This is a genomic window from Nocardia sp. NBC_00565, assembly GCF_036345915.1.
Taxonomy (GTDB): Bacteria; Actinomycetota; Actinomycetes; order Mycobacteriales; family Mycobacteriaceae; genus Nocardia.
Window position 1 is genome coordinate 4,240,557 of sequence record NZ_CP107785.1, and the last position, 115,343, is coordinate 4,355,899.

A 115,343-nucleotide genomic window follows, 5' to 3' on the forward strand; every position below is an offset into this window, starting at 1 on the left:
TGGAGGTAGGCGCCCGCGATGGCGAGGCCGTCGAAATTGGCTGTGGCCGATTCGATTTCGGCGATTCGTTCGTTGTGGCCAGGAGCGTACTGGGCGAGGCCGCCGGGCCAGCGCTGGACCAGTGCGGCGGTCGGTTCGATGGTAGCGCCGGTGACCGTGGCGAGGTCTTCGGTGGCGGCAGTGATCAGTTCGGCGTCGGACCAGTGCTGGGTGGAGTCGTCACCGAATTTGCCGAATGAGGCTCGGACCGCTGCGGTTTCGCGCTCGGCCAGGTGGGTCCACTTGCGGCTGGACAGGGTGAATGCCTTGGCGCGCAAGGATTCTCCGGTTGCTACCAGGATGCCCGAGTTCTGGGGCAGCGCGGTATCGCGTGGCAAGCCGAGAGCCACAACGACGGACGAGGACAGCTCGATGCCCGCGGCGGCCGACGCGGCCGCGGAAGCGAAGGGGCGCAGCAGGTTTGCGGTGACAGGCGCGGGGGTGGCGAGCACCACCGCGTCCACCGCGCCGATCGGCTCGAGTATCCAGCCGTGGCTCGCGCGGGAAAGATGGGTGGCCGAGGTTGTGGTGACGAACTCCGCGCGGGACTTCGCGGCCAGCGCGTCCAGCAGCACTCGATACCCGTCGCGCAGGCCGCCGAAGACGGGCGCGTTCGAGGGCGGGGGCATGGCGGCGACGACCGCATGGGTGAGGCTGGGCGCACCATCGTCGAGCGCCGCGGCCAGGGTCGGCAACGCGGCGCGCACGCCGATGGAGCGCGAACTGCCCGCGTAGACGCCACCCAGCAGCGGATCGACACTGCGCTCGGCGACCTGCGCGCCGAATCGGTCGGCGACCAAGCTGTAGACGTCGATATCGGCATCTGGATACCAGGCCAGCGGCCGCCGGGACTCCGCGTCGATCCGCTCGAGCGTCTCGGTGTCGACCAACCCGCGCATCGACTCGGCATCCGATGGCACGCCCATCAGGGTGCGTTCCGGCAACGGATGCGCACTCCCCTGCGACCACACCAGCGGACGCAACCCCGCCGGAACCACCAATTGCGACTCGAGCCCGAGTTCACGTAGCAGCTCCGGCACCTCCGGCCGCCGCCCGACGAATGCCTCCGCCCCGAGATCCAAAGGCTCCCCGGCCAATTCACCGGTATAGAGAATCCCACCCAGCCGCGCGGCCCGATCAATGACAACGATGTCAGCGTCCGCGCCCAGCAACCCTCGCAACCGGTACGCCGCGACAAGCCCGCTGATCCCGCCCCCGACAACCGCGATTCTCATGCCTCCGACCGTATCCCGCCCCTGAATCCACCCGCCCACGCCCTCGGTTCGATGAGCCGAATCTCACGCCAACTGCGCCGACCACGGAAATGGTCCGCGCACCCGGCCGCTGCTACTGCAGAGCCGCGACGCGCTGACGACATACGAAAGGGGCCCGGCGATGGCCCCAAGCGCTCGGCACACCCACAGCCGCCCTGCTACCGGGGCGCTCGCCGAGGGCGAGATGACGCTGAACCGTGCGCACTGCGTCCCGGTCCCCGTCGCCGGTGCACTCGCGCAGATTCGCGCCGGACGTTCCCACGGGGCGATACCAGGGCCGAACTCGCCGCAGGCGCAATTCGTCAAGCCTCGCGGGACACGGCTGGGTCCTGGCCATCGACGACGAGGTCCACATGCGCGCGGGTGTTGTCGGCGGTGAAGTGGGCGTCCTCGGCTGCCATCCATTGCTCCCACAGCGGCAATGTGTGGGCCCCGTCGCGGGCGAGACCGCGCGCCAAGCGGATCGCGCGCGGCGTATCGATCCACACCGCCAGCGACAGGCGATCACGGACAGCGGCCCGCGCTGCGGAGACGCCTTCCAGCACGAGCACTCCTCCGGGCGCGACATCGTGCCATTCGGCCAACGCATGCTGGTCCCAGTCGTAGCGCTGATATCGACCGGGGCGGCCGTGGGCGATCGGCTCGAGCACCTGCTGCTCGAGCCGAGGCCACCAGGGGAGCTCGTTGTTCCCGTCCGCGAAGTCGTCGGTGTGCACTACCCGGGCATCGCAGAGAACAGCCAAAGACGCCGCGAACGTGGACTTTCCGGCCCCGGCGGGCCCGTCCACCGCCACCAGCCGTGTCGAACCCAAACGCGGTGCACTCGCAACCGCCCGGGCGGCGATCTCCGCCACTGCGACCGCTGCCTCGATGCGCCTGCTCAACAGACCTGCCGACGCACTGTCAGAGCTCGTGCACGAGCTGCACCAACGCGGTCAGCACCCCCGGATCGGTATCCGGCAGCACCCCATGTCCGAGGTTGAAGATATGGCCGGCGGCACCCATCGTGATCGCCTCGTCTGCCTCGTGCGCGATGCGCCGCGCCTCGGCCTCGACCGCGGCGGATCCGGCGAACAGCACCGCGGGATCCAGATTGCCCTGCAACGCTTTTCCCGGTCCCACCCGACGCACCGCCTCGGTCAGCGGCACCCGCCAGTCGACGCCGACCACATCGGCGCCCGCCTCCCCCATCGCCCCGAGCAGCTCCCCGGTCCCGACACCGAAGTGGATGCGCGGCACACCGGCATCGGCGACCTCCGCGAACACTCGCTCCGAATGCGGCAGCACGAACTCGCGGTAGTCGGCCAGCGACAGCGCACCGGCCCAGGAATCGAACAACTGCACCGCATCGACTCCGGCGGCCAGCTGCGCCTGCAGGAACGCGATGGTGATATCGGTGAGCACGCCGAGCAGTTCGTGCCAGGTCGTCGGGTCGGCGTGCATCATCGCCTTGGTGCGCTCGTGGTTCTTACTCGGACCGCCCTCGACCAGGTACGACGCGAGCGTGAACGGCGCACCCGCGAAGCCGATCAGCGGTATCTGGCCGAGCGCGTCGGTCAGCAGCTTCACCCCGTCGGTCACCGCGCCCACCTCTTCCGGACGCAGCCGCGGCAGCGCGCGCACATCCGCGATGGTGCGCACCGGTGACGCGACCACCGGTCCGACACCGGCGACGATATCGAGATCGATGCCCGCGGCCTTCAACGGAACGACGATGTCGGAGAACAAGATCGCCGCGTCGACACCGTGGCGCCGGATCGGCTGCATGGTGATCTCGCACACCAGCTCCGGATCGAAGCACGACTCGAGCATCCCGACGCCCTTGCGCAGTTCGCGGTACTCGGGCAGCGACCGGCCGGCTTGACGCATGAACCAGACCGGCCGACGAGTGGGTTCGGCGCCGGTGGCAGCGGCGAGGAACGGGGCATCGGTCAACCGGCGGCGGGTGTAAGTGCTCATCACCGCCATCGTATGCGGGCCCGTGACCCGCCCACGCTCGGCCGGGTGGCGGGTCACGGAAGTACTACGTTCGCCCGGTCGGAGCGGGCACCCGGCGCGCCTCCGACTGCGTCGGGCACGCAAGGTCTACCGTCGCCTTCGTGACACCGCTCGACTTCCGCGACGGAGCCGCACCGACCGAAGGACCCAACGGCGAGCCAGCTCAATTTCGCGCCGCGGTCGATGCGATGGGCACCGCAACCGTGCACCCTCGAATCGAGCTGGCACCGATCCGCCCCCCGCAACGCCTAGCGCCCTATTCATACGCATTGGGCGCGGAAGTCAAACACCCCGAAACCCCTGTGGTGCCGGTCGATTCCGAGGGCGACGCATTCGGCAGGCTGATCCTGCTGCACGATCCCGATGGTGATGACGCCTGGCACGGGGTATTCCGATTGGTCGCCTACATCCAGGCCGATATCGATGCCGCGCTGGCCACCGACCCGCTGCTGCCAGAGGTCGCCTGGAGTTGGCTGGTCGACGCGCTCGAATTCCGCGGCGAACCGTTCACCGCCCTCGGCGGCACCGTCACCTCCACCAGCTCGGTGCGCTACGGCGATATCGCCGGACCGCCGCGCGCGCACCAATTGGAGCTGCGCGCATCCTGGACCGCGATGACCGGCGAGATGCGTCCGCACGTGGAAGGATTCTGCGAAGTGCTCGCTTATGCGGCCGGTTTGCCGCCCGCGGGAATAACTCATCTACGTCCGGAGTCGTATACCAGCAACGACCACACCTGATCGCCACGTAAAGTTCAGGTTTATGCCGGTAGCAGACGAGTCCGAACAAGGCAACACAGCGGAAGACAGCACAGCGGAACCCCTGCTCGTGCCCGCCGAAGGTGTGCCCCCTGTGCTCGTCACCGCCGCCGAGGTCGCCGCTGCCGCGACGCGCATCGCGGCGGGTACCGGTCCGCTGGCCGTCGATGCCGAACGCGCTTCCGGTTTCCGGTACTCGGCGCGCGCTTATCTGATCCAGTTGCGGCGGGCGGGCGCTGGGAGCTTCCTCGTCGATCCGATTCCGGTCGCCGACGCGCTCGCACCCCTGGCCGCCGCGATCAACGACCTGGAGTGGGTGCTGCATTCGGCGGACCAGGATCTGCCCGGTCTCGCCGAACTCGGCCTGCGGCCCGCGCGCCTGTTCGACACCGAATTGGGCGGCAGGCTGGCCGGTTTCGAGCGCGTCGGCCTGGCGGCGATGGTGGAGCGACTGCTCGGCCGGGCGCTGCGCAAGGGCCATGGTGCGGCCGACTGGTCCACTCGGCCGCTGCCCGACGACTGGCTGAACTACGCGGCGCTCGATGTCGAGTTGCTGCTCGAACTGCGCGACGAAGTCGCCACTTCGCTCGAGGCGCAGCACAAGACCGATTGGGCCGCACAGGAATTCGAGCACGTCCGGATCACCGAGCCGGGTGCGCCGAAGGCCGACCGGTGGCGGCGCACCTCCGGTATCCACACCCTGCGCCGCGCCCGCCAGCTGGCAATCGTGCGCGAACTGTGGAACGCAAGGGACAATCTCGCCCGCACCCGCGACGTCGCCCCCGCCCGCATCCTGCCGGACGCGGCCATCATCGCCGCCGCGAACGCCGAACCGCGCACCATCGCCCAACTGCGCGCACTACCGGTCTTCGGCGGACCGCGCCAACGCCGCTACTCCCGCGACTGGCTCGCTGCCGTCGACCGCGGCCGCACCCTGCCCGACACCGAACTCCCGCCCCTGACCCAGCCCTTCGACGGCCCGCCACCGGTGAACCGCTGGGAACGCCGCGACCCCGCCGCCGCCGCGCGATTGGCTCGCGCCCGGGCCGCGATGGGCGAATTGTCCACCGAACACGCGATTCCGGTGGAAAACCTCCTGTCCCCCGACCTGGTCCGCCGATTGTGCTGGGACGGACTCCCGGACTACGACCGGATAGGCGATCCAGCAGACCTGTTGGCCGCCATCGACGGATTCCTGAAGTCCGGCGGCGCCCGCCCCTGGCAGCGCGAGCTTGCCGTTCCTCGCCTGGCAGCCGCCCTCACGCCGACTCCAGACCCGTAGGAGGCCCGCTCAGCCACCGGAAACGTGGGTGCGCGCGACGTCGAGGCGAACGGCGGTTCTCCAGGTGCTCACGCTCGACTCGACGGCCAATCCGATTCCACGGACGGCCGACGGGGCGGCACCCCGACGAACCTGTCGATCACGCCCTGGCCACTCTGTTGGCCGACGTCGCCACCGCCGTCGCCGCAGCAGCTGGCCACGCCTCAAAACCTGCCGCGAACCCAGCTGCCGCTGGGCGTTCTTCGACCACTCCCGCAATCACGGCCGAACCTGGTGCTCCATGGACGTCTGCGGCAACCGCGTCAAGGTCCGCGCGTCCCACCGACGTAACGCCACGCGATAGTCTCCGCACCTGGAATCCGGCCTCGAACCGAAATCGAGCGCAGAATACAACCACTCGGCTGACACCAACCGCTCAACGACAGCATCATCGGCGACCCGAATCCGATGCAGCCCCTTAGCCGATCCGACGCCTCGACCTGCCGGCCCGACCCACGGTCCAGCGTGGCCGAAGACCCCACCGCCCCGGCACCGGAGCGACGGGCGCCGATCAGCGCTCGAGCCAGCCGGAGATGCGGCGAGCGATGTCGGGAGCGGTGAGCCCCAACTCCTCGTGCACCTGGTTACGGGACGCGTGATCCAGGAAGTGTTGCGGCACACCGAGATCCCGGGTGGGCACATCGAGTCCAGCGGTACGCAGGCGCGCGGAGACAGTGGATCCGATACCGCCGTGCAGCCCGCCGTCTTCCAAAGTGACTACGAGGCGGTAGTTTTCGGCGAGTTTGACGATGGTGTCCGAAACCGGCAGCACCCACCGCGGATCGATGACCGTGACCGAAATGCCTTCCGGCTCCAGCAGATCCGCGACTGCGACGGCCGTCGCGGCGAAGGGGCCAACGGCCACCATCAGCACATCACCGCGCTGCGCTTGCGCGGAGCCGCCCTCACGCTCGGGCAGGCGCAGGACATCGACACCGTCGAGCCGCTCGACCGCCGAAATATCCTCGGCGACACTGCCCTTCGGGAACCGAATAGCGGTGGGACCATCGCTCACCGCCAGCGCCTCCGCCAATTCCTCGCGCAGCGTTGCCGCATCGCGCGGAGCCGCCACTCGAATACCGGGAATGATCCCGAGCACCGACAGATCCCACATGCCGTTGTGCGAGGCGCCGTCGGGACCGGTGATTCCAGCGCGGTCGAGCACCACCGTCACCGGCTGCTTCAACAGCGCGACATCCATGAGCAACTGGTCGAAGGCGCGGTTCAGGAACGTCGAGTAGATCGCCACCACCGGATGCATACCGCCGAGCGCGAGCCCGGCCGCCGACGCCATCGCATGCTGTTCGGCGATGCCGACATCGAACATCCGCTCCGGGAACCGCTCCCCGAACGCCGCGAGTCCGGTCGGCCCCGGCATGGCCGCGGTGATCGCGACGATATCGTCGCGCTTCTCCGCGTGCGCGATCAGCTCTTCGGAGAACACCGACGTCCAGCCGAGCGCCTTCGGTCCACCGAGCGGGCGGCCGGTGAGCGGGTCGATCGGATCGCAGGCGTGCATCTGGTCGGCGACGTGGTTCTCGGCGTGCGCATAGCCGCGGCCCTTCTGCGTCACCACATGCACCAGCACCGGCCCGCCGAAGTCCTTCGCCCGGCGCAGCGCCGCTTCCAATGCGACGGTGTCGTGGCCGTTCACCGGACCGACGTACTTCATCCCGAGGTCGCTGAACAGCTCCTGCGGGCTCACCGCGTCCTTTATCCCGGCCTTCACCGCGTGCACCATCGAATACGCGGATTCGCCGACGCGCGGGATGCTCTTGAGGATCCGCTTGCCCGCGTCCAGCGCGTGCTCGTAGGCGGGCTGGGTGCGCAGCGCGGTCAACCGGTCGGCGAGGCCGCCGATGGTCGGCGCGTAGGAGCGGCCGTTGTCGTTGACCACCACGACGACCGGACGGTCCGGCGCGGCGGCGATGTTGTTGAGCGCCTCCCAGCACATACCGCCGGTGAGCGCGCCGTCGCCGACGACGGCGACCACATGCCGATTCTGACCGGTGAGCGCAAATGCCTTCGCCAGGCCGTCGGCGTAGGACAGCGAGGCCGAGGCGTGCGAGGACTCGACCCAGTCGTGGGCACTCTCGGAGCGGCTCGGGTAACCGGATAGCCCGCCCTGCGTACGCAGCGTGTCGAACTGGTCCTTGCGGCCGGTGAGGATCTTGTGCACGTAGGCCTGGTGCCCGGTGTCGAAGATCAACGGATCGGCCGGCGAGTCGAAGATCCGGTGCAGTGCGATGGTCAGCTCGACAACACCGAGATTGGGGCCGAGGTGCCCGCCGGTGACGGCGACCTTCCGCACCAGGAACTCGCGAATCTCCTCCGCCAGCTCACCCAACTCGGCAACAGTAAGCCGTCGCAAGTCTTCGGGCGTATCCACCCGGGAAAGCACTCCCACCTGAACTCGCTCCCTCCGGATAGCGCATCTGATCCGATCAGTCTACGGAGCCGCACCAGTAGCCCAGCACGACAATCACCCACCACCAGCCGACTTCGTGCGGAAGTGTGAGGCTCCACACGAATCGCCGGCCTATTCCCGGACACGCTCGGGCGGACGAGTGCGGCGACCGCACATACGTTACCCAGCCTAGAGTGGTCGTGTGGCCCTGCCCGAGCAGAAGGTTCCGCAAGCGGTAGATCCCGGCGTCGTGGCACGCATCCTCGCCGATGTCTACGACCTGTGCCGCGCCGACGATTCCGGGGAACTCGCCGACTACATTCCCGAACTGGCTGCGGTGCAACCGGACTCGTTCGGGCTGTGCCTGGCCACCGCGGACGGGCGAGTCTACGGTGCAGGCGAGATCGCCACGACGTTCACCATCCAGTCGATCTCCAAACCCTTCACCTACGCACTCGCACTGGCCGATCGGGGCATCGAGACGGTCGCCGAGCACATCGATGTCGAACCCTCCGGCGACGCGTTCAACGAGATCAGCTTGGACCCGGTGACCGAGCGCCCGCGCAATCCGATGATCAACGCGGGGGCCATCACCGCGGCCTCACTGATCATCGGCCGCGATCCGGCCGACCGATTCGAACGCATCCGGCGCTGCTATTCCCGCTTCGCCGGGCGCGCGCTCACCATGAACGAGGCGGTCTTCACCTCCGAGGCGCGCACCGGTTTTCGCAATCGCGCCATCGGCTACATGCTGCGCTCGTTCGGCATCATCGAATCCGATCCGGACGAGGCGGTCGAGCGCTACTTCCGGCAGTGCTCGATCGACGTCACCTGCCGCGACCTCGCGCTGATGGCGGCGACGCTGGCCAACAACGGGCTCAACCCGCTGACCCGCGAACGCGCGTTGAGCGCCGCGCTGACCGAACGCGTGCTCAGCGTGATGACCACCTGCGGCATGTACAACGCCGCGGGCGACTGGGTGACCACCGTCGGCCTGCCTGCCAAGAGCGGTGTCGGCGGCGGCATTCTGGCCGTGCTGCCCGGCCAGGTCGGCATCGCCGTCTACTCTCCTCGGCTGGATCCGCACGGCAACAGCGTGCGCGGTGTCGCCGCCTGCCGTGCGCTGTCGCAGCGCCTCGAATTGCACTTCCTGCACGTCACCCGGTCCGCACGGACCGCGATCCGGGCTGCCTACTCGGTGGCCGAGGTGCCATCGCGACTGCAGCGCACCACCGACGAGATGGCCGTGCTCAGTGCACACGGACATCGTGCCCGGGTCTACGAACTGCACGGTGACCTGTTGTTCTCGGGTGCCGAACGCGCGGTACGCGCGATCGAGGAACAGTCGCGCGAGCTCGAGGCCCTGGTCGTTGACCTGCGCCGGGTCGGTGAGGTGAGCGCGATCGCGGTGCGAATGATCGACGCGTTGCAGCAGGAACTCGCCGCTGCGGGCTGCCGCGTCGCCATCGTCGACCCCGACAGCAAATTGGGCCACCTGGTCTCCAGCCTGAATCCGGCCGACCCACGCGGCCTGGTGTTCATCGACCGTGACACCGCCGCCGAATGGTGCGAGAACATCGTCCTCGAGCACCACCGTCCCCCTGACGAACCGGCGTGTACCGCACTGCCGATCGAGGACCATCCCGCGCTGGCCGCACTCGCGCCCGACGACCGCGCCCGCCTGGCAAAGGATTTCGAGGTGCGCACCATCGCCCGCGGCGAGGTGATCGCCGAGCGCGGCAGCGAACGTTCCGGGTTGTATCTGATCCTCGAGGGCCGAGTCCGAATCATCTTCGAAGGCGCGGACGCTCGCACCCACCGGCTCGTATCGCTTTCGGCCGGAAGGTCGTTCGGCGAGATCCCGATGCTCGTCGGCACCCCGTTCGTGAACGAGGCCAGGGCCGAAAGCGCCGTCCGCGTGGCGGTATTGCGCCCGGAGCGGTTCGACGTGCTCACTCGGCAAGCGCCCGAGCTCAAGCTCGCGCTGCTGGAACGTCTGGCCGCCGGCGCGTACGCCCAGATGGACGCCGCGGTCCGCGCGATCGCGGTGCGTGGCGGCGACTATTGAGCAGCGCGAATGTCCGGCGATACCAGCCACGCTCTTGCCGCACGCGGCTCGACCGAACCGGTGCACGCCGGGATGTTCGCGCGTTACCGATCGTTCAGTAGGTGAAAACGATCCGACGAATCAGGAGAGCGCCGTGAGCAAGAAGAATTCCGATGACACCGTCGCCGCCTCGGGTACGGTCACCACCTTCGGGTACGGCACCGCCCGCGCCACCCCGGATCTGATGCGCGTCACGATCTCCATCGAAACCCGAGCCAGCAAGGTTGCCCTCGCCTACGGGCAGGCCGGTGAACGCGTCGCGGCCGTCACCAGCTCGCTGCGATCCGACGGCGTGCCCGGTCCCGATATCGCCACCAGCGGCCTGTCGGTGCGCACCGAAACCGTCTGGCTCGAGGGCGGCGGCTCCAAGATCACCGGCTACCTCGCGAGCACCGACCTCACCGTCATCTTGCGCGATATCGGCGAAACCGCTGATCCCGGCCCCGCCACGATCATCGCCAACTGTGTCGACGCGGGCGGTGACGATGTCCGCCTCGGCGGTCTCAATCTCAGCTTCGCCGACCAGGAGTCACTGCTGGCCCGGGCCCGCGACGCCGCATGGGACAACGCCCTGGCCAAGGCCGAGCAGTATGCGGGGCGCGCCCGGCGCACCCTCGGCCCGGTCATCGAGATCACCGAGAACACCGCCTCCGCACCGCCTGCCACGCCCCGGCTCATGGCGGTGTCGGCCCCGATGAACGAGGCCTACGGCGCCGCTCCGGTCCCGGTAGAACTCGGCGAATCGGAAATCTCGGCCACCCTGCGCGCCACCTGGCACCTCGCCTGATTCACTTCGACCTAACGCTTGCTTGGGTATAGTGGGGACTCGGTGTGAACATGGCTGGATAGGGGTTCGTATGTCGTTCGTGCTCATCGATAAACCGCGACCGCAAGTCGCGCTGGTCACGCTCAATCGGCCGGAACGGATGAACGCGATGGCCTTCGACGTGATGATTCCGCTGCGCGAGGCGCTGGAGGAGGTCAGCGCCGATAACGAGGTGCGCGTCGTCGTGCTGACCGGCGCGGGCGAGGGCTTCTGCTCCGGCGCGGACCTGCAGAGTGCGGGCAAGATTCCCCATACCGAGGGACTGACCAAGACCAGCGTCGCGCGGCGCTCGATGGATCTGCTCAACGACGTCATGATCACCCTGCGGCGGATGAACCAACCGGTGATCGGCGCGATCAACGGCGCCGCCATCGGCGGCGGCTTCTGTCTCAGCGTCGCCACCGATATCCGAATCGCGGGCGAGGAAGCCTACTTTCGCGCCGCGGGGATCAACAATGGCCTCACCTCAGCGGAATTGGGCATCAGCTATCTGCTGCCGCGCGCCATCGGCGCCTCGCGCGCCTTCGAAATCATGTTGTCCGGTCGGGATATCGACGCGGTCGAGGCCGAGCGCATCGGCCTGGTCTCGCGCACCGTCCCCACCGCAAAACTCCTCGACACCTGCTACGACCTGGCCGAACGGATCATCAGCTTCAGCCGGGTCGGCACCGAACTGACCAAGCGCATGCTGTGGAGCGGCATGGAGGCCGGCGGCTTCGAATCCCATATGCAGCACGAGGGCATGTCACAGCTCTACGTCCGCCTCACCACCGAGAATTTCGACGAGGCGATCCGCGCGCGCCGCGATCGTCGCCCACCGGTCTACGAGGACTAGCCGACGAGGAAGACCAGCGGATTGCCCGCGGCATCGCCGATATGAAAAGCGGCGGCCGCCCGGAATCTCCGCGGGGTCGGCCCAGGTGACGGGGTAGCTCGCGGCAGTCTCCGGACAAGCCACCTGCACATGATGGATTACCCGGCCATCGTGCCATCCTGGGGATCCGCGGGCACGATATGCGCTCGGCTTCGCTGATCGAGGGAACCGGACGACCGGTGTGCGCGTCTGAGTAGGTAAGCGCCACACTGTATTCCCGACCAAGGGTGGGGCAGCTGTCTCGATCTAAGGAAGTCGAATGATCGCTCGGCGCAACGATTTCGTCCTCTTCACCGTCGTCGCGTTCGTACTGGCCTGGGTCGCCGGATCCGGGCCGTGGATCGATGGGCATGGCCTGGAGTCGGCACTGTGGCTGCATTCGGGGGCCTTGCTGATGATGCTGACTCCGACACTCGGGGTGCTCGCGGTGTGGCGCTTGCGCGAGCGGTCCTGGCGCGAGTTCGTCCGCGAAATCGGTCTGACGCTGGGCGAACGGCCTCGGCGGACGGTGGCGCTCATCGCGGCCGCCTGGCTCGGCGCACCGCTGTTCCTGCTGGTGGGGTTCGGCCTGAGCGCCGTATTCGGTTGGTACTCCTTCGAATTCGGCCGGGCCGAACTCGTCGTCGTAGTGCTGCTCGACAGCCTGACGGTCAACGCCCTCAGCACGGTCGTCTTCGCCCTCGGCGAGGAGATCGGTTGGCGCGGTTGGCTGTTGCCGCAGCTCGCGCGGCGCTTCGGTCTCGCGAGCGGGCTACTCATCACCGGCGTGATCTGGGCGCTCTGGCACGCACCGCTGACGCTGCTCGGCTACAACTACCCGAACCTCGGCCGTTGGGCCGCACTGGCTTTCATCGGATTCTGCGTCCCGTTCGGCGCGATCCTCGGCTGGCTCCGACTGAGCGCCAACAGCGTCTGGCCGTGCACTGTCGCCCACGCCTCGCTCAATGCCGCCGTTATCCCCTTCAGTCTCTTCGAATCCCCTGTGCACCAGTCAAATCCGCTCCTGACCGGCTTCGGCCTCACCGGCTGGGCCATCCTGGCCGCCATCGCGGCCGCACTGTTCACCTGTTTCCCGCTGCGCTCGCCCAGCCGCCGCGCTCGGATCATTGCGACAGACCATCCGCAGCCATTACTGGGATGATTGCCGCAGCGTAGGCACAGCCGTGCGGATTCCCCGGCTCGCTCGCACAATGCGGGCAGACCGTAACTAGCACGCTGGATGCAGCTTTCACAGTCAGTGATGGGCCGACATCGCGAACCCCGCCCGCCGGACCAAGATCAACGAGACCTGGTGGTGGGGGCTTCTCCGGCGATGCCTCAACCATGTCCCGTTGGTCATGATCCCCGGACTCAGCGTTCGAGGAGGGCGAGGCATTCGACGTGGTGGGTGGCGGGGAAGGCGTCGAAGGCGCGGAGGGCGGCGAGGTGGTAGCCCGCGGCTTGGTAGAGGCCGAGGTCGCGGGCGAAAGAGGCTGGGTCGCAACCGACGTGGATGATACGGGCCGGGCCGCTGGTGGTCACCGCGGTGACGACTTCCTTGCCCGCGCCTGCGCGGGGCGGATCCAGGACGACCACCTCCGGCGCGGCGCTGCTGGCGTGTTCGGCCAGCCAGTGCTCGACCCGCTGGGCACGCAGGTCCAGCCAGGGCATATCCCGCAGCGCCGCAATCCCATCCGCGACCGCCGAACGCGCGGATTCCACCGCCAGCACCGAACCGGTCTGGCCCACCTGATCGGCCAGCCGTGCCGCGAACACCCCGACACCGCTGTACAGATCCCACGCCCGTTCCCCATGTCCGAGCCCGGCCCAGTCCGCGACCAGATCCGAATAACAGTGCGCCGCACCACGATGCGCCTGCCAGAACCCGGTAGCCGACAACTCCCACCGACGCCCGGCCACATACTCGACCGTCCGCCCGCTCCCACCCATCACCCATTCGTCCCGAGCCGCATGCGTCGCCGCCCGCCGCGCCGAAGCCCGCCGCCGATCCGCATCCCGCTCCCCGCCGGGGCCCCGATCCGCGCTACGCCGCTCGGCTGCGCGCCGATCCGCACCACGCTCACCACTCCGATCGGCACCGGAGCCGCCGTGTCGATCGGAGTCTCGACCACGAGCTCGGCCAGCGCCACGCCCGCCGCGCCGATCTCCACCCCGCCGGTCAGCACCACGCCCACCACGCGCCCCTGGACGTTCGCCGGCACGCTCATCACGACCCACCGCGGACGGAGCCAACTCCACGATGTGGCGCATCCCGTCTCCGTCCACCGCGATCACGAGATCCGCGCCAGGTGTCCACAATCGATCCGCGATACCGTCCATCGCGCCCGAAACCGGTTGGGGGCAGCGCAGATCGGTGATCACCTCGGTACTGCGGTAACCGTGTACCCCGGCACGGCCCTCGGCGTCGACGACCAGTCGGACGCGAGTGCGCCAGCCGCCGGTGACGTCGGCGGGGTAGCCGGCGATCGGCTGCACGGTGACCTCGCGCTCGGTTCCGGCGATGCGGCGCAATTGTTCGACGACCACCGCCGCCTTCAGCGCACGCTGGGCCGCCGGGGTCGCGAAGGAGAAATCGCAGCAGCCTGCGCCGCCCGGACCGGATACCGGGCAGGTGGCGGGAACGCGGTCCGGGGACGCCGCGAGGATCTCGATCGCATCGGCCCGGCAGAACGAACCGCCGCGGTCCTCGGTGACCCGCACCCGAACCAGTTCATCCGGCAGACCGTGGCGCACGAAGACCACGCGACCCTCGTGCCGGGCGACACAGAATCCACCGTGCCCGGGCGGCCCGAGCCGCACGTCGAAAGTGGTTCCGCGCCAGTCGGTCACCCTTGATCCTCGTAGCCGCGCCGCACCGCACCCGGCGCGTTCACCACGCCCGCCTGCCTGGCCTTGGCCGATGACGTCAGCTGCCACGGCACGCTTGTCACCATCACACCGGGCTCGAACAGCAACCGGCCCTTGAGCCGCAATGCACTCTGGTTGTGCAGGATCTGCTCCCACCAATGTCCGACCACATATTCGGGGATGAACACGGTCACCACATCACGCGGCGAATCCCGACGCACCCGCTTGACGTAATCCAATACCGGCTTGGTGATTTCGCGATAGGGCGATTCGATCACCTTGAGCGGCACGGTGATATCGCTGCCCTCCCATTCGCGCACCAACGACCTGGTATCGGCCTCGTCGACATTCACCGTCACCGCCTCCAACGTGTCTGGGCGGGTGGCACGGGCGTAGGCCAGCGCCCGGCGCGTCGGCAGATGCAGCTTCGAAACCAGCACGATCGAATGCGACCGACTCGGCAGCACGCCGTCCCACTCTTGCTCATCGAGCTCGCGGGAGACCGAATCATAATGCTTGCGAATGAGTTTCATCACCACGAAGATCGCCACCATGGTGCAGATCGCGATCCAGGCACCGGCGAAGAACTTCGTAATGAGCACGATGACCAGCACGGTCCCGGTCGCAGTGAGCCCGATCGCGTTGATCACCCGCGAGCGCTTCATCCGCGCCCGCTGCGACGGATCGGTTTCGGTGCGCAGCAATCGAGTCCAGTGCCGCAGCATGCCGGTCTGGCTCAGGACGAACGAGACGAACACACCGACGATGTAGAGCTGGATGAGCTTGGTCACCTCGGCGCCGAACACCACCACGAACGCGACCGCCGCGCCGGATAGGAACAGAATGCCGTTGCTGAACGCCAGCCGATCGCCGCGGGTGTGCAACTGCCGGGGCAGATAACGGTCCTGCGCCAGAATCGAACCCAGCACCGGGAACCCGTTGAACGCGGTATTCGCCGCGAGCACCAGGATCAGCGCGGTCACGGTGGTGATGAAGAAGAAGCCGATCGGGAACCCGTGGAAGACGGTCTCGGCCAACTGCGCGATCAGCGTCTTCTGGTGATAGTCCGCAGGCGCGCCGATCAGATCGGACTCATTGTGCGCGTACACGATCCCGACCTTCTGGGACAGGATGATGATGCCCATCAACAAGGCGATCGCGATGCTGCCGAGCAGCAGCAACGTGGTCGCGGCGTTGCGCGACTTGGGTTTCCGGAACGCGGGCACACCATTGCTGATCGCCTCGACACCGGTCAGCGCGGCACAGCCGGAAGAGAACGCCCGCGCGATGAGGAAGGTGAAGGCGAGTCCGTACAGATGTTCCTCTTCGGCATTGAGCTGGAAGCCCGCCGATTCGGCCCGCAGATCGTCGCCCAATACGAAGATGCGGAACAGCCCCCATCCGAGCATCGCGAACATACCGACGATGAAGGCATAGGTCGGAATCGCGAAGGCGACACCGGATTCCCGGATGCCGCGCAGATTGATCGACGTCAGCACGACGATGGCGACCACGGCGAACAACACCTTGTGTGTGGCCACGAACGGAATCGCGGACCCGATATTCGACGCCGCCGAGGAGATCGACACCGCCACGGTGAGCACGTAGTCGACCAGCAGCGCGCTGCCGACCGTGAGACCGGCATTGGGCCCGAGATTCGTGGTGGCGACCTCGTAGTCACCGCCACCGGAGGGATAGGCGTGCACGTTCTGCCGGTAGCTCGCGACCACCACCGCCATCACGAACGCGACGGCCAGACCCACCCAGGGCGCGTAGACATAGGCCGAGATCCCGGCCACGGACAATACGAGAAAGATTTCCTCCGGCGCGTATGCCACCGAGGACATCGCGTCGGAGGCGAACACCGGGAGCGCGATTCGCTTCGGCAGCAGGGTATGGCCCAGCGCATCGCTACGGAAAGGCCTGCCCAGCAGCACACGTTTGGCTGCCGTCGTCAACTTGGACACTGGAGCGAGCATAGATCCCCGCAGGGTGCGGCGCTGCCCCGGCTGGCCCGCCCCCGATGTTTGGTCGCCGTGCGGAGGGGGAAGTTGGGGCATGGAAACATCTGGCGGGTACGGTTCGTTGCCGGAGGGACAAGCAAACCGAACGCCATGTGCGAGTGCCTCGCATTCGCTCGGTCCGGCGCAAGGGACTGTCGACGGACTGCGTCCGACTGTGTAGGAAGATGCCAGGAACGAGGTTGCACGGTGTACGTAGTGATCATGGGTTGCGGACGAGTCGGCTCGGCGCTGGCACGCGCCCTGGTCCGGGTCGGCCATGAGGTCACCGTGATCGATCGGGACAAGAGCGCGTTCCTGCGCCTCGGCGAGGACTTCCCGGGCGAGCGGGTGGTCGGGGTCGGCTTCGACCGGGATGTGCTGACCCGCGCCGGAATCGAGCGGGCCGACGCGTTCGCCGCCGTCTCCTCCGGCGACAACTCCAACATCATCTCCGCGCGGGTGGCTCGCGAAATGTTCGGCGTCCAGCGCGTGGTCGCCCGCATCTACGACGCCAAGCGCGCCGCCGTCTACGAGCGCCTCGGCATTCCGACCATCGCCACCGTGCCGTGGACCACCGACCGTTTCCTGACCACCCTGATCGGCGACGGCGGCACCACCACCTGGCGTGACCCAACGGGCACCGTCGCGGTCGCCCAGCTGACGCTGCACGAGGACTGGTACGGGCGCACCGTGCGCGATCTGGAGCGGGCGGTCGGCGCGCGGGTCGCGTTCATCATCCGGTTCGGTCAGGGCCTGCTGCCCGAGAACAAGACCGTCGTGCAAGCCGACGACGTCGTCTATGTCGCCGCGACCTCCGGCTCCGTCGGCGAGGCCGTCGCGTTGGCCGGTAAGCCCCCAGCAAGCGAGGACTGAACATGAAAGTGGCGATCGCCGGAGCGGGTGCCGTCGGCCGATCGATAGCCAAGGAGCTATTGCGCGGCGGACATCGGGTGATGCTGCTCGAGCGCCAGCTCGACCACATCGAGCCCGAGGCCATACCCGATGCCGTCTGGGTGCATGCCGACGCATGTGAACTGGCGCTGCTCGAGGATGCGGGTCTGGAGACCTACGAGGTCGTCATCGCCGCCACTGGCGACGATAAGGCGAATCTGGTGCACAGCCTGCTCGCCAAGACCGAATTCGGCGTGCGCCGGGTGGTGGCCAGGGTCAACGACCCACGCAATGAATGGCTCTTCGACCCATCGTGGGGCGTCGATGTCGCCGTCTCGACGCCGCGCCTGCTCGCCTCGCTGGTGGAGGAGGCGGTCTCGGTCGGCGATCTGGTCCGGCTGATGACGCTGCGGCAGGGTCAGGCGAATCTGGTCGAGATCACCCTGCCCAGCGATACCGCCCTCGCGGGCAAGCCGGTCCGCACGCTCACCCTGCCGCGCGACGCCGCCCTGGTGACGATTCTGCGCGGCGGCCGGGTGATCGTGCCGCAGCCCGACGACCCCTTCGAGGGCGACGACGAGCTGCTGTTCGTGACCTCCGTGGAGGCCGAGGAAGACCTGCGGGTGGCGCTGGCCACGCATGGCATCAAACCCTGACTCCCCGACAAGGCAGATGCGGATCAGCGCATGACCTACTCAGGATGCGGCTTGTAACTGCGCGCGCAGCTTGTTCAGCGCACGGTGCTGCATCACCCGGACCACGCCGGGGCTGGTGCCGATGGCCTCGGCGGTCTGGGCCGCGGTCCACCCGAGTACGATCCGCATCACCAGCACCTCGCGGTGCGCCGGGGCCAGGATCTTCATCAGTTCCCTTGTGGCAGCGCGACGTTCGGACGCCAGCGCCCACTCCTCCGGGCCCGCGGCGGTGCATGCCATATCCGGCACCTCCGACACCGGGTACATCGGATGCAGCTGCGAGCGCCGGAACGCGTCGGCGACCTTGTTGGCCGCGATTCCGTAGACGAAGGCCAGGAACGACTTGCCCTGATCCCGGTAGCGCGGAATGGCGTTGACGGTGGCCAGCAGGATCTCCTGCACCACATCGTCGGCCGTGACGTGCAGATGGGCCGTATTGCCAAGGCGCGCACCGCAATACCGGCGCACCAGCGGGTGCACCAGCCGGATGATCTCGGCAACCGCTGCCTGGTCGCCCGCCGCTGCTGAGCCGATCAACTTATCGAGTTCGGCCGATACCCGTCGGCTCTCCGACAGGGCCGGGTTGTTGTGGGCTTGCTTCTTCGACAGTGCCGCAATGCTGTGCTCGGTAGCCAACGTCCGAGTCCTTCCTCGCCGATCGTGCTTTTTTGCTTGCACTGATCGTCTGATGAACTCGATCGCCCAACCAGGCACCCCAGGGTGCGTACTCCCCCACCTCCGGCAGCGAATTGTTAACACCCCAGCGAAATTCGGGGCGAAGCTCCCTAGACCGTCGCCGCACCGCGATGCGCTGGCAGATGCCCCGCGCGCCGCACCGCCCACACCGTCACGGCCAGCGCGACCGCGGTCAGCGGCCAGCCCATCGCGATGCGCGCGAAGGCCAGCCAGCCGGTGCGATCGGTGTCGTAGAGCTGCGACTGCACCAGGTAGCGGGCGCCGAACACGACCACCCAGGTGGTGGTCGCGAGGTCGTAGAGGCGGACAACGCGCCGATCCGTACGCCATTCGGTGCCGTGCCCGTTGAGCACACCCCAGATGACGCCGACCAGCGGCCAGCGCACCAGCATCGACACCAGGAACACCCCCGCGTACACCAGGCTGGTGTAGATGCCGAACAGGAAGAAGCCCTTCGCCTCACCCATCCGGTAGGCGATGAACGCACAAATGCCGACTCCGAGGAAACCGGAGATGGCGGGCTGGATCGGGCTGCGTCGCACCAGACGCCACACCAGAATCGCGGCGGCCACACCGAGCGCCGACCAGATGGCCACGGTGAGCCCGGCAATGGTGTTCACCGGCACGAAGACCAGCACCGGCAGGGTCGAGTAGATCAGGCCGCTGAAACCGCCCAACTGCTCGAGCAGAGTCTGTTCGGTTTCCTCGATCTCCGTATCGGTTCGGGCGTCGGCGGAGGTGGCGATCGGGTCGGCCAGGGCCGCGTCGATCGACTCATGCACCTCGGTCTCGCTTGCGGCGCGGATCTCGGCGGCGTTCTCGTTGCTCGATGGCATACGTCAGCTGTTCTCACGCAATTCGTAGTAGGGGTTGTAGATCACCTTACGTCCGTCGCGGTCACCCACCCGACCACGGACGAGGATCTTGCGTCCCGGTTCGATACCGGGGATACGCCGGCGGCCGATCCACACCAGACTGATGGCATCGGTGCCATCGAAGAATTCTGCCTGAACACTGGCGCCGACGGACTTCGGACACGCTTCGACACTACGTAGTCGTCCGAGCATCGTGGCCTCGTCACCGCGACGGCAATCCGAGGCCCGGCACGCACCCGACGCATCGGCGGATTCGGCGAGTTCCTCGGCGTCCAACTGATCGATATCCTCGGTCAGCCTTCGGCTCAGACGGCGAAAATAACCTGAGGCGGCGGATGACATGTGACGCTCTCCTGCTTGGAGCAAGACGACGTGGGTCACACGCCATCGTGGTTTTCCGGTAACGACCGGCTGTAGGCCGTATACCCGCCACTGTAGATGGGCAACCCTCCCCCCGCTACGCTCGGACCGGTGTTCGACTCCCCACACTTCACGCCGGGCCGGGCCGGTCGCGCTGCGATCGCCGTGGCGTTGCCGGGAACCGGATCCGACGCCGACTTCGCCCGCCGCGCGTTCGGACCCGCTTGTGCGGCACGCGGAATCGAACTCGTCGCCGTGGAACCCGACCCGCGCGCGGTGGTTGCCGGCTACCTGGCCGCGCTGGACGACGCCGCCCGTCGCGGCCCCGTACTGGCCTCTGGTATCTCCCTGGGCGCGGCGGTCGCGCTCGAGTGGGCAGCTGAACACCCCGAGGCGGCAATCGGCGTGGTGGCCGCGCTACCGGCCTGGACGGGGCCCGATACCGCGGCTTGCCCCGCCGCGCTCAGCGCCGCCGCCACCGCGGCCCAGTTGCGCGCGGACGGACTCGACGCGGTCGTCGAACGGATGCGCGCGAGCAGCCCGCGCTGGCTCGCCGACGCGCTCACCCAGTCCTGGCGCTCGCAATGGCCGCGGCTACCCGAGGCGCTGCAGGAGGCCGCCGACTACAAATGGCCGGGCACCGAACTGCTCGGCACCATCGACGTGCCTGTCGCGATTGTCACAGCGATCGATGACCCGGTGCACCCGTTGTCGGTCGCCGAGGAATGGGCCGAATTGATCCCGCGCTCGGTGTTGCTCCGGATCACGCTGGACGAGCTCGGCGCAGATCCGGCGATTCTCGGAAACTCCGGAATCGCCGTATTCCGCGAACCTGCCTGACCGCGTCGCGATGGGCGACGCGGTTGCCGATCAGTTCAGCCCGAGTTGCTGCATCGCCGAGCCATCCGCACCACGCCGCGGTCCCTGCGGCAGGCGCGGCGGGATCACCGGTTGCGGCCCGGCCTGGGCGGCGGCCTGCTGTGCGGCCAACGCCTGCTGCTGCGCCTCCGCCTGTGCCTGGTGCGCGGCGGCGAGTTGTTCGGCCAGTTCCGGCGGCAGCACCACGGCCAGCGGCTCACGCACCGGCATCGGATCGTCGCCGCGGCGAATCACGGTCTCGCTCAAGATCGCTCGCGCCGCCCGGACCAGCGGACTGCCGTCATCTGCCGCGCCCTGCGGCCCCGCGGCGACCAGTCGCACCATCCACCGCGGTCCGTCCACACCGATGAAGCGCAGATCCGCGCCTTCGGTGATGGCGAGCAGTTCACGGCCCCATGGTCCGGTCTCCACCGCGACGCGGGCGCCGTCCTTGCGTAACGACTCCGCGAGATCGGCTGCCACCGAACGCCATTGGCCCGCCGACTTGGGCGCGGCGTAGGCCGCCACGGTGAGCCGGCCGTGTTCGGTTGCCAGGTGTACCGCCTGCGGGGTGCCATCCGGGGTCATCTCGACCTGCAGCTGACCGCCGGGCGGCACCGGCAGGATCACCGAACCGAGATCCAGGCGCTGATCGACGACATTGTCGAGCAGCTCGGCAACTTCGCTGTAGTCGTACGGACCGGACTTGGGCATCTCCATGTCGGCGGCGTCGTCGTAGTCATCGTCGTAGTCGGGTTCGTCGTCGTAGTCCGCGGCGGCGTAAGTGGCTGGGACGATAGGGTTCTCATCGGTGATCGGGTCGACGATCGGGTTCTCATCGGTGATGGGCTCATCGTCGTAGCCCCCGGCACCGTAGTCGGTGTACTGCGCGTCGACGTACTCACCCGAGTCGTACTCCTCGGCGGCGTAGTCGTCGGCGTCATATCGGTCGTCGCGATCGCCCGACCTTCGTCTCTTTCCGAACATTGCTGTCATGCCTCCTTGCCGACCGCGCCCGCCCCGTCGGCCTGCACGGCCAGGCTCGCGTGACCGCCGCTCGACCCGTAACCGCCCGCCCCCCGCGTCGTATCGTCGAGCCCGTCGACCTCCACGAAATCGACCAGCTCCACCCGCTGCACCAGCAGCTGCGCGATCCGGTCACCCCGGCGCAATTCGATCGGGGTGCGCGGATCATGGTTGATCAGGCACACCTTGATCTCACCCCGGTACCCCGCGTCCACGGTACCCGGCGTATTCAGCACCGACAGACCGGTTTTCGCGGCCAGCCCGGATCGGGGATGGATGAGTCCCACCGTGCCGACCGGCAGCGCGACGGCGACACCGGTGCCGACCAGCACCCGCTCGCCCGGGTCCAGAATGACGTCCTCCGTGGTGCACAGGTCCACGCCCGCGTCGCCGTGGTGGGCACGCGTAGGCATGGGAATGCCGGGATCAAGCCGCAGCAAGGGTATGGGTGAAAGTGCCGTCACGACTGCGCCTCGCTAGCGCTCGGCTCCGTCGCGCCGGTGCGTGCTGTGTCTATGGTTCGCTCGCTTCGCTCCCTCACGATGGTCGAGCCTACGCGTACGGCCGCGACCTCCGTGAATTAGTGTTGAGTCGTGTCGGACCAGCCCAACCCAGTGACTATGGACGAAGAACAGCAAGGCTTCGAGCCTTACCGCGAGCGCCTGTGGGTGCCGCTGTGGTGGTGGCCGGTCGCGTTCGCCATCGCCGGGTTGCTGGCCGCCGAAATCCATATGGGCGCACCGGGTCTACGCGCCTGGTTGCCCTACGCGCTGTTGTTCCCGGTGCCGGTGTGGGTACTGCTGTGGCTGAGCCGCCATCAGGTAGAGGTGGCCCAGGATTCCGCGGGCGTGCGTGAACTACGCGCCGATCGCGCGCATCTACCGGCGAACTTCGTGGCCAAGGCGGCCACCGTGGCCCCCACCGCCAAGAGTGCGGCGCTGGGTCGCCAGCTCGACCCCGCCGCCTATGTCCAGCATCGGCCCTGGATCGGGCCGATGGTGCTGCTTGTTCTCGACGACCCGGACGATCCGACGCCGTACTGGCTTGTCAGTACGCGCCGGCCCGACCGGGTCTTGGCCGCGCTTGGCATACCTGGCCGATGAGCCGGGCGTGCCGAGCGCGGGCTTGACCCAGTGATCTCGGGCTGGAGATCACATCTCGCGCTGTCGATCAGGCTGCGCAGTCCATGCAGATCAGCTGACCACCCTTTTCGCTGGCCAGCCTGCTCCGGTGATGGACCAGGAAACAGCTCGAACAGGTGAACTCGTCGGCCTGCTTCGGGATAACCCGAACCGTCAGCACTTCCTCGGACAGGTCCGCGCCGGGAAGCTCGAACGACTCCGCGGTATCGGATTCGTCGATATCCACGACGGCGGACTGTGCCTCGTTGCGACGAGCCTTCAGCTCCTCCAGCGAATCTTCCGACACTTCGTCGGTTTCTGTACGCCTCGGTGCGTCATAGTCGGTTGCCATGTCGTCTTCCCCTCGTCCTTACTCCGTATATCCCGGACCGGGCCACTCACACCGATTCCCTCGGAATCGGAATGACCAGCGCCGCCCCGCCGGTGGTGCACGTCACACGTACACCGGTCCCCTATCAGCGCGGATCCCGCGGACCCACCTTTGATAGCGATCGGTAAACGCAGGACATGCCCTGCTTGTTCCCGCGACCGATCACCGATTTCGCCGTGGCTGATTCGATCTGGGCCGCCAGACAATAGCGGACAACACGACAAAAGTCGCAATCAAAACACAGACGATTCGAAACTGAGGGGTAATCGACACCAACTGGCGAACCCACCGAGACCTTTGCGCACACTGTATTCGCCCACCCCGGCCGACTCCGCTGGCCTGCCGTCCCCCGGCGCCGAAACATTTTCGTAGAGTGTGCACGTGGTTTCACTCATCACCGAAGGCAGCGCAACGGATCGGCGGGGTCAACCCTTCCTCCGGCGACGCAACCAGCCATGGTTGATCTTGGTCGGCGTCCTACTCCTGATCTGCACCGTGGTGTGGATCAAGGCCTTGACGACCGAGGACAGCAGCGGAACCGCGATGGCGTGCAACTCGCCGAGCCCGGCCACCGATGCCAAATCGCCGCAACCTGCTCCAGTGGGTCAGCGGGTCGGCCAGTCGCGGCTGACCGACGTCGAACCGGCGCCGCTGGCATCGTCCAGGGTCCGCGTGCTCAACGCCAACAACAAGAGCGGCCAGGCCACGCACATCGCCTCCGCGCTCGGCGACCTCGGTTTCGCTAGCGCGCCCGGGGTGCAATTCGGTAACGATCCGGTTTACGTCAACGGCGACCTGAACTGCACCGGCCAGATCCGCTTCGGCGTGAACGGCCGACCGGCCGCCGCGTCGGTCCAGTTGGTCGCGCCGTGCGCCGAACTGGTCGAGGATCAGCGCAACGACGACACCGTTGACCTGGTGCTCGGTTCGGTATTCGGCGAGTCGCTGCGGCCGAGTCCGGATGCCGAGGAGGTGCTGCGCTCGCTGAAGAACCCGGCGCCGGGCGGGTCGCCGGCGATCGATCCCAAGTTGTTGTCCGCAGCGCGCACCGCCCGCTGCTGAGTTCAAGAAACCAATGTCTTCGCCCCGGCGTGCCGCTTCGGCATACCGGGGCGACTTGCTTTCGTGGGCTCCCGAACCATCCGCGGCCGGAACCGACAATGATCTCGCAGGTAACTGGTCGAAGATCCGGGGAAGCTCAGCGATCCTCGATCGACTCGGTCGCGCCGACGCGCCGCAGGAGCTCGCCGAGTTCGTCAGCGATGCCGGGTGCCGCGGCGACCACCAGATCACCGGCCGCGCCGAGTGCGGTGGCGGGCGGCAGGGTCAGCAGCGCACCCGCCTCCGCGGCGATCAGCGCACCGGCGGCCCAGTCCCAGGCGTTGAGCCCGTGCTCGTAGTAGGCGTCGATCCGGCCCTCGGCGACGAAACACAGATCCAGCGCCGCCGCGCCGAGACGGCGGATATCGCGAATATGCGGCAGAAGCTCGGCGACCAGCGCCGCCTGCCGGGTCCTGCGGTGCGTGCCGTAGGCGAATCCCGTGCCCACCAACGCCATTGACGCCGATCGCACCGGCGTGCAGCGCAGATGCTGCACCGCTCCGTCGGCGCCGACCCGGGTGGCTCCGAGACCCAGTGCGGCGCTGTAGGTCGCCGCATGCGCGACATCGACCACCGCACCCGCGACGGGCCGCCCGCCGCGCACCGCGGCCACCGAAATGGCGTAGCCGGGAATGCCGTACAGGAAATTCACGGTGCCATCGATCGGGTCGACCACCCAGTGCACGGTCTCCGCGTCGCCACCGCCGAGACTGCCGCCGCCCTCCTCCCCGAGGATCGGGTCGCCCGGACGCGACTCGCCGAGCAGTCGCCGGATCAGATCCTCGGTTTCGGTGTCCACGATCGTCACCGGATCGGTCGGATGTCCCTTGGCCTGCACGGCACCGGCGCGCGCACCGTCCGGACCGAACACCTCGGGCCGCCGCGCTCGCACGTGCGCGGCCGCGGTTTCGGCGAGTTGGACCGCGATCCGGCGTAGTTCGGCCTCATCTCCGGAAGGCGTTGCGGTGGGCTGGGCGGCAACTGACACACTCGTATCCGGCATGCCCCCATGCCATCACAGATCCTCGCCGAACGGGAATCAGAGCACGCCCATTACTCTTGTCGTGCACGACACAACGCCGTCGTCGGGCATACCCACCGCAGCGCTCCGACCAGCGGGGGCCCCTGTGCGGCGGTGGTTCATCACATCGGCCAGCACAGGGAACGAGGGAACGTCATGTCCGCTCGGGGGCACGCATTCGGTATCGACATAGGTGGCAGCGGCGTCAAGGGCGCCGCGGTGGATCTGGCCACCGGTGAATTGGTCCATGAGCGGATCAAGATCGCAACACCGCATCCCTCGACACCGCAGGCGGTCGCCGACGCGGTCGCCAAACTGGTCGCCCAAGCCGATTGGGACGGCCCGGTCGGGATCACGCTGCCCTCGGTTGTGTTGGAGGGCATCGCGCAGACGGCCGCCAATATCGACAAGGCCTGGATCGGCACCGACGCGCGCGCACTGTTCTCCGGAGCACTCGACGGACGCACGGTCACCGTCCTCAACGACGCGGACGCGGCCGGGCTGGCCGAGGATCGCTACGGCGCGGCAAAGGATTTCGACGGCCTGGTGCTGTTGCTGACCTTCGGTACCGGCATCGGCTCGGCGCTGCTGTTCCACGGCACGCTGGTGTCCAATACCGAACTCGGCCATCTCGAGATCGGCGGCATGGAGACCGAACACCGCGCCGCCGCCTCGGTCAAGGATCGCGATGGCCTCAGCTACGAACAGTGGGCGGCCGAAGTCAGCATCGTGCTCAGCGGCCTGGAGAACCTGTTCTGGCCGAAGGTCTTCGTCGCAGGCGGCGGCATCAGCCGGGACGCGGACCAGTGGATTCCGTTGCTCACCAATCGAACCCAGGTGATTCCCGCCCGTCTGGAGAACACCGCAGGCATCGTGGGCGCGGCGATGGCGATCAATGCGGGCATCGCGCCCTAGCGATCGGTAGCGGGTCGCTCGAAAAGGCCGGCAACCGAGATCGGTAGCCTGGGTAGGCGCGCGGAGGGTGCGGTATTACCCCTTGCTGGGATCGTGCCGTAGGTACCCTGGTTCGATCGTTACAATGGAACGTACTCCGGCCGCGAGCCGGAAACCCCGACCCGGCGCTCAGCCGGTGTAACCCGACAGACCGCTCCGCCGGAACACCACTCTGGCGTGACGCCGCACGAGACCGTCACGAAAGGGCGTACGTGGTAGCCACGACCCGTCAGACCGCCGAATCGGCCGATGCCGACTCCGCAGATGTAACCGAAGCACGGCCGGTCCGCAAGGCTGCCGCGAAGAAGGCCCCGGCCAAGAAGGCCGCGGCGAAGAAGGCTCCGGCCAAGAAGACCGCCGCGGCCAAGGCGACCAAGGGCCCCGCCAAGAAGGCGGGTCCGAAGAAGGCCGGACCGGACGGCGAGGCCGGCGACGAGGCCGTCGAGGCCGAGGATCTGGACCTGGAGGATCTCGGCGATCTCGAGGTGTCCGAGGACGACCTCACCGAGGACGCCGAGGAACTAGTGGCCGAGGGAGTCGAGGAGGAGGCCGAGGCCGACGAGCCGACCGCCGCCGACAAGGCCTCCGGCGACTTCGTCTGGGACGAGGAGGAATCCGAGGCGCTGCGCCAGGCCCGCAAGGACGCCGAGCTCACCGCTTCGGCCGACTCGGTGCGTGCCTACCTCAAGCAGATCGGTAAGGTCGCACTGCTCAACGCCGAGGAGGAGGTCGAGCTCGCCAAGCGGATCGAGGCCGGACTCTACGCGGCGGAGAAGGTGCGCGAATTCGCCGAACAGGGTGAGAAGCTGCCGGTCGCGATGCGCCGCGACTACACCTGGATCGTGCGCGACGGCAACCGCGCCAAGAACCATCTGCTCGAGGCCAACCTGCGACTGGTCGTCTCGCTGGCCAAGCGCTACACCGGCCGCGGCATGGCATTCCTGGATTTGATCCAGGAGGGCAACCTCGGTCTGATCCGCGCGGTGGAGAAGTTCGACTACACCAAGGGCTACAAGTTCTCCACGTACGCCACCTGGTGGATCCGGCAGGCCATCACTCGCGCCATGGCCGACCAGGCCCGCACCATCCGCATCCCGGTGCATATGGTCGAGGTCATCAACAAGCTCGGCCGCATCCAGCGCGAGCTGCTCCAGGATCTGGGCCGTGAGCCCACGCCGGAGGAGCTGGCCAAGGAAATGGACATCACGCCGGAGAAGGTGCTGGAGATCCAGCAGTACGCGCGTGAGCCGATTTCGCTGGACCAGACCATCGGCGACGAGGGCGACAGCCAGCTCGGCGACTTCATCGAGGACTCCGAGGCCGTCGTCGCGGTGGACGCGGTGAGCTTCACGCTGCTGCAGGATCAGCTGCAGTCGGTGTTGGAGACGCTGTCCGAGCGCGAGGCAGGCGTGGTCCGGCTGCGCTTCGGCCTGACCGACGGCCAGCCGCGCACCCTCGACGAGATCGGCCAGGTGTACGGGGTCACCCGTGAGCGCATCCGGCAGATCGAGTCGAAGACCATGAGCAAACTGCGGCACCCGAGCCGCTCACAGGTCCTGCGCGACTATCTCGACTGAGTTAGGTTTGCTCCGTGTTCCGGAGCCGGCCCGCATTCGTTGTGCTGTTCGCTGTTTCGGCAGCCGTCAGCGGGTGCGGGCAGGTGGTCACCGGCGCGCCGCAGCCTGATTCGGCCGCCCACGGCACCACTGTCGCCGGGACGCCCGCGCCGAATATCGCGGGCGCTCCGGTGCCGCTGCACTCGCTCGCCGGTCAATGGACCGGAACGTATCTGTGCGGCCAGGGCGAGACGGCACTGCACCTCACCATCGACCAGCCGACGGGCAACTCCGCCCGCACTCTCTTCGCCTTCGGGCCGCTACCGGCGAATCCGAGTGTGCCCGTTGGCAGTTTCGAGATGATCGCCGCCTATGTCGGCGGCAAGCTGGCCTTCACCGCGGGGAGCTGGATCAACCGCCCCGATGACTACGCGACCGTGAACCTGGTGGCCGATTTGATTTCGACGAGCCGCCTCAGCGGCACCGTGGGCGCGGGCGGGTGCACACTCTTTCACGCCGATCGCGATCAACACTGATCCGAACCGCTTGCGCAACATGCTCTTTCAGCGTTCCTTCGCGCAATCGACCAGCCACGACTCGGTAACCACGACAGCATCTGACCCGCTAACCAATTCGGGTTTCAATCAAACCTGAAAGTGACTGAAACCACCTCTGCGGAAACAGATTTCGACGCACAACCCGACAGAGCCGACGTATCGTCTGACCCACTGTTATTTCAATCGCCGGATACTCCGACTTCGGCAATGGGGGGCGTTGCATGCTCGACATCTACCATTTCAGCTACGGTCTGATGACCCCGCTGCTGGCCTACGCCGTATCGGTGACCGGATGCATGCTCGGACTGCAATGCGCGGCCCGCACCCGCACCGGCAAGGATCGGATCGGCTGGCTCCTCGGCGCGGCCGTCGCCATCGGCGGTACCGGCATCTGGGTCATGCATTTCATTGCGATGCTCGGCTTTTCGATCCGCGGCACCGAGATCCGGTACGACATCCCACTCACTCTGCTCAGTGCGATCACCGCGATCTCGGTAGTCGGGATCGGGCTGTTCATCGTGATCAAGCCCGAACCGTCACTGCTCGGCCTATTGCTCGGCGGTGCGATCACCGGGATCGGCGTCGGGGCCATGCATTACATGGGCATGTACGCGATGAAGTCGAGTGCCGTGATCACCTATGACGTCCGGCGCGTCACACTATCGATGGTCATCGCGGTGGTGGCGGCGACGGCGGCGCTCTGGTTCACATTGCGCGTCAAGGGTTTTCTCGCCACCGTTGGCGCGGCAGTCATCATGGGCGTCGCCGTCTCCGGCATGCACTACACGGGAATGTCCGCGATACACGCGCACACGGGGCTCACCGAGACGCCCGAGGGCGCCGGGGCGATGGAGCTGATCGCCCCGCTGATCGTGGCGATCAGCGTGGTGACCATGCTGCTGCTCATCAGCGTCAGCCTGACCGAGATCGAGCGCAATATCGAGCTACCGCCGTTGCGTATTGCGCCGCGCGCCAAGTTCGATCCGTTGCCGCCGCTGCCGCCGGTGGAGTCCGAGACACTGCCGCCCGCGACCGAGTATTGGCCGACCCGGACCGAGGTCCCGCGCGGCTAGTGGCTGTTGCGGAATCGCCTGTACAGCAACCACTCTGGACAGCGTCCCGGTACGGGCGCCGCTCGATTCCGGCCCGAATCCAGTCGGCCGCGACGCCGTCGTAGGCCGATCGGACGCACGACAACAGTTTGTGCGGCTACCGGCGAAGAACTCGAGATGACGGCTCAGTCCCGGGTGGGCCAGTATCGGGTCGGCCGCGGTCCACGCGCGCCGTCGTAGGCCGGATCCTCGACATCGGTGATGCCGATGTGCAGCAGCAGCATCATGGTCACCATGCCGACTCCGACAGTCAGTGGTGTCAGCAGTTGCATGGCGCCTGCGCCGGCGGGCGGGTGCAGGTGGTGGCCGTTCTGCACGTGCATGGCGAACATGCCCGTGTAGTGCATACCGCAGACCGCCACACCCATGACCAGCGCCGCGCCGATGGTGGCGATCGTGCCGCGCACGTGCAGCGCGAACCAGAGCGCCGCCGTCGCGGCGAACACGGCGATCACCATCGATAGCAGCACGATCCGTCCGTCGTATTCGATCACCGCATCCGACTTCATCGCATACATGCCCGAGTAGTGCATGGCGCCGACGCCGACGCCGGTGATCGCACCACCGATGAACAGGGCGAACGGCTCCAATCCGCGCTGCTGCGCGACCCAGAGCCCGATCCACACCACCGCCATCGCGATGATCGCGCTGAGCAGGGTGATCGGCACGTCATAGCGGATCGCTGCGCCGTGGATCGAAAAGCCCAGCATCGCAATGAAATGCATGACCCAGATCCCGGTACCGCCGAGCGCCACCGCCGCGGCGATGAGCCATCCGGCGTGTCCGCTACCGGCTCGCGCACGGGCCACACACCGTAGCCCCAGCAATGATCCGGTGAATGACATCAGATAGGCGATCACGGGTGTGAGCCACCCGTGGCTGAAGTGGTCGATTTCCAGCACGCGACCTCCCTCACTGGGTGACGTCGGCCGTCACAATGACAGCGCGAACATCCCCACTCGTATAGAACTAGCAGGTAGACGATTTACGGTACTACTATCCGCTAAATTATGCATGGGATGAATCCAATCAGTGAGATTTGCGCGCGATGCGGCGGCGGGGGCGGATCCGATGTCCGTACCATTCCGGCCCGTACCGTCCGGTCTGGACTACTATCGCGTCGGGCAACCGATCAGCACCGATACCACTGGGGCGCAATGGATCTCGCGCTACCCGCGATCGACGATGAGCGTTCGCACATTTGCAAGCACAAAGCGACTGCCCGCTGCCCCCACCCGAGATGTATTGCGGCCCAGCGCTGCCGAGGTCATCCGACGCGCTCGCCAACCGGGCTTGACCACTGCGCCGATGCCTCAGGTATCCCTCGCCCGAGCCCTACCCAGGACCGTCCGATACGCAACGCCGGGGCCGCCGCGACCCGCCTGAGCCGTGCCCAGACCTGGTGGCACATACCCACTGATCGCGGCACATAAGGCATACCCCTCTGCGCGGCGACCACTCGGTGTGCGCCAACGGCGACACGCGTCGCCGCGAACGGCGGTACTCGCGCGGCCGGTTCGAGAGGTCGAGGTGCCCTAGTCGCCGGTGATCGAGATGACGTCCGACGAGTTCATCGCGTCGGCGCGCGAGGTGTCCTTCAGGTCGACGCCCGATCTGCCGAGTGCGCGAGCACCGGATACCAAGCCCGCCAGCACTTTTGCGGCCTGACGGTAGCCCAGGCCCGCCGGCGGGTGGATATTCGAGATGCAGTTGCGATCGGCGTCGGTGCGGCCCGGGCGGGGCAGGTGCGTCAGGTAGATGCCGAGGCTGTCGGCCACCGAGAGGCCCGGCCGCTCACCGATCAGCACCACCACCGTCGCGACTCCCATCGCCTGGGCGATGTGGTCACCGAGGGCAACCCTGGCCTGGGTGGCGATAACCGGCGGCGCGATCGAATACCGCGGTGCCAGCTCCTCGACAAGCGCCGCGAGCAGTGCGGGCCCATGATCGGTGAGCGCACGCGGCGAGAGCCCGTCCGCCAGCACGAACCCGATCTCCGCCCCGCTACGCGGCACCTCGGACAACGACTCACCTTGTGCCACAACGAATTCCGGTAACCGACCCAGATCAGGTCGACGCAAGTACTCCGCGCGATCCCGAGCCCGGCTGCGCACCTGGACAACATCGCCCAACCCGACCGCCGCGACCCGCTCCGTCAACCCGGTCACATCCAACGACATATGCACGGCATCACGCGCCGCCGAATGCGCCGCCCGAAATTCCAGCACCCGTGCCGTCGGTAACGCATCACCGGTCCGCCCGAGCCCGATCCTGGCCTGCGTAGTCCTCCGCAACTCCTGCCAGAACCCCTGCACCACAGGATATTCGGCAACAACGGCACCACCAGCCGCCACCTCGTACGTGGCAGATCCCCGAGTTGCCCCAATCGATCTCGTCGACCCGGAACTCTCCGCCGCGACGCCACCCGAACGCTCTGCGTCCCCCGATACCCGAACGAATTCCATTGCAGACGTACGAATCTCACCAGCACCCGCGCCGGTCATTCCGGCGACCAGGCTGCGACCACTCAGCGGATCAACGAATTCCGTTGCCGTAGAACGTGAATTGTCCAGGCGCACATCAGCCGAGTTCAGCACCCCCTGACCCGCGTACGGCGTGGTCGCAGCGGTAGCCGACGACTCGGCATGCTCCGGAGCCGGCGAGGGCGAAGCCTCGGCGCTCATTGCGTACCCGCCAGGGCGCGCAATGGTGAGGACAGGGGGTCGACCGGGAGTAGTCGGCCGGTGGCGTCGATCACGCCGAGGCCGGATAACCATTGGTCGAATTCCGGTGCGGGGCGCAGACCGAGTAGGCGGCGGGCGTAGAGGGCGTCGTGGAAGCTCAGGCTCTGGTAGCCGAGCATCACGTCGTCGGCACCGGGCACGGCGATGACGAAGGCGACACCGGCAGCACCCAGAAGCGTGAGCAGAGTGTCCATATCGTCTTGGTCGGCTTCGGCGTGGTTGGTGTAGCAGACGTCCACGCCCATGGGCAGACCGAGCAGCTTGCCGCAGAAATGGTCTTCCAAGCCCGCGCGGATGATCTGCTTGCCGTCGTAGAGGTATTCCGGGCCGATGAAGCCGACGACGGTATTGACCAGCAATGGGTCCAGATCGCGTGCCACCGCATACGCGCGGGCCTCCAGCGTCTGTTGGTCGACCGGCTTGCCGCCCGCGCCCAGGTGCGCGCCCGCCGAAAGTGCCGAGCCCTGACCGGTTTCCAGATACATCACATTGTCGCCGACCGTGCCGCGCCCCATCGACCGCCCTGCCTCGTTGGCCTCGCGCAGCAACGAGATATTCACGCCGAAACCAGCATTCGCGCCCTCGGTGCCTGCGACCGATTGGAAGACCAGATCCACCGGCGCACCGGCCTCGATGAGCCCGAGCGTGGTGGTCACATGCGAGAGCACGCACGACTGCGCCGGAATATCGAAGCGGGTGCGCACCTCGTCGAGCAGATGCAGCAGATCCGCGGTGGCCTGCGGAGAGTCGGTGGCCGGGTTGATGCCGATCACCGCGTCACCACAGCCGAGCAGCAGACCATCGAGGACAGCGGCGGCGATGCCGCGGGGATCGTCGGTCGGATGGTTGGGCTGCAACCGGGTCGCCAATCGTCCGGGCAACCCCACGGTGGTGCGGAATCCGGCGGTCACCACGGCGGCACGGGAAACCGCGATCAGATCCTGGTTGCGCATGATCTTGCTCACCGCCGCAACCATTTCCGGAGTCAACCCGGGCGCGACCGCCGCCAGCACGGACGCTGGTGTACCCAGCGGACCGCAGACCGCGGGGTCGCCCGCCGCGACCGCGAGCAGCCGATCACGCAGACCACCGACTGTCAGATGCGAAATCGACTGGAAAGCACCGCGATCGTGCGTATCGATGATCAGCCGAGTGACCTCGTCGGTCTCGTACGGCACCACCGGGTCGTGGAGGAACGTCGTCAGCGGCACCTCGGCCAACGCCCACTGCGCCGCCGCCCGCTCAGCATCGGAAACTGCCGCGCACCCGGCCAATTCGTCACCACTGCGCAGCGGCGTCGCCTTGGCCAGCAGTTCGACCAACCCGTCGAATACATACCTGGTGCCACCGAGATCCTGTGTGTAGCGGGTCATTCGAGCTCCTCCGCACGAGCGAGCACCGCGAACTCCGCGTCCGGCGAGTTCGCGACCAGTCGCTGGCGGCCGTAGAGCGCGCAATAGAGCACGTACGCCACCAACGCGGCGAGCGTCCAGGATGCGGCGACCGGGTCGACGAGGAAGGCGATCAACAGACCGCCGAAGCCGCCCGCGGCGAACTTCCAGCCGGAGCTCACGTAGCCCACGCCGAGTCCGGCCAGCAGTACCCCGCCCGCCGAACCCGACCGCAACGAGCGCTTGGCCAGATAGTCGTCCCCGAACGGTGCGGGGATCGGCGCCTCGTCGATGCTCATATTTGCTGCGGACTCCTGTCTGCCGACTTTTGGTCGGCAGACCAATTCTTCGGAGCCAATATTGCCCGGGTGTGAATCGACGTTACGGCCGAACGACCAGGTCAGGTGAACCACGACACAGAGTTGGCGGGTCGGCGGACACGACGGCCCCGGACCCGGCAGACTTGGACACTGTGGTTGCCCCCACTTTGCGCCGAATCCACTCGCCCTGGACGCGAACCGTCGACATCCGCGACGAGCTCCGCGTGGTCTGGTCGTGGATACGTCGCCCGGGCCTGGCACGCCGAATCCTGCCCGAGCTTCGCCAGCATCTGTCCGGTGCACCGGCCAGTACGGCATACGCGTTCACGCTCTTCGTGACCTGGTGGACACTGCGCGGGGTCGGCGATTCGGTGGAGCGCAGGCTGATCTTCTCGGCCTCCACCAATCTCTACAACATGCAGCACAACCCGATTCAGGTGCTGGTTGCCTCGGCGTTCTGGACCCAGGGCCAGTTTCCCTGGGTCACCATCGCGGAGATTCTGGTGGTCATGGGCTTCGCCGAACGCTGGCTCGGCACCAGTCGCTGGATTCTGCTGTTCGCGACCGGTCATATCGGCGCGACGCTGCTGACCGTCACCGCGATCAGCCACGCCATCGACCGCCACATCATCTCGGTGCGGGTGCAATACGCCGCGGATGTCGGCACCAGCTACGGATTCACCGCGGTCCTTGCCGCCATGGCCTTTCACTTCCGCGGCGTGGTCCGCGTGGTGTGGGCGGGTGTCATCATCGTCGTCCTCGCCGCGGCGCTGTGGATCGGACCGACCTTCACCGACTACGGGCACATGTGCGCGGCGCTGATCGGTTTGGCGGTCGGTTTTGTGGCGTCGACCTTCTGGCGCCGCGTCGAACGCGCACGGGCCGCGAAAGAGGCGACGTCCGCTACGACGACAGATCCGCTCGCGGCTTCCGTGGACGCAACCAGGATTCCGGCGACCACGGACGGACCGACTTCCGCTGCGACACAGTCCGTATCAGGTGCTGACGGCCGGGCTGAAGCGGCGCTGCACCATACCGATGACCGGCTCGACGACGCGAGCCGCGATCGGGCCGAGCACCGCCATCAGTAGCACATACGCCGAGGCGAGCGCGGCCAGCTGACCGTCCACCGCACCCATGCTCACCGCCAAACCCGCAATGACTATGGAGAATTCGCCGCGCGCGACCAGCGCCGCGCCCGCCCGCGCCCGGCCCATCCGGCGGATACCCTGCCGGCTCGCCGCCCACCAGCCGGTCGCGACCTTGGTCACCACGGTGACCAACGCGAGCAGAATGGCCCAGCCGAGTACCGGCGGAATGGCCGTCGGATCGGTGCTGAGACCGAACGCCACGAAGAAGATGGCCGCGAACAGATCCCGGATCGGTTCCAGCAGCTTCGTCGCCTCGTGTGCGGTCGAGCCGGAGATCGCGATGCCGAGCAGGAACGCGCCGACCGCCGCCGACACGTTCAGCGCCGAGGCCAGACCCGCGACCAGCAGCGCCGCGCCCAGCAGCTTCAACAGGAACACCTCACGGTCGGCGCTGTCCACGATCGCCGAGACGTACCGGCCGTAGCGCAGCGCCACCACTAGGACGACGGTGACCGTGGCCAGGGCGAGGCCGAGGACGGTCAGTCCCGTCACGAAGCTGGTACCCGCCAGGATCGCGGTGAGGATCGGCAGATACATCGCCATCGCCAGATCCTCGAAGACCAGAATCGAGAGGATCACCGGGGTTTCCCGGTTACCGAGCCGCCCGAGATCATTGAGTACCTTGGCGACGATGCCCGAAGACGAGATGTAGGTGACTCCGGCCAGGGTGATGGCCCCGGTCATACCCCAGCCGAGCAACAGTGCGACCACCGCGCCCGGCGTCGCGTTCGCGACGATATCCACCAGACCCGCGCCCCAGGAGCGGCGCAGTCCGGTCACCAATTCGGCCGCGGTGTACTCGAGGCCGAGCAACAACAACAGCAGCACCACGCCGATTTCGCCTGCGATATGGCCGAATTCGTTCGCGGCCCCCAGTTCGACCAATCCGCCCTGGCCGAAGGCCAGCCCGCCGAGCAGGTACAGCGGAATCGGGGACATACCGAAGCGAGCCGCCACCCTGCCGAGCATGCCGAGGGCAAATAACACCGCCCCGAGCTCGACGAGGGCGAGTGCGGTTTCGTTCACGCGCTCACCCGTGCGTCAGGATCTTCGCGGCCGCGTCCAGACCGTCGGGCGTACCGACGACAACAAGTATGTCATCGGCGGCGAAGGTGAAATCCGGTCCCGGCGAGGGGTGCAGCTGCCCCGCGCGCATGACCGCGACGATGGAAGCCTTGGTGCGCGTGCGCAGTCCGGTCTCACCGAGCGTGCGGCCCTCGTACGGGGAGTCGTCGACGATGGGTAGTTGGCGGGTGGTGATCCCGGGCAGGTCGCGGTGGTCCTCGCGCAGCTTCGCGACCAACTGCGGCGCGCCCAGCAGGTTGGCGAGCACCGCGGCTTCGTCGGCGGTCAGCGGCACCTGCGCGGCGCAGGCGTCCGGATCGTCGAGTTTGGACACAATGAGATCGATGCCGCCGTCACGATGATCGACAACGCCGATCCGGCGGCCCGATCGCAGCTGGAAGTCTTTGCGTACCCCGATCCCGGGTAGGGCGGTGACATCGACATTCACACCTTCCACCCTAACCGCAAGGCCGCGCAGTTTGGGTTTCTGCTCGGTTGTCAACCGGGCAGGATATGAACGCTGATCTGGGTTTTGTAGATGTTGCGGTCGACCTCGCCCTTGGCGCGGTGTTTGGAGATGGCACGTTTGACGATGCGGGGGCTGGAGCGTTGGCGTCGTAGTGGCATCGGGCTGGACAGGACCGCGCGGCCGATGGTGCCGATCAGGTTGATCGTGGTGGTGGCGAGAACTCCGGTGGCCTGGATGAGCTGATCGCGGGCGGTGTGCACGGCGATGGTGAAACTGCCGCGGTCGGGGCTGAAACTCGGTGTGGCGAGCGCGGTATCGGCGATCGCGGTGCGCAGCGCCTGGTAGGTGATCAACAAGGCGTAGACCTCCTGCGCGACCCCGGCCGGGGTGCGGGCGCGCAGCACCCGCCCGCCGAGGATGGTCGATTTCAGTTCGAAATAGCTGGTTTCGATCTCCCACCGCTGATGGTAGAGATCCACCAATTCCTTTGCTGGATAACGCTTGTCGTCGGTCAGGGTTGTGATCAGCCGGTACCGCTCGACCCGGCGTGGCCCGCCGGCGCAGCTGACGGCGATCTCGGCGTCGATCACGCGCACGGTCGCCGTACCGGTGCGGGTCAGCCACGATCTGTCACCCAACCGCGCGATCGCGGGGACGCGCCGGTTGAGTTTGGCGCGGATCAGCAGATCTGCTCCGGTGCCGGTGATCTGCTCGATCAACGCCGTGACCGCGAAGTTCCGGTCGGCCAGCAACAGCATGCCTGGGCGCAGGCACCCCAAAAGTTGTGGTGCATAGGCTGTTTCCGCGATCCGCAACGGGCCGAACACGACATCGACGACGGTGCGGGTGCCACACGCCACCACCGTCAGCAACCGCAGCATCGGATACCCAGCCTGGGCGTGACCGCCGCCGTGACGCCCGAACTCGGCCACGTTGCCTGGGCTGTCAGCCACGAACACACTGGTGCCGTCGATCGCGCACACCAGCAGTCCCCGCCACCGCCGGGTCCCGGCGGCCGGGCCGGCGAGCAGATCGAACAACGCCTTCAGGGGTTTGACCCCGACGCGGCGCAACGCCTGTGACAAGGCCGGGGAACCAGGACACACGAACGATCCGCCGGGCAGCCCGGCACACAACCGCGCCCATACCTGCCGATACCCGATATCGGAGAACAACGCTCCGGCCAGCAGCAGATACACCACCACCCGCGACGGCAGCAGCCGCACTCGTGACCGCACGGCACCGGCCGTTTCCAGCGCCGCGTCGACCAGGTCGAACGACACGATCCGGGTCAGTTCCCCCAGATGCCCCGGCGCGAACACACCCTCCGCGACCGGCGAGGAACGATCAATGACACACTGAACTGACAGCGGAACTCCTCGATCGAGCGGATTGTCTTGGCGGACAACACCTCTCTACCAACAGTTCCGCTGTCCCCACTCACCACCCCACCCCGCTTGACACACCAGCTCACGCGTTAACTGCGCGGCCTTGACCCTAACCGGCAAAAGTGGCTGACCGGCGATGAGGCCCGCGATTGCGCTGACCTCATCGGCCGCGCGCGGAGCCCGAGGCATAGACGTCGATCCTCGGACCGACCGCGCCTCATTCCTTCGGCGGACCCGGCCACCACGCGGCGTGTGCTGTGATGATCCGGTGCGGCGGCAGTGGGAGGCGTTGTCGGCGACCGTGCAGGACGCGCTGGTCGTCGCCTTCGCGTTCGTGCTCGGCGTCGGGTTGTATCTATCCGGTCTGTTCGAGATGGCCAGCGATCTGAGCACCCACCCCACGCTGCCGGTGCGGATCGGGGTGCTGGCGCTGATCTGTGTGGCGACGTTCCTGCGGCGGCGCATGCCGGTGCTGGCCCTCGGTGTCGGGCTGATCCCATTCGGCCTCGATATCGCCCTCGGGCCGACGGTGCCGATCTGGCTCATCTATTCGGATCTGATCTATGCGGGCGTGCTGTACGCCACGCCCACACGCTCGCGCTTGGTGGTCGCGGTGGGCGGGGTGCTCTCGGTCGCGCTGACGGTACTGGCGCTGGTGTTCGGCGACTGGCGGATCGCGGTGATCACCATCGCGGCGCTGTTCGCGTTCGTCGCGACGCCGCTGTGGTGGGCGCTGTCGGTGCGCGGGCACAAGGAGATCGCGGAGGCCGAACGCAAACGCGCGCAGGCGATGACGCTGGTGGCCGAATTGGATCGGCGTGCCGCCATCGCCGACGAGCGCAAGACGATGGCGCGCGATCTGCACGATGTGATCGCGGGGCATCTATCCGCCATCGCCATCCAATCCGAAGCGGCGCTCGGCATACTCGCTCGGCAGGACACCGATCCCGCCGTCGCCGGAATCATCTCCTCGATCCGGTCCAACAGTGTCAGCGCTATGCAGGAGATGCGCACCATGATCGGTCTGCTGCGCCGCGACGACGGCGCCGAAGACGACATCGCCGCGCCGCGCAAGCTGGCCCAGCTGCCCATCCTGGTCGATGCGGCCCGTGCGGCCGGAATCACCGTGCGCGTGGCGGATTCGCTGAACGGGACGCCGTTGCCGAGCGCGGTCGACCAGGCCGCCTACCTCATCGTGCAGGAAGCGCTGACGAATGCGATGAAACATGCACCAGGACAGGAGGTCGACATCGACGTGCGGACGGACACAACGGCGTTAGCCGTCACGGTGCGCAATCCCACAGTGCCGGTGCGCCATCGACCGGCCGAGGAGGAGACGCGCCACAGCGGACTCATGAACATGCGGGAGCGAGCAGCGGCGCTGGGTGGCACCTTCACCGCTGGACCCGGTCCGGCCGGGTGGGAAGTGCTTGCCCGATTGCCGATCTCGGTGGTGCAACCGACATGAGCATCCGCGTGCTGATCGCCGACGACCACGGCGCGATCCGGGCGGGGCTCCGGATCATCCTGGAGACGGCCGAGGGCATTGAGGTGGTCGGCGAGGCCGCCGACGGCGATATCGCGGTGGCACAGGCCAAAGCGCTGCGCCCGGACGTCGTGCTGATGGATGTGCGCATGCCCGGCGTCGACGGCATCACCGCCACCGGTCGTATCACCGCCGACAGTCTGGCCAGGGTGCTCATCCTGACCACCTTCGATCTGGACGAGTACGTCTTCGGCACGCTGCGGGCGGGCGCATCGGGCTTCGTACTGAAATCCGCGTCGGGACAAGCACTTGTCGACGCGGTGCGCGCGGTGGCCGCGGGTGATGGCGTGCTCGCTCCGGAGGTGACCACCGCGGTCATCAACGCGTTCGCGTCGACCGACGCCGAGCACGGCCGATCCGCACCGGACGGTCTCGGCGATCTCACCGAGCGCGAGCGCGAGGTGCTCGACTGCCTCGGCGAGGGGCTGTCCAATGCGCAGATCGCCGGGCGTTTGTTCATCGGCGAGACGACGGTCAAGACGCATGTCTCGCGGGTGCTCACCAAACTCGGTGTGCGGTCCCGGGTTCAGGCCGCCATCGTGTCGCGCGAGGCCAGGGACCGGTAGTTCACGACGCGGGAAAGTTCGGGTCCAGCGCGGCGAAGATGCCGTCTGGACCGGGCTGGTACTCGATGACGGCCGTGACGGCGCCGACCGGCAGCGGACCGTACAGATGCGGGAACAACATCGACTCCGGATCCGTGGGCACGCCGGGCTCCCACTTCACCGGCGCGCCGACCCGGGCCGGATCGATGCGCAGCAGCACCATATCGCGCCGCCCCGCGAAAAGTCGGTTGGCCGGCAGATGTGCCTGCTGCGGCGTGGATAGATGGATGAACCCGATCTCCGCGAACGACTCCGGGCGGTACTCACCGGATTGTCGCGCGGTCAGCCATTCGGCGAGCGTGCAAATGTGAACGAGAGTGTGAGTGTCATGGATCACGGGTAATCTCCCGGTAGACAACTGGATAGGTGTTCGTGATCGTGGTCGAGTGGACCTTCGATGCGTGACCAGCGATGTTCGCCAGTAGCGAAATCCCAGGTCGTGTTATCGAAAACACACAGAATCACTTCCGGGAACAAAGCCCCCGTCCCGAACGTCTGACAAAGTAGTCATACCACTGCTGGGAAGTAGCGGTAGCGAGCCCGCGGAGTGACCACGGGCCCCACACCAGGTGAACGGACTGTAGTGCCGGGAGCCAGGACGGAGGAGTCATGCCAGGAACCCTGACAAGCACCCCACTGACCGCGGTCGATCGTTGCGACCGCTGCGGTGCTGCCGCACGAGTTCGTGCCGTATTGCCCGCAGGTGGCGAGTTGCTCTTCTGCCAGCACCACGCGAACGAACACATGGATCGCTTGAAGGAGCTCGAAGCCGTGATCGACACGGAATCAGCTCCGGCGCTCTGACCGGTCCTCGCGTCCCGACACAACAACATCGAACAACAGAACATCGCTGATAGATCCGAAAGCGGGCGACCCGGTCGCCCGCTTTCGGCGTTTGCGCAGCAGTTCCGGTGCGGTTCATTCGGCCCGCAGGTCGGCGAGGATGCCGTCCAGCAGCTTCGCCAGGCCGAAAACGAAGGCCCCGTCCGGGTCTGACGGCGCTTGATAGCGTTCGCCTACCACCGCGCCGACCCGCGACGCGAGCGGAAACTCCTCGACCGACATCACCTCGGTCAGCAGTGGACCGTGCTGCTCCCACCACTGCGCGTCGGTCAACTCCGTCGCACTGCGGATCCCGGCGATCGCCATTCGGGCATTGCCCGTAGCGAACTCCGACAGCACCGCGATCACCCGGTCCATCGCCAGGTCCGATAATCCGATCCCCTCGATCGCGGCCAGCTGACGTTCGTAGCGCCGCATCCGGCCCGGGCCGAGCACCAACCGCCACGGCGGCACCTCGAGCAGCCATGGATGCGCGATCAGTTCCGCACGCACCTGCCCGGCGATGGCGGCCATGCGATCACGCACCGGTAGGCCGGCGGGGATCAGCGCGTCCTGTTGCGCGACCGCGTCGACCATCAGCACGGTCAACGCCTCCTTGCTCGGCACGTAGGTGTAGAGGCTCATCGGGCGCAGCCCCAGCTCACCGGCGACCGCGCGCATCGACACCTTCTCGTACCCGTCCCGATCGGCGATGACGACGGCGGCAGCGATCACCGCATCGACACTGACCGTCTGCTTCGGCCCACGCCCACCGGAACGCGGCGGCACGGCATGCCGCCACAACAGACTCATCAGCTGCTCAGCCTGGCCAGCACGGGTGGCGTCGGTCACGTGCCCCTCTCGGAATCAACCCAGTACGGTGTACGTTGTTAGAATACTCCGTACACCATACGATGATTTAGGGGTTCGCGCTGCCCACGACACAGGCCACCTACCTACCCGACCGCCACATGTTCGCCCTCTGGACCTGGACCGGACACGCCCCGGGCCGCGCACCCGAGGGTGATCGAGAAACCATCACGCTGGCGGTCCCGACGGGACCGCAGGGCGCGATCGAGATCGCCGAAATCAACTGTGCGCTGGTCGATCCGGACGAGCTCCTGGACCTCGCCATCGATGACGTCGGACCATCCGTGCACGCTTGGCGCGCGCTGCTCCGAGACGGGGGTGATCCGGCCGCTGGGCAGACGGAGACCGGGGAGAACGCCACGTCGGGCCGCGTGACACCGCTACCCATCGCGGCGCATGCGGTACCCGATGCGGCCGGGTCGGCGATCGTGTCGGCCGAGCGGGCGGTGCGGGTGCTGCGTGAAACTCGTTGCGTCGCGACGGAATTGCGAACGGCATTGAAGGCGGAGTTGCGACCGTATCAGGCGCGTGGGGTGGGATGGTTGCATGAGACCGTCGCGGCGCATGGTGGAGCGGTGCTGGCGGATGAGATGGGGCTCGGGAAGACGGTACAGACCATCGGGTTTCTGGTCGGGCGGAGTGGGGGTGGGCCGCAACTCGTGGTGTGTCCGACGTCGTTGGTCGGAAACTGGGCGCATGAGATCACGCGGTTCGCGCCGGGACTGCGGCCGGTGCTGTGGCGCGGGGGTGAGGTCGTGGCCGAGGCGGGCACCGTTGTCGTGACCGGGTATCCGATGTTGCGGTTGCACGGCGGTGTGCTGGCCGAACAGACCTGGGCGACAGCCGTTTTCGATGAGGCACAAGCGTTGAAGAATCCGCGCACGCAGGTGTCGAAGGCCGCGCGGGCACTGACGGCGGGGGCGATGGTCGCGCTGACCGGTACGCCGGTGGAGAACCATCTCGAGGAGCTGTGGGCGCTGTTGAATCTGGTGGCGCCGCGACTGTTCGGACATCGCACCCAGTTCCGGCGTCGGTTCGTCCGGCCGATCCACGAGGGTTCGGCGGCCGCGGCGGCGCGGCTACGGGATGCATTGGAACCAGTGCTGTTGGCGCGCAAGAAGGCTCAGGTCGCCGCGTCGCTGCCGGCGAAGATCCACAGCGATCTGCTCTGCGATCTCACCACCGAGCAGGAAAAACTCTACGACCAACTACTCGACAAGGCCATCGACGACGGCTTCGGACATGGCGCGCAACGGCAGAGCCGGGTGCTCGCGGCGCTGACCGCTCTCAAACAGGTCTGCAATCATCCGGGCCTGATCACCGGCGAGCTCGGTGAATTGGGCGGCCGCTCGGGAAAGCTGGACCTGTGCACCGATATCGTGGCCAATAATCTCGAGACCGGTGATCCGACACTGATATTCACCCAGTATCGCGGCACCGGTGAACTACTGGTCCGCCACCTCGACGAGCAATTCGGGGTGCGTGCGCCGTTCTTCCACGGCGGCCTCGACCAGGCCGAGCGCGCCGCGATCGTCTCGGGCTTCCAGGCCGAAGACGGTCCGCCGGTGCTCATCCTGAGTCTGCGCGCCGCGGGCACCGGCCTCACGCTGACCCGCGCCGCCGATGTCATCCACTTCGACCGCTGGTGGAATCCGGCGGTCGAGGCCCAGGCGTCGGATCGGGTGCACCGCATCGGTCAGACCCGCACCGTCACCATCACCACCCTCACCTCGGGCACCACCGTCGAGGAGCACATCGCAGGCATGCACGACCGTAAATCCGCCCTCGCCGACCTCAGCGACTCGGCGGGCATCGCCGCACTGGCCCGCCTCGACGACGATCAGCTCGTCGAGATCCTGCGACGCAAACGGGAGAGCTGATGGCAGGGTCGCTGCAGCGCAACCGGGGGCGCTTCGCTTCCCCGGTCTGCGGATACCGACACAGCACAGGAGAACCAATGGCGGACAATGAATTCGGGTATACGGCCTGGGGGATGGACTGGGTTCGCTTGGCTGAACCGCTGCGTCAGACTCGCCCCGACCCGCTGCTCCCCCGCGCCCGCAGCATCGCCCGCAACAACGGTGTACAGACCACTATCGAGGGTCGCGTGATCCGCGCCGCCATCCACCGCGGCGGCCAGGCGTCGGTGACCCATCTCGAAGTGGCGCCGCTCCCCCGCCCGGCAATCACCGCGATCGCCGAAATCATTCCCGACACAACGGTACTCACCGACGATATGCACCGAGCCTTGGTTGTCGCGGGGACCAGCCCGGCCCCCAACCTCGCTGGTACCGACTGCTCATGCACGGCCCGCACGCCTCGCTGCGTGCACGTCCTCGCGGTGTACTACGACATGGCCCGCCGCATCGACGAAGACCCCCGCTCGGCCCTCGACATCCAAGGATATTTCCAAGCGGCACAGGATGATTCGCTGGCCCGCGCCGAGATCCCGCGATGGACTCCGATCAACATCCTCGACCCCGCGGTCTACTTCGAGGCCGCCGCAGCCGCCGTCCCGAAGGGGTAGGCCCGGCAACGCCGAGGCCGGTCGGCTCCAGAACTACCCGCAATGACGGTGCACCAGAGCAGATTCGCGGGGTGAGCTAGCTGGATCGACCCGAGTGGAACGCCGGAACCTGTCCGGATCGATCCCCGATCGGCGGCAATGCTGGTGCGATGCAACCCGACCCTGTCGACTGACGGGACCGGAGCAGATGCTGTCCACGCCAACGGCCAGTCGGTGCCCGAAAGTGTCCGCTCAGGTCCACTGGGCCCGCATGCGGCCTCACTCGGGGCGGTGGGCGCGGAAGCGGAAACTGGTTGTGCCGGTTTCGATCTCGATGTCGGTGAAGCCGATGCGGGTCAGGCGGTCGGCGGCGTTCTCCGGCGGGACCGGGAGGCAGGTGTCGCCGAGATGCATCAGACGGAACATGCGGCTGTCGAGGCCGTCGCTGCCCGCGAAGACTCCGCCCGGGCGCAGGACGCGGAGGGCTTCGGCGAAGAGGGCATCCTGTTCGCCGACGGTCGGCACGTGGTGCAACATCGTGAAGCATACGACCGAATCGAATTGTCTTGGCGGCAAGGGCATATCCGCGCCGTCGCCCTGGATTACCGTCATCGCGGTGCCGTGCCTGGTGCGCAGCCGATCGGCCAGCACTGGATCGATCTCGACTCCGGTGAGCGTGCTGGTGCGCCGGCACAACGCCCGCACATTCGCGCCGTAGCCGGGGCCGATCTCGAGTGCGGACGCGCCGAGGTCGAGGCCGGACAGCGCCCACGGGACGATCTTCGTCGCGCTGGCCCGTTCCCAGAGCGCAGAGCGGCACAGGAGTTTGTGGAAGTAGTTCATCGCCATACCGCTCACGCTAGGAGCGGACGGCTATGACCACGACAGGCTACGGTGACAAGTTGTGTCGCAAAACGGTCATCCGCTGATCCAGCCGGTCCCACCCGGCGCGACCGCCATGGTGTTCGGCGCCGGTGTGCTGCCCGCCGGCTTCTGGTTCGAGACCCATGAGCACCCGCAACACCAAATTGCCTGGGCCGCACGCGGAGTCATCGCCGTCGAGGTCGCCGACGACCGCTGGGTGCTGCCACCGACCCGCGCCCTCTGGATCCCCGGCGGCACCCGCCACCGCACCGGCACCTCGGACGGCGCGGCCATGCGCGGCATCTACCTCGAACCCGACCGCTGCCCGGTCACCCTGTCCGCCCCCACCATGCTCCGGGTCACCCGCTTGCTGCACGAACTCTTCGAGCACCTCACGGCCCCCGAAACCGCCCCCACGCACCGCGAGCGCGCGGAGGCGGTGATCTTCGATCTGCTCGAACCGGTCGATGTGATCCCCATCGGCGCCCACCCACCGACCGATCCCCGCGCCGCGCACATCGCCGACGCCCTGACCAGCAACCCCGCCGATCCCCGCACCCTCACCGAATTCGCCGCCGATACCGCCACCAGCCCACGCACCCTGGCCCGCCTCTTCCTGAGCGAAACCGGAATCACCTTCGGCCAGTGGCGAACCCAGATCCGCCTCGCCGCCTCCCTCCCCCTACTCGCGGCTGGCCTCCCCATCGCGCGTATCGCGGGTCGCGTCGGCTACGCCACCCCCAGCGCTTACATCGCCGCCTTCCGCCGCACCGTCGGTGTCTCCCCGGGCCAATACTTCAGCGGCTGATCCATGATCTAGGCGTTGGAGCCGCCGTCGACGGTGAAGGTCGCGCCGGTAATGCTGCGGCCGGACGGACCGGCGAGGAAGGCTACGGTGCCGGCGATATCGTCGGCGGTGCCGAAGCGGCCGAGGGCCGACAAGCCGACCTGGTAGGGGGCGTGGTCGCCGTCGGCCGGGTTCATGTCGGTGTCGGTGGAGCCGGGCTGCACGAGGTTCACCGTGATATTTCGCGGGCCCAGTTCGCGCGCAAGGGCTTTGGTGAATCCGTTGAGGGCGGACTTGCTCAGGTTGTAGAGCGAGAGTCCGCCGAATGGGGCGCGCTCGGACAGATTGGTACCGATGCTGATGATCCGCCCGCCCTCGGTCATATGCGTCACCGCGGCCTGTGCGCCGACGAACGCCGCCCGCGCGTGGACGTTGAGCGCGCGATCGATCTCCTCGACAGTGAACTCCTCGAATGGCTTGGCGGGGAAGATGCCCGCATTGTTGACCAGCACGTCGAGTCCGCCCAACTCGGCCGCGGTCCGATGCACCGCCTCGACAACCGCACCCGCGTCGGCACTGTCGGCTCGGATGGCGATCGCGCGACGGCCCAATGCTTCCAGTTCGGCGACCACCGACTTCGCCCGCAACTCATTGCTCTGATAGGTCAGCGCCACATTCGCGCCCGCGCCGGCCAGGTGTCGGGCGATCGCCGCCCCGATTCCCCGGCTACCGCCGGTGACCAGCGCCACCTTGCCCGTCAGGTCCGACATCGCAACTCCTCAAAATTCTGTGTCGATCAGTACATAAATAGCTAAGCGCATGAGCCGCAACCGCGTCAAGGGGTATATTTAACGATCGACACAGAAAGGAGCGGGCCATGGCCGAACGCGGACGTCCCCGCGCATTCGACCGCGAGGTCGCGCTGCGCCGTGCCATGAAAGTGTTCTGGGAGCACGGCTACGAGGGCTCGTCGCTGAGCGACCTCACCTCGGCGATGGGCATCAACTCACCGAGCCTGTACGCCGCCTTCGGCGGCAAGGAAGCGCTGTTTCGCGCGGCCGTCGGCCTCTACGGCCAGACCGACGGCAACTACACCGCCCGCGCGCTGCGAGAGGAACCCACCGCCCGCGCCAGTATCGAAGCGATGTTGCGCGACAACGCCATCGCCTACACCGCCGACGACAAACCCCACGGCTGCATGGTCGTCCTGGCCGGCTCCACCTACACCACCCGCAGCGAAACCATCCGCGACTTCCTGATCGAAAAGCGCCGCGAAACAACCGAAGATATCCGCGAACGCCTGAATCGCGGTGTCGCGGAAGGTGATCTGCCGCCGGACGCCGACACCGCCGCGCTGGCCGGTTTCTACACCACGATCCTGTACGGCCTGTCGATCCGAGCCCGCGACGGCGCGTCCCACGCCGAACTCACCCAGTCGATCGACTGTGCCATGGCCACGTGGCCCGTGTCGGCCGTTGCCCACTGACATAGGCCGGTACGCCGATCGTGGGCGCTACTTCTGACGCAACGCCGCGATCCGCTCGCCCAACTGATCGGCCGTCGCCAATGCCGTTGGCGGACCACCGCATTCGCGGCGTAACTCACCGTGGATCACGCCGTGCGGCTTACCGGTCCGATGGTGATGCATGGCGACGAGGCTGTTGAGCTCACGACGCAGCTCACCGAGCTTGTCCGCGGTCGCGACCCGTTCGGCGGCCGAGGCGATCTGCGGCGACGAGTCGGCTGCCGCGGCCTCGCCACGGTCGGCCAACTGCCGCGACTGCCGATCGCGCAACAGCGCACGCATCTGATCCGCGTCCAGCAGACCCGGAATCCCGAGATAATCCGCCTCCTCGGCACTGCCTGCGAAAGTCGCGGTGCCGAACGAGGATCCGTCGTAGATCACCTGATCGAGCTCGGCATCGGCGGCGAGCGCGACGAAGGGCCGCTCGTCCTCACCCGGCTCGTCCTTCTGCTTGTTCGCGTCGATCAGCAGTTCGTCTTCGAGGCCGTTCTGCTCCCGATGCGGCTTACCGATGACGTGATCGCGCTGCAGTTCCAGTTGCGCGGCCAGATCGAGCAGGACCGGCACCGACGGCAGGAACACACTCGCGGTCTCGCCGGGTTTGCGCGCACGCACGAACCGGCCGATGGCCTGTGCGAAGTACAACGGTGTCGACGCACTCGTGGCGTAGACGCCGACCGCGAGCCGCGGCACGTCGACGCCCTCGGACACCATGCGCACCGCGACCATCCACGGCTGGGTGTTGTTGCCGAACTCCGCGATCCGATCCGAGGAGGACGGATCATCGGAGAGCACCACCGCGGGTCTCTCACCCGAAATGTGCTCCAGCAGTTCGGCATAATCGCGAGCCCGCTCCTGATCGGTGGCGATCACCAGACCCCCGGCGTCGGGCATGCCGGTCGCGCGCAACTGACGCAGCCGGGTGTCCGCGGCGACCAGCACCTTCGACATCCAGTCCCCCGCCGGATCCAGCGCGGTGCGCCAGGCCCGAGCGGTGTGTTCGGCGCTGAGCGGCTCACCGAGGCGGGCCGAGTACTCCTCGCCAGCGCTGTCGCGCCAGTGCGCCTCACCGGAGTACGCCAGGAAGACCACCGGCCGAACCACGCCGTCGGCCAGCGCCTCCGCGTAGCCGTAGGCGTGGTCGGCGCGCGAGCGCGGGAAACCCGCTTCATCGGGCTCGTAGGTGATGAACGGGATCTGGCTGTCGTCGCTGCGGAACGGGGTGCCGGTCAGCGCCAGGCGCCGGGTCGCGTCGCCGAACGCCTCGGCGGTCGCCTCACCCCAGGACTTGGCATCGCCCGCGTGGTGGATCTCGTCGAGAATCACCAGCGTCCTGCGTCTTTCGGTGCGAACCCGGTGTCGCGTCGGATGCGAAGCGATCTGCGCATAGGTGACCACGACACCGTGATAGTCGCCGGAGGTTCCACCGGTCGCATTAGAGAAGCGTGAGTCCAGCTGAATGCCGGCGCGGGCCGCGGATTGGGACCACTGGTGCTTGAGATGCTCGGTCGGGGCGACCACGGTGATCTGGTCGACGGTGCGATCGGCCAGCAATTCGGCCGCGACCCGCAGTGCGAAGGTGGTCTTACCGGCACCCGGCGTCGCTACCGCGAGGAAATCCCTCGGCTTGGTGGACAGATACTTCATCAGGGCGCGGCGCTGCCACGCGCGTAGCGAACCACCCGAGGAACCCGCGGCGCTCGATGTTTGCGAATCGCCCGGTGTTTCCGCTTCTCCCGCCACAGCGGTGCCACCCGACCCAGTCACACCGACGACCCTATCCGCCTCCCATGGCGTGTCGCCAAACCGACGCGGCGTGGGCGACGGGCATCACAGTCGCGATCACCCGCCACGCTGTGTTCACCTGCTGCCCACCGACACGATGAGCTGGCGAACCGATACATTCGACCCGCATGCGAGATGCTGTAGTCACCATGACCGACGACAGTGCCCGACCGCGCGACACCCCAGGGACCGGCGACCAGCCGATCCACAGCGGTGGTGGCGGCGCGGAACCCACCGCGGCGAGTTACGCGCACGCGGCCGCCGCGGGGCTGGCGCACGCCGCGCGACAGGGCGGCAAACTCGTCCTGCGGGTGGCGGTGAAGTCATGGAACGACTCGATTTTCGCCAAGTCCGCGGCCGCGGCGTTCTGGCAGACGATGTCGCTGGCGCCGCTGCTGCTCGGGGTGCTCGGTAGCCTCGGTTACGTCGGGGAATGGTTCGGACCCGACACGGTGGAGATCGTCGAGCAGAAGATCATCGCGTTCAGCCGGGACCTGTTCAGTACGAACGTGGTGAGCGATCTGATCGAACCGACCGTCACCGATGTACTCGGCCGCGGCCGTGCCGCCTTCGTGTCGGTGGGTTTCGTGCTGTCACTGTGGGCCGGATCCTCGGCGATGTCGACCTTCGTCGATTCGATCGTCGAGGCGCACGGCCAGAAGGATGCGCGGCATCCGGTGTGGCAGCGGATCTTCGCGCTGCTGCTGTATGTGCTGTTCCTGGTGGTCGCGGTATTCCTGCTGCCGCTGATCGCGCTCGGTCCGACGCTGATCGGCCGGGTGCTGCCGGATTCGTGGCGCGAACCGGGACTGCGGCTGATCGACTCGTTCTACTACCCGGGTGTGGGCCTGCTGCTGATCATCGGGCTCACCACGCTCTACAAGCTGGCGCTGCACAAATCGCTGCCATGGCACCGGTTGTTCGGCGGGGCGCTCGTCGCGGGCGTGTTCTTCATGGCCGCCAGCGAGGGCCTGCGCCGCTACCTGACCTGGGTCACCAAGACCGGCGTCAGTTACGGCGCGCTGGCCACGCCGATCGCATTCCTGCTGTTCACGTTCTTCCTCGGCTTCGCGGTCATCCTCGGCGCCGAATTCAATGCCGCGGTCCAGGAATTCTGGCCCGCCCGCTCGACCCGCATCGACCAGGTCAAGGAATGGCTGTCGAACCAGCTCGGTGGCGACGCGTCCGACGACTCCGATACCGACTCGACCACCGATCCCGCGCCGGACCCGGCCGTCACGCCAGATCGCGCCCCCACTCCGCAGGCCGGAGCCGACTCGCCGAACCTGGCGGCCCCCTCGAAACGCAGCCCCGGGGCAGCGCAGGCAGCATCGACACAGCGAAACCCCCGAACCCACGTGGAGTTCAGGGGCCGATAAGGCAGACAGACAGCGACGACGCCCGGGCGCGCGTCGGCGCGCCGGGCGGATCGTCACCGCACGGTCGACTCAGTCGCCCTTGCGCAGGCCGTCGTAGACCTTCTTGCAGTCGGGGCAGACCGGCGAACCAGGCTTCGCCGAGCGGGTCACCGGGAAGACCTCACCACAGAGGGCGACCACGTGGGTGCCCATCACGGCGCTCTCGGCGATCTTCTCCTTCTTCACGTAGTGGAAGAACTTCGGGGTGTCGTCGCTCGTCGTCTCGTCGGTGGTCGTATCCGGGCGAACCAGAGTGTCACTACTCACGGATTCCATGATGCCGCATCCGCGCAAGCTCGGCCGCGCACGGTCGGTGACAAGCGTGTTCGTCCGGTTGACCAGGTCATGTGCGGTCCGCCCTCGACAGTGGAAGACTCGGAGATATGCAGCAGTACGGCGACACCCCCGACGCCGACGACATCGGCAGCGGTGATCGCCCGGACGTGACAGTGCCGACACCACCACCGCGCAAATCCGCCGGTTACTTCCCTGGCAACGATGACAAACACCCGGTGCTGATCACCGAGGCGGCACCGTCGCTGGAAGACCAGCACCGCGCCAGGGTCCGCCGCTACACCATCATCATGGCCTTCCGCATCCCCTGTCTGATCCTGGCGGCGATCGCCTACAGCATGTTCAGCAGCGCCCTGATCTCCATCCTGATCATCGCCGCCTCCATTCCCCTGCCCTGGATCGCGGTCCTGATCGCCAACGATCGCCCCCCGCGCCGCAAGGACGAACCCAGCCGCTGGGACCGCCCCCACAACGCCATCGAATCCCGCCCCCACAACGCCATCGACAGCTGAGGCCCCGCGACGGTCAGGCGTGGCGGCGGATGCCCGCGGACATCAAAGCCGCTGCGGCGCAGAGGGCTCCGGCGATGTACCAGGCGAGGTTGTAGGAGCCCTGGACGTCGCGGATGACGCCCGCTCCGGTCGCCGCGATGGCGGAACCGATCTGGTGCGAGGCGAAAACCCAGCCGAAGGCGACCGGACCGTCCGCGCCGAAGAGTTCGCGGCAGAGTGTGACCGTCGGCGGGACCGTGGCGATCCAGTCCAGGCCGTAGAAGATGATGAACACCCACATGCTCGGCTGGGTATCCGGCGCGAACAGCGACGGCAGGATGAGCAGCGACAGACCGCGCAGGGTGTAGTAGCCGACCAGCAGATAGCGGGGATCGACACGGTCGGTGAGCCAGCCGGAAAAGATGGTGCCCGCCACATCGAAGATCCCGACCAGTGCCAGCAGGCCCGCCGCGGTCGTCGGCGGCATGCTGTGATCGTGTGCGGCACTGACGAAATGCGTGCCGACCAGGCCGTTTGTCGAGGCGCCGCAGATCGCGAAGCCGCCTGCGAGCAGCCAGAATCCGGGCTTGCGCGCGATCGTGGCCAATACGGTCAGCGCGCGGGACGCGCCGCCGGTCGCGGGCACCCGGAGCCCGACCGTGCTGCCCGGTTCCGCGCCGTACGCGGAAACACCCGCGTCACTGGGGAAGTCGCGAATGAACAGCAATACCAGCGGCACCACCGCCAGCGCGACGCACGCGACAATCACCGAGGGCACCCGCCAACCGTGCGCGTGCGCCACCGCGGACACCACCGGCAGGAAGATCAGCTGCCCGGTCGCGCCCGCCGCGGTGAGCACACCGGTCACCAGTCCGCGCTGGCGCACGAACCAGCGGCCGGTGATCGTCGCCACGAACGGCATCGACATCGATCCGACGCCGATACCGACCAACAGCCCCCAGGTCGCCATCAAATGCCAAGGCTGGGTCATGAATACGGTGAGCCCGCTGCCCGCCGCGACCAGCACCAGCGCGCACGCCACCACCCGGCGGATGCCGAATCGATCCATCAGCGCCGCCGCGAACGGTGAAATCAGCCCGTACAACAGCAGATTCAGCGATACCGCGGCCCCGATGGTGCCGTGTGACCAGCCGAACTCCTCGTGCAGCGGATCCAGCAGCACACTCGGCACCGAACGGAACGCGGCCGCGCCGAGCAGGGCGATGAAGCCGACAGCGGCGACGATCCAGGCGGGGTGCAGCCGCCGTGTCGGGGCATCGACAGGTCCCGCCACCGGGGGCGTCCGCAGTTCGGTCACCCCGCTGAGCCTGCCGGAATCCGGCCGTTCGAGCGAGTGGCCGCGATGCCATAAACCGCCGAGATCGTGCCAGCCGACCGAATCCGAAACCGCCTCGACAGCGTCGCGAGCTCCCCCTACTGTGTGGCGGGGATACGAGACGGGAACTCCCTCGGCACACGTGATGTGCGACACACCTGCACCGAACAGGGTGCAGGACGCCGTCGAAGCGCGGAAGGTGCGACACCATCGCACGGCGCTCTCGGCATGGGAACTCTCGCAGGAAACAGGAGACACAGCATGATTCGGTGGGTCTGGGCCTTCCTCGACCGCCCGGCACAACGTTTCGACGAATGTACGACGTTCTGGTCGACGATCACCGGCACCCAGCTCTCGCCCCGGCGCGGTGAGAACGACGAATTCCTCACTCTCCTACCGGATCCCGCACTCTTCGCGGCTGCGGGCGTCAAGATGCAGGCGGTGACCGGACTCAGCGGTGTGCACCTCGATCTCGACGTCGACGACGTCGCGGCCGCGGTCCGTATCGCACTCGACCTCGACGCCGATCTGGTCGCCAACCACAAGAGCTACGCCGTATTGCGCTCACCGGGCGGTCAGATCTTCTGCTTCACCCCGAGCGGCCGCGCCAAAGCCACACCCACACCGGCGTTTCGCGCCCCCGACGGCACCCTGACCCGCCTCGACCAGGTCTGCCTCGATATCGGCCCCACCGACCATGCCGCCGAAACCCGCTTCTGGACCATCCTCACCAGCTGGGACCTGGTGCAGGGCCGCCTGCCCGAATTCGCCCGCCTGCGCGCGAAAGAGCCGATGCCCGTACAACTTCTGCTGCAGCGCCTCGGCGAGGACCGACCGGCCGGCGCGCACATCGACCTGTCCTCCGCCGACATCGACGCGACGGCGGCCTGGCACCAATCCCTCGGTGCCTCCCTGATCGAGCGCCACCAACACTGGATCGTGATGTCCGATCCGGCCGACGCGCCGTACTGCATCACCAGTCGCGACCCGAACGGCGTCTGACCGATCGCGTGACACTCCAGTACTCGTTTCGAGTGCTGGAGTGTTGCGGTGGCAAAGTACCGGTGTGCCTACCAACCGGACGACGACCGGATCGCTGCTCACCGCGTTGTGCCCCGACCTGCGGACCGCGCTGACCCGAGTCGGCTACGACGCCGACACGCTGCTGGAGGTGCTCGGCGCGGACGTGCACGCCGCGCTCGGCCGCTCCGAACCGGTCCCGGTGCGCCGGGCCGCGCGTGCGGCCGGGGCGCTGGGCACCCTGATCCGCCTGTTGCTGCTCGGTGACCTACTGCCGGAACCGGAGGTCGCGGCGGCGCTGGCCCCGCTGGAGGTCGATCGCGCGGTGGCGGCGGGACTGCTGACCCGCGACGGCGGCGATGTGCGCGCGGCCCTGGATCTGCGCCCACTGGACGCGGGCGAGGGCACCCGCTGGATTCTGTCCGACCTCGACGATTCGATGCGCAGACGCACCCTCACCGAGGACCACGTGCTCGGTGTCGGTCACGCCTCGCTCTCGCTGCTGCGCGCCACCCCGACCCGCCGTGTCGGTTCGGTCCTCGACCTCGGCACGGGCTGCGGCGTCCAGGCCGTGCACGGCGCCGCCTACGCGGACCGGGTGACCGCCACCGACGTGAACACCCGCGCACTGTGGCTGGCCGAGGCGACAGCCGCACTCAACGAACTCGATATCGAACTGCTGGAAGGTTCGTGGTTCGAGCCGGTGACTGGTCGCCGCTTCGACCAGGTCGTGGCCAATCCGCCGTTCGTCGTCGGCCCCGCCCGCATCGAGCACACCTATCGTGACTCCGGCCTCGCCCTCGACGGCGCAAGCGAATTGGTGATCTCCCAGGCCCCGGATCTGCTCGCGCCCGGCGGCACCGCCGCCATGCTCGCGGCCTGGGTACATGTGGACGGCGAGGACTGGCGCCAACGGGTCTCCTCCTGGCTGCCCGCGCACGGCGTCGACGCCTGGGTGGTGCAGCGCGATGTGGCCGATCCCGCCCTCTATGTCGGAACCTGGTTGCGCGACGCGGGTTCGGATCCGCGCGATCCGGACGCACAGGCCCGCGCCGAACAGTGGCTCGACGCGTTCACCGCCTCCGACGTCGAGGGCATCGGCTTCGGCTTCGTCTACCTGCGCGCCATCGATGGCCCCACCGAGGTACTCGCCGAGGATCTCACCCACGGCTTCGACGACCCATTGGGCCACGAAGCCACCAAGTATTTCGCGCGCTCGGCCTGGTTGCGCCGCGCCGCCGCTGCGGAAAACCTCGCGTGGTCCGCACATTTCGTGGTCGATCCGGCCACCGCGCTGGAGCGGGTCTACCTGCACGGCGAGGACGGCTGGACGCAGCAGGTCGCGCGGCTGCACCGCGGCGACGGCCCGCGCTGGCAGCACGAGGTGGATGAGTCCACCATCGCACTCGTGGCGGGAATGCGTGCCGACGGTTTGCCGTTGGAAGAATTGATCGAACTGCTGGCGCTCGCCCACGGATCAGACGAGGTGACCCAGGAGTTCGCGGCCGACGCATTATCCGTGGTGGCCGGGTTGGTTCGCCACGGTTTGGTGCGACCGGTGTAACGAAGCGGCAACTCCGCATCGCGCATCGGACACGCACTCGACCCAGAGTCGCACTGCGGTGTGCTTCTCAGGAACTTCTCAGATGCGAGTGACGGAAACCGCAGTTCAGAGCGGTTTATCGGAGCAGTAACGGGGAACTTTCTACCTGTCGGGTCCGTTGTTCGGAGTGAGACACCACCGACAGGAGGCAAGTCATGACAAGCCCCGCCACCACTCGAGTGCGCGCCAGCGATTCCGACCTCGACGCCCAGAGCCCTGCCGCCGACCTGGTACGCGTGTACCTGAACGGGATCGGCCGTACCGCACTGCTCACGGCAGCCGACGAGGTCGAGCTGGCCAGGCGTATCGAGGCGGGCCTCTATGCGCAGCATCTGCTGGAGACCGGCAAACGGCTGTCGGCCACCCGCAAGCGCGATCTGGCCATTATCGTCCGCGAGGGCCAGTCCGCTCGCGCGCATTTGCTCGAAGCCAACCTCCGGCTCGTGGTTTCGCTCGCCAAGCGCTACACCGGCCGCGGCATGCCGCTGCTGGATCTGATCCAAGAGGGCAACCTCGGCCTGATCAGGGCGATGGAGAAGTTCGATTACGCCAAGGGCTTCAAGTTCTCCACCTATGCCACCTGGTGGATCCGGCAGGCCATCACCCGCGGTATGGCCGATCAGAGCCGCACCATTCGCCTGCCTGTGCATTTGGTCGAGCAGGTCAACAAGCTGGCCAGGATCAAGCGCGAACTGCATCAGCAGCTCGGCCGCGAGGCCACCGACGCGGAGCTGGCCAACGAGTCCGGCATCCCGGTCGACAAGATCTCCGATCTGCTCGACCACAGCCGCGACCCGGTAAGCCTGGACATGCCGGTCGGCAACGATGAAGAGGCCCCGCTGGGCGATTTCATCGAGGACTCCGAGGCCACCTCGGCCGAGTCCGCGGTGATCGCTGGACTGCTGCACCACGATGTGCGCAGCGTGCTCGCCACCCTGGACGAGCGTGAGCAGCAGGTCATCCGGTTGCGCTTCGGCCTGGACGACGGCCAGCCGCGCACCCTCGATCAGATCGGCAAGCTCTTCGGGCTCTCCCGCGAGCGGGTGCGCCAGATCGAGCGCGAGGTCATGTCCAAGCTGCGCAAGGGTGAGCGGGCCGATCGCCTGCGCGCCTACGCGAGCTGACCCTCCCGATAACTCGTGCTGGTGACCCCGGCACGTGCCCATGACGCCGGACTACATCCGAGGCCGGTCCGGCGTCCGGCTCGGTGACCTGGGAGGTCACCAGAAGCGCCGACCGGTGTCCGCGCGTCTCGTCCCCTCCGGGTTCGCGCGAGCCGGTCGGCGATTCCTTTCCGAAAAAGCGTTTCCCCCACCAGTGCTTCCCATTGTCGGCAATGGCACCGTCCGCGCGGTGCATAGTATTTCGCAATGCAGGGACCGACGCTCCGCGATGTGGCCTCCGCGGCGGGTGTGCATACCGCGACGGCCTCACGCGCACTGAATCCGAACGCTCGCGCGTTGGTGCATCCGGATACCGCACGTCGGGTACTGCGGGCGGCGGAATCGCTCGGTTACCGGCCGAATCCGATTGTCCGGAGTTTGAAGACCACGAAGTCGGGCACCATCGGGCTGGTCATCCCCGACCTCACCAACCCACTGTTCCCACCCATCGTGCGCGGCATCGAGGATGTTCTGGCCCCTGCTGGTTACAGCACCCTCATCGTTGATACCAACGACCGTCCCGACCGCGAGCAGGCTCAGATCGCCTCGCTGCGCTCGCGCCGAGCCGATGGTCTGATCATCGCCACCGCCCTGCTCGATCACCCGCTGCTGCGGGAGCTGGGCGAGCAGGGCGTGGCCACGGTCCTCGTGAACCGCCGCACCGACGGCCTCGACGTCGGGTCGGTCTCAGCCAATGACGCGGCCGGAATCGGTCTCGCCGTCGAACATCTCGTCGACCTCGGCCACCGTCGAATCATCCACCTCGCGGGCCCGCAGACGACCTCCACCGGCGTGGACCGCCTGCGTGCCTTCCGAACCGCCGTCCGCGAGCACGGTCTCGACGACTCCTGCCGAATCGTGCTGTGCGACAGATGGACCGAGGACGCCGGAGCCCGAGCCCTGCGCACCGCACTCGATTCCGGCGCACCGTTCACCGCCGTGGTCGCCGGAAGCGATCTGATCGCCCTCGGCTGCTACGAGGTCTTCGCCGAACGCGAGATCACCTGTCCGACCGACATCAACGTCGTCGGCTTCAACGGCATCCCCTTCCTCGACAAGCTCTGTCCCCCGCTGACCACGATCAATATCCCGCACCACGATATCGGCCGAGAAGCCGCCCGCATGCTCCTCGAATCGATCGCCGAACCCAACCGCACCCCCCGCTCCGTACTCTTGCCACCCTCCTTGGTGGTCCGCGGCTCGACCGCCCCACCACGCCCCTGACACGGCTCGGTCGCGCCGCTCACCCGAGGCGGCGGGGGCCGGTGTCGAAGCGGCTGGGTTCAGGGCCGAAGCGGGCTCGGGCATAGAGGATCGCTGCCGCGTTCGGGGAGGCCAGGACCGGGTCGAAAGATAGTTCGCGGATTTCTGGAAGGTCGTCGAACAGGGCCGAGACGCGTTGGACGAGTTCGGCCAGGGCCGGTTTGTCGACGCGGGGGCTGGCGGGGGTGCCGGAGAGGAGGGGGGCGGCGCGCGGGGCTTCGATGAGGGCGGTGGCCTCGTCGGCGGTGAGCGGTAGGGCGCGGTAGGCGCGGTCGCCGAGGAGTTCGATGATCATGCCGGAGAGGCCGAATTCGATGACCGAGCCGAAGGATGGGTCGTCCTGCACGCGCAGCACACAGCCGACACCCGGATTGGCCATCTTCTGGATGTGCACGGCGGGGTCGCCGCATAGCTCGACCAGGTGCGCGTAGGCCTGGCGCACCGCCTCCGGACGCCACAGATCCAGCCGGACGCCGCTGAGATCCGGTCGGCGCCGCCACATTTCGCCGGTCGCCTTGGCCGCCACCGGGTAGCCCAGTTCCTCGGCCGCCGCCACCGCCTCGTCGGCGCTGCGGACCTCGCGGAACTCGACGACGCGAATTCCGTAGCAGTCCAGCAGGTTCACGGTTTCCAGGTCGGTGAGCCAGCGTCCGTCGGAGTCGCGCATCCATTCGGCGACCAGCCGCTCGGCCCGTTGCGCGTCGATGCCCGCTGGACGCACCACAGTCGACACCGGTTTCGTGCGCCATTCCGCGTACCGGCGCACCCTGGCCAACGCCCGGGCGGCACGCTCGGGATCCGGATAGGACGGGATCGAGCCGCGCACCGCCACGCCGTTCGGACCGCGCACCGCCAGCAGGTTCGGAATGCCCTGTTCGGCAACAAAAGTGGTGAGAATGGGCTTACCCGAGCCGGGCACGGCCGCCGCGGCCTCGCGGATGGCCTCGGCGAACCCGGCCGGCGGCAGCGGTACCGGCGGCGCGAAAACCACGATCACCGCGTCGATCTCGTCCGAGCGCAGCGCGGCGACCACCGCGTCCAGATACGCGCCGGGCGTCGCGCCCGGGCCCAGACCCACCGGATCGCCGACCGACACCTCGTCCACTACCCGCTCGGTGGGGCGGGGACGGCGAACCTCCTCGGACGGCACCGCCGCGGGCAGCCGGACCTCGAGGCCCTCCCCGCGCGCGGCGTCGACGGCCAACCAGTTCAACGCCGCGCTGTTTCCGATCACGGCAACCCGGGGACCGGCGGGCAGCGGCTGATAACCCAGTAACGCCGCGCAGTCGAACAGCTCCGAAATCGAGTCCACCTGAACGATTCCCGACTGGCTGAACAGGTCACGCACGATGGACCGGTCCATATCGCCGGTCGGTTGCGCCCGCGCCGCCAGCCTGCCGCTGCTCACCGCGACGATCGGTTTGCTGCGCGCCACCCGACGCGCGATCCGGGAGAACTTGCGCGGATTACCGAAACTCTCCAGGTACAGCAGGATCACCTCGGTCGCGGAATCGGTGTCCCAGTACTGCAGCAGATCGTTGCCGGACACATCGGCGCGATTGCCCGCCGATACAAAGGTCGACAACCCCAGGTTGCGCGCCGCGGCCTCACCGAGAATGGCCGCACCCAGCGGCCCGGACTGGCAGAAGAATCCGATGCGCCCACGCCCCGGCAGGATCGAGGCGAGGGTCGCGTTCAACGACACCGCGGCATCGGTGTTGGCGATGCCGAGCGCACTCGGTCCGACCACCCGCATCCCGTGTCCGCGCGCCGCGGCGACCAACTCGTGTTCGGCGACCACACCACCCGCGCCGGTCTCCCCGAAGCCCGCGGTCAACACGACCAAACCCTTGACGCCCTTGGCCATACAGTCGTCGAGCACCGAGCCGATGGCCTCGGGCGGCACCGCGACCACGGCCAGATCCACCTCGTCCGGAATATCGCGCACAGTCGGGTAGGCCCGCACCCCGCGCACCGATCGACGGTTCGGATTGACCGGGAACACCGGCCCCTGGAACACACCCGACAGCAGGTTGGCCAGGATTACGCCGCCGACCCGCGCCGGACCGACGGTCGCGCCGATCACCGCGACCGAGCGCGGTGCGAGCAGATTGCCCACGCTGCGCGCCTCGGAGGCACGTTCACGCGAATCCCTTACCGAGAGCAGGGCTTCGGTGGGATCGATGGCGAACTCCAGATGTAGCACCGAACCGTCACGGCTGCGCTCCACCTGATAGCCCGCGTCGCGGAAAACGGTGACCATCACGGTGTTCTCGGCGAGTACCTCGGCGACGAACGTCTCGATCTTGTTCTCGGCGGCCGCCCCGGCCAGATGCTCGAGCAGGATCGAGCCGAGCCCACGTCCCTGATGGTCGTCGGCCACCACGAACGCGACCTCCGCGGCGCGCGGACCGCTGCGCTCGGGCAGCAGTTCATAGCGGCCGACCGCGAGGATCGCCTCGCCGAGCACCAGCAGCAGCCCGACCCGGTCGTGATGGTCGACGTGGGTGGAGCGGTACAGGTCCCTGGGCGAAATGCGCGGGTACGGACCGAAGTAGCGCAGATATCTGGTGCGATCCGACAGCGCCGCGTGGAACTCCTGCAGCCGGTCGGCGTCATCGGGCGTGATCGGCCGCAGCCGCACCACGCCGCCATCGGAGGCGAGCACGTCGGCGAACCAGTGCTGCGGCGGCGGTGGCGGCACCAACGGGGTGCTCGGAGAGTCCGGGACGGGCGGGTTCTCAGTCACGGGGGTCCTCCGGTTCCAGTCCGAGCAACCCGAAGGTGGCTCGGCGCGTAGCCAGTACGGCCGTATCGATAGCGCGTTGCGCGCGGTCGACGCGCGCGTCCCCAGTTTCCCCGGTACCGCCCGGTCCGTCCCAACGGCGATAGGCGATGTCACCACCATCACCCATGGTCCGTGGCGGTTCCACACTCGGGGCGGCGGCCCGGATCATCTCGATCCAGTCCAGTGGCACCGCGGTTTCCGGCGCGATAGTGCGATCCAGCGCCGTCGCGAGCAGATGGGTCCAGGCGCGCGGGACGACACGCACCAGCCCGTAGCCACCGCCGCCGACAGCGAGCCAGCGCCCCTCGGCATACCGGTCGGCCAGATCACGCATCGCGATGAAGGCGGCGCGCTGACCGTCCACCGTCAGTTCCATATCCGCGAGCGGGTCCTCGCGATGGGTATCGACACCGCACTGGCTGACCACGATCTGTGGCCGGAACGCCGCGAGCGCGCCGGGCACGATCGCGTGGAATCCGCGCAGCCACTGGGCATCCCGGGTGCCGGGCAGCACCGCCAGATTGATCGCGGTGCCATCGGCGGCGCCGTGACCGGTCTCCTCCGGCCACCCGGTATTCGGCCAGAGTGTGGCCGGGTGCTGGTGGATCGAGATCGTCAGCACCCGAGGGTCGTCGTAGAAGGCGCGCTGCACGCCGTCGCCGTGGTGTACGTCGACATCGACGTAGGCGATGCGGTCGTAGCCGTGATCGAGCAGCCAGGAGATGGCCACGGCCGCATCGTTGTAGATGCAGAAACCAGCGGCCGCATCCGGCATCGCGTGATGCATGCCGCCGCCGATGCTCACCGCGCGCCGGGTTCGGCCCTCGGCGATCTCGCGCGCGGCGGCCAGGGTGCCGCCGACGATCACCGAGGCCGCCTGATGCATCCGCGGGAATACCGGATTGTCCGGTGAGCCCAGGCCGTACGGCGGCGCGAGCGGCGAACCCGCGGGCGGCGTGGCATGTTCGACGGCCTCGATGTACTCTGCGGTGTGGATGCGCAGCAGATCCGAGGCCTGTGCCTGCGCGGGCACCAATCGCTCGACACCATCGAGTAATCCCAGACTTTCGGCCAGCGCCATGGTGAACTTCAGGCGCGCCGGTTTCATCGGGTGCTCGGGCGTCCACGCGTAATCGAGGAATCGGTCGGTCCAGACAACGGTCCCCGATCGCGACTCCACATCACCTCGGTCGAGCGGAGCGGGATGTTCGCCGCGTGGTGCAGTGGCCATGCTCGCAACGCTACGCGGGAAGCTAACAGCCCCGTTGGACGTTCGTATGCAGTAGAAATACAAGCAAGTGCGAACACGGCGACCGGCCGTGCGCCGACAGGATTCCCACAGCGCAGTCACGGGTGTAGCGCGAGAGCACGCGGCACACGGGGGTGCCGACGTGCGTGGGTAGAATTCGTGCCGACGAAGGGGTAACAGGTGAAGGATCTGGTCGACACCACGGAGATGTACCTCCGTACGATCTACGACCTCGAGGAAGAGGGTGTAGTGCCCCTGCGTGCGCGCATCGCCGAGCGCCTCGAGCAGAGTGGTCCGACGGTGAGCCAGACCGTCGCGCGGATGGAGCGCGACGGTTTGCTGCTGGTCGCCGGTGACCGCCATCTCGAGCTGACCGAGAAGGGCCGCGGCATGGCGGTCGCGGTCATGCGCAAGCATCGCCTCGCCGAACGGCTGCTCGTCGACATCATCGGGCTCGACTGGCAGAACGTGCACGCCGAGGCCTGCCGCTGGGAGCACGTGATGAGCGAAGAGGTCGAGCGGCGGCTGGTCGAGGTGCTCAACCACCCGACCACCTCCCCCTATGGCAACCCGATTCCCGGACTGGACGAACTGGGCATCGCCCCGCCCTCTACCTCCGAGGAGACCCTGGTTCGGCTGTCCGACCTGCCGCACGGCCAGGTGCACGCGGTCGTGGTGCGCCGCCTCGCCGAGCACATCCAGACCGATCCGGAGGTCATCGGCCGGCTGCGGGAGGCGGGCGTGGTGCCCGACGCGCGCGTGACGGTCGAGACCAAGCCCGGTTCGGTGGTCATCACCGTGCCCGGCCACACCGGTTTCGAGCTCTCGGACGAAATGGCCCATGCCGTCCAGGTGAAGTTGGTCTGAGGCGTGAAACTTCTGGTCACGGGTGGCGCGGGCTACGTCGGTGGTGTCTGCGCGCAGATTGTGCTCGAAGCGGGTCACGAGGTGGTGGTGGTCGACGATCTGTCGACCGGCAATGCCGAGGGTGTGCCGGCCGGAGCTCGGTTCGTCCAAGGTGATGTCGCGGTCGCCGCGCCCGCGCTGCTCGAGGCCGAACCCTTCGATGGTGTCCTGCATTTCGCGGCGCAGTCGCTGGTCGGCGAATCGGTGCAGCAGCCGGAGAAGTACTGGCAGGGCAATGTGGTGAAGACCTTGGAACTGCTGGAGGCGATGCGTCGCACCGGCACACCGAAGCTGGTCTTCTCCTCGACCGCGGCCGTATACGGCGAACCCGAACAGGTGCCGATCACCGAAGATGCGCCGCCCCGGCCGACCAACCCGTACGGCGCTTCGAAGCTCGCCATCGACCACGCCATCACCTCCTACTCGATCGCGCACGGGCTGGCCGCGACCAGCCTGCGTTACTTCAATGTCGCGGGGGCCTATGGCGGCCTCGGCGAAAATCGGGTCGTGGAAACGCATCTCATCCCTCTCGTCTTGCAGGTCGCCCTCGGTCATCGCAAGGCGATCTCGGTGTTCGGCACCGACTGGCCCACCGCGGACGGCACCGCGGTGCGCGACTACATCCACATCCGTGACCTCGCCGAGGCGCACCTGCTCGCGCTGGCCACCGCGGAATCCGGCACGCACCGCATCTTCAATCTCGGCAGCGGCACCGGTTTCTCGGTGCGCGAGGTGATCTCGGCCTGCGAACGCGTCACCGGCCTTCCGATCACCGCCCAGGACGCTCCGCGCCGCCCCGGCGACCCCGCCACCCTCATCGCCTCCAGCGACCGCGCGATCGCCGACCTCGGCTGGCGTCCCGAGCACAACGACCTCGACGAAATCGTCTCCGACGCCTGGGAATTCCTCCGCGACCTCGGTCCGCTCGCGCACAGCGCGAAGTAGGCCGTGTGCCCTACGCTCGCCAACCGGCGAGCGCGGGAACGGGCGGTCGAGCGCCGAGGCGCTCACCCACATCCTCTGTGTCAAATGGCGGCTATGGTCTTCGGTCACGGTGACCGATTGACTGGACTCGATCCGAGCGTGCCGTGATCATCTGACGACCGGGCCGAGGTCGATGCCGAGGTCGGCGGCGATGCCGAGGCCGCAGTAGGCCAGGCGGCGCAGGGTGTCGGGGCGCATTCCGGTGCGGAGGGAGATTTCCAGCAGGATGGCCATGGAGTGGGCGGGGTCGGTGTCGAGGGCGGCTTGCAGGGCGATGCCGGCAAGGGGGCCGTCGCCGCGGATGTAGGCGCTGTAGCCGAGAAGGGTTGCGGCGTCGGCGCGGTCGCTGCCGGACAGGGCGTGGGTCAGTGTGACCCACAGGTTTTCCGCGGCGGTGGCGTGATCGCCGATAGCGAGGGCGAACAGGGAGTCGCGGACCGTCCGATCACGCAGAGCCACGGCCAGTTCGGCGTATTCGGTGGCGGACAGCGATGCTCCGGAGTCGGTGTTGGCGATCTGGGACAGCACGTGTTCCAGGGCCTGCCGGTGATATCGGTCGGGATCGCCGCGGCGGACCGCGACCGCGTATCTTTCGTGCGCGACCGCGAGGGCGTTGTCGAGGTGTGCGCTCACCTGCTGCGCCAACTCCTCGTTCTGGGCGACCAGATCGGTCAGCTCCGAGCGTGCCCCGCGGATCGGGCGACCGTCGAGGACATGCGCGACCGTCACCATCGAGGTGGCCGGATCCGGCAGTGTCCCACGGTGATTCGGGTCGAGCAGACTCCACCACCGCTGGTCGGCCTCGATCGCGCGCACCGCCCACGCACCCTCGAGGAACACCTCCTGCGCCGCGAGCCGCCGTGCGAACGCGGCGATCAGCGTGCCCCATGGCCCGGCACCGGCCGCGCCCTGTTTGCGGGCGCGGCGCGGTTCACGCACCCGATCGTCGACGATCACCGCGAGCACCTCCGCCGCCCCCTCCGTAGCGCAAATATGGGCGACGCACTGCGCATACGCCGCGGCCAGCCCGCGCCGACTCCCACCGTCGGAGTCCAGATCGAACCGCACCACCGCGTCGATGATCGGACTGTGCTCCGGACTCGGCGCACCCCGCAGCACGGCCACCACCAGCGACCGCTCCGGCACGAACCCGACCATCGCGGGCACCGCCACAATCAACTCACCGGGATCATCCACGTGCAACGCGTCCCCCGGAGCTCGATCCCCGAACATCGGTGGCTGCTCACCACACGCCCCCGTCCGATGCCCCGCCGCACCCCCGAAACCCCGTGTGCAATCAGACGATTCATCATCATCGACATCCGACTCGAAGAAAGGCGCGGAATCGATTCGAGCCGCGACACGCCCTGCGGGCCACGCACGATACGGGTCTACCGCATCCCGATAGCCCGAGCGATCGTCGACACCCATTACGCGATCCCCCTGCACGGCGGCGCGCGGCTGCCCAGTGCCGCACCAATCCGCTGCCTCATCGAAACGCAGCGCACGGCCCACATCTGCGCCATTGCGTGGTGGCGAGGCAACGCGCCGCTCCTCGAGCTCGTCGGCACGCACTCCGCGATCCGTACCTGCGATGTCACCTGGCTGACCGACGAGGCGCCACTCCACCGCCTCGTCAACACCCACCGCGCGACCCACATCCGCACCGTCAGGCGGGTGGGCGGCGTCGCGACGGCCAGCCGCACACCGGTCCGCTGCATCGTCGATCCCCAACGTGTTGCCCCCATCCGGGCCGTCAGGACGGTGCGCGCTATCGCGACGGTCGGGCGAGTCACTGGTATGTCCGGTGCGGGTGGCTCGGGGGCGGGTGGGTTTGCGGAGATGAACCTTTGGACTCGAGCAGCGATCGTTGTGGGCGGAGGCACCGTCGCCGGGATCGCCGAGGGCTGGAACGGGATTCGTGGAAGTTGGCATGTGTCGAGAGTGCGCTTGCTCGCCCGTGCACCCGGAGCACTGACCTGGGGATTATTTTGCCCTGTGCAAAACGTTCGAGCTGTGGACGAATCGGCCCGTGGACGCGGAAACGGCGATAACCGCGTCGGTGCCACCTGCTACTGTCTCGGCGCGGGTTCCGGCCGCCGGGCGCACGACAGCACGTTCGCTCAGCCCATCTTCACCTTCCGTACCGTTGTCGTGAACAGTTCGTCCAACGCCGCTGTATCCGGCTGCGCATCGCTGAACGACATATAGGTCACCGTGATTCGCACATCGCCGACCTGCCCGGTCAGTGTCTGCATCGACTGTGTCAGGCCCGGTGTGCTGACCTGTGGCGCCACCGTGCGGCGCAGCGCGAGGGTGTCATCGGCGTCGATCGGCGGCGGCGCCTGCAGTTCGGTGGTCACCGTCGTGGTCGCGCCCGACCGGCTCACCCGCACCTGCCGGCACCGCTGCAACTGCTCGCGCAGAGCCGACAGCGGCTGCTCGATCCTGGTCAACTCGACGGTCATCGTGGCGCGGGTGTCGTTGTCGGTGCCCACCGTGACGGCGGTCTGATTCGGCCCGAATTGCTGAGCGGGCGGCACACATCCATCGGGCTGCACCGTCGAGCCGCGCACGATCCCGTTCAGGTCGCCCGCCGCCTGCGCAGCCGCCTCCGGTGGCAGCACCACTGCCTCGTACCGGGCCGGAAACTGCGGCGGATCGGGCAGTAACGTCGAAAGTTGTGCCGCCACATGCTGAGTCCCCGATTGCGGCCCGGAACCAACCGGATGCCCGGTCACCGTCGACGCGCACCCGGCGAGCAGCGCCGCACTCGCGGCGAGGGGAACCCAACCCGATACCGCGAATCCGAGAGGCCCCCTGCGCGTCGAATTCGGCACAGTCACTGCTCCACTGTGCCAAACTCCCCCGTGCCCGCCCGCGATGCCACGCCGATCATTTCGAGCGACCTGCAAGCAGTCGCCAGCGGATCATTTCGAGCGACCTGCAAGCAGTCGCCAGCGGATCATTTCGAGCGACCTGCAAGCAGTCGCCAGCGGATCATTTCGAGCGACCTGCAAGCAGTCGCCGGCGGTGGCGACCGGGGCGGGGAATGTGTGGAGCACCACCGATGTTGCAGCCTCTTATGGGTCGGTGTCGCCCGTGGCAACCGGTACCGGTGTCATGGGGGACAATGGACAGTGGTTGACCACCGCGAAATGCCCAGCAGGCCTAGGACCTGGAAGATCTCGGAACCGGACAGCTCGCGTCGGTGAACCGCGCAGGAAGGAGTACGCGATGGACCACGAGTCGCGAATGTACGAGTTGGAGTTCCCAGCTCCACAGCTGTCGTCCGACGATGGCTTGGGTCCGGTTCTGGTACACGGACTGGAAGGCTTCACCGATGCCGGGCATGCGGTGCGGCTGGCCACGACGCACCTGCGTGAGAGTCTCGAGAGCGAGCTGGTCGCCTCTTTCGATGTCGACGAGTTGCTGGACTACCGCTCGCGTCGTCCGCTGATGACGTTCAAGACTGATCATTTCTCCGATTACGCCGAACCCGAGCTGAACCTCTGGGCGCTGCGCGATACCTCGGGTACCCCGTTCCTGCTGCTGTCCGGTCTCGAACCGGATCTGCGCTGGGAGAAGTTCACCACCGCGGTGCGCTTGCTCGCCGAGCAGCTGGGCGTGCGTCGCAGCATCGGTCTGAGCGCGATTCCGATGGCGATCCCGCACACCCGCCCGCTCGGCATCACCGCGCATTCCTCGGACAGCGATCTCATCGCCGAACATCAGCGCTGGCCGGGCGAGCTACAGGTGCCGGGCAGCGCGTCCTCGCTGCTGGAGTACCGGATGGCCCAGCACGGCCACGAATCGGTCGGTTTCTCGGTGCATGTGCCGCACTACCTGGCGCAGACCGCCTACCCGGAGGCCGCCCAGACCCTGTTGGAGAACGTCGCCGACAACGCGGGCCTCGAGATCCCCCTCGCCGCGCTCGGTGAGGCCGCCGCGCGGGTCCGTGAGCAGGTCAACGAGCATATCGCGGGCAACTCCGAGGTCGAGACCGTCGTGCACGCGCTCGAGCGCCAGTACGACAGCTTCGTCACGGCCCAGGAACGCCAGTCGAGTCTGCTCGTCGGTGACGGTGAACTGCCCAGTGGCGACGAGTTGGGCGCCGAATTCGAGAAGTTCCTCGCCGAACAGGGCGGCTACGACGGCGACGACACCGAAGGCAACCAGCCCGGCTAGCCATCGATCACCCTGACCGGGCCGCCGACGGCAGCCCGTAGGGTGGTCGGAGTGGATCTGACCGAACTGCTCGAGATACCGGGAACCGACGCCGACGCCCTCTACGAATCCTTCGGGGCATGGGCGGCCGAGCAGGGCACCCCGTTGTATCCGGCGCAGGACGAGGCGCTACTGGAATTGGCGTCGGGATCCAATGTCATCCTGGCCACCCCCACCGGCTCCGGCAAATCCTTGGTCGCGGTCGGCGCGCACCTGTTCGCGCTGGCCCGCGGCCTGCGCACCTACTACACCGCCCCGATCAAGGCCCTGGTCAGCGAGAAGTTCTTTGCGCTGTGCGAGGTCTTCGGCGCGGACCGGGTCGGCATGGTGACCGGCGACGCTGCCGTCAATCCGGAAGCACCGATCATCTGCGCCACCGCCGAGATCCTGGCGAATATGGCACTGCGCGAGGGCGCGGCCGCCGATGTCGGCCAGGTCGTCATGGACGAGTTCCACTTCTACGCCGACCCGGACCGCGGCTGGGCCTGGCAGGTGCCGCTGTTGGAACTGCCGCGCGCGCAATTCCTTTTGATGTCGGCCACGCTCGGCGAGGTCGACTTCTTCGCTGCCGATCTCCAACGCCGCACCGGTAACCCGACCGCCATCGTCGCGGGTACCGAACGCCCTGTGCCCCTGAGCTATTCCTACGCGCGCACGCCGATCACCGAAACCATGGAAGACCTCGTCACCACCAACCAGGCCCCGGTCTACGTCGTGCATTTCACCCAGGCCGCCGCGCTGGAACGCGCGCAGGCGCTGACGAGCGTGAACTTCGCCACCCGCGCCGAAAAGGACGCCATCGCAACCGCATTGGGTGATTTCCGGTTCTCCTCCGGTTTCGGTAAGACCCTGTCCCGGCTGATCCGGCACGGTATCGGCGTGCACCACGCGGGCATGCTGCCCAAATACCGCCGCCTGGTGGAGCGCCTGGCCCAGGACGGACTGTTGAAGGTGGTGTGCGGCACCGACACCCTCGGCGTCGGCATCAATGTGCCGATCCGCACCGTACTGCTCACCGGCCTGACCAAATACGACGGTGTGCGCACCCGCCGCCTCAAGGCGCGCGAGTTCCACCAGATCTCGGGCCGCGCGGGCCGGGCCGGCTACGACACCATGGGCACTGTCGTCGTGCAGGCCCCCGACCACGAGGTCGAGAACACCCGGCTGATGGCCAAGGCGGGCGACGATCCGAAGAAGCAGCGCAGGGTGGTGCGCCGGAAACCGCCGGAGGGCTTCGTCTCCTGGAGCGAGGAGACCTTCGACCGCCTCGTCGCCGCCGCCCCCGAACCGATGGTGTCGCGCTTCAACGTGACGAACTCCATGCTGCTCAATGTGATCGCGCGCCCGGGCAATTGCTTCGACGCCATGCGCCACCTCCTCGAGGACAACCACGAGCCCCGCCCCGCGCAACGCCGCCACATCCTGCGCGCCATCCGCCTGTACCGGGCACTGCGCGATGCCGGTGTGGTGCAACAGCTTCCGGAGCCCGACGCGCAGGGCCGCCGTGCCAGGCTCACCGTCGACCTGCAACGCGATTTCGCCCTCGACCAACCGCTGTCCCCGTTTGCCCTCGCCGCACTCGAACTGCTGGACAAACAAGCCCCGAGTTACACCCTCGATGTCATCTCCCTGATCGAATCGACCCTCGAGGATCCGCGCCAACTGCTCATGGCCCAGCAGCACAAGGCCCGCGGCCAGGCGATCAACGAGATGAAGGCCGACGGCATCGAATACGACGAACGCATGGAACTGCTCGAAGAGGTGACCTGGCCAAAACCCCTGGCCGAACTGATCGAACCGGCCTTCGAGACCTACCGCGCCGGACACCCCTGGATGTCGGAGTTCGCGCCGTCCCCCAAATCGGTCGTGCGCGACATGATCGAACGGGCGATGACCTTCGCCGAGCTCATCTCGCACTACGAACTGGCCCGCTCCGAGGGCGTGGTGCTGCGCTACCTCGCCGACGCCTACCGCGCGCTGCGCCGCACCGTCCCGGAATCGGCCCGCACCGAGGATCTCGACGATATGACCGAATGGCTCGGTGAGCTTGTCCGCCAGGTGGATTCGAGCCTGCTCGACGAATGGGAACAGCTCACCAACCCGGGCGCGGAGACCGATGCGGACCAACTCGCGTTCGGCGCGGAATCGGTGCGCCCGATCTCGGCCAACGAACGCGCCTTCAAGGTGATGGTCCGCAACGCGATGTTCCGCCGCGTCGAACTCGCCGCGCTGCGCCGCTGGGAGGCGCTCGCCGAGCTGGGTACCGGACCGGACTGGGCGGAGGAGCTGGCTCCCTATTTCGATGAGTACGAACGCATCGGCACCGGCCCCGACGCCCGCGGTCCGCAATTGTTCCAGGTGGAACAACGCCCCGGTTTCTGGCATGTCCGACAGGTGCTCGACGACCCGGCGAGCGACCACGGCTGGGCGCTGGCGGCGGTGGTCGATCTCGCCGAGTCCGATGCCGCGGGCGAGGTCGTATTCGACGAGGTCACGGTAGTCGCGGGGTGATCATGGTCAAGGTGTCGTCAACGAGTTAGTTAACCGGGGCATCGCGCTGATACTCTCTCGCGCGGTGCCTGAACGACGGCCGGCCCCCCAAACGACGGAGAGTTCCCTTAGATTGATCGGTTCAAACCTGCCCGAATCGCCCTATCTGGTCATCACCCCAGAGCGAGTGCGCGAGAACTACCGCGCACTCCGGGCCGCGGTACCCGGGTCCCGAATTCGCTTCGCCGTCAAAGCGAGCCCGGTACCCGAACTCATCGGCCTGCTCGATGACGAGGGTGCGGAGTTCGACGTCGCCAGCCTCGGCGAGATCGACCTGTGCCTGCGTGCGGGCGTCGACCCCGCCCGCATGTGTTACGGGAATCCGATCAAGAAGGCCGCCCACATCGCCGCCGCCCACGCCGCGGGCGTGCGCCGCTACGCCTTCGACACCGAGGACGATCTGCTCCGCATCGCCGAGCACGCGCCCGGCTCCGAGGTGGAGTGCCGGTTCCTTTCCGCCGCGCCGCAATCGACGACACCCTTCGGCACCAAGTTCGGTTGCAGCCCCGCCGAGGCGTTGCGACTGCTGGTGCGCGCCCGCGATCTCGGACTCGTCGCGGCGGGCCCGTACTTCCATGTGGGTTCCCAGCAGACCGACCCGAAGGCCTGGCGGATCGGCATCGAGGAAGCCGGTCGCATCGTTGCAGCGTTGGCGGACAAAGACATTCGGGTGTCATCGGTGAATATCGGTGGCGGCCTTCCCATTTCCTACGTCGAGGCCGCCCCCGCACTCGACGCCGTCGGGGCCGTGATCGCGGCCGCGGCCGCCGAATTCCTGCCCGAGACCGCCGGACTCGTCATCGAGCCCGGCCGCGCGCTCGTGGGTTCGGCGGGCACCATTCACGCCGAGGTGGTCGGCGTGCGCATCGCGCCGGACGGACGGCGCTGGGTGTATCTCGACATCGGCCGCTACAACGGCATGGCCGAGACCGAGAACGAGTACATCGCTTACCGCTTCGTCACCGAACGTGACGGAGACCCCGTGGACGAGGCGGTGGTGGCCGGGCCTACCTGCGACGGCGACGATGTACTGTATCAACGCACGAAGGTCCTTCTTCCGACCTCGTTGCGAGCCGGTGATCGCATCCAGATCCTCGATACCGGCGCCTATACCGCGAGCTATTCGTCGGTGTCCTTCAATGGTTTTCCGCCCTTGACCGTTCATGTCTCGGGCGCTGAGCGAGAGTGAGTTTGCCCATGACGGCGGAATTCACCGGCTGGCATGTGCTGGCCGAGTTCGGTGGTGTCGACGCGACCCTCTGCGACGACCTCGAACAACTCGAATCGGCGTTGCGCGAGTCGCTGATCGCCGCGGGCGTCACCATCTGCGATGTCGTACACAAGAAGTTCGATCCGCAGGGGGTGACTGTCCTCGCGCTGTTGTCGGAGTCTCACGCCTCGATTCACACTTATCCCGAGTCCGGCGATATCTTTATCGACGTCTTCACCTGCGGAAGTATTGGTGCCGGCGCATCCAAGGCCGTCGAACTCCTGCGAGATAAGTTGTCCCCCAAGGACGTTCGAATGCAGGTGATCCGGCGCGGGCACGGCTCCACCCGGATCGAGGAGCCGGTCGGCAACGGACTGACCCGCATCTGGGATCTGCACGAGGTGATCGTCGACACTCATACTCCGTTCCAGCACATGGTGATCGCACGCACCGAGCAGGGCATCAGCCTGTTCTCCGACGACGATCGCCAGTCCACGGAGTTCTCCCAGCTGACCTATCACGAGGCGATGATGGTCCCCGCCTTCGCGTTGGCCGCGAAGCTGGACAAGGTCCTCATCATCGGTTCGGGTGAGGGTGTGGCCAGTCAGATGTCGGTCGCCGCCGGCGCGACGCTCGTCGATCACGTCGATATCGATCAGCGCGAGGTCGAACTGTGCGCCGAGCATCTGCCCTACGGCTACACCAGCGACGAGCTGGCCGCCGCCGTCGAAGGCGAGGGCCCGGTCAAGGTGCACTACGCCGACGGCTGGGACTTCCTGGCCAACGCGGCCGAGGCAGGCACCCGCTACGACGTCATCGTGATCGATCTGCCCGATGAGCGGGTCGAGGACGCGCAGCACAACCGCCTCTACGAGTCGGAGTTCCTGTCACGATGTCGAGCCCTGTTGGCTCCCGGTGGCGTGCTGAGCGCGCAGGCCGGTTGCGCGACGATGTGGCGCAACGAAACGTTGAAGCGGTCCTGGAAGCGCTTCCACGAGCAGTTCGGCACGGTGGTGCAGTACGGCAGTGATGAGCACGAGTGGACGTTCCTGTTCGGGTTGAACGAACGCATCGATGACCCGGTGCGGGAGATGACCGATCGGCTGGTCACGCTGCCCTACCATGCCGAAACGATCGATGCGCGAGCGCTGGTGCGTGGCGCGATCGAGCCGCACGCGTTGCGCGTGTAGTACTTGCTCCACGTCGAATCGCACCGGGTCCCAAGGGATTCCGGTGCGATTCGGCGTTGTGGGTCAGGTTGTCACGGGCGCGGGTTCGGGTTCTTCGCCGTGTGGTCCGAGGATCATTCCGGGTTTTCCAGGCGTTGCGTTCGAACATGCGTTGTAGTGGTGTGGCGAGGCAGGTGGTGACGAGGGTCATGAGGGCGAGGATGCGTCGTCGGGTCGACATCGGGCGGCAGGGGCATCGCGGGTGACGGATTTGCCGGTTCAGGTATGTGATCGCCATCACTCGCGACCGAAACGCCAATGCCTGCACAGCCTTCACCGGCCGGATACGTAAAGATGGTATCTCGTGGTGGATTACGCGATGGTCTTCGACCGGTTCCGAGGCTCGCTGTTGGGTGGGGCGGTCGGTGACGCGCTCGGATGGCCTATCGAATTCTTGAAGCTGGATCAGATTCGCGAACGACATGGCGCCGAAGGTGTGCAGGGCTTTCTACCCCAGCATGACGCGGGCGCGCCGCAGCAGATTACCGATGACACGCAGATGACGCTGTTCACTGCGGAGGGGTTGTTGCGGTGCGTACCGAACGCTGACCCGGCGCCGGCGTTGCGGCGAGCGTATCTGCGCTGGTTACAGACCCAGCGACAGGACGGGCCCGCACCCGAGGTCGACGGTTGGCTGGCGAGTCTGCCGTTTCTGTATGCGGCGCGGGCGCCGGGCAATGCCTGCATGTCCGGACTGAGTCAGCAGGTACGCGGATACGTCGCACCGTACCCGCTGGGTGCGCCCGGTCCGGTGAATCCGGGGTCGAAGGGATGCGGGACGGTGATGCGGTCGGCGCCGTTCGGACTGGCCGGCATGGGCCCCGATCTCGCGTTCACCGCGGCCGCGCGCGGTGCGCAGCTGACGCACGGGCATCCCACGGGATATCTCACCGCGGGTGCGTTCGCGGCGTTGATCGATCGTGTGGCGAACGGTGTCGAGCTGTCGATTGCGGTGCGGCAGAGCATTGCGCAGCTCGCGACGTTCCCGGCCAGTGCGCAGGCGGTTGCGGCGCTGACCCGAGCTGTCGAGTTGGCCGAGCAGCCGGCCGATGCCGAACGGGTCGAGCAGGTCGGCGCCGGGTGGGTCGCCGAGGAATGCCTGGCCGTCGCGGTCTACTGCGCCCTGTACGCGGCGCGGACCGGCGATGTGCGCACGGCGCTGCTGCTGTCGGTGAACCATTCCGGTGATTCCGATTCCACCGGTGCCGTGACCGGCAACCTGATCGGCGCCTGCCACGGTCTGTCCGGGTTGCCGATGGATTGGGTGGCCGGGGTCGAGGGGCGCGGTGTGCTGGTCCGGGTCGCCGATGACCTCGTCATGAACTACGTGCTCGGCGACCGGTCGGCACTGGGTGACCGGTACCCGTTCGATGAGGGGCTGTGAGACGCCGCGCGTTGGTTCTCAGTGTCGGAATGCGCTAGAAGCCGCAGGCGGAGTCGACGGCGGACATGGCGCTGGTGAATGTCGAATCGCTGATCACGGTCTGACGGTCGGTATCTGCCACCGCGGCCAGCCGGTTCAGCTGCGTCACCGCATCATTGAGCGCGGTCTTCACGCGGCCTTCATCGACGTTGGCCTGGGCGTCGGCGAACTTCGCGGTGAGTTCGGCCCAGTGTGGCTTCGACTGCGCCAGTGCGGTGACGTTGGAGCTGTCGATGGCGCCGACGGCGGCGCTGAAGTCGTCGATCGCGGTGCTGACCGTCGCGCAGGTGGCGGTTTCACTGACCGCGGTTGCCGGGCCCGCGACCGCGATGCCTGTCCCGATCACGCCGATCAGCGCCGCCATCGTGAAAATTCCGCCGCGCATGTGAAATCCGCCTTCCTGCTGTGTTGGCCAGCAAGTTGTACCAGCGTGCCCACGACGGCGGCAACACCGGGCACCAACACGGTGCCGGGCCTATGACTGCTTGCGCCAGTCCTCGACGTTCATCCCGCCGACACCCCAATCCGTCAGCGCGACTTCATCGATCACCACGAACGTCGTCGCTGGATCCTTTCCGAGCACATCGCGCAGCAGATCGGTTACTCCCTTGATCAACTGGGTCTTCTGTTCGCGAGTGACACCCTCGTCGGTGACTTTGATGTTGACGTAAGGCATTACGCGGTCCTGCCCGAGATGAATCCGCCGTCGACGGGGAGAATGTGGCCGGTGGTGAAGGTGGCGTCCGCGAGATACAGCACTGCCGCGGTGGTTTCGCTCACCTCGCCGATGCGATTGAGCAAAGCCAGTCCGCTGGAGGCGGTTTCGTCGCCGTCGCCGAACAGTGGCGTGCGAATGATGCCCGGGGCAACGGCATTCACGCGTATCCCGTCCGCCGCGAGCTCCGCCGCCAGGCTCGTTGTCAGCGCGTGCACGCCGCCCTTGCTGACCAGCGCCGCGGACGCCGGCAGGCCCGCCAGAGCGTGATTGATCAGCACCGTTCCGATATTCACAATGCTGCCACCGGTTTTCTGGACCCGCAGCCGCCGGACGACGGCCTGCGTGGTGAAGTAGGTCCCCTTCAGGTTGCCGTTGAGGTAGCTGTCGAGATCGGACTCGGTGACATCGACGAAAGGCTTGGCTCCGAAGATCCCCGCGTTGTTCACCAGCACGTCCACCCGGCCGAAACGTTCGACCGCGAGGCGGACCAGCTCGGTTCCCGTTGCGGGCGAACCGATATCACCGACGCAGACGGCGATCCGGTCCGGCACGCCCAGCGCGTCCGCCACCGCCGCGAGCTTGTCCGCATCTCGCCCGTTCAGCACCACGTTGTCGCCGCGCTCCACGAAGGCCCGGGCGATATCACGTCCGATCCCGCTGGAAGATCCGGTCACGATGACCGTCTTTGCGCTGATCATTTCTCTCTCCTCCTAGTGATACTTCTCGATACGACCGGTCGTCTCGGAATGGGTATGCGACTACTGAAAGAAACAACAGCTCAGATCCGGAAGTAATCGTCGAGCAGTCGGCGCAGACACTTGTGCAGCGGCTCGAGCGAGCGCTCGATCTTCATTCGGATCACCGCTCCCTCCCACGACTCCAGCAGCAGATCGGCCAGATCGGTGGCGTCGATATCGTCGCGAATCGTGCCGAGTTCCTGTGCCCGGCGCAATGCCACCGCCACCCCGTCACGCCAGGAATGCCAGGCTCCGGCCAGGGATTCGCGGAGCACCTCACTCCCCTCGAGCTCACCGCCGAGGTTCGCGATCAGGCACCCACCGGTGAACTCCGCCTGCACGAAGTCGTCCATCAGCCGCGCGAAGAACACTCGCAATCCGGCGACCGGATCCGCCGACGACCCGAGTGCCTCGGCCAAATTCCGCTGTACGCACAGCGAATGGTGGTCGATGATCGCGCGGCCGAAGTTCTCCTTGCTGTCGAAGTAGTTGTAGAACGACCCCTTCGGCACTCCCACCGCATCCAGCACCTGCTTGATCCCGGTCCCGTGGTAGCCGTGCGTCAGGAATCCGGCAGCACCCTGCTCCACCAGAAGCTGCCGAGTGTCGTCACTGCGTCGCGGTCGCGCCATGGGATTAATATATGACCGGTCGTCTTGGAATGGCAAATCGAGGCCCTCAGAGCTGCCGCCGCCATTGCGCGCACCGCAGCACGAACGCACCCAAGTGCTCGGCCGCGAAGCGATCGGCATGCCAATCATCCTGCGCGACAACCGAAGTCCACACATACGTCATAACGGAATCCGAGCCGAGCGCGACCTCACGCAACTCGTACTCGTCATCCTCGAACGCGTCGAGCACTGCCAACTCCCCCGCATCGAGCCCGGTCAGCACCACTCCCCGCGCCACCCCACCCGCGGCGGGCACCAACCCCGGATACACCTGCCCCGGCAACGCCGCCACCCGCCAGCCGGTCAGTTCCGCGGCGACCAACTCCGGACACCGCCCGATCAACTCGACCAAAACCTCGGGAAATTGCAGCGTCCCGTACACGAACAACCGATCGGCATCCCTGGAACTGTCCACCAGCGGAGATTACGCCGCAGAGCACGCGGATCGCGGCTACCGGGAAACCGCACCGGCATGGACCGTCGACTCCCCTTTCAACACGCACCCACAGCCTCCGGGGCCCGGAACGCGTCGATATTCCGTACGCACCACTGTTCGAAACTGACCGGGTCTCTCCCGAGCAGTTGCCGGACCGTGTCGGTACGGAATCCGATCGTGTCGGCGCGCATCATCGAGAACCATTCGATGATCGCCGCGGCGAGCGCGGGTGGCGCACCACCCGGATAGCGGGACTGCAGCGCCTGCTCCGGCGTGGCCGCCTCGCGAATCTTGATATCAGCGCCGATGACCCGGCTGATCGTCGCGACTTGCTCTGCGATAGTGCAGGTTTCGGTACCGGTGAGGTGGTAGACCCGTCCTTGGTGCCCGGGTTCGATGAGGGCGGCCGCCGCCACCGCCGCGATATCGGCCGGGTCGATCGGGGCGTAGCGACCGGGTCCGGTGGGATCCAGCACTTCCCCGCCGGCGCGGATGACGGGCGCCCACTCGAGGGCGTTGGTCATGTAGCCACCGGGCCGCAGCACGGTCACCGGAATACCCGAGCCCGCCACCACTTGTTCGCGCTCGTGATGCCAACGGCCCATGGCGGGCATGGGATCGATCGCCGCGTGAAACGACGACAGCTGCACGATGTGACCGATACCGGCCGCTCGCGCCGCGGCCACCGCGGCGACGGCGTGGTCCAGGCCGATGCCGGGCACCAGCAGGAACAGCGCGTCGGCACCGTCGAAGGCGGCGCCGAGGGTTGCCGGATCATCCAGATTCCCGACCACCCGTTCGGCCCGCTCGGGCAGCCCGACGGCGCGTGCCGGATCCCGCACGAGCACACGGAATTCCGCGTTCCTTGCCGCCAGCTCTCGCACGAGTTCACGACCGACATTTCCGGTGGCTCCGGTGACGACTATCATCAGATCTCCCAATCGTTAGCCGACTAACGAAAGAGAACGTTAGACGGCTAACGATCAGTCGTCAATGGATCCACGGAGGCCGACTTGCCCGAGTTCCTCGACCTACACGGCCGCGGCTCCAAGGTGCTGCGCGCCCTGGCTGACCGCGAAATGCGCACGTATGGACTGCATCTGGGCCAGAACTACGTCCTGGCCGCGCTCTGGGAGCAGGACGGCCGCACGCCAGGTGAGGTCGCGGCGGCACTGAACGTCACCACCCCCACGGTCGTGAAGATGGCCACCCGCATGACCGCGGCCGACCTGCTCGTGCGCCGCCGCGACGAACACGACAACCGGCTCGTCCGTCTCTGGCTCACCGACAAGGGCCGCGCCCTGCAGCAACCGGTCGAGGCGCAACGACAAGCCCTGGAGGACAAGGTGACCGCGGATCTCACCCCCACTGAACGCCGCCACCTGATTTCCGCCCTGCACAAGATCCACCGCACCGCGACCGAACTGCTCGGCGAACCCGTCGACCCCCTGCTCTAACCCGAAGGCCACACCCGCCGAGTAGACGCGAAACCGGCCGGCGCCGACTCCACTCGCACAGTCGTGGTGACCATAGGGCCGCGCGAAGATCGCCCTATTGCGCGCCGGGGCGTTGGGATCGAATGATTTCGGCGAGGCGTTCGTAGTCTTCGGCACGGGCAGTGGACGCACGGAAGACCAGACCGAGGGTGCGTCCCGGAGCCGGGGCGGCGAAATGTGCGGTTTCCAGTGTGCCACGGGCAGTTTCGGCCGCAACCGCCATCTCAGGGATGAGCGTGACGCCGAGACCGCCTGCGACGCACTGAACTACGGTCGCCAGCGAGGCGGCGCGGGTGTCGCCGACCGCGCCAGGGTGCGCATCGGCCGAGCGGCAGAATTCGAGGGTCTGATCGCGCAGGCAGTGTCCCTCGTCGAGCAGTAGCAGCGGGAGCGCATCGAGGGTGGCCGGGGCGATATCGGTGCGCCCGGCCAGCTCGTGGCCGCGCGGCATCACCAGCACGAATTCCTCGGCATACAAAGGGATCTCGACTAAGCCGGGAGCCTCGGTCGGCAAGGCGAGCAGCGCCACATCCAGTACCCCCGTGCGCAAACCCTCCAGAAGACGGGCGGTTTGGTCTTCGATCACCTGAGGAATCAAGGCGGGCAACACCTTGCGCAATTCGGGCAGCAGACCCGGCAGCACATAGGGAGCAACCGTCGGAATGATACCCATCCGCAGAGTGCCGCCCAGGCCGTCGCCGGTGGCCGAGGCGACGAACCTATGGGCCGCCTCGAGGGTCGCCATCGCCTGCGGCAGCAGCCGCATACCGGCGGCGGTGACGAGCACCCGACGGGTGCTGCGTTCGATCAACTGCAGTCCGAGCCCGTGTTCCAATGCGGCCAGTGCCTGCGATAACGTGGGCTGGCTCACACTGAGCCTGGCTGCCGCGGTGCCGAAGTGGCGGTACTCCGCAATCGCTACGAACGCACGCAGCTGCGACAGGGTCGGCTGATAAGTCTGATCAGTCACGCCTATCAGTGTAGTGCGACTGATCACGTTTACCTTTCACCGGCCTTTGGGCAAGATCACCAATGAGCTTTTCGATCCACTCGCTCTAGCAACCCGACTGACGAGGAGACAAGCATGGCTTTGCTGACCATCGGCGACCAGTTCCCGGCATACAACCTCACCGCGGTGATCGGCGGTGACCTGTCGAAGGTCGACGCTCAGCAGCCTGACGATTACTTCACCCAGATCACCTCCGACGACCACGCGGGCAACTGGCGCATCGTCTTCTTCTGGCCCAAGGACTTCACCTTCGTGTGCCCGACCGAGATCGCCGCCTTCGGCAAGCTCAACGAGGAGTTCGCCGACCGCGACGCGCAGGTGCTCGGCGCCTCGGTCGACAACGAGTTCGTGCACTTCCAGTGGCGTGCCCAGCACGAGGATCTCAAGACCCTCCCATTCCCGATACTCAGCGACCTCAAGCGTGAATTGGCCTCCGCCACCGGTGTTCTCAACGCCGACGGCGTCGCCGACCGCGCCACCTTCATCATCGACCCGAACAACGAGATCCAGTTCGTCTCGGTGACCGCCGGTTCGGTCGGCCGCAACGTCGACGAGGTGCTGCGCGTGCTCGACGCACTGCAGTCCGATGAGCTGTGCGCCTGCAACTGGAAGAAGGGCGACCCGACCATCAACGCGGGCGAACTGCTCGCCGCGAGCGTCTGAGCATTACCCGAAACACCTGAAAACCGAGCAATGAAACGAGGATTCGCCGAATGAGCATTGAGACCCTGAAGAACTCCCTTCCCGAGTACGCAAAGGACCTCAAGCTCAATCTGTCGTCCATCGCACGCACCACCGTGCTGAACGAGCAGCAGCTGTGGGGCACCCTGCTGGCGTCGGCGGCCGCGACCCGGTCGGCGACGACGCTGCGCGAGATCGCCGAGGAGGCCGCGGACAACCTGTCGGCCGAGGCCTACAACGCCGCCCTCGGCGCCGCCTCGATCATGGGCATGAACAATGTGTTCTACCGTGGCAAGGCTTTTCTCGAAGGTCGCTACGACGATCTGCGCGCCGGTCTGCGGATGAACATCATCGGCAACCCGGGCGTCGACAAGGCCGATTTCGAGCTGTGGTCGTTCGCGGTGTCGTCGATCAACGGCTGCGCGCACTGCCTGGAGGCGCACGAGAAGACCCTGCGCGATGCGGGCGTCTCGCGTGAGGTGATCTTCGAGTCGCTGCGTGCGGCCGCGATCGTCGCCGGCGTCGGCCAAGCCGTGCAGTCCACCGAGGCGCTGGCCACCGCGGCGGTCTGACCTCGTACGATCGCGCAACGGCCCCGTCCTCAAAGGACGGGGCCGTTGTCTTTCCGCGTCGACCGGCACATGTCAGGGCGGCTCGTTAGCCTGTCCACGATACGCACCTCGTGAACAAGGGAGAACGGGCCGATGGCTGTCCGCACGCCACCGACCGATGAGGACGTCTGGGTGGTACCCAGTGCCTGGTGGTCGAAAACCGATCCGTTCCGCGGGCACTGCCCCGTGGCCAGGGTCGCCGTGAATGTTGCTGCGGCACAGGCAATCTCCAATAAACTGGCGCGGTCGGCGGAGCGGATCCGGGCGATCCTGGGCCACCCCGGCTCGCACCGGGTGCTCGCCCAGCGTGGCGCGCAGTACCTGTCCCGTCCCGGCACCGATCCGGTCGGCGCGGCCGTCTGCGCCGCGATCGGCATGGACGCGAAGCTGTTGGATGCCGACGCCCTCGGCCGCTACTACGACAACCATGCGGATCTGGCCGATTATCTCGTCGCCACCCACGGCCTCGGGTTCGCCGTGTCGACCGTGGCCGCGCTCACCGGCCGGTTGCGACGACTCCCGCCGAGCTGGTTCCGGCGATTCTGCGCGACCCGCCATGGCAGCGACCGCGGCCGGAGCCGACGACCGGCGTAACGCTCGAAGTGCCTGCGGACGTGCGCGTTTCGTGGCACGCGGGCGAGCGGGAGAGGTGGCTCGGCAGCGTCGCAACGCTGTCCACGGACGAGGTGCGTCTGCGACTGGGGCGCGTCTCGCCCGGCAGCGACACGATCAGCGAATGGGTAATGACCGCACTCGCCCAGGTCGAGCTCGCACGAGCGGAGGTGTACCTGCGCACCAGCCACGTCAGCTCGCTGGTCTGGTCCGCCGATCCACTGCTCGGACTCACAGCCGCGCACGGTGCCGCGGTTCACGATCTGGTCGTCGACGCGGCCGTGCGGCAGCCGCGCCATCACGCCCCGGCGATCGCCCCATTCGAAAGTCCGGCCGTCGCCGCACTGGTCGCCGGCTGGCTGCGGCTGCGCTCACGCCGCCGCATCGCCCTGGACTGGCTGCACCGTCATCCCGACTATGCCGCCACCGCGTTGATCCCGGGTGCGATCGGCAAGGCGCGCAAGGCAAGACGCACGCACGCCGCTGCCTTGCGCACGCACGCCGCACTCGGCCACACCGAGGCCATTCTCGCGGCCGCGGCCGCCTACCACGCGACCGCCGCCGTGCGGGAGCTGCTCGATACCGATCCCGCCGAGATCGTGCCCCCGCGGATTGCCCCGCTGCCGCAATGGTTGTCGATTCCCGAGCTGCCGCCGATCGTGCTGGCCGGCGGACATCGGCTGCCGCACGACGCGGTCGCCAATCTCGTGACGCTGATGATGATGTCGGAACCCGGTGTCCCGCACGCCGCACTGGCGCGAGTCGGCGAGCACTGCGACACAACGACGCTGGCTGCCGCAGCCGCTGCGATCTTCGACCAGGACGGCTCCAGCCCCGCAGCGTCGTGCGACTTGGCGACGCGATCGCCCCGGAAGGAAATTAGGACATAACAGGCAAATTGGCATACTGAACGCCGATTGGTCCCAGACACATATTCGCCGAGGGATTCTGGGACCACTGTTCAAGTGCCGGTAGGCTCGCGATCATGGGTACACAAGGTGAACCGGAGGCCACGGGAACGCGGGTCGAGGTCGTGCGCGTATTCACGGACCCGGCCGGGCTGGGTGGCAACGAGCTCGGCATCGCTCGCGCGGGCGATGTCGCCGACGTGGACCACCAGGCGCTGGCGGCGAAGGCGGGCTTCAGCGAGACCGTAGTGGTCGAGGATCCCGTCGACGAGATCGCCAAGGTACGGATCTACACCCCCGTGGTCGAGCTGCCCTTCGCCGGACACCCCTCGGTCGGGACCGCGTGGTGGTTCGCCGAGCAGGGCACACCGGTCAAGGTGCTGCAGGTGGCGGCGGGCCCGGTCGCCGTCGAGCTGAACGACGGCCTCACCTGGATCAAGGCGCGCGGTGAATGGGCGCCGGAGTTCACCTTTCACCAGGTCGGCGACGTCAACACGCTGGCGAATCTGCGGCCCGACGACTTCGACGAGGGCAAGCACTACCTGTGGACCTGGACCGACGAGCACCGCGGCGCACTGCGCTCCCGGATGTTCGCCCCGTCCATGGGCATCGCCGAGGACGAAGCCACCGGCGCCGCCGCGGTCGCGCTCACCGCCCTCCTGCGGCGCGGCCTGGTCATCACCCAGGGCAAGGGCTCACAGATCTTCACCGAATGGGATTCCGACGGTTGGGTCCGCCTGGGCGGTCGAGTCGCCGCCGATTCCGTCATCGAACTATAGGCCCGAATTGCCCGATACGGCCGATTCATCCGATTGCGTGCGGCGTCAGCCGGATACGGCCGCGATCAGCATGTAGGCGGTGCCCAGATCCATCACGAGCTGGGGCACGAGTGCCGAGGACAGCGCTCGGCCGACGAGGGAACCGGCCGCCATCGAATCCGCCGGAGTTCGCACGCCGATCGGATGTCCGAGCCAACGCTGACCGCGCCCGGTACTCGCCGCGATGATCAAGGCGAACGCATCCGTGGCGAACACGGCGGCCAGGAGCAGTGCTGGTCCATGAGTGGGGCCGCCGGAATGCCCGCCCGCATTGTGCCCGGACATCGCGTACAGCATCGCGGTCGCGACCACGATGTGATATCCGAGCGCGACCATCTGATCGACCGGGAGCGCGCGATGCGCATTGCGCCACTCCAGGATTCGATCCATCAGCAAAGCGGCGAAGACGACGAGCATCGCGATCAGCACCCCGCGTAACGCCACCGGATCCGCGCCCGCCGGAAAGACCAGCATCGCGAGCATCACCAAACACATGATCAGATGCGCGGCGTCGGATTCGTGACAGGCCGCTCGCACCGAATTCGCCTGCGGCCGAGCAGGGACCACATGTCGGGCGACGTCCGCGACCGGCCGCCCGATCACATCACCCTCCCCCGCCGTTCGCCGCACCGCTGCGCCCCCGGCCGGTGCCGCCAACCGCCCGAGCACCACCGCGGACGCGAACAGAAACGCCACCACCACCAACCACCGCAAACCGGCGTACTCCCGCACGAACTCCGCCACACCCACCACCTCCGAACGCGGTGCTATCCAGCATCCATGCTCGCATCCGCCACGTCCACCGAACCCGCTTTCCCGCACCCGAAATCGCGTGCTGCCCAGGATGTCCGGGTATCAGCTCAGCACGCCGGGGTGGTGGCGGTCGATACTGCCGACCGGGTGGTTCCGTACCGCCGTGCCTGATCCGGTGCAGTTGCGCCATACGATGCGACGGATGCTGCGGAGCAGGTAGTTCTGCTACGCCGGAAGCTCCCGCAGGACGCGCTTGAGCACTTTACCGGTGGGATTGCGCGGGAGTTCCTCGACGAACAACACATCACGCGGCACCTTGAAGCGGGCCAGATGGGTCTTCACATGCTCGCGCACCTCGTCCTCGGTGAACGAATATCCTTCGCGGACAACGACTACCGCACGCAGCCGCTGCCCGTATCGGTCGTCGCGGACACCGAACGCGCTGACCTCCTCGACCGCCGGGTGCGCGGCGAGCAGTTCCTCGACCTCGCCGGGAAAGACGTTCTCGCCGCCGGAGACGATCATGTCGTCGTCGCGTCCGTCGATGAAAAGCCGTCCGGCACTGTCGAAGTGGCCGACATCGCCGGTGCACATCAAGCGCCCGATGCGTGCCTTGTCGCCGCCACCGGTGTATCCCTCGAACTGATAGCTGTTGCCGACAAAAATGCGTCCTGTCGCGCCGGGGCGCACCGCACGGTCGTTCTCGTCGAATATCTTCACCGTGGTGCCCGACACCGGGGAGCCGACGCAGCCCGGTTCGACGGCCAGGTCGGCCGGGGTGGCGATGGTCGCGTAAGCCACCTCCGTGGAGCCGTACATGTTGTAGACCACCGGGCCGAATGCCTCGGTCACCCGGACGCACAGATCGGCGCCGAGCTGGGCCCCGGCGACGAAGATGACGCGCAACCGCGAGAGATCCCGTCCGACAAATGCTTCCGGCCCGGCGTCGACGAGCCGCTGCAGCATCACCGGCACCGCGATCATGGCGGTGGCGCCGTGGCGGTCCAGACTGTCCAGCACCGCCCGCGGATCGAAGCGTCGTCGGATCACCAGTGTGGACCCGAATCCGACCGCGAGGACGGCGTGCGCGAAACCGAGCGTATGGAACAGCGGCGCCGGGCATTCGGTGATCTCGCGGGCCCGCATCGGCACCTTGCCGAGGACGGCGCCCAGCGGCGCCAGCGAGGTCGGCTCGCTGCGCGGCGCGCCCTTCGGGGTGCCGGTCGTACCGCTGGTCAGCAGGATGACGCGGGCGGTGGTGCGCGGCTTGCGCGGTGGCGTGCGCGCGGCGCCCGCGATGAGATTGTCCAGGGTATCGACCCCCGGCTTTTCGGCCCAGGCGCGGTAGCGGCCGCGCTTGGGTGTGAAATCGCCGAGCATGCCTGCGTATTCATCGTCGAACACGAGCAGATCGACACCCTCGCGGGTGACCACCTCGCGTAGCTGCGGTCCGGCGAAATCGGTGTTGAGCAAGACGATGCGGGCACCGCATTTCGCGGCGGCGAAGACGGCGTAGTGGAAGCCGCGATGGTTGCGCGCCAGGATCGCCACGCCTTCCCCATCGCGCAGACCCCGGGCCCGCCAGGCGTTCGCGAGCGCGGTGCTGTGCTCGTCGAGCTCCCGGAAGCTGACGCGACCGAGTTCGTCGATGATGGCGGCGCGATCGCGATAGCGCAGGGCGGCAACGGTTGTCAGCCCGCCGAGCAGTCCCGACCGCAGCACCGCCGCACCCATCCGAGCGATCCGATCCGGGCGCTCCGGCGTCGCGAGCCCGGCCCGCACCGTCAGCGCGGCGTAGTAGGTCTCATCGGCGGCGCGGCGCGCCGCGATTGTGGTCAGGTACCCAACTCTGTTGGCAAACTTCATGATTCGATCCCCACGTTGTCCGCCCACACGTCTGTCCGCTCCGATCCGTCGCACTTGTCGTACTGAATTATGCTTGCGCCGCACCGATTGCACCGCCTGCGGCAGTGTCGGACCGGCTGCCTCGGACCTCCTCGACGAGCACACGGCCGATCCCGCTGGTCGCACCGGTGATGACCACATAGCAGCCCGCGCCTCGATCGGCCGGCAACGGCACCCAGGCCCGGGGGCCGAGGTGCGGCTCGATCAGCGTGTTGTCCGCGTACTGCGCGGACGTCTCGAATGTCGACATCGTTGTCCACCTAAGGTGAGGGCGAGTGCCCTCAGAGTAAGGCGTGCCGAGCCAGTTCGTCGAGGGGCGACCCAGACAGCTGGGGTCGCGATGCGCGCGCTCATCGGCCGGTCCATGATGGACGGATGTCCAGCGATGTCGATGTGCAGCTGCCGAGCCATACCGAACCGCGCCCTGGATTGCGGATCATTGTCGATGATCTGTCCGGTCCCGAGGTCGCGGCCCTGCTCACCCAGCATCTGGCCGAGATGCACGACAACTCGCCTGCCTGCAGCGTGCATGCCCTCGACCTCGATGCGCTGCGCGGCCCGGAGGTCACCTTCTGGAGCGCTTGGGAGGATGGCGAACTCGCCGGCTGTGCCGCGCTCAAGGAACTCGCCCCCGCCCACGGTGAGATCAAGTCGATGCGCACCGCCACCCATCGCACCGGGCGCGGCATCGCCTCGGTGCTGCTGAACCACCTCACAGCCGAGGCAGGCGCGCGCGGGTACCAGCGGCTCAGCCTGGAGACCGGAACCGCCGACTACTTCGCCCCCGCGCAACGGCTCTACGCCCGCCACGGTTTCGAGCTCTGCGCACCGTTCGCCGACTATGTCGAGGATCCATACAGCGTCTTCATGACCCGCGTGCTCTGAGCCCGCATCAGGCCGCGTTGATCGCGGTGATCAGCGTCCGATTGCCGGCCGTCCGGGTCGTGACGATCTGGGTGAAGGTCTGCGGTTGCTCGCCGGGACGCTGCTGGGTGAGCCGGACTTCCCAATGCGCCTCGCCCACATCGCTGCCCGCACGGGTGATCTGCACGCAGTACAGGGTGCCCACGGGTACCTGGTTGATGCCGCGCTGGATCTGGTCGGCGGCGGGCACATTCGCGTCATTGGCGACGACCCCGCGCGCCGCGAACCCGGAACGCTGCACGTAATAGGCGCGTTCGAAGGCGAGGATCGCCGAGGGCCCATCGCTGGTGCCACCCGGATCGGTGCCGGAGATGACATCGCCGGTGCGCCGCTGTTCACAGCCCGGGGTCGCGACCGCCGACGGTTGATCGCCGGGTGCGGTGGTGCCCGGGGTGCGCCCCGCGGTGCCCGGAGTGGCGGCCGGTGTCGTCGCGGCGGCGGGTCGCTTCTGTTCACCGGACCCGCCGAAGACGAACATCACCACCGAAACCACCGCAAGCACCACACCGAGCACGATCAGCACCGCGACCACCCGGTTGCCGCCATTCGACTGCTGCGACTCACGACGCCGCGCCGGATGGCGCAGCGCCGGACCCGGATTGCCGCCGGACCGGTCGATGATGGTGGGCACCACGGAACTGGTCTCGTCGAGCGGACCGGATTCGGTCTCGGCCGCCCGAGTCGGCGTCCGGGCCTGCGCCTCCGGTGGCGGTTCGACGGGACGGCGCGGTTCGAGCCACTCCTGCCAATCCCCGGACGGCGCGGCGCGGCGCGGCGGCGCGGGTTGGTCGGGCACGTCGACCGTCGGCGTCCGTCGCTGGCCCGAGCCGCGGCGCGGGTTCACGCGGCGGCGCCGCTTCGGTGTCGCCGCTTCGGGCCGGACCATGGGCAGCCCGGTGTCGAACGGATTGCCCTGGTTCCGACTCGGGGAGCCGGAATCAGAGCTCGTCATCGTCGAATTCGCCGATCACCGCCGGCGGCACGGTCGCCAGCACAGTTGGCACGGTGACGCCGAGTTGACCGTCGCGCGGTCGGCGATCCTCATCCGATTGCTGCGGCGGCGGCATCGCCATACCACCGGTGGTACCCGGCTGATGCGTCGGTTCCGGGGCGGACGGTCGCGACGACGGCGCATCCGCGTCGGCGGCCGGGGCTTGGGGCGCCGGGGTCGGCGCGGGCGCCGGTCTCGTCGCGGTGGATCCGCTCTGGCCGGGATTCAGCGAACCGGTCCCGATATTGGGGGCGGGCTTGGACGACTGACCCGATCCGCCGCCGAAGTCGATCACATTCGACGGCTTGTTCGACGCCGAGTCGGCGCCGGTGGTCGAATTCGTGGTGCTGCCGGGATGGATCAGTTCGGGAATCGCCTTGTCGATCACCTTGTCCGCGGACGCGGCCACGGTGTCCATGGCATGTGTGCCGACTTCGGCGATCTTGTCGATGAGGTGGGTGCCGATATTGACCCCGGCATCGATGGCCGCGGTGCCGACCGATACGCCCGCGCTGATCAGCTGCTGCTGCAACTGGAGTTGGGCCGCCTGGACCGGGTCCAGTGGCGTCGTTGTCGTCACCCCGGTGGTCGTGGTGCCGAGCGTGCCGTCCGTCGTACCCGGCACGACCGTTTGCTGGGTGGTGCCGACGCCCTGCGGTGTGGTGACGGTGAGCGGACCCATCGCGTCCAGCCGCCCGGTGTGGCCATCCATTTCCGACTGCGCGGTGCTGACCGCGGTGACGGCGTCGCGCAGCGCCCGGGTCGCCCGCGCGATCACGGCGTCGGTATCCGATGACGCGCTCGCGGTGCTCAGGATCTGCTTGGCGTCACGGCGGAAGTCCGCGATGATCTGGTCCACCTTCTGCGCGGCTCGCGCACTGGTGGCATGGGCGTCGCCGAGCACCGACAGATACTCGGGTCCGCGATCGGAGATATCGCCGATCTGGGTCTGGGTGGTGCGCAACGCCGGAACGGCATCGTCGGCGGCGCGCGAGGTCCAGGTCGATTCGAGTGCGTGCAGGCCGTCGCGGTGCGGGCCCTCGGTATCGGCGACCTGTGTGGACGCGGCGGACAACGCGTCGACCACGGACTGGTTCGGGGTCGCGACACCGCTGCCGAGCGAGGCGCGCAACTGCTGCAACGGCTCAACCAGCGCGGCCACGATCGGCGGATCCACATTCGGGTCGATGGGCGTGGTGACCGGGGTTTCGGCCGTATTGTTCGCGGGCCGCCGCCGCAAGAGTCGCCTCATGACAGCTCTTCTCCTTGCCGGGCCAGGGCGCCCGCCGAATCGACGTCGATGTCCTGCATATCCGCGCTGTAATCGCGCAGCACCTGCCCGTAGGCGGCCACCAGTTGGCCCGCGGTCGAGAGGGCTTGGACATGTTCGTTCACCTTCTCGGTGAACCGGGCCACGAATCCGGCGCCCACCGGTCCGAGGTCGGCGACCAGCCGCTCGGGATCCACCGCGCCCCCCGCGACCGCCGACGCCGATGCCAACTGTTGTGACACGGTATTCGCGATCGCGGTGTAGGCGGCCATCGCCGCCGGGTCGAGCTTCAGCGCGTCCACTGTTCCCCCTTAATACGGAAACCAATCTGTCGCGTCATATTTCGACACTCCGAGCGTACTTGGGACCCGGGCAAAGCGCGCCCGATCCTGGTCTTCCGGTGGAGTCTATGCGGGCCGTGCGGTCGCTGGTGCGCCACCGGCCCGTTGCGACAGAGACCCAGGTCGGGGGTTCGGAAACGATCACTTTTACCTCGCGCCGGTCATATGATTGGCGCGACGAGGTTGGTCCTATCAATCACCCCGGCGATCCACGCACAGGGTGACCGGCAAGGGTTAGAGGGGTCAGAAACGTGAAGAACAACAAGCGTTTTCGAAACTGGTCGGTCAGATCCGCAATGCTCGTCAGCGCCGTTTCGGCCGGGCTCCTGATGGCGGGCACGGCGCAGGCCGAACCATTGTGGCCCGGCGGACCGGATATCGGCACACCGGCGATCGTTGCGCCTGCTCCGGTTTACGCACCGTGTGGCGAGACCGCACGGATGTGTATGCGCCTGTCGACGAACGAAGCATGGCTGATGGACAACGGCAAGGTGACCTACGGTCCGACCCCGATTTCGCATGGGCGGCCCGGATACGAGACGCCGCCCGGCGTCTTCAAGGTCGCCTTCAAGAGGGAAGACTTCTGGAGCACCATGCACAACGCTCCGATGAAGTGGGCCGTCTTCTTCAACGGTGATATCGCCACCCACATCGGGCCGATCGAGGAACAGTCACACGGCTGCATCCGAATGACACCCGACGGCGCCGAAGCGACCTACCGCTATCTCTCCCCCGGTGACGTGGTCGAAGTCGTCCGCTGATGCTGATTCCGTCGCTGAGCAAGGCCCGAGCGCGATCCACCGCCCGGGCCTTGCTCATTTGCGGCGCGGCCGACAAACGAGTGAACGAGTCGGGCAACTCACCGGGTTCGACCCGACCCAAGCCTCCGGGCTGTGGTACCTGCGCTCGGCACTGGTCGCACTTATCGACAGAGCTGAGATCCGGCTCAGTCCAAGGGATTTCCTTCACCGAACATAACGTGCGTTTCCGCGATATAGGCGCGCGATACCGCCGTGGTCAGGGAGTCCAGCAGATCGATGAGGAAGGCGGCACCGGCGATCGGATCGCCGAGCCCGGCCGCGTCCCTGGTGGCCTCGAGCAGTCCGAGTCCGATCCGCACGCCCTCGTGCAGCGCGTGCTGCACGGTGTCGATCGCCAAACCTTGACGGGCCCACCGCGCCGCCGCGCCCTCCAGATCCGCCAGGGTGTGCGCATCGCTGGACTCATCCAGCATCGAGATCGCCAGTTCGAGGCCGACTCGGATATTCGTTCTGAGACGCACATTCGGCGCCGCGAGCCGAGTGCGCGGATAGGGCAGGCCGAGCGAACAATCGGCCCCGTCGAGGGTGGGCCGTACCGGATCGGGCGGGTCCGAGCTGGCTGCGCTCAAGGTCGTGCCCTCCCGCCTGAGATTGTCATCGACATTCGACGGTAACCACGCCATGCCCGGCGGTTCGAGCCGAGCAGTCAACTTTGGGCAACTACGCCTAACCACCGCGTCGCATTTGTGACACCTCACATGCTCGGGCCCGGCCCCGGACCGACGGGTGACCGGTTCGCGCGGCGTATGCCATCGGTCGTGGCATGTCCGTCATCGACGGGCCAGAGCACGGCTGGGCCGAACCAGTGGCAGATCACCAGGGCGAGTTCGATATCGAGGCGATCCTCCCCGATCGAGCGGCCGCGCCGGTCGACAGCGCGTTGAACCCGATATTTCACCGAGTTGAAGTGCAGGTTCAGCTCGTCCGCCGCGGCCTTGTAGCTGGCGCCGTGCTGCAGGAACACGCGCAAGGTATCGCGCAATCGCGCATCGTTGTCGGAGTTGGTGGCCAGCAGCCCGAGGATATCGCGTACCCAGGCCCGCGCCTCGGACAGATCGCCGCCGAGCAGCGCCGCCGCCGACAGCCCCGGATCGCTCGACGCCGTCACCCGCAGGGCGCGTGGACCAGCGGCGATGGCGACGTCGCGAGCGTTCTCGGCCTGCCGATGTGAGCGGCGGAAGCCCTCGACATCGGGCAGTGGCGTGCCGAGGGCGACACACGGAGCATCGTGGCGTTCGGCGATGAAGCGACGCACCAGCTCCTCGACGGTCGGCGCGGCGTCGACACCCAATGGAATCCAGCCCCAGCCGCTGACTCGATCGGCGGCGACGAACAACGCACTCCCCTGGGTCGGCAGCGATTCGGTGAGTTCGCGCAGGAAACGTTCCAGCCGCACCAGTTCGTTGCCCACGTTCACGTCGGCGGGGTACCACAGAATCAGCGCGAGGTGAATTCGCCTGAGCGGATAGCGGATTGCGGCGGTGACCGCGTCCAGATCCACCTCGCCGTCGTCGAGCAACTCGCGGACGCGGACGGCGCGCACGCTGTTGCGGTTCTCCGACCACCGATCGCGCTCGATGTCGTACACCCCGACCGCGTGCTGGGAAATCCAATCGATATAGCGGAAGGTGACCGTTGTCATCCGTTCGTAGACATCGAGGCTCAGTCTCGGTTCGAGGTCAGCGGCGCGGATCTCGTCCAGGATCACATCGAGCAGCGCCTGCTGACCGAGCCGGTACGCCCGCACGAGCGCATTGGAGGGGACACCGTGTTGGGCCAGGCGCCGCGCATACTCGAGCGCGGCGGTCGGAGGTTCGACGCGCTCGATGGGGATGTCGTAGCGCAACGCGTGGAAAACCGTATCGATATTTCCCTCGACGCTGGCGCCCAGTAGTTCGACGAGCTGCGAATCGCCCCGCAGTTCGGAAATCTCGGCGGCCAGGATCTGCTGAATCGACCGGGACACCTCGCCGAGCCTGGCACGGAGCAGCCCCTCGATCGTCGCGGCGCTCGCGCTGACGACTGCCTCCTCGGACCGGCGCCGGTCAGCCATAACCAACAGTAGATCGCGGACGCGACGAGGGTCATCGATTTCGGTGTTGTCTTCCCGCGACAACACCGGCCGTGGACTTCGTGTTTTCGGGACGGTGCTTGCCAGATGTCCGATTCCTACCGTTGGTGCATCCCTTCGAAACCACCCCAGCCCAGGAATTGTCCATGAACCTTTCGCCACTCCCAGATCTACGCGCCACTCGCGACCCGAACGGACCGTGCATCGCCGACGATGACGTCGAGTTGAACAACGGTCAGTTCCTCGAAACCGTCCAGCGGGCCGCGGCGACCTTACGCACCCAGGGCATCGACGCCGGGGACGTGGTCGCCGTCATGCTGCCCAACACCGTAAGCCTCGTGGTGACCCTGTTCGCCGCGTGGCGTATCGGCGCGGCCGTCACCCCGCTCAGCCCGACCCTCGTGCCGTCCGAGGTCGCCTATCAAGTGGCGGACGCGGGCGCGAAGGTGCTGGTCACCGATCGCCAGGTCGAGCTGGCCGCACCCGCATTGCTGCCGGTGCGCGAGCTGACCGCCGAACCCCCGGCCACCGCCGATCCGGTCGAGCTGTCCGATGATGCCCTCGCCTTGCTGATCTACACCAGCGGCACCACCGGTCGCCCGAAGGGCGTCATGCTCGACCACGCCAATCTGAACGCGATGTGCCGCATGGTGATCGACGCGTTCCAGCTGACCAGCGCCGACCACAGTCTGCTGATCCTGCCACTGTTCCACGTCAACGGCATTGTCGTCAGCACAGTGTCGCCACTGCTGGCCGGCGGTCGCACTACGATCGCGGGCCGGTTCAGCCCGAAGACCTTCTTCGAGCGGGTCGAGCGCAGCGGCGCGACCTACTTCTCCGCCGTACCGACCATGTACACGATGCTGGCGGACCTACCCACGGATATGCGGCCGGACACCTCGGCCGTGCGATTCGCGGTATGCGGCGCGGCGCCGGCCAGCGTCGAACTGCTGGAGAAGTTCGAAAGCCGTTACGGCATACCGATTGCCGAAGGGTACGGGCTGTCGGAAGGCTCCTGTGCGAGCACCGTCAACCCGATCGATGGCAAGCGCAAGCCGGGCACGGTCGGGCGGCCGCTGCCCGGCCAGACCATCCGGATCGTCGATGCCAACGACCTCCCGGTGCCCGACGGTGAGCCGGGCGAGGTGCTCGTATACGGACCGAATGTCATGCGCGGCTACCTCAATCGCCCCGATGAGACCGCCAAGGCGCTCGCAGGCGGCTGGCTGCACACCGGCGATATCGGGCGCATCGACGAGGACGGCTATCTCATCTTGGTCGATCGCGCCAAGGACATGATCATTCGCGGCGGCGAGAACATCTATCCGAAAGAGATCGAAACCGTCATATATCAACTGCCCCAGATCGCCGAAGCCGCGGTCGTCGGTCGCGCCGACGAGGTGTACGGCGAGCAGCCGGTGCTGTTCATCTCCCTGAATTCGGGCGCGCAGATCGATGCCGAAAAAATCCATGAGCACGCGCGCGGCGCGCTGTCGAAATTCAAACTGCCCGTTGCGATCACCATTCTCGACGAACTCCCCAAGAACGCCGTCGGCAAGATCGACAAGCCCTCGCTGCGCAAATCTCTGCACCCCCAGCGTGCCTGAAACCAACTATCTCGAAAATTAGGAGTTCATCATGAGTTTCACGAAACCGGATCTCCCGGCCGTCGATCCGGAAACCTTCCTGCGGCAGCCGCTCATGGAGCGGATGCGCATTCTCGCTGTCAACTGGGGCGAGCACGGCTTCGGCTCGCCGCGCATGGTGCACACGATCTATATCGTGAAGCTGATCCTGATGTACGCACTCGGCGGCATCGTCTTGGCCACCGTAACGTCGGATCTGCCCGCGTTCTGGCATGTTTCGCAGTGGTGGGATCAGCCGATCGTCTATCAGAAGGCGGTGCTGTGGACGGTTCTGCTCGAGGCGATCGGTATCGCGGGCTCGTGGGGGCCGCTCGCGGGCAAGGTGAAGCCGATGACCGGCGGCATCCTGTTCTGGGCCAGACCCGGCACTATCCGGCTGCGGCCGTGGCGCTGGGTGCCGTTCACCGGTGGCGATCGGCGCATCTGGTTCGATGTCGTGCTCTATGTGGCGATGCTCGTATCCGTGGCGGTGCCGTTGGTTCTGCCCGGCGTGCACAGTGATTCGCTGTCGGCAGCGGTCCCGGACAACACGTCGGGGCTGGTGAATCCCGCGCTCATCGTGCCCGCGATCGTGCTGCTCGTACTCAACGGCCTGCGCGACAAGACGGTCTTCCTCGCCGCCCGCGGCGAGCAGTACCTGCCCGCGTTGTTCTTCTTCACCGTGCTGCCGTTCGTGAACATGATCATCGCGCTGAAGCTGCTGATCCTGGTCGTCTGGGTCGGTGCGGGTCTGTCGAAATTCGGCAAGCATTTCGCCAATGTGGTCCCGCCGATGGTCAGCAACAGCCCGTCGGTGCCGTTCACCTGGGTCAAGCGGGCGCACTATCGCGACTACCCGCGTGACCTGCGGCCCTCGCGGGTCGCCGACCTGATGGCCCACATCGGCGGCACCTTCGTGGAGATCGTCGCGCCGCTGACACTGTTCTTCTCGACCAATATCTGGCTCACCGTGGCGGCCGCGACCGCGATGGTGGTGTTCCACCTGTTCATCGTCTCGACCTTCCCGCTGGCGGTGCCGCTGGAGTGGAATGTGCTGTTCGCCTACACCACGATCTTCCTGTTTCTCGGCTTCCCCAACTGGGACGGCTACGGCATCACCGATATGTCGTCGCCGTGGCTTACCGTGGCGATCGTGGCCGGGCTGGTGTTCTTCCCGATTCTGGGCAACTTCCGGCCCGACAAGGTCTCCTTCCTGCCCTCGATGCGGCAGTACGCGGGCAACTGGGCGTCGGCGGTGTGGGCGTTCGCGCCCGGTGCCGAGGCCAAGCTGGACCGGGTGACCAGAACGGCGAAGAATCAGCTCGACCAGTTCATCGAGTTCGGCTACGAACCGGAATGGGCGGAGGTCACGATGCAGCAGGTGGTCGCCTGGCGGACCATGCACAGTCAGGGCCGCGGCTTGTTCTCGGTGCTGCTGAAGTCGGTGCCCGATATCGAGACCCGCACCGTGCGCGAGGCGGAATTCATCTGCAACTCGCTGATCGGGTTCAACTTCGGCGACGGCCATCTGCACAACGAGGATCTGATCCGTGCCGTGCAGGCCGAGGCGCGATTCGAGCCCGGTGAGCTGATCGTCGTCTGGGTGGAATCACAGGCGGTCGCCAGCTCGGTCCAGCACTACAAGGTGATCGACGCGGCGCTCGGGGTGATCGAACGCGGCACCTGGAAGGTCGCCGACGCGGTCATCGAGCAGCCCTGGCTGCCCAACGGTCCGATCCCGACCGAGGTGAACTGGTCGCTGACCGAACCGAAACCCGCTGCCGCACCGAAACCCGCTGCCGCACCGGTCATCCGGGATGAGCACGGGCACGGAGCACTGGCGTGAGCACCGCGATCGTGGTGGGCGGCGGGCCCAACGGGCTCGCCGCCGCTGTCACCCTCGCCGCAGCGGGTGTGCAGGTCACCGTGCTGGAGGCCGCGGACGAGATCGGCGGCGGCACCCGCTCCAGCGAGGCGATCGTGCCCGGACTGCTGCACGACCACTGTTCGGCGACCCATCCGATGGCCGTCGGCTCGCAGTTCCTCAACAGTCTCGGCCTCGACCGGTACGGACTGCAGTGGCGGTGGCCCGAGATCGATTGCGTCCACCCGCTGGATGGCGGTTCGGCGGGAGTACTGCAGCGTTCGGTCGAGGACACCGCGGCCGGGCTCGGGCGCGACGGTGCCCGCTGGCAACTGGCCTTCGGTCGCCCGGTGGCCCAGTACGACGCGCTTGCCGAGGACATCATGGGCCCGCTGCTGCGGATGCCGCACCACCCCCTGACGTTGGCGCGCTTCGGGATGCCGACCGTACTCCCCGCCTCCACGCTGGCTCGGGCCTTCCGAACCGCTGCGGCCAGGGCGCTGTTCGGCGGCATCGCGGCACACACCTTTCGGCCGCTGCACCAGCCGCTGACCTGCGCGATCGGGCTCGGCATCATCACCGCCGGGCACCGGCACGGCTGGGCCGTCGCAGCGGGCGGATCGCGATCGATCAGCCGTGCGCTCGCCGCGCTGCTGACCGATCTGGGCGGCAAGATCGAGACCGATACCCGCATTGATGCGATATCCCAGTTGCCGCCCACCGACATCACGATGTTCGATCTCGCACCCGCTGCCGTCGCCGATATCCTCGGCGATCGCCTGCCGCGCCGAATCGCCAAGGCTTACCGCCGTTTTCGGCAGGGACCCGGGGCCTTCAAGGTCGACTTCGCGGTCGAGGGCGGTGTGCCGTGGACCAATGCGGACGCGCACCGCGCCGGAACAGTGCACCTCGGCGGCGACTACGCCGAGATCGCCGCCGGTGAACGGGATATCCACGCGGGCCGGATGCCGCAGCGACCGTTCGTCCTCGTCGGGCAGCAGTACCTGGCAGACCCGCAGCGCTCGGTCGGCAATGTCCATCCGTTGTGGACCTACGCCCACGTGCCGAACGGGTACACCGGCGACGCCACCGCGGCGATCATCACCCAGATCGAGCGGTTCGCACCCGGCTTCCGGGACCGCGTCGTCGGACAGACCGTGCGCACGACAACCGAGATGGCGACCTACAACCCGAATTACGTCGGTGGCGACATCATGACCGGCGCCAAGGACATACGTCAGCTGGTCTTCGGTCCGCGCATCACATTGTCGCCCTATGGCGTCGGCGTCCCCGGGATGTACATCTGCTCGGCGGCCACTCCGCCCGGTCCGGGAGCGCACGGCATGTGTGGCGCCAATGCCGCGAAATCGGCATTGCGCCTTCTAGACGAACTCGGCTAGCAATTCGGTCGTCCGAGAGCAATGTCACCTCTGGCCGACCGGCCGCACACAACGGCCCCTGCATGTCCGCCTGCCCTGTGTCCGCGTGCCAATGAATTCTCCGGTTCTCGTCTCCACGAGACGATGATCCCGGCCGAATTCCATACGACAGTTGATTCAGCCAGCAACGGTGCGGCGCACAAGATTCGACAACTCAGAAAGCATCGACAATGACCACTTTGGACGTTCAGGAAATCCCCGGGCTCGGACTCGCCACCGGAAAACTCACCGGCCGCGTCGCCTACGTGACCGGTGGCACCCGCGGAATCGGCGCCGCGATCGCCCGCAGCCTCGCCGGTCAGGGCGCCACAGTGGCCGTGGGCTACAGCCGTAACAAGGACAGCGCCGACGATTTCGTCGCGAACCTCACCGAGCAGACGCGGGCGCACGGTGCCGGCGCTTCGGCCCATCAGGGCAATATCGGCTCCGCCGACGACTGTCGCCGCACCATCGCCGAGGTGATCGAAACCCACGGGCGGCTCGACATTCTGGTCAACAACGCGGGGATCACCATGGACAAGACGGTGGCCGCGATGACCGAGGAGGATTGGCACACCGTACTGGGGGTGAACCTGTCCGGCGCCTTCTTCCTCTCGCAGGCCGCGCTCGCGCACATGGTCGAACGGGGGACCGGACGCATCGTCAACGTGTCCTCCGTGGTCGGTGAGACCGGCAATATCGGCCAGGCCAACTACTCCGCTTCGAAGTCCGGGCTCTTCGGGCTGACCAAGACCCTGGCCAAGGAGGCCGCCTACGAGCTCGCCGAATCCGGCATGCGCACCGACTACGGCATCGGCATCACGGTCAACGCCGTGACGCCCGGCCTGATCGCCACCGAGATGACCGCCCACATTCCGGAGAAGGTGATGACCAAGCTCACCGCCCAGATCCCGGTCGGACGGGCCGGTCGCCCCGAGGAGATCGCCAGGGTCGTGCACTTCCTGGCCGCTGACGCCGCCGCCTACATCACCGGACAGGTGTGGAGCGTCAACGGCGGCATGGACATGTGACCCGCTCATCGTCGAACTACCCACCCGAGAGGAGCGATCGTGACGAATACCGTTGATACCGAACGCAATTACCCACCCACCACCGCCCGCGGCGCGGACGAACTCGCCGCGCCGCTGGACCTGCTGCTGCTCGGACCGGCCCTTGGGCTGCGGCGGCGCATGACGCCGAACACCTCCTGGGCGCATATGGCCGCCAATCTGGCCCGCAAGCCGGGCACAGTCGCCGAGCGCGGCCAGTCACTGGTCAAGGAACTCGGTGCTATCGCCCGCGGCGACTCCACCCGCGAACCGGCGAAAAACGACAAGCGCTTCGCCGACCCGGCGTGGCAACAGAATCCGCTGCTGCACCGCATCGTGCAGGCCTACCTGGCCGCATCCGAAACCGCCGAGACGCTCTACCAGGACGCGGATCTGGACTGGCGTGATGGCGAGCGGATGAAATTCGTTCTCGACAATGTGCTCGAGGGCACTTCGCCGAGCAACAACCCGCTGCTCAGCCCGCTGGGCTGGAAGGCGCTCATCGATACCGGCGGACTGAGCGCGGTCCGCGGCCTGCGCCGATTCGTGCGCGATATCGCCGCGCAGCCGCGAGTTCCCGCGATGGTCGAGCCGGATGCCTTCGCGGTCGGCGAGACGATTGCGGCGACACCGGGCGCGGTCGTATTGAAAACGCGGATGTTCGAGTTGATCCAGTACACCCCGCAGACACCGACGGTGCACACCGTGCCGCTGCTGATGGTGCCGCCGGTGATCAACAAGTTCTACGTCATGGATATCGCGCCCGGCCGGAGCATGATCGAGTATTTCCTGCGGCAGGGCCAGCAGGTCTTCGCGATCTCGTGGCGCAATCCGCGTGCCCGGCACCGTGATTGGGGATTCGACAACTACGGCGCCGCCATTGTCGAGGCACTCGACGCGGTGCGGCGGATCACGGACACCGATCGCGCGCACCTGATGGCGAGCTGTTCCGGCGGCATCCTCGCGGCCATGGTCGCCGCCCATCTCACCGATATCGGCCAGGACGATCGGCTGGCCAGCCTGACGCTCGCGGTGACCGTACTCGACCAGTCCAAGGCGGGTTTCGCCGCGGCGGCACTCGGGGAGAAGGAGGCGCACGCGGCGATCAGGATGTCCGCGCGCAAGGGCTATCTCGACGGACGCGCGCTGGCCGAGGTGTTCGCGTGGCTGCGGCCGACCGATCTGATCTGGCGGTATTGGGTCAACAACTACGTCCAGGGGCGCGCGCCGGCGGCGTTCGACGTGTTGTTCTGGAATGCGGACACCACACGCATGACCGCGGCCCTGCACCGCGACATGGTGCTGCTCGGACTGCACAATTCGCTGACAAAACCGGGCGAGGTGAGCATGCTGCACTCCCCGGTCGATCTGTCGAAGGTGACCGTCGATTCGTACGTGATCGGCGGCATCGCCGACCACATCAGCCCGTGGCAGGCCACCTATCGCAGCGCCCGCCTGCTGGGCAGCGACCAGCAGCGCTACGTGCTCTCGACCAGCGGGCATATCGCGGCGCTGGTCAATCCGCCCGGAAATCCCAAGGCGTCCTATCGATTCGGGCCGGCCGAGGCGGAAAGCCCCGACGAATGGCTGGAAACGGCGGAGCGGGCCGCGGATTCCTGGTGGCCGGATTACCTCGCCTGGCTCGCCGAGCGCGGCGGACCGGAAAAGGCCGCGCCGCAACAGCTCGGCACCGATGGCCTGCCCCCCATCGGCCCGGCGCCGGGCACCTATGTGCACGAACACTGATACCGAGGGAGGTGACGATGCGATGATCGCCGGTGCCGGCGACCACATGGTGAGCGCATTCGGCCAACGGATCCGGGTACACATCCGGCCGGGCACCGGCGTACCGCTGGTGCTGTGCAACGGCATCGGGGCCGGGCTCGAGGTGCTCACGCCCTTGGTCGACGAGCTCGACCCCGATATCCCGGTCGTGCGTTTCGATGTGCCCGGCACCGGCGAATCGCCGCATTCCCCACTCCCGTACGGGTTTCCGTATCTGGCCTGGCTGCTCGGGCGCGTCCTCGACAAGCTGGGCATCGGACGCGTCGATCTGCTCGGTCTGTCGTGGGGCGGTGCGGTGGCCCAGCAGTTCGCATTCCAGCATCCGCGCCGGTGTCGGCGGCTCGTACTGGTATCGACGGCGACCGGTGTGCTGATGGTTCCGGCGCATCCGCGGGTATTGGCCAAGATGGCGACGCCACGGCGGTTCCGCGACCCCGAATACGCCGCCGATATCGCCGCCGCCATCTACGGCGGCACCGCACGCACCGACCCCGAACCAGTGGCCGAGCTGTTCCATCGGCAGGCGCACTCGGGCTCTCGGCGCGGCTACCTGCTCCAACTCCTCGCGGGTTCGGTGTGGACCAGTCTGCCCGCGCTCTGGGCGATCCGGCAGCCCACACTCCTCATCGCGGGCACCGACGATCCGATCATCCCGGTCGTCAACGCCCACATCATGCATCGGATGCTGCCGCATTCGACGCTGCACCTGCATCCGGGCGGACATGTGGACCTGGTCACCAACGCGGCCACTTTCGGTCCGGTGATCAGCGGTTTTCTCCGATCGGACCACGGAACTACGTACGCTTCGTCGCCGACGCCGAGGCCAGCTACTCCGACGCGGGCACCCGCGAAATGAACACCCTCATCGTCGGCCGCTCGCTCACCGGCCGCAGCGCCTTCGTCTGACTCGGGCGACCACCGTTGGGGATCCGTACCGGATTGACGGCCCGGATGCGGCGCGGCGATCATGAATTATGGGCAACGAAAATATGGACCGCAGACGAATCACCCGATGTTTTCGGATGCCGATCGCCTGATACGAGCAGCTGGTGCACGACGAATCCGATGTAGAACAGGCACGCGTGTTCTACAACCTCCTCACCGCCGAGGCCGAATCCCTCACCACCACGATCGAGGCGACCATGACCAGACGCGGTCTTCCGAGGTCGACCACTGAATCACGTTTGCTGATCCGGGAACTGCGCGAGGTGCGCCGCTGCCTGGACCAGCTGCGTGCACGCTTCCCCGAGATCGCCCGATCGAAGCGGTGACCGGGCGATCAGTCGCCCGGCTCCGATTCCGCCATCACCGCTTCACCACGGGCGACCATGCCCGCCTCGTCGGAGAGCTTCATCTGCGGGATGAACAGCGCGAGCACGAAAGCGATGACCACGCCGGGAAGCAGATACCAGAACCCAGGAACCAACGCGTCGACATATGCGCCGACGATCGCGTCGTGCAGGCCCTCGGGCAGATGCTTGACCACCGACGGCACCAAGCCGCCCGGATCGAGTTTCGCGGCCGCCGCTTCCGGTCCGTGTGCGAAGAACACGTTGGTGAGCCCCTCGGTCAACCGGTTGGTGAAGATCGAGCCGAAGATCGCGACACCCAGCGCACCACCCATTTCGCGGAAGTAGTTGTTGGCGCTGGTCGCGGTGCCGATCTGGTCGGGCGACACCGCATTCTGCACGACCAGGACGATGATCTGCATGATCAGGCCGAGACCCGCGCCCATGACGAAAAGCATCGCGGAAACGACCCACATCGAGGTGTTGGCGTCCAAGCGCGTCAACCACAGCATATCCACGAATATCAGTACCGCGCCGAGCGGCGGATACACCCGGTAGCGGCCGGTTTTGGTGACCATCGTCATCGAGCTGATCAAGGTGATCATCAGGCCGACCATCATCGGGATCAGCAGCAGGCCGGATACCGAAGCCGAAGCGCCCGTCGCCATTTGGAGATAGGTCGGGATGAAGGCCAGCGCCGCGAACATCACCAGGCCGAGCAGGAAGCCGATTGCCGAGGTCAGCACGAACGTGCGATTGCGGAACAGCCACAGCGGCAGCATCGGCTCCTCGGCGCGCGCCTCCACGAGCACGAAGGCCGCGACCACCACGATGAACGCCGCGATCATTGTCACCATAACCGTTGAGCCCCAGGCGTATTGCTTCCCACCCCAGTCGGTGATCAGGATAAGCAATGTGGTCGCGGCCGACATCAGCACGACGCCGAAGTAGTCGGGCCGAGTCTTGGGCCGGTGGCTGGGGATGCTCAGATAGCGGAAGGCGATGAACAGCGCCGCGATACCGATCGGCACATTGATCCAGAAGCACCAGCGCCAGCCGATATGGTCGGCGAAGAAGCCGCCGAGCAGCGGGCCCGCCACCGAGGTGATGCCGAAGACCGCACCCATCGGTGCCATGTACTTGCCGCGATCCTTGGCGGGCACCACATCGGCGATGATGGCCTGCGCCAGGATCATCAGGCCGCCACCGCCGACGCCCTGCAGCCCGCGGAAGGTGATGAACTCCCAGAAGCTCGTCGACGCGGCGGCACCGATGGAGGCGACGGTGAAGATCGTGATGGCGAACAGGAACGGCCAGCGCCTGCCGAACAGGTCACCGAATTTGCCGTAGATCGGCATCATGATGGTGGTCGCGAGCAGATATGACGTTGCGGTCCAGGCCATATGGGAGATGCCGCCGAGGTCGCCGACGATGGTCGGCATGGCGGTGCCGACGATCGTCTGATCGAGGCTGGCCAGGAACATCCCCGCGATCAGCGCGCCGAAGATGAGCCAGATCCGCTTCTGGGTCAAGACGATCGGCGCGGGCGGCGATTCAGCCGTCGTTGGCCCACCCGTCGCCCGACCGCCACCCCCCATGGAATCGGTTCGCGATACAACACTCATCTGACATGTCTCCTTCGCCCGCCGCCCGGCTGTTCGAACAGCCGGGCGGCCATTACACCGTGTTCGCGTACCGCCGCCGCCAGCGATACGGTCGGATCCTTTGCCGAGGACATCGCCGCCCTCGACGTGATGGTCGTCATGAAACCCGCTGCCAGCCCGGCGAATTCGGGCGATACGTCGGTGCTGAGCCGCGCCGAGAGCAACTCCGCGACGGCACTCTCCAACCGGGCACCCGAAGCGACGAAGGCCGCGAGCACCCGCGGTTCGGTTTTGATGATCTCGGTCACCAGCGAAATGTTCTCGCGCACTTCGTTTTCGGGTTCGAACGCGAGCCCGAACAGCCAGGTGAGATCGTCCATCAGCACACCGCTGGGGCCGCCCGCGATGAACTCCGCACGCAACTCCGGTGTGCCGATCTCGCCGACCGGTCCGACGACGGCGTCCATTTTCGTCTCGTAGTAGTTGAAGAACGTGCGCGGGGAAACCCCGACGGCTCTGGCGATGTCCTCGACGGTCGTCGCGTCGAGCCCGCGCTCGACGGCCAACCGCCGCGCGGCCAGACAGAGGTCGAGCAGGGTCTGGCGCTTCTTCTGCTCGCGCAACCCGATCGGTGGCTCGTCGCGCTTCGCCTTGGACATGGTCGCCAAAGTAGCACAAACTGCAATTTTTCAGAAACTGCAAGTTCAGGCCGGTATGCCCGCGGGCACGACGCGGTAGGCGGTCCGCGCACCGACCCGGCCACCGCGGGTTCCGCCACCGCCCGAATCGCCGATTACGGCCCGCCCCAACGGATGTCAACCCATGAATTCATGTGGCACGCGAATCTCCTTGCGATGTAGGAGAATTCGCGACGCCTACCAAATCGAATTAACTCCCTTATAACTCAAGATTCACCGAATCGATACTCGATTCTCGATATCGTGGATCTTGCCTACAGCGAGGTGGGATTTCGAGAACTCACGTCGGTCGGGGGGAATAACGCCCGTAGGAGAACTCCAAGTGAAATATCCAGTGTGCGCTCGCGTGTTAGGTCCGTTGACGCTTGCCCTCAACAATCACAACGCCACGCCGACTGCGCAAAAGCAGCGGCAACTACTCGCTCTACTCCTGGTCAGACACGATACCGTCGTTCCGGTCACCACTCTGGTCGAAGAGTTGTGGAACGATGATCCGCCGCGCAGCGCCGTCACGGTCGTCCAGACCTATGTGCTCGGAATTCGAAAGAAGATGGCCGAGCAGCTCGGCATAGGACAGGCCGAGGTGGCGGAAAGATTTCTGCGCACCCGCAGCAAAGGATATTCGTTCGACGTCAAAGACTGCCTGTTCGATCTGCGCGACTACCAGACCATGTCCGAGGCCGCGCGCTGTGCCGCGAAGACCGGTGACGATCACCGCGCGGTCGATCTCTTCACCGCCGCGGAGGCACTGTGGAGCGGTCCGGCGCTGGTCGATGTGGAAGGCGGCATCCCGCTCGCCGCGGAGGTCTCGCATCTGGATCACCTGCGCCTGACCAATGTCGAGCTGCGCGTCGAGGCCGAGCTGCGCCTCGGCAGATACCGTGAAGCCTGCCCTGACCTGGCTCGACTCACCATGCAGCACCCGCTGCACGAGCGGCTGCAGGCGTACTACATGTTCGCGCAGTGCCGTGCGGGCCAGCGCGCCCGCGCACTGGAGTCCTATCAGCAGTTCAGCAGATCGATGCAGCGCGAGCTCGGCCTCGACCCGTGCCAGAAGCTGCAGAAGTTGCATCAGGACATCCTGGCCGCCTCGGATGTGTCGGTGAGCGCCATGCTCAACAGCCGTCACGCCGGGTATCTGATCGGCTGGTACTCCCCCGAATTCCGCACAGCCACCGCCGAACCCGCCTAGCGGTCCCGCAGCAACTCGTCCACCAGCGCGGTCGAATGCGTCGCCGACCGCATAGCGGGATGGTCGAGTACCTCCCGCAGAAAATCCCGGGTCGTCTCCACCCGTGCCCCGGAAATCCGGAATTCGGCCAGGGCTCGCCGCATGCGTGCGAGCGCCTGGTCCCGGTCCGGCGCCCAGACGATGAGCTTGGCCAACAGCGAATCATAGTGCGGCGATATGGAATAACCGGCGTGCACATGAGTATCGACGCGCACGAATGGACCACCCGGCGGTGTGAATTCGGCCACAATTCCGGGAGCGGGGGCGAAATCGTTCGCCGGATCCTCCGCATTGATACGGCACTCAATTGCCGCACCATTCAGGGAAATACGATCCTGGGTGATGCCGAGCGATTTCCCGGTCGCGATTCGGATCTGTTCGGCGATCAGATCTATACCGGTAACCATTTCGGTCACCGGATGTTCCACCTGAATTCGACAGTTCACCTCCATAAAATAGTAATTACCCCCGCGATCCACCAGAAATTCCACGGTTCCGGCGCCGACGTAGCCCGCCTCCAGCACACCGTCCACCGCGGATTTGCCCATCCGTGCCGCCAGCCCGTCCGGTAGCCGCGCTGCGGGCGACTCCTCGATGAGCTTCTGATGTCTGCGCTGCACCGAGCAGTCGCGTTCACCGAGGTGCACACCGTTGCCATAACCGTCGCACAGCACCTGGATCTCCACATGCCTGGCGCCCTCGAGGTACTTCTCCAGATAGACTCGACTGTCGCCGAACAACATTCGCGCCGTCGCGCGGGTCTCCTGGAAGGCGCGCGGGAACGACGCGCTCTCGCGCACCACCTGCATACCGCGCCCGCCGCCACCAGCGGCCGCCTTGATGATCACCGGATAGCCGATCAAATCGGCGAGCGCGTGCGCCTCGTCGGGCTCGAGCGGATCCAGACTGCCGGGCAGCAGCGGCAGCCCCGCCTTGGCCATCAGCGTGCGCGCCGACTGCTTGTCGCCGAGTTGAGCCATCACATCGGCGGGCGGACCGATCAGCGTCACCCCCGCGGCACGGCAGGCATCCGCGAAATCCGGTGACTCCGAAAGGAATCCGTAGCCGGGATGGATCGCGTCGGCACCGGTCAGCTCGGCGGCGGCCAGCACGGCCGCGGCATTGAGATAGCTGCGCTTGGCCGCCGCGGGACCGATCTGCACCGATTCGTCGGCGAAATGCACCACAGCCGACTCCGCGTCGGCAACCGAATGCACCGCGACGGTGCGCACCCCGAGTTCCCGGCAGGTGCGCGCCACTCGCAGCGCGATCTCGCCGCGATTGGCGATCAGAATCTTCTCGAACATCGCGTCCCGCACTCTCTTACGCCACCGACCGGACCGAAACCTGCTGCCGCGCACCGAACCGGCGGAACCGGGCGCGCCGCTCGGTCGCGAGGTCCTCACCGCTGCGCCCGGTCAGTTCGCGCAGACTCGCCGCCAGCGCCCGATGCAGCTGGTTCGCCGCTGCCAGCGGGGCCGACCCGACATCGTCGCCGGGTTCGGGCAGCACCGCGTCGACGACACCGAGACGCAGCAGATCGCCGGCGGTAAGCGACAGCGCGGCAGCGGCTTTCGGTGCGGCGGCGGGATCGTTCCAGACGATGGCCGCGCACCCCTCCGGGCTGATCACCGAGTACGTGCCGTTGGCGAACATCAGCACCCGGTTCGCGACACCGAGCGCGAGCGCGCCACCGCTGCCGCCCTCACCGATCACCACGCTGATCACCGGCACGCGCAGCGCCGACATCAATCGGATGTTCTCGGCGATCACGACCGCCTGGCCCTGCTCCTCGGCGGCCGCGCCGGGATAGGCGCCCGGGGTGTCGATGAGAGTGATCACGGGCAGCCCCAGCTTCTCGGCGAAACGCATGAGCCGTGCGGACTTTCGGTAACCCGCCGGTGTCGGCATGCCGAAGTTGCGCGCCATCATCTCCTTCGGCTCATGGCCTTTCTGCTGCCCGATCACCACGACCGGTTGATCACCGAGCCACGCGGTGCCGCCGACAATGGCGGGGCAATCCCCGGAAATGCGGTCCCCGCGCAGCTCGTGGAAACCGTCGAAGGCGAGGGCGAAGTAGTCCAGGGCGGTCGGCCGGCTCGGGGTGCGGGCGCGCCGGACCTGCACCCAGGGATCGCTGTCGGCGACCCGATCCGGATCGGTGATCGTGCCCGCATCGAGTTCGGTCACCGCCTCGCCGGTCGGGTCGACCGGTCCGGCGATCCGCAATAACGACCCCAGTGCCTGCCGCAGGCCCACGCGCGGCACGATCATGTCGATCAGCCCACACTCCAACAGGAATTCGGCGGTCTGGAACTTCGGGGGCAACTCCTGCCGGATGGTCTGCTCGATCACCCGGCGGCCCGCGAAACCCAGTCGCGCGCCGGGCTCGGCGATCAGCACATCCGACAGAGTGGCGAACGATGCGGCCACTCCCCCGTAGGTCGGGTCGGTGATCAAGGTCATGGTGAGAATCCCGGCGCGGTCCAACTGCTCCAGCGCCGCACTGGTTTTCGCCATCTGCATCAGCGACAGCGGTCCCTCCTGCATCCGGGCGCCGCCCGAGGCGGTGACAATGAGCAGCGGAATCCGTTCGGCCAACGCCGTTTCCGCGGCCGCGGTGATCATCTCGCCGACCGCGGTGCCCAGCGAGCCACCGAGGAAACGGAAATCCATCGCCGCGATGAGCACCGGATTGCCCTCGATCGCCGCGAGCGCGCACAGGACGGCGTCGTGCATGCCGGTGCGCGCCCGCGCGGCGGCCAGCCGATCGCGGTAGGGCTTGGTGTCGGTGAAGGTCAGCGGGTCGTCGTCGGTGGGGATGACCGCGAGCGGTTCGAAGCGGCCCTCGTCGGCGAGCTGGGCGATGCGCTGCTCGGCGGTGATCGGGGTATGTCTGCCGCATTCGCCGCAGACACCGAGGTCGCGGGCGAATCGCTTGCCGTACAGCGGAATCAGACAGGCCGGGCAGAGCACCCAGTCCGCGGCGCCGTCGAGGCCGTGTGCTGACTTCATCACGCGTGTCTCCTGTGCTGAGGGGAAAGGGGTGACCGGCCGGGACGGCGTTGTCCGGTGATCACCCGAACAGCCTGGACGCGCCCGCTAGAGAACAACTCGACTCCAGCACTCGAGTCAGGTTCGAGGTCTCCCTTCGATGCTTGATCCCACGATCGAAGGGAGATAACGCTATGAACCCCAACGCATCCGGTGGTGCGGAATGAGCCGCCGCGTTGTCGTCACCGGACTCGGTGTCCGCGCGCCCGGCGGCTCGGGCAAGGACGAGTTCTGGAAGCTGCTGTCCGAAGGCCGCACCGCCACGCGCCGGATTTCGTTCTTCGACCCCAGCCCGTACCGATCCCAGGTCGCGGGCGAGGCCGACTTCGACCCGGTACTGGAAGGGTTGTCGCCCAGGGAAATTCGACGCATGGATCGGGCGGTGCAGTTCGCCGTGGTGTGCGGGCGGGAGGCGGTGGCCGACAGCGGCATCGATATCGGAACGCTGGATCCGCACCGGCTCGGCGTCAGCCTCGGCAGCGCGGTCGCCGCGGCTACCAGCCTGGAGCAGGAGTACCTGGTGCTGTCCGACTCCGGCCGGAACTGGCTGGTCGACCAGACCTACCTCTCGCCGCACATGTTCGACTACATGGTGCCCAGCGTGATGCCCGCCGAGGTGGCCTGGAGTGTGGGCGCCGAAGGCCCGGTCGCCATGGTCTCCAACGGCTGCACATCCGGCCTGGACTCGGTCGGCCATGCGGTGCAGCTGATCCGGGAGGGCTCGGCCGATGTCATGTTGGCCGGGGCCGCGGATACCCCGATCACGCCGATCGTGGTGGCCTGCTTCGACGCGATCAAGGCGACCACCTCGCGCAATGACGACGCCGAACACGCCTCCCGGCCGTTCGACAACTCGCGCAACGGCTTCGTGCTCGCCGAGGGCGCCGCGATGTTCGTGCTGGAGGAATACGAGAATGCGCGCAAACGAGGGGCGCGCATCTATGCCGAGATCACCGGCTACGCCACCCGTTGCAACGCCTACCACATGACCGGCCTCAAAGCCGACGGCCGGGAGATGGCCGAGGCGATCCGGGTCGCACTGGACGAGTCTCGTATCGATCCGACCGGTGTGGACTACATCAACGCGCACGGTTCGGGCACCCGGCAGAACGACCGGCACGAAACCGCCGCGGTGAAGCGCAGTCTCGGCGAGCACGCCTATGCGACACCGATGAGTTCGATCAAGTCGATGGTCGGCCACTCGCTCGGCGCGATCGGCTCGGTCGAGATCGCCGCATCCCTGCTGGCCCTCGAATACCAGGTGGTGCCGCCGACGGCGAATCTGCACGAGGCCGATCCGGAATGCGATCTGGACTACGTGCCACTGGTGGCGCGCGACCACCGGATGGACACGGTGCTCACCGTGGGCAGCGGGTTCGGCGGCTTCCAGAGCGCGATGGTGCTGCGCAAACCGGCGGAGGTGGCGGCGTGATCCTGGTAACGGGCATGGGTGTGCTCGCGCCGAACGGCCTCGGCGTCGAACGCTTCTGGGATGCCGTACTGGCGGGCCGGGGCGGCATCGCGCCGCTCACTCGGTTCGACACGAGCCGTTCCAGCGCCCGCTTGGCCGGACAGGTCGCCGATTTCGAGGCGGCCGAACATCTGCCGAGTCGCCTGCTGCCGCAGACCGACATCTCGACGCGAATGGCACTGGTTGCCGCACAGTGGGCCCTGGATGACGCGAAGGTCGATACCGCGGCGATGACCGACTACGACATGGGTGTGGTCACCGGAAATGCCTCCGGCGGTTTCGAATTCACCCATCGCGAGTTCAACAAGCTGTGGTCGCGCGGCTCCGAACATGTGAGCGTCTACGAATCGTTCGCCTGGTTCTACGCGGTGAACACCGGGCAGATCTCGATCCGGCACGGCATGCGCGGCCCGAGCAGCGCCCTGGTCGCCGAGCAGGCGGGCGGGCTGGACGCGGTCGGTCACGCACGGCGCACGGTGCATCGCGGCACCCCGCTGGTGGTCACCGGCGGCGTGGATTCCGCACTGGATCCCTGGGGCTGGGCCTCGCATCTGGCCAGCGGCGAGGTCAGCACCTCGGCGGAACCGGATCGTGCCTACCTACCCTTCGATGCCGAGGCCACGGGATATGTGCCCGGTGAGGGCGGCGCGATGCTGGTGGTCGAACAAGCCGCCGCGGCCCGGGCTCGTGGCGTGCCGAAGGTACACGGCGAAATCGCCGGCTACGCCTCGACATTCGACCCACCGCCGGACTCCGGGAAGCCATCGGGCCTGCGCCGGGCCGCCGAACTCGCGCTCGCCGACGCCGGAATGGGGCCCGGCGATATCGATATCGTCTTCGCCGACGCGGCGGGCGTGCCCGACCGCGATCGAGACGAGGCGGCGGCCATCGAAGCCGTCTTCGGCGCCGACGGTGTACCCGTCACGGCTTCGAAACCGCTGACCGGACGGCTGTTCTCGGGCGCGGGACCGCTCGACATCGTGACCGCACTGCTGTCCATCCGCGATTCGGTGATCCCGCCGACCGCCTGCACCACCCTCGCCGCGGACTACCGGATCGACCTGGTCCTCGGCGCACCACGGCCCGCCACCGTCGGCGCGGCCCTCGTCCTGGCCCGCGGCCGTTGGGGTTTCAACTCGGCGGTTGTCGTACGCGCTGTCACCGACTGACCCGAACACCTACTCGATCAGGGAGCCGATCATGACCATGACCATCACCGAATTACGCCGGATTCTCGTGGAATGCGCGGGCGGCGAGGAACTCGCCGAACTCGACGGCGATATTTCGACGCTCGACTTCGAACAGCTCGGCTACGACTCCCTTGCGCTCATCGAGACCGCCTCGCGGATTCAGCGCGATTTCGGCGTGATCATCCCGGAGGAACAGCTCATCGACGTCAAGACGCCGCAGGAGCTGATCGATATCGTCAACAGTCAACTGCAGGGTGCGGCATGAGCGAGCGTAGCGAGCGAACAATCGACACAGCACCCCTGGGTGTTCATGGCGGAGCCGAGCGCCAGCGAGGTGGAGACATGAATACCCAGGTGATGAGCCACACCAAGGTGGTGCAGGCGCCGCCGGAGCTCGTCTACGCCCTGGTGGCCGATGTGACCACGTGGCCGGTGATCTTCGCACCGAGTGTGCTGGTGCGCCATCTGCACCGCGGACCCGATGAGGAGCGGTTCCGGCTGTGGGCCACCGTCAACGGCGAGGTGAAGAACTGGACCTCGCGGCGAGTGCTCGACGCGGCGCAGCGGCGCATCGTGTTCGAGCAGGAACGCAGCCAGGCACCGATCGCTTCGATGGGCGGGGGCTGGTCCTTCCGTGACATCGATTCCGGCACCACGAAGGTCACCCTCGATCACCGCTTCACCGTGGTGGAGGGCGCCGACCCGGATCTGGTCGCGGGTGCGGTGGATCGCAACAGCGAGACCGAACTGGCCGCGCTGGCCCGCATCGCGGAGCTCGGCCATCCGATCGAGGAGGTCGTGCACACCTTCGAAGACACTGTCACGCTGGAGATTTCGGCTGCCGAGGTCTACGACTTCATCTACCACAGCCAACGCTGGCCCGAACACGTGCCGCACGTCAGCCGAATCGAACTCACCGAGGACGCCGAGGGCGTGCAGCTGATGGAGATGGATACCGTTACGGCGGGAGGTATTCCACACACCACGAAGTCGGTGCGCGTCTGCTTTCCGGGCGAGCGCATCGACTACAAGCAGCTGCTGCCACCGGCCATGCTCTTCGGGCACAGCGGCGCATGGGAATTCGCGGACGGTCCCGACGGCGCGGTGGTGACGGCACGGCATACCGTGGCGATCAATCCGGCCGCCGCCCGCGAAATTCTCGGAGCCGATACCGATCTCGCCGACGCACGCACGTATCTCACCGACGCACTCTCGACCAACAGCCGCAATACGCTGCGGTGCGCGGTGCGGTATGCCGAGTCCATGAAGTCGCCGACATGACTGCCACCGAACTATCGCAAGTAGCCGGTGCACCGGTCGTGCGCGAAATCGCGGATCGGGTCTACGCGTACACGCACAGTCGCGGTGGCTGGTGTGTCAGCAATGCGGGCGTGCTGGCCGGTCCGGACGGCGCGGTCGTGATCGACACCCTGGGGACCGAGGGACGCACCCGCGCCCTGGTCGAATTCGTCGACGGGCTCGACACCGGCCCCGCCCGCACAATCGTCAACACCCACCATCACGGCGACCACAATTTCGGCAATCACCTCTTCGGGCGCACCGCGGTCGTCATCGGCCACGACCGGATCCGGCCCGAGATGATCGAGACCGGGCTCGCGCTGACCAAACTCTGGCCGCAGGTGCAGTGGGGCGATGTCCGAGTCACGTTGCCCAGCATCACCTTCAGCAGGCGGCTGACGCTGCACATCGGCGAGCGGCGCGTCGAACTCATTCACCTCGGACCGGCCGCGCACACCACCAACGACGTGGTGGCGTGGCTGCCCGAGGAGAAGGTGCTCTTCGCCGGGGATCTGATGATGTCGGGCGCGGCGCCGTTCTGCCTGATGGGTTCGGTCAGCGGGTCGATCACCGCGATCGAGCGAATGGCCGCACTGGGCGCGCAGACCGTGGTCTCCGGGCACGGCCCGGTCACCGGACCCGAGATCTTCGACCAGACGCTGCGCTACCTGCGGTGGGTGCAGGAACTGGCCGCCGAGGCCAGATCCCTTGGCCTGACCCCGCTGGCGATCGCGCTGGAGGCCGATCACGGTGAGTTCGCCGAGTTGGTCGACGACGAACGCCTAGTCGGCAATCTGCATCGCGCCGACGCGGAATGGGCGGGCGGACCGATCGGCGAGCCGCTGGACGTGCTGTCGATATTCGACGAGATGGTGGTGTACAACCAAGGGCAGGTGCCGACATGTCTGGCGTGACAGTCGAATCGGTGGCGGTCTGCGTGGTCGGCGGCGGACCCGCCGGGCTGATGACAGGCCTGCTGCTGGCCCGTTCGGGCGTGGAAGTGCTTGTGCTGGAGAAGCATCCGGACTTCCTGCGGGACTTCCGCGGGGATACGGTGCATCCGTCCACGTTACGGGCGATGGACGAACTCGGACTCGCCGCGGAATTCCTCGCGCTGCCGCACGTCGAACTACCGCAGCTACCGATGGCCACCGCGAGCGGGCCGGTGATATTCGCCGACTTCCGCGGTCTCCCGGGCGGTTTCCCGTTCGTGGCGTTCATGCCGCAGTGGGATGTGCTGAACTTCCTCGCCGAGGCGGGCAGGCGGTATCCGGGCTTCCGGCTCATCCAGGAGGCCGAGGTCACCGAGCTGATCCACGAGGACGACGCCGTGGTCGGCGCACGGGTACGCACACCGGACGGCCCCTTGGAGGTTTTGTCCCGACTGGTGATCGCCGCGGATGGGCGCAATTCGATCGTTCGCGACGACGGCCTGCTGGAGGTCGCGGCCAGCGCAGCGCCGATGGACGTGCTGTGGTTCCGTGTCAGCAAGCCCGACGGCGAACGGCTGCCGACGGTGCGCAGCGGCAACGGCTTCTTCATCGTCTGCATCGACCGCGGCGACTATCTCCAGGTCGCGTACATGATCCCCAAGGGCGGGTTCGCGACCATCAAGACCGCCGGACTCGCCGAATTCCGCGCCGCACTCGCCGCGATCTATCCCAGCCTGACCGAGCATTTGACCGGAGAAATTCGCACCTGGGATGACGTGAAACCCCTTGATGTGCGGGTGGATCGGCTGCGTCGCTGGTATCGTCCGGGCCTGCTCGCGATCGGCGACGCGGCCCATGCCATGTCGCCGGCGGGCGGGGTCGGCATCAATCTTGCTGTGCAGGACGCGATCGCGGCGGCCCGCCTGCTCGCACCCACTCTCACCACGGGCGCGCGACCGAACGTCGCACAGCTGCGCGCCGTCCAGAGCCGACGCGAATTCCCCATGCGCGTGGTCCAATTCGCGCAGCTGCGGTTGCTGTCGGATCTGTATCCGAACGCCGGACGGCCCGGTACCGACAAGCCGCTGCTCGTGCGCCTGCTGCGGCGCGTGCCTCGGCTGGCGCGGCTGGTAGCCAGGGTGATCGGGCTCGGCATCCGGCCCGAGCGCGTGCCACCGGCGGCCGATATCACCGGAAACGTCACTGCCCTAACGAAAATCAGGGAGAACTGATCGTGTCGACATATCTGCTCGTCCACGGGGCATTCCACGGCGGCTGGGTCTGGCAGCGGGTGGCGCCGCTGCTGGCGGACGCCGGACATCGCGTGCTGACCCCGTCCCTGGTCGGCCTCGGCGACCGCGCCGACCTGCTGACCCCCGAGGTCGGCCTGGACACCCACGTCGAGGATCTGGTCGGCCTGCTCACCTTCGAGGATCTCAGCGACGTCATCCTGGTCGGCCACAGCTATGCGGGCATCGTGGTGACCGCCGTCGCCGACGCCGTCCCCGACCGCATCGCCGAACTCGTCTATGTCGACACCTTCGTCCCGCGCGACGGTGAGTCGGTGGCCGACATCATGCCCGGCATGGTCGAGGCCTTCACCGCCGCGGCCGAGGCGCACGGCGACGGTTGGCGGGTGCCGCCGCAGACCGAGCCGATGGGCGACGGCGGCCTGTACGGCATCACCGAGGAGCCCGACCTCAGCTGGGTGGCCTCGATGCAGACTGCCCAGTCGCTGGTGACCTTCCAGCAGCGCATGCTGCTGACGAATCCCGAAGCGCTGGCGGCGATTCCGGTGACGCATGTGCACTGCAGCGAGGGCGGCGAGGACTTCAAGGCCATGCGCGCCGCGATGCCGCGTACCCTGCCGCCCGCCGACCTGCCGCCCGGACGCCTCCATGTGCTCCCGACCGGACACGACTGCATGATCACGATGCCGCGCGAATTGGCCGGGCATCTGCTGGCGCTGGCGCCTCGACCGGCGCCGACCAGCTGATGCTCAGTGCAGGACGCTGTAGGTCGCCGCGATGGTGAACCCGTGCGGTCCGGTCTCGCAGGTCACGGTGCCCTGGTAACCGATGCCGCAGGTGGTGCCGCCCAGCGAGACCTTATGACCTTCCGGCAGCACCTGCGCGCCGCCCGGGTAGGTGAACGTCGACTGGTCGGCGGTCAGGAAATGGGCGGGCTCCGAGGTGGACGAACGCACCTGGTTCGTGCCCGGCGGGGCGTCGATCGGCACCGCGTCGCAGCCGGCCGGGCCGTTCAGATAGAAACCGCAATCGCGCCCGTCCGGCGATTGAAAGAACACGGCGCCCTTATAGTTCGGGTCGTCGACCAGATATCCGGTGTCCTCGACCGGTATCAGTTGATCGAGCCCGCTCGGATCCGCCGCGGCCGGTCC

At 67.2% G+C, this 115,343-nt stretch carries 111 protein-coding genes and 1 pseudogene (2 of these 112 cut by a window edge); 61 read left to right on the top strand and 51 right to left on the bottom strand.

Features of this window, described 5'->3' with window-relative positions; translation table 11 throughout:
* The 3 genes from OG874_RS20310 to hemE form a co-directional block, all read right to left on the bottom strand.
* Window positions 1-1,274 carry the 5' portion of a protoporphyrinogen oxidase gene (locus tag OG874_RS20310; RefSeq protein WP_330256695.1) on the bottom strand. 88 nt of this gene lie to the left of the window's left edge, so the window shows 1,274 of its 1,362 coding nt (coding positions 1-1,274); it begins with the start codon at window positions 1,272-1,274; its stop codon lies off the left edge, out of view.
* Window positions 1,275-1,615: 341 nt separating this feature from the next.
* Window positions 1,616-2,197 (bottom strand): uridine kinase family protein, encoded by a 582-nt coding sequence (locus OG874_RS20315; protein WP_330256696.1) that lies wholly within the window; start codon window positions 2,195-2,197, stop codon window positions 1,616-1,618.
* A gap of 19 nt (window positions 2,198-2,216) precedes the next feature.
* A complete protein-coding gene (gene hemE, locus OG874_RS20320) occupies window positions 2,217-3,281 on the bottom strand; it encodes a uroporphyrinogen decarboxylase (protein ID WP_330257352.1) in 1,065 nt (354 codons plus the stop codon).
* A gap of 131 nt (window positions 3,282-3,412) precedes the next feature.
* Between hemE and OG874_RS20325 the strand changes: the two genes are divergently transcribed.
* The 3 genes from OG874_RS20325 (at window position 3,413) to OG874_RS20335 (ending at window position 5,694) form a co-directional block, all read left to right on the top strand.
* Window positions 3,413-4,051, top strand: coding sequence for a DUF3000 domain-containing protein (locus tag OG874_RS20325; protein ID WP_330256697.1), 639 nt, complete (start codon window positions 3,413-3,415; stop codon window positions 4,049-4,051).
* 22 nt (window positions 4,052-4,073) lie between these two features.
* Entirely contained in the window at window positions 4,074-5,351 is a 1,278-nt protein-coding gene (locus tag OG874_RS20330) for an HRDC domain-containing protein (RefSeq protein ID WP_330256698.1), read from the top strand.
* Between the two features lie 64 nt (window positions 5,352-5,415).
* On the top strand, window positions 5,416-5,694 hold the full coding sequence (locus tag OG874_RS20335; protein WP_330256699.1) for a CGNR zinc finger domain-containing protein: 279 nt from the start codon (window positions 5,416-5,418) through the stop codon (window positions 5,692-5,694).
* Between the two features lie 207 nt (window positions 5,695-5,901).
* Here the strand turns inward: OG874_RS20335 and dxs are convergent, their stop codons facing one another.
* Window positions 5,902-7,797, bottom strand: coding sequence for a 1-deoxy-D-xylulose-5-phosphate synthase (gene dxs, locus OG874_RS20340; RefSeq protein ID WP_330256700.1), 1,896 nt, complete (start codon window positions 7,795-7,797; stop codon window positions 5,902-5,904).
* 202 nt (window positions 7,798-7,999) lie between these two features.
* Between dxs and glsA the strand changes: the two genes are divergently transcribed.
* The 4 genes from glsA to OG874_RS20360 all read left to right on the top strand — a co-directional run bounded on the left by glsA (window position 8,000) and on the right by OG874_RS20360 (window position 12,745).
* Window positions 8,000-9,865 (top strand): glutaminase A, encoded by a 1,866-nt coding sequence (glsA, locus tag OG874_RS20345; RefSeq protein WP_442943368.1) that lies wholly within the window; start codon window positions 8,000-8,002, stop codon window positions 9,863-9,865.
* Between the two features lie 133 nt (window positions 9,866-9,998).
* The gene (locus tag OG874_RS20350; RefSeq protein ID WP_330256701.1) at window positions 9,999-10,691 is read left to right on the top strand and encodes an SIMPL domain-containing protein; all 693 of its coding nucleotides are present in this window, start codon (window positions 9,999-10,001) and stop codon (window positions 10,689-10,691) included.
* A 70-nt stretch (window positions 10,692-10,761) separates the two neighbouring features.
* Entirely contained in the window at window positions 10,762-11,565 is an 804-nt protein-coding gene (locus tag OG874_RS20355) for an enoyl-CoA hydratase (RefSeq protein ID WP_330256702.1), read from the top strand.
* Window positions 11,566-11,863: 298 nt separating this feature from the next.
* The gene (locus OG874_RS20360; RefSeq protein ID WP_330256703.1) at window positions 11,864-12,745 is read left to right on the top strand and encodes a CPBP family intramembrane glutamic endopeptidase; all 882 of its coding nucleotides are present in this window, start codon (window positions 11,864-11,866) and stop codon (window positions 12,743-12,745) included.
* Window positions 12,746-12,954: 209 nt separating this feature from the next.
* Here the strand turns inward: OG874_RS20360 and OG874_RS20365 are convergent, their stop codons facing one another.
* Together OG874_RS20365 and OG874_RS20370 are read right to left on the bottom strand one after the other, a co-directional pair.
* On the bottom strand, window positions 12,955-14,433 hold the full coding sequence (locus OG874_RS20365) for a class I SAM-dependent RNA methyltransferase (RefSeq protein ID WP_330256704.1): 1,479 nt from the start codon (window positions 14,431-14,433) through the stop codon (window positions 12,955-12,957).
* Window positions 14,430-16,418: an APC family permease gene (locus OG874_RS20370; protein WP_330256705.1), complete on the bottom strand. Its 1,989-nt coding sequence runs from the start codon at window positions 16,416-16,418 to the stop codon at window positions 14,430-14,432. The genes OG874_RS20365 and OG874_RS20370 overlap by 4 nt, the downstream gene beginning before the upstream one ends.
* A gap of 243 nt (window positions 16,419-16,661) precedes the next feature.
* Between OG874_RS20370 and OG874_RS20375 the strand changes: the two genes are divergently transcribed.
* Window positions 16,662-17,327 carry a potassium channel family protein gene (locus OG874_RS20375; protein WP_330256706.1) on the top strand — a complete coding sequence of 222 codons (666 nt, stop codon included), beginning with the start codon at window positions 16,662-16,664 and terminating at the stop codon, window positions 17,325-17,327.
* A 2-nt stretch (window positions 17,328-17,329) separates the two neighbouring features.
* Window positions 17,330-18,001: a potassium channel family protein gene (locus tag OG874_RS20380; RefSeq protein WP_330256707.1), complete on the top strand. Its 672-nt coding sequence runs from the start codon at window positions 17,330-17,332 to the stop codon at window positions 17,999-18,001.
* A gap of 39 nt (window positions 18,002-18,040) precedes the next feature.
* On the opposite strand, the gene shbA is transcribed toward OG874_RS20380, so the two are convergent.
* The 3 genes from shbA to OG874_RS20395 all read right to left on the bottom strand — a co-directional run bounded on the left by shbA (window position 18,041) and on the right by OG874_RS20395 (window position 19,953).
* Window positions 18,041-18,676 (bottom strand): RNA polymerase sigma factor ShbA, encoded by a 636-nt coding sequence (shbA, locus tag OG874_RS20385; protein WP_330256708.1) that lies wholly within the window; start codon window positions 18,674-18,676, stop codon window positions 18,041-18,043.
* A gap of 149 nt (window positions 18,677-18,825) precedes the next feature.
* Entirely contained in the window at window positions 18,826-19,572 is a 747-nt protein-coding gene (locus OG874_RS20390) for a DUF3159 domain-containing protein (protein ID WP_330256709.1), read from the bottom strand.
* Window positions 19,573-19,575: 3 nt separating this feature from the next.
* Window positions 19,576-19,953, bottom strand: coding sequence for an OB-fold nucleic acid binding domain-containing protein (locus OG874_RS20395; protein ID WP_330256710.1), 378 nt, complete (start codon window positions 19,951-19,953; stop codon window positions 19,576-19,578).
* Window positions 19,954-20,082: 129 nt separating this feature from the next.
* Between OG874_RS20395 and OG874_RS20400 the strand changes: the two genes are divergently transcribed.
* Window positions 20,083-20,811 (top strand): alpha/beta fold hydrolase, encoded by a 729-nt coding sequence (locus OG874_RS20400; RefSeq protein ID WP_330256711.1) that lies wholly within the window; start codon window positions 20,083-20,085, stop codon window positions 20,809-20,811.
* Between the two features lie 30 nt (window positions 20,812-20,841).
* Here OG874_RS20400 and OG874_RS20405 read toward each other — a convergent pair whose 3' ends face one another.
* Entirely contained in the window at window positions 20,842-21,816 is a 975-nt protein-coding gene (locus OG874_RS20405; protein ID WP_330257354.1) for a DUF3710 domain-containing protein, read from the bottom strand.
* Window positions 21,817-21,821: 5 nt separating this feature from the next.
* Window positions 21,822-22,268 carry a dUTP diphosphatase gene (gene dut, locus OG874_RS20410; protein WP_442943369.1) on the bottom strand — a complete coding sequence of 149 codons (447 nt, stop codon included), beginning with the start codon at window positions 22,266-22,268 and terminating at the stop codon, window positions 21,822-21,824.
* 207 nt (window positions 22,269-22,475) lie between these two features.
* On the opposite strand from dut, the gene OG874_RS20415 reads away from it, so the two are divergent.
* Window positions 22,476-22,958 (top strand): DUF3093 domain-containing protein, encoded by a 483-nt coding sequence (locus tag OG874_RS20415; RefSeq protein WP_330256713.1) that lies wholly within the window; start codon window positions 22,476-22,478, stop codon window positions 22,956-22,958.
* 67 nt (window positions 22,959-23,025) lie between these two features.
* Here OG874_RS20415 and OG874_RS20420 read toward each other — a convergent pair whose 3' ends face one another.
* Window positions 23,026-23,328: a DUF4193 domain-containing protein gene (locus tag OG874_RS20420; RefSeq protein ID WP_228002042.1), complete on the bottom strand. Its 303-nt coding sequence runs from the start codon at window positions 23,326-23,328 to the stop codon at window positions 23,026-23,028.
* 420 nt (window positions 23,329-23,748) lie between these two features.
* Here OG874_RS20420 and cei point away from each other — a divergent pair, with 420 nt between their 5' ends.
* Window positions 23,749-24,429 (top strand): envelope integrity protein Cei, encoded by a 681-nt coding sequence (cei, locus tag OG874_RS20425; RefSeq protein WP_330256714.1) that lies wholly within the window; start codon window positions 23,749-23,751, stop codon window positions 24,427-24,429.
* A gap of 136 nt (window positions 24,430-24,565) precedes the next feature.
* Here the strand turns inward: cei and OG874_RS20430 are convergent, their stop codons facing one another.
* Complete coding sequence (locus OG874_RS20430; protein WP_330256715.1) at window positions 24,566-25,471, bottom strand: inositol monophosphatase family protein; 906 nt, start codon at window positions 25,469-25,471, stop codon at window positions 24,566-24,568.
* A gap of 174 nt (window positions 25,472-25,645) precedes the next feature.
* Between OG874_RS20430 and ppgK the strand changes: the two genes are divergently transcribed.
* From ppgK to OG874_RS20450, 4 genes are all read left to right on the top strand, one after another.
* Window positions 25,646-26,404 (top strand): polyphosphate--glucose phosphotransferase, encoded by a 759-nt coding sequence (gene ppgK / locus OG874_RS20435; RefSeq protein ID WP_330256716.1) that lies wholly within the window; start codon window positions 25,646-25,648, stop codon window positions 26,402-26,404.
* Window positions 26,405-26,655: 251 nt separating this feature from the next.
* Window positions 26,656-28,020, top strand: a complete 1,365-nt coding sequence (locus OG874_RS20440; protein ID WP_330256717.1) for an RNA polymerase sigma factor — start codon at window positions 26,656-26,658, stop codon at window positions 28,018-28,020.
* Window positions 28,021-28,034: 14 nt separating this feature from the next.
* Window positions 28,035-28,535, top strand: a complete 501-nt coding sequence (locus tag OG874_RS20445) for a hypothetical protein (RefSeq protein WP_330256718.1) — start codon at window positions 28,035-28,037, stop codon at window positions 28,533-28,535.
* A gap of 242 nt (window positions 28,536-28,777) precedes the next feature.
* Window positions 28,778-29,629, top strand: coding sequence for an MHYT domain-containing protein (locus OG874_RS20450; protein WP_330256719.1), 852 nt, complete (start codon window positions 28,778-28,780; stop codon window positions 29,627-29,629).
* Between the two features lie 164 nt (window positions 29,630-29,793).
* On the opposite strand, the gene OG874_RS20455 is transcribed toward OG874_RS20450, so the two are convergent.
* From OG874_RS20455 to OG874_RS20475, 4 genes and pseudogenes are all read right to left on the bottom strand, one after another.
* Window positions 29,794-30,570: an MHYT domain-containing protein gene (locus OG874_RS20455; protein ID WP_330256720.1), complete on the bottom strand. Its 777-nt coding sequence runs from the start codon at window positions 30,568-30,570 to the stop codon at window positions 29,794-29,796.
* 633 nt (window positions 30,571-31,203) lie between these two features.
* A complete protein-coding gene (gene eutC, locus OG874_RS20460; RefSeq protein ID WP_330256721.1) occupies window positions 31,204-31,986 on the bottom strand; it encodes an ethanolamine ammonia-lyase subunit EutC in 783 nt (260 codons plus the stop codon).
* A 362-nt stretch (window positions 31,987-32,348) separates the two neighbouring features.
* Complete coding sequence (locus OG874_RS20465) at window positions 32,349-33,785, bottom strand: ethanolamine ammonia-lyase subunit EutB (RefSeq protein ID WP_330256722.1); 1,437 nt, start codon at window positions 33,783-33,785, stop codon at window positions 32,349-32,351.
* Between the two features lie 137 nt (window positions 33,786-33,922).
* Window positions 33,923-34,102 (bottom strand): annotated as a pseudogene (locus OG874_RS20475) (ethanolamine permease); the annotation flags it as partial.
* A 173-nt stretch (window positions 34,103-34,275) separates the two neighbouring features.
* Here OG874_RS20475 and OG874_RS20480 point away from each other — a divergent pair.
* Complete coding sequence (locus OG874_RS20480) at window positions 34,276-35,214, top strand: rhomboid-like protein (RefSeq protein WP_330256723.1); 939 nt, start codon at window positions 34,276-34,278, stop codon at window positions 35,212-35,214.
* Here OG874_RS20480 and OG874_RS20485 read toward each other — a convergent pair.
* Genes OG874_RS20485 through OG874_RS20495 form a run of 3 tightly spaced genes read right to left on the bottom strand, consistent with a single transcriptional unit; the run spans window position 35,119 to window position 38,130 of the window.
* Window positions 35,119-36,300: a cation:proton antiporter gene (locus tag OG874_RS20485; protein ID WP_330256724.1), complete on the bottom strand. Its 1,182-nt coding sequence runs from the start codon at window positions 36,298-36,300 to the stop codon at window positions 35,119-35,121. The genes OG874_RS20480 and OG874_RS20485 overlap by 96 nt on opposite strands.
* A 4-nt stretch (window positions 36,301-36,304) precedes the next feature.
* Window positions 36,305-36,787 (bottom strand): cation:proton antiporter regulatory subunit, encoded by a 483-nt coding sequence (locus OG874_RS20490; RefSeq protein ID WP_330257355.1) that lies wholly within the window; start codon window positions 36,785-36,787, stop codon window positions 36,305-36,307.
* Window positions 36,788-36,837: 50 nt separating this feature from the next.
* Complete coding sequence (locus tag OG874_RS20495) at window positions 36,838-38,130, bottom strand: IS4 family transposase (protein ID WP_330252158.1); 1,293 nt, start codon at window positions 38,128-38,130, stop codon at window positions 36,838-36,840.
* A 334-nt stretch (window positions 38,131-38,464) separates the two neighbouring features.
* Here OG874_RS20495 and OG874_RS20500 point away from each other — a divergent pair, with 334 nt between their 5' ends.
* Both OG874_RS20500 and OG874_RS20505 read left to right on the top strand, forming a co-directional pair.
* Window positions 38,465-39,664, top strand: a complete 1,200-nt coding sequence (locus OG874_RS20500) for a sensor histidine kinase (RefSeq protein ID WP_330256725.1) — start codon at window positions 38,465-38,467, stop codon at window positions 39,662-39,664.
* Complete coding sequence (locus OG874_RS20505) at window positions 39,661-40,308, top strand: response regulator transcription factor (protein WP_330256726.1); 648 nt, start codon at window positions 39,661-39,663, stop codon at window positions 40,306-40,308. The genes OG874_RS20500 and OG874_RS20505 overlap by 4 nt, the downstream gene beginning before the upstream one ends.
* 1 nt (window position 40,309) lies before the next feature.
* Here OG874_RS20505 and OG874_RS20510 read toward each other — a convergent pair whose 3' ends face one another.
* The gene (locus OG874_RS20510; RefSeq protein WP_330256727.1) at window positions 40,310-40,684 is read right to left on the bottom strand and encodes a DUF952 domain-containing protein; all 375 of its coding nucleotides are present in this window, start codon (window positions 40,682-40,684) and stop codon (window positions 40,310-40,312) included.
* Between the two features lie 272 nt (window positions 40,685-40,956).
* On the opposite strand from OG874_RS20510, the gene OG874_RS20515 reads away from it, so the two are divergent.
* Entirely contained in the window at window positions 40,957-41,151 is a 195-nt protein-coding gene (locus OG874_RS20515) for a DUF7455 domain-containing protein (protein ID WP_330256728.1), read from the top strand.
* 114 nt (window positions 41,152-41,265) lie between these two features.
* Here OG874_RS20515 and OG874_RS20520 read toward each other — a convergent pair whose 3' ends face one another.
* Entirely contained in the window at window positions 41,266-42,021 is a 756-nt protein-coding gene (locus OG874_RS20520; protein WP_442943370.1) for a TetR/AcrR family transcriptional regulator C-terminal domain-containing protein, read from the bottom strand.
* A 119-nt stretch (window positions 42,022-42,140) separates the two neighbouring features.
* Here OG874_RS20520 and OG874_RS20525 point away from each other — a divergent pair, with 119 nt between their 5' ends.
* Window positions 42,141-43,919 carry a DEAD/DEAH box helicase gene (locus OG874_RS20525; RefSeq protein ID WP_330256729.1) on the top strand — a complete coding sequence of 593 codons (1,779 nt, stop codon included), beginning with the start codon at window positions 42,141-42,143 and terminating at the stop codon, window positions 43,917-43,919.
* A 77-nt stretch (window positions 43,920-43,996) separates the two neighbouring features.
* Window positions 43,997-44,566: a hypothetical protein gene (locus tag OG874_RS20530; protein WP_330256730.1), complete on the top strand. Its 570-nt coding sequence runs from the start codon at window positions 43,997-43,999 to the stop codon at window positions 44,564-44,566.
* Window positions 44,567-44,824: 258 nt separating this feature from the next.
* On the opposite strand, the gene OG874_RS20535 is transcribed toward OG874_RS20530, so the two are convergent.
* Window positions 44,825-45,394, bottom strand: coding sequence for a class I SAM-dependent methyltransferase (locus OG874_RS20535; RefSeq protein ID WP_330256731.1), 570 nt, complete (start codon window positions 45,392-45,394; stop codon window positions 44,825-44,827).
* A 55-nt stretch (window positions 45,395-45,449) separates the two neighbouring features.
* On the opposite strand from OG874_RS20535, the gene OG874_RS20540 reads away from it, so the two are divergent.
* Window positions 45,450-46,217, top strand: a complete 768-nt coding sequence (locus OG874_RS20540; protein ID WP_330256732.1) for an AraC family transcriptional regulator — start codon at window positions 45,450-45,452, stop codon at window positions 46,215-46,217.
* An 8-nt stretch (window positions 46,218-46,225) separates the two neighbouring features.
* Here the strand turns inward: OG874_RS20540 and OG874_RS20545 are convergent, their stop codons facing one another.
* Window positions 46,226-46,966 (bottom strand): SDR family NAD(P)-dependent oxidoreductase, encoded by a 741-nt coding sequence (locus OG874_RS20545; protein ID WP_330256733.1) that lies wholly within the window; start codon window positions 46,964-46,966, stop codon window positions 46,226-46,228.
* Window positions 46,967-47,073: 107 nt separating this feature from the next.
* On the opposite strand from OG874_RS20545, the gene OG874_RS20550 reads away from it, so the two are divergent.
* Window positions 47,074-47,682, top strand: a complete 609-nt coding sequence (locus tag OG874_RS20550) for a TetR/AcrR family transcriptional regulator (RefSeq protein ID WP_330256734.1) — start codon at window positions 47,074-47,076, stop codon at window positions 47,680-47,682.
* A gap of 27 nt (window positions 47,683-47,709) precedes the next feature.
* Here the strand turns inward: OG874_RS20550 and OG874_RS20555 are convergent, their stop codons facing one another.
* Window positions 47,710-49,368 carry a DEAD/DEAH box helicase gene (locus tag OG874_RS20555; RefSeq protein WP_330257357.1) on the bottom strand — a complete coding sequence of 553 codons (1,659 nt, stop codon included), beginning with the start codon at window positions 49,366-49,368 and terminating at the stop codon, window positions 47,710-47,712.
* Window positions 49,369-49,634: 266 nt separating this feature from the next.
* Between OG874_RS20555 and OG874_RS20560 the strand changes: the two genes are divergently transcribed.
* Window positions 49,635-50,885 (top strand): YihY/virulence factor BrkB family protein, encoded by a 1,251-nt coding sequence (locus OG874_RS20560; protein ID WP_330256735.1) that lies wholly within the window; start codon window positions 49,635-49,637, stop codon window positions 50,883-50,885.
* 69 nt (window positions 50,886-50,954) lie between these two features.
* Here the strand turns inward: OG874_RS20560 and OG874_RS20565 are convergent, their stop codons facing one another.
* Entirely contained in the window at window positions 50,955-51,200 is a 246-nt protein-coding gene (locus OG874_RS20565; RefSeq protein WP_442943371.1) for a DUF3039 domain-containing protein, read from the bottom strand.
* Window positions 51,201-51,307: 107 nt separating this feature from the next.
* On the opposite strand from OG874_RS20565, the gene OG874_RS20570 reads away from it, so the two are divergent.
* A complete protein-coding gene (locus OG874_RS20570; protein ID WP_330256737.1) occupies window positions 51,308-51,730 on the top strand; it encodes a DUF3099 domain-containing protein in 423 nt (140 codons plus the stop codon).
* 13 nt (window positions 51,731-51,743) lie between these two features.
* Here OG874_RS20570 and OG874_RS20575 read toward each other — a convergent pair whose 3' ends face one another.
* Window positions 51,744-53,027, bottom strand: coding sequence for an MFS transporter (locus OG874_RS20575; protein ID WP_330256738.1), 1,284 nt, complete (start codon window positions 53,025-53,027; stop codon window positions 51,744-51,746).
* A 279-nt stretch (window positions 53,028-53,306) separates the two neighbouring features.
* Here OG874_RS20575 and OG874_RS20580 point away from each other — a divergent pair, with 279 nt between their 5' ends.
* The 4 genes from OG874_RS20580 to OG874_RS20595 all read left to right on the top strand — a co-directional run bounded on the left by OG874_RS20580 (window position 53,307) and on the right by OG874_RS20595 (window position 58,055).
* The gene (locus OG874_RS20580) at window positions 53,307-54,047 is read left to right on the top strand and encodes a VOC family protein (RefSeq protein WP_330256739.1); all 741 of its coding nucleotides are present in this window, start codon (window positions 53,307-53,309) and stop codon (window positions 54,045-54,047) included.
* 64 nt (window positions 54,048-54,111) lie between these two features.
* Entirely contained in the window at window positions 54,112-55,629 is a 1,518-nt protein-coding gene (locus OG874_RS20585; protein WP_330256740.1) for a DUF7782 domain-containing protein, read from the top strand.
* Between the two features lie 194 nt (window positions 55,630-55,823).
* The gene (locus tag OG874_RS20590; RefSeq protein ID WP_330256741.1) at window positions 55,824-56,792 is read left to right on the top strand and encodes a sigma-70 family RNA polymerase sigma factor; all 969 of its coding nucleotides are present in this window, start codon (window positions 55,824-55,826) and stop codon (window positions 56,790-56,792) included.
* Between the two features lie 246 nt (window positions 56,793-57,038).
* Window positions 57,039-58,055, top strand: a complete 1,017-nt coding sequence (locus tag OG874_RS20595) for a LacI family DNA-binding transcriptional regulator (protein ID WP_330256742.1) — start codon at window positions 57,039-57,041, stop codon at window positions 58,053-58,055.
* 19 nt (window positions 58,056-58,074) lie between these two features.
* Here OG874_RS20595 and OG874_RS20600 read toward each other — a convergent pair whose 3' ends face one another.
* Complete coding sequence (locus OG874_RS20600) at window positions 58,075-60,843, bottom strand: bifunctional acetate--CoA ligase family protein/GNAT family N-acetyltransferase (RefSeq protein WP_330256743.1); 2,769 nt, start codon at window positions 60,841-60,843, stop codon at window positions 58,075-58,077.
* Window positions 60,836-61,990 carry an acetoin utilization protein AcuC gene (locus tag OG874_RS20605; protein ID WP_442943415.1) on the bottom strand — a complete coding sequence of 385 codons (1,155 nt, stop codon included), beginning with the start codon at window positions 61,988-61,990 and terminating at the stop codon, window positions 60,836-60,838. Before OG874_RS20605 ends, OG874_RS20600 begins: the two co-directional genes overlap by 8 nt.
* A 321-nt stretch (window positions 61,991-62,311) precedes the next feature.
* On the opposite strand from OG874_RS20605, the gene OG874_RS20610 reads away from it, so the two are divergent.
* Together OG874_RS20610 and galE are read left to right on the top strand one after the other, a co-directional pair.
* Window positions 62,312-62,998, top strand: a complete 687-nt coding sequence (locus OG874_RS20610) for a metal-dependent transcriptional regulator (protein ID WP_330256745.1) — start codon at window positions 62,312-62,314, stop codon at window positions 62,996-62,998.
* A gap of 3 nt (window positions 62,999-63,001) precedes the next feature.
* Window positions 63,002-63,982 carry a UDP-glucose 4-epimerase GalE gene (galE, locus tag OG874_RS20615; protein ID WP_330256746.1) on the top strand — a complete coding sequence of 327 codons (981 nt, stop codon included), beginning with the start codon at window positions 63,002-63,004 and terminating at the stop codon, window positions 63,980-63,982.
* Window positions 63,983-64,129: 147 nt separating this feature from the next.
* On the opposite strand, the gene OG874_RS20620 is transcribed toward galE, so the two are convergent.
* Together OG874_RS20620 and OG874_RS20625 are read right to left on the bottom strand one after the other, a co-directional pair.
* Window positions 64,130-65,254 (bottom strand): DUF4192 domain-containing protein, encoded by a 1,125-nt coding sequence (locus tag OG874_RS20620; protein WP_330256747.1) that lies wholly within the window; start codon window positions 65,252-65,254, stop codon window positions 64,130-64,132.
* Window positions 65,255-66,144: 890 nt separating this feature from the next.
* Complete coding sequence (locus tag OG874_RS20625; RefSeq protein WP_330256748.1) at window positions 66,145-66,867, bottom strand: DUF5642 family protein; 723 nt, start codon at window positions 66,865-66,867, stop codon at window positions 66,145-66,147.
* Window positions 66,868-67,258: 391 nt separating this feature from the next.
* On the opposite strand from OG874_RS20625, the gene OG874_RS20630 reads away from it, so the two are divergent.
* The 5 genes from OG874_RS20630 (at window position 67,259) to OG874_RS20650 (ending at window position 74,621) form a co-directional block, all read left to right on the top strand.
* Window positions 67,259-68,209 (top strand): proteasome assembly chaperone family protein, encoded by a 951-nt coding sequence (locus OG874_RS20630; protein ID WP_330256749.1) that lies wholly within the window; start codon window positions 67,259-67,261, stop codon window positions 68,207-68,209.
* A 51-nt stretch (window positions 68,210-68,260) separates the two neighbouring features.
* Window positions 68,261-70,759, top strand: a complete 2,499-nt coding sequence (locus tag OG874_RS20635; protein ID WP_330256750.1) for a DEAD/DEAH box helicase — start codon at window positions 68,261-68,263, stop codon at window positions 70,757-70,759.
* 127 nt (window positions 70,760-70,886) lie between these two features.
* Window positions 70,887-71,987, top strand: coding sequence for a type III PLP-dependent enzyme (locus OG874_RS20640; protein ID WP_330257358.1), 1,101 nt, complete (start codon window positions 70,887-70,889; stop codon window positions 71,985-71,987).
* An 8-nt stretch (window positions 71,988-71,995) separates the two neighbouring features.
* Window positions 71,996-73,198, top strand: coding sequence for an adenosylmethionine decarboxylase (speD, locus tag OG874_RS20645; RefSeq protein WP_330256751.1), 1,203 nt, complete (start codon window positions 71,996-71,998; stop codon window positions 73,196-73,198).
* Window positions 73,199-73,544: 346 nt separating this feature from the next.
* Window positions 73,545-74,621, top strand: coding sequence for an ADP-ribosylglycohydrolase family protein (locus tag OG874_RS20650; RefSeq protein ID WP_330256752.1), 1,077 nt, complete (start codon window positions 73,545-73,547; stop codon window positions 74,619-74,621).
* 34 nt (window positions 74,622-74,655) lie between these two features.
* Here the strand turns inward: OG874_RS20650 and OG874_RS20655 are convergent, their stop codons facing one another.
* The 6 genes from OG874_RS20655 to OG874_RS20680 form a co-directional block, all read right to left on the bottom strand.
* Window positions 74,656-75,045: a hypothetical protein gene (locus tag OG874_RS20655; protein ID WP_330256753.1), complete on the bottom strand. Its 390-nt coding sequence runs from the start codon at window positions 75,043-75,045 to the stop codon at window positions 74,656-74,658.
* Between the two features lie 90 nt (window positions 75,046-75,135).
* Window positions 75,136-75,336 carry a tautomerase family protein gene (locus tag OG874_RS20660; RefSeq protein WP_330256754.1) on the bottom strand — a complete coding sequence of 67 codons (201 nt, stop codon included), beginning with the start codon at window positions 75,334-75,336 and terminating at the stop codon, window positions 75,136-75,138.
* A complete protein-coding gene (locus OG874_RS20665) occupies window positions 75,336-76,076 on the bottom strand; it encodes an SDR family NAD(P)-dependent oxidoreductase (RefSeq protein ID WP_330256755.1) in 741 nt (246 codons plus the stop codon). The genes OG874_RS20660 and OG874_RS20665 overlap by 1 nt, the downstream gene beginning before the upstream one ends.
* Before the next feature lie 80 nt (window positions 76,077-76,156).
* A complete protein-coding gene (locus OG874_RS20670) occupies window positions 76,157-76,747 on the bottom strand; it encodes a TetR family transcriptional regulator C-terminal domain-containing protein (protein ID WP_330256756.1) in 591 nt (196 codons plus the stop codon).
* Between the two features lie 46 nt (window positions 76,748-76,793).
* A complete protein-coding gene (locus tag OG874_RS20675; RefSeq protein ID WP_330256757.1) occupies window positions 76,794-77,201 on the bottom strand; it encodes a gamma-glutamylcyclotransferase family protein in 408 nt (135 codons plus the stop codon).
* 77 nt (window positions 77,202-77,278) lie between these two features.
* Window positions 77,279-78,151: an SDR family oxidoreductase gene (locus OG874_RS20680; protein WP_330256758.1), complete on the bottom strand. Its 873-nt coding sequence runs from the start codon at window positions 78,149-78,151 to the stop codon at window positions 77,279-77,281.
* A gap of 84 nt (window positions 78,152-78,235) precedes the next feature.
* On the opposite strand from OG874_RS20680, the gene OG874_RS20685 reads away from it, so the two are divergent.
* Window positions 78,236-78,679: a MarR family winged helix-turn-helix transcriptional regulator gene (locus tag OG874_RS20685; protein ID WP_330256759.1), complete on the top strand. Its 444-nt coding sequence runs from the start codon at window positions 78,236-78,238 to the stop codon at window positions 78,677-78,679.
* Window positions 78,680-78,773: 94 nt separating this feature from the next.
* Here the strand turns inward: OG874_RS20685 and OG874_RS20690 are convergent, their stop codons facing one another.
* Window positions 78,774-79,688 carry a hydrogen peroxide-inducible genes activator gene (locus OG874_RS20690; protein ID WP_330256760.1) on the bottom strand — a complete coding sequence of 305 codons (915 nt, stop codon included), beginning with the start codon at window positions 79,686-79,688 and terminating at the stop codon, window positions 78,774-78,776.
* Window positions 79,689-79,802: 114 nt separating this feature from the next.
* Here OG874_RS20690 and OG874_RS20695 point away from each other — a divergent pair, with 114 nt between their 5' ends.
* The 5 genes from OG874_RS20695 to OG874_RS20715 all read left to right on the top strand — a co-directional run bounded on the left by OG874_RS20695 (window position 79,803) and on the right by OG874_RS20715 (window position 83,318).
* Window positions 79,803-80,390, top strand: coding sequence for a peroxiredoxin (locus OG874_RS20695; RefSeq protein WP_330256761.1), 588 nt, complete (start codon window positions 79,803-79,805; stop codon window positions 80,388-80,390).
* A 50-nt stretch (window positions 80,391-80,440) separates the two neighbouring features.
* Window positions 80,441-80,980 (top strand): carboxymuconolactone decarboxylase family protein, encoded by a 540-nt coding sequence (locus OG874_RS20700; protein WP_330256762.1) that lies wholly within the window; start codon window positions 80,441-80,443, stop codon window positions 80,978-80,980.
* A gap of 132 nt (window positions 80,981-81,112) precedes the next feature.
* Entirely contained in the window at window positions 81,113-81,613 is a 501-nt protein-coding gene (locus OG874_RS20705) for a hypothetical protein (RefSeq protein WP_330256763.1), read from the top strand.
* A 20-nt stretch (window positions 81,614-81,633) separates the two neighbouring features.
* The gene (locus OG874_RS20710; RefSeq protein WP_330256764.1) at window positions 81,634-82,521 is read left to right on the top strand and encodes a hypothetical protein; all 888 of its coding nucleotides are present in this window, start codon (window positions 81,634-81,636) and stop codon (window positions 82,519-82,521) included.
* A gap of 95 nt (window positions 82,522-82,616) precedes the next feature.
* Entirely contained in the window at window positions 82,617-83,318 is a 702-nt protein-coding gene (locus tag OG874_RS20715) for a PhzF family phenazine biosynthesis protein (protein ID WP_330256765.1), read from the top strand.
* Window positions 83,319-83,363: 45 nt separating this feature from the next.
* Here OG874_RS20715 and OG874_RS20720 read toward each other — a convergent pair whose 3' ends face one another.
* Window positions 83,364-84,101 carry a DUF5134 domain-containing protein gene (locus OG874_RS20720; protein ID WP_330256766.1) on the bottom strand — a complete coding sequence of 246 codons (738 nt, stop codon included), beginning with the start codon at window positions 84,099-84,101 and terminating at the stop codon, window positions 83,364-83,366.
* 36 nt (window positions 84,102-84,137) lie between these two features.
* Between OG874_RS20720 and OG874_RS20725 the strand changes: the two genes are divergently transcribed.
* Window positions 84,138-84,281 carry a hypothetical protein gene (locus OG874_RS20725; protein ID WP_330256767.1) on the top strand — a complete coding sequence of 48 codons (144 nt, stop codon included), beginning with the start codon at window positions 84,138-84,140 and terminating at the stop codon, window positions 84,279-84,281.
* Between the two features lie 54 nt (window positions 84,282-84,335).
* On the opposite strand, the gene OG874_RS20730 is transcribed toward OG874_RS20725, so the two are convergent.
* Together OG874_RS20730 and OG874_RS20735 are read right to left on the bottom strand one after the other, a co-directional pair.
* On the bottom strand, window positions 84,336-85,976 hold the full coding sequence (locus tag OG874_RS20730) for an acyl-CoA synthetase (protein WP_330256768.1): 1,641 nt from the start codon (window positions 85,974-85,976) through the stop codon (window positions 84,336-84,338).
* A 67-nt stretch (window positions 85,977-86,043) separates the two neighbouring features.
* Window positions 86,044-86,265, bottom strand: coding sequence for a hypothetical protein (locus OG874_RS20735; RefSeq protein ID WP_330256769.1), 222 nt, complete (start codon window positions 86,263-86,265; stop codon window positions 86,044-86,046).
* Window positions 86,266-86,390: 125 nt separating this feature from the next.
* Between OG874_RS20735 and OG874_RS20740 the strand changes: the two genes are divergently transcribed.
* Window positions 86,391-86,900 (top strand): GNAT family N-acetyltransferase, encoded by a 510-nt coding sequence (locus OG874_RS20740; protein ID WP_330256770.1) that lies wholly within the window; start codon window positions 86,391-86,393, stop codon window positions 86,898-86,900.
* Window positions 86,901-86,907: 7 nt separating this feature from the next.
* On the opposite strand, the gene OG874_RS20745 is transcribed toward OG874_RS20740, so the two are convergent.
* The 3 genes from OG874_RS20745 to OG874_RS20755 are packed head-to-tail and all read right to left on the bottom strand — an operon-like array spanning window position 86,908 to window position 89,502.
* The gene (locus OG874_RS20745; protein ID WP_330256771.1) at window positions 86,908-87,891 is read right to left on the bottom strand and encodes a hypothetical protein; all 984 of its coding nucleotides are present in this window, start codon (window positions 87,889-87,891) and stop codon (window positions 86,908-86,910) included.
* Complete coding sequence (locus tag OG874_RS20750) at window positions 87,878-89,182, bottom strand: hypothetical protein (RefSeq protein ID WP_330256772.1); 1,305 nt, start codon at window positions 89,180-89,182, stop codon at window positions 87,878-87,880. Before OG874_RS20750 ends, OG874_RS20745 begins: the two co-directional genes overlap by 14 nt.
* On the bottom strand, window positions 89,179-89,502 hold the full coding sequence (locus OG874_RS20755) for a hypothetical protein (RefSeq protein WP_330256773.1): 324 nt from the start codon (window positions 89,500-89,502) through the stop codon (window positions 89,179-89,181). The genes OG874_RS20750 and OG874_RS20755 overlap by 4 nt, the downstream gene beginning before the upstream one ends.
* A 290-nt stretch (window positions 89,503-89,792) precedes the next feature.
* Between OG874_RS20755 and OG874_RS20760 the strand changes: the two genes are divergently transcribed.
* On the top strand, window positions 89,793-90,302 hold the full coding sequence (locus OG874_RS20760; protein ID WP_330256774.1) for a L,D-transpeptidase: 510 nt from the start codon (window positions 89,793-89,795) through the stop codon (window positions 90,300-90,302).
* Window positions 90,303-90,487: 185 nt separating this feature from the next.
* Here OG874_RS20760 and OG874_RS20765 read toward each other — a convergent pair whose 3' ends face one another.
* Window positions 90,488-90,931, bottom strand: coding sequence for a hypothetical protein (locus OG874_RS20765; RefSeq protein ID WP_330256775.1), 444 nt, complete (start codon window positions 90,929-90,931; stop codon window positions 90,488-90,490).
* Window positions 90,932-91,056: 125 nt separating this feature from the next.
* Window positions 91,057-92,415, bottom strand: coding sequence for a PucR family transcriptional regulator (locus OG874_RS20770; protein ID WP_330256776.1), 1,359 nt, complete (start codon window positions 92,413-92,415; stop codon window positions 91,057-91,059).
* Between the two features lie 164 nt (window positions 92,416-92,579).
* Between OG874_RS20770 and OG874_RS20775 the strand changes: the two genes are divergently transcribed.
* The 7 genes from OG874_RS20775 to OG874_RS20805 all read left to right on the top strand — a co-directional run bounded on the left by OG874_RS20775 (window position 92,580) and on the right by OG874_RS20805 (window position 101,445).
* Window positions 92,580-94,040, top strand: a complete 1,461-nt coding sequence (locus tag OG874_RS20775; RefSeq protein ID WP_330256777.1) for a class I adenylate-forming enzyme family protein — start codon at window positions 92,580-92,582, stop codon at window positions 94,038-94,040.
* A gap of 31 nt (window positions 94,041-94,071) precedes the next feature.
* A complete protein-coding gene (locus tag OG874_RS20780) occupies window positions 94,072-95,904 on the top strand; it encodes a DUF3556 domain-containing protein (protein WP_330256778.1) in 1,833 nt (610 codons plus the stop codon).
* The gene (locus OG874_RS20785) at window positions 95,901-97,322 is read left to right on the top strand and encodes a phytoene desaturase family protein (protein ID WP_330256779.1); all 1,422 of its coding nucleotides are present in this window, start codon (window positions 95,901-95,903) and stop codon (window positions 97,320-97,322) included. The genes OG874_RS20780 and OG874_RS20785 overlap by 4 nt, the downstream gene beginning before the upstream one ends.
* Window positions 97,323-97,531: 209 nt before the next feature.
* The gene (locus OG874_RS20790; protein WP_330256780.1) at window positions 97,532-98,371 is read left to right on the top strand and encodes a 3-oxoacyl-ACP reductase family protein; all 840 of its coding nucleotides are present in this window, start codon (window positions 97,532-97,534) and stop codon (window positions 98,369-98,371) included.
* Between the two features lie 39 nt (window positions 98,372-98,410).
* Window positions 98,411-100,135, top strand: coding sequence for a PHA/PHB synthase family protein (locus OG874_RS20795; RefSeq protein WP_330256781.1), 1,725 nt, complete (start codon window positions 98,411-98,413; stop codon window positions 100,133-100,135).
* Window positions 100,136-100,157: 22 nt separating this feature from the next.
* Entirely contained in the window at window positions 100,158-101,030 is an 873-nt protein-coding gene (gene phaZ / locus OG874_RS20800) for a poly(3-hydroxyalkanoate) depolymerase (RefSeq protein WP_330256782.1), read from the top strand.
* Between the two features lie 193 nt (window positions 101,031-101,223).
* Complete coding sequence (locus tag OG874_RS20805) at window positions 101,224-101,445, top strand: hypothetical protein (protein ID WP_330256783.1); 222 nt, start codon at window positions 101,224-101,226, stop codon at window positions 101,443-101,445.
* Between the two features lie 8 nt (window positions 101,446-101,453).
* Here OG874_RS20805 and OG874_RS20810 read toward each other — a convergent pair whose 3' ends face one another.
* Window positions 101,454-103,088 (bottom strand): MDR family MFS transporter, encoded by a 1,635-nt coding sequence (locus OG874_RS20810; protein ID WP_330256784.1) that lies wholly within the window; start codon window positions 103,086-103,088, stop codon window positions 101,454-101,456.
* The gene (locus tag OG874_RS20815; RefSeq protein ID WP_330256785.1) at window positions 103,085-103,726 is read right to left on the bottom strand and encodes a TetR/AcrR family transcriptional regulator; all 642 of its coding nucleotides are present in this window, start codon (window positions 103,724-103,726) and stop codon (window positions 103,085-103,087) included. Before OG874_RS20815 ends, OG874_RS20810 begins: the two co-directional genes overlap by 4 nt.
* A 385-nt stretch (window positions 103,727-104,111) precedes the next feature.
* Between OG874_RS20815 and OG874_RS20820 the strand changes: the two genes are divergently transcribed.
* A complete protein-coding gene (locus tag OG874_RS20820) occupies window positions 104,112-104,957 on the top strand; it encodes an AfsR/SARP family transcriptional regulator (RefSeq protein WP_330256786.1) in 846 nt (281 codons plus the stop codon).
* Here the strand turns inward: OG874_RS20820 and OG874_RS20825 are convergent.
* Together OG874_RS20825 and accA are read right to left on the bottom strand one after the other, a co-directional pair.
* On the bottom strand, window positions 104,954-106,303 hold the full coding sequence (locus OG874_RS20825) for an acetyl-CoA carboxylase biotin carboxylase subunit (RefSeq protein WP_330256787.1): 1,350 nt from the start codon (window positions 106,301-106,303) through the stop codon (window positions 104,954-104,956). The genes OG874_RS20820 and OG874_RS20825 overlap by 4 nt on opposite strands.
* Window positions 106,304-106,319: 16 nt before the next feature.
* Window positions 106,320-108,011, bottom strand: a complete 1,692-nt coding sequence (accA, locus tag OG874_RS20830) for an acetyl-CoA carboxylase carboxyl transferase subunit alpha (protein WP_330257359.1) — start codon at window positions 108,009-108,011, stop codon at window positions 106,320-106,322.
* A 202-nt stretch (window positions 108,012-108,213) separates the two neighbouring features.
* Between accA and OG874_RS20835 the strand changes: the two genes are divergently transcribed.
* From OG874_RS20835 to OG874_RS20865, 7 genes are all read left to right on the top strand, one after another.
* Entirely contained in the window at window positions 108,214-109,482 is a 1,269-nt protein-coding gene (locus tag OG874_RS20835) for a beta-ketoacyl-[acyl-carrier-protein] synthase family protein (RefSeq protein WP_330256788.1), read from the top strand.
* On the top strand, window positions 109,479-110,690 hold the full coding sequence (locus OG874_RS20840) for a ketosynthase chain-length factor (protein WP_330256789.1): 1,212 nt from the start codon (window positions 109,479-109,481) through the stop codon (window positions 110,688-110,690). Before OG874_RS20835 ends, OG874_RS20840 begins: the two co-directional genes overlap by 4 nt.
* Before the next feature lie 31 nt (window positions 110,691-110,721).
* On the top strand, window positions 110,722-110,976 hold the full coding sequence (locus OG874_RS20845; protein WP_330256790.1) for an acyl carrier protein: 255 nt from the start codon (window positions 110,722-110,724) through the stop codon (window positions 110,974-110,976).
* Between the two features lie 77 nt (window positions 110,977-111,053).
* Window positions 111,054-111,992 carry an aromatase/cyclase gene (locus OG874_RS20850; RefSeq protein ID WP_330256791.1) on the top strand — a complete coding sequence of 313 codons (939 nt, stop codon included), beginning with the start codon at window positions 111,054-111,056 and terminating at the stop codon, window positions 111,990-111,992.
* Window positions 111,989-112,924, top strand: coding sequence for an MBL fold metallo-hydrolase (locus OG874_RS20855; protein WP_330256792.1), 936 nt, complete (start codon window positions 111,989-111,991; stop codon window positions 112,922-112,924). Before OG874_RS20850 ends, OG874_RS20855 begins: the two co-directional genes overlap by 4 nt.
* A complete protein-coding gene (locus OG874_RS20860; RefSeq protein WP_330256793.1) occupies window positions 112,912-114,174 on the top strand; it encodes an FAD-dependent oxidoreductase in 1,263 nt (420 codons plus the stop codon). Before OG874_RS20855 ends, OG874_RS20860 begins: the two co-directional genes overlap by 13 nt.
* A 2-nt stretch (window positions 114,175-114,176) precedes the next feature.
* Window positions 114,177-114,938: an alpha/beta fold hydrolase gene (locus tag OG874_RS20865; RefSeq protein WP_330256794.1), complete on the top strand. Its 762-nt coding sequence runs from the start codon at window positions 114,177-114,179 to the stop codon at window positions 114,936-114,938.
* 3 nt (window positions 114,939-114,941) lie between these two features.
* Here the strand turns inward: OG874_RS20865 and OG874_RS20870 are convergent, their stop codons facing one another.
* Window positions 114,942-115,343: the 3' portion of a hypothetical protein gene (locus OG874_RS20870; RefSeq protein WP_330256795.1), read on the bottom strand. Its footprint extends 75 nt past the window's final position; 402 of the gene's 477 nt are visible here — the last part of the coding sequence; the start codon falls outside the window, past its right edge; the stop codon is at window positions 114,942-114,944.

Coding starts and splice junctions, on each gene's coding strand:
- OG874_RS20850 (WP_330256791.1), top strand. CDS start 111,054: ATGAATACCCAGGTGATGAGCCACACCAAGGTGGTGCAGGCGCCGCCG.
- OG874_RS20380 (WP_330256707.1), top strand. CDS start 17,330: ATGAAAGTGGCGATCGCCGGAGCGGGTGCCGTCGGCCGATCGATAGCC.
- OG874_RS20595 (WP_330256742.1), top strand. CDS start 57,039: ATGCAGGGACCGACGCTCCGCGATGTGGCCTCCGCGGCGGGTGTGCAT.
- OG874_RS20420 (WP_228002042.1), bottom strand. CDS start 23,328: ATGGCAACCGACTATGACGCACCGAGGCGTACAGAAACCGACGAAGTG.
- OG874_RS20655 (WP_330256753.1), bottom strand. CDS start 75,045: ATGCGCGGCGGAATTTTCACGATGGCGGCGCTGATCGGCGTGATCGGG.
- OG874_RS20405 (WP_330257354.1), bottom strand. CDS start 21,816: ATGTTCGGAAAGAGACGAAGGTCGGGCGATCGCGACGACCGATATGAC.
- OG874_RS20430 (WP_330256715.1), bottom strand. CDS start 25,471: ATGCCGGATACGAGTGTGTCAGTTGCCGCCCAGCCCACCGCAACGCCT.
- OG874_RS20735 (WP_330256769.1), bottom strand. CDS start 86,265: ATGTCGACATTCGAGACGTCCGCGCAGTACGCGGACAACACGCTGATC.
- OG874_RS20565 (WP_442943371.1), bottom strand. CDS start 51,200: ATGGAATCCGTGAGTAGTGACACTCTGGTTCGCCCGGATACGACCACC.
- OG874_RS20665 (WP_330256755.1), bottom strand. CDS start 76,076: ATGATCAGCGCAAAGACGGTCATCGTGACCGGATCTTCCAGCGGGATC.
- OG874_RS20515 (WP_330256728.1), top strand. CDS start 40,957: ATGCCAGGAACCCTGACAAGCACCCCACTGACCGCGGTCGATCGTTGC.
- OG874_RS20330 (WP_330256698.1), top strand. CDS start 4,074: ATGCCGGTAGCAGACGAGTCCGAACAAGGCAACACAGCGGAAGACAGC.
- OG874_RS20535 (WP_330256731.1), bottom strand. CDS start 45,394: ATGGCGATGAACTACTTCCACAAACTCCTGTGCCGCTCTGCGCTCTGG.
- OG874_RS20700 (WP_330256762.1), top strand. CDS start 80,441: ATGAGCATTGAGACCCTGAAGAACTCCCTTCCCGAGTACGCAAAGGAC.
- OG874_RS20730 (WP_330256768.1), bottom strand. CDS start 85,976: ATGAAGTTTGCCAACAGAGTTGGGTACCTGACCACAATCGCGGCGCGC.
- OG874_RS20695 (WP_330256761.1), top strand. CDS start 79,803: ATGGCTTTGCTGACCATCGGCGACCAGTTCCCGGCATACAACCTCACC.
- OG874_RS20740 (WP_330256770.1), top strand. CDS start 86,391: ATGTCCAGCGATGTCGATGTGCAGCTGCCGAGCCATACCGAACCGCGC.
- OG874_RS20790 (WP_330256780.1), top strand. CDS start 97,532: ATGACCACTTTGGACGTTCAGGAAATCCCCGGGCTCGGACTCGCCACC.
- OG874_RS20680 (WP_330256758.1), bottom strand. CDS start 78,151: ATGATAGTCGTCACCGGAGCCACCGGAAATGTCGGTCGTGAACTCGTG.
- OG874_RS20605 (WP_442943415.1), bottom strand. CDS start 61,990: ATGAAACCGGCGCGCCTGAAGTTCACCATGGCGCTGGCCGAAAGTCTG.
- accA (WP_330257359.1), bottom strand. CDS start 108,011: ATGAAGTCAGCACACGGCCTCGACGGCGCCGCGGACTGGGTGCTCTGC.
- OG874_RS20705 (WP_330256763.1), top strand. CDS start 81,113: ATGGCTGTCCGCACGCCACCGACCGATGAGGACGTCTGGGTGGTACCC.
- OG874_RS20560 (WP_330256735.1), top strand. CDS start 49,635: ATGCGAGATGCTGTAGTCACCATGACCGACGACAGTGCCCGACCGCGC.
- OG874_RS20670 (WP_330256756.1), bottom strand. CDS start 76,747: ATGGCGCGACCGCGACGCAGTGACGACACTCGGCAGCTTCTGGTGGAG.
- ppgK (WP_330256716.1), top strand. CDS start 25,646: ATGTCCGCTCGGGGGCACGCATTCGGTATCGACATAGGTGGCAGCGGC.
- OG874_RS20450 (WP_330256719.1), top strand. CDS start 28,778: ATGCTCGACATCTACCATTTCAGCTACGGTCTGATGACCCCGCTGCTG.
- OG874_RS20530 (WP_330256730.1), top strand. CDS start 43,997: ATGGCGGACAATGAATTCGGGTATACGGCCTGGGGGATGGACTGGGTT.
- OG874_RS20660 (WP_330256754.1), bottom strand. CDS start 75,336: ATGCCTTACGTCAACATCAAAGTCACCGACGAGGGTGTCACTCGCGAA.
- OG874_RS20505 (WP_330256726.1), top strand. CDS start 39,661: ATGAGCATCCGCGTGCTGATCGCCGACGACCACGGCGCGATCCGGGCG.
- OG874_RS20810 (WP_330256784.1), bottom strand. CDS start 103,088: ATGAGTGTTGTATCGCGAACCGATTCCATGGGGGGTGGCGGTCGGGCG.
- OG874_RS20465 (WP_330256722.1), bottom strand. CDS start 33,785: ATGACCCGCTACACACAGGATCTCGGTGGCACCAGGTATGTATTCGAC.
- OG874_RS20825 (WP_330256787.1), bottom strand. CDS start 106,303: ATGTTCGAGAAGATTCTGATCGCCAATCGCGGCGAGATCGCGCTGCGA.
- OG874_RS20580 (WP_330256739.1), top strand. CDS start 53,307: ATGATTCGGTGGGTCTGGGCCTTCCTCGACCGCCCGGCACAACGTTTC.
- dut (WP_442943369.1), bottom strand. CDS start 22,268: ATGCCTACGCGTGCCCACCACGGCGACGCGGGCGTGGACCTGTGCACC.
- OG874_RS20845 (WP_330256790.1), top strand. CDS start 110,722: ATGACCATGACCATCACCGAATTACGCCGGATTCTCGTGGAATGCGCG.
- OG874_RS20590 (WP_330256741.1), top strand. CDS start 55,824: ATGACAAGCCCCGCCACCACTCGAGTGCGCGCCAGCGATTCCGACCTC.
- OG874_RS20815 (WP_330256785.1), bottom strand. CDS start 103,726: ATGTCCAAGGCGAAGCGCGACGAGCCACCGATCGGGTTGCGCGAGCAG.
- OG874_RS20570 (WP_330256737.1), top strand. CDS start 51,308: ATGCAGCAGTACGGCGACACCCCCGACGCCGACGACATCGGCAGCGGT.
- OG874_RS20770 (WP_330256776.1), bottom strand. CDS start 92,415: ATGGCTGACCGGCGCCGGTCCGAGGAGGCAGTCGTCAGCGCGAGCGCC.
- OG874_RS20355 (WP_330256702.1), top strand. CDS start 10,762: ATGTCGTTCGTGCTCATCGATAAACCGCGACCGCAAGTCGCGCTGGTC.
- OG874_RS20725 (WP_330256767.1), top strand. CDS start 84,138: ATGCTCGCATCCGCCACGTCCACCGAACCCGCTTTCCCGCACCCGAAA.
- OG874_RS20415 (WP_330256713.1), top strand. CDS start 22,476: ATGGACGAAGAACAGCAAGGCTTCGAGCCTTACCGCGAGCGCCTGTGG.
- OG874_RS20555 (WP_330257357.1), bottom strand. CDS start 49,368: ATGAAGTATCTGTCCACCAAGCCGAGGGATTTCCTCGCGGTAGCGACG.
- OG874_RS20395 (WP_330256710.1), bottom strand. CDS start 19,953: ATGTCATCCGCCGCCTCAGGTTATTTTCGCCGTCTGAGCCGAAGGCTG.
- speD (WP_330256751.1), top strand. CDS start 71,996: ATGACGGCGGAATTCACCGGCTGGCATGTGCTGGCCGAGTTCGGTGGT.
- OG874_RS20360 (WP_330256703.1), top strand. CDS start 11,864: ATGATCGCTCGGCGCAACGATTTCGTCCTCTTCACCGTCGTCGCGTTC.
- OG874_RS20525 (WP_330256729.1), top strand. CDS start 42,141: ATGTTCGCCCTCTGGACCTGGACCGGACACGCCCCGGGCCGCGCACCC.
- OG874_RS20745 (WP_330256771.1), bottom strand. CDS start 87,891: ATGACGAGCTCTGATTCCGGCTCCCCGAGTCGGAACCAGGGCAATCCG.
- OG874_RS20775 (WP_330256777.1), top strand. CDS start 92,580: ATGAACCTTTCGCCACTCCCAGATCTACGCGCCACTCGCGACCCGAAC.
- OG874_RS20835 (WP_330256788.1), top strand. CDS start 108,214: ATGAGCCGCCGCGTTGTCGTCACCGGACTCGGTGTCCGCGCGCCCGGC.
- OG874_RS20855 (WP_330256792.1), top strand. CDS start 111,989: ATGACTGCCACCGAACTATCGCAAGTAGCCGGTGCACCGGTCGTGCGC.
- OG874_RS20620 (WP_330256747.1), bottom strand. CDS start 65,254: ATGTTCGGGGATCGAGCTCCGGGGGACGCGTTGCACGTGGATGATCCC.
- OG874_RS20545 (WP_330256733.1), bottom strand. CDS start 46,966: ATGTCGGACCTGACGGGCAAGGTGGCGCTGGTCACCGGCGGTAGCCGG.
- OG874_RS20630 (WP_330256749.1), top strand. CDS start 67,259: ATGGACCACGAGTCGCGAATGTACGAGTTGGAGTTCCCAGCTCCACAG.
- OG874_RS20550 (WP_330256734.1), top strand. CDS start 47,074: ATGGCCGAACGCGGACGTCCCCGCGCATTCGACCGCGAGGTCGCGCTG.
- OG874_RS20860 (WP_330256793.1), top strand. CDS start 112,912: ATGTCTGGCGTGACAGTCGAATCGGTGGCGGTCTGCGTGGTCGGCGGC.
- OG874_RS20390 (WP_330256709.1), bottom strand. CDS start 19,572: ATGCCATCGAGCAACGAGAACGCCGCCGAGATCCGCGCCGCAAGCGAG.
- OG874_RS20750 (WP_330256772.1), bottom strand. CDS start 89,182: ATGAGGCGACTCTTGCGGCGGCGGCCCGCGAACAATACGGCCGAAACC.
- hemE (WP_330257352.1), bottom strand. CDS start 3,281: ATGGCGGTGATGAGCACTTACACCCGCCGCCGGTTGACCGATGCCCCG.
- phaZ (WP_330256782.1), top strand. CDS start 100,158: ATGATCGCCGGTGCCGGCGACCACATGGTGAGCGCATTCGGCCAACGG.
- OG874_RS20780 (WP_330256778.1), top strand. CDS start 94,072: ATGAGTTTCACGAAACCGGATCTCCCGGCCGTCGATCCGGAAACCTTC.
- OG874_RS20715 (WP_330256765.1), top strand. CDS start 82,617: ATGGGTACACAAGGTGAACCGGAGGCCACGGGAACGCGGGTCGAGGTC.